Genomic DNA, 115,343 nt, shown 5'->3' with positions numbered 1-115,343 from the left:
TACTGGTTTATCTCTTCGGGAAAAGGGAGCAAGCAAAAGTAGGCAATGATAGGCGGTGTTGAGGAGGAATTTCATCCGCCTACATTGTCAGATGAAGTCCAACCTGGTGAATAAACAAAGAAACCGTTCTTGGTTAATGGTCTGTTATTCGTCCATTTGCCAAGCAACGGTTTCTTTCTTGTATACAATACGACCATTCCAAGAAATTTGGGGACAAAGGCGATGGGAGGAGCGATGCGCACACGGAACGTCTCCAAACAGAAAAAGTGGGCATCCCGTCAGATGTAATGTTCTTTTGGGAAATCCGCTTTTTTGGATATGTCTCATCGCTGAATGGATGAGGAGGGCAATAGCATAAATAAGCTGTCCTCCTCAGTCATTGAACTGAAAGGACAGCCGTGAGAATCTTGCCTTCCAAATCGTTTACCGATGTTCCACAAGGTCGATCGCACCAAGCACCATATGAGCCAGTCCGAAGCCTAGAATACCGGTTGCGGCAAATTTATACTTGCTGCAAAGCAGAGCGGCACCCGAAGCAGAAACCACGGTTCCAAGAACAGCAGGAATCAAACCTTCACGCATGCTGAGCACTCCCTTTGATTTGGTTTGGAAAGACAAGGTTTATTGTAAGCAGATGCCCGTATATTATGCACCAAAGGGGCTTTAGGGGATCAAATCCGGCAGATTTCGTTCGGACACAGCTCGCAGTGGCAAATTTCCTGCAGCATCGGCAGATCCTTGATAACAATCATGCCGCCGGCATATTCGATGGCGTCCTTTTTGCGAAGGTCGCTCAACATCCGGTTCACGCTTTCGCGGGTGGCCCCGATCATGTTTGAAAGATCGGTGTGGGTGATCTTTTTGTTGATGAGAATGGTGTCATCCTCTTGATGCTGTCCGTAGGTATTGCCCAGACGAATCAGCGTCGACGTTAATGCGCCGGGCTTGCCGTACATCATGAGATCACGGAATTTGGTCTGCGTGATGCGGTGGTGTATACCCATCCACTTCATGAAATCAATCGCGAAGTCGCAATGCTGGCAGATCAGCAGCTCCAGATCCTTGTGCTCGATGACCCCGACTACGCTGTCCTCAAGCACCTCTGCCGAAAAACTGTGGTTGTTGCTAAAGAATGGATCGGCTTGCCCGACCATGTCTCCTGGATGGTACATATATAGAATAAGCTCTTTGCCTTCATCCGTCGATTTGGTTAATTTAATTCTTCCTTGTTTAACGAAGTACAGCTTGTCGGCGAAGTCGCCTTCCCAGAACAAATGCGATCCTTCAGGGAGTACCCTTTCCTTCATGGTGACCAGCAGACGGTTGCGGTTTTGTTCCGAGAAGCACTGCGTGTTCCCTAAGTTTTCGATTTCCATTACATGGTCTACAGTTTTCATGGTGGTATCCCCTAACATCCTAAAATTTGATCTGTTTAATCTTTAAATACATTATAACGTGAAAACATTCACTTGTGGGGCGGAACAAGAGGGAAATCATGGCGAAATTTCAAACATTGTGATCTCTTTCACTTGAAAGAGGGAAAAGACAGGTATAAATCACACAGAAAAGAAAAATTTTAATATTGTGAAATATTTCACATGATTTAAGGAGCGTCTGTGTTACGATCGAAGCGTAGACAGAAAGAACATGAACCATGGGAGGATGAGAGATATGGCTGTGAGCAAAGGAACAACGGTTGAAGTGAAGGGACAAACGGCAGCAGAGTACATTCAAGGTCTGATCGACAAGGCGAATCGGGCAAAAGAAAAGTTTATGAAACTCGATCAGGAGCAAGTCGACGGAATTGTGCAGGCCATGGCCATGGCCGGACTTGAGAAGCACATGCAGCTGGCGAAAATGGCGGTTGAAGAAACGGGCCGCGGCGTGTATGAAGACAAAATCATCAAAAACCTGTTTGCCACGGAGTATATCCACAACAGCATCAAGTACGACAAAACGGTAGGTATCATCGAAGACAATGCCTATGACAGCTTCCAAAAAATTGCGGAGCCGATCGGGATCATCATGGGGATCACACCGGTAACCAATCCGACCTCGACCACCATATTCAAGGCGCTGATCTCCATCAAAACAAGAAACCCGATCATCTTCGGTTTCCATCCATCCGCGCAGGCATGCAGCAGGGAAGCCGCGCTCATCCTGCGGGACGCCGCCGTGAAACAAGGCGCTCCGGCCGACTGCATCCAGTGGATCGAGGCTCCTTCCATGGATAAAACCAATACACTCATGAACCATCCTGACGTTGCCTGCATTCTGGCTACGGGCGGATCGGCGATGGTCAAAGCAGCATACAGCTGCGGCAAGCCAGCGCTCGGCGTAGGTCCCGGCAACGTGCCGTGCTTCATCGAGAAGAGCGCGGACCTCGATCAAGCGGTGAACGACTTGATTCTATCCAAGACGTTTGATAACGGCATGATCTGCGCATCCGAGCAAGCCGTCATTATCGAGGAGCCGATCTATCATACCGTGAAGAAAAAAATGATCGCCAGCGGCTGTTATTTCGTGAACAAGGAAGAGCTGGCGAAGCTGACAGCGCATGCCATGGTAGCGGATAAATGCGCCGTCAATCCTACCATCGTCGGACAGCCGGCAGCCAAGATTGCCGAGGCTTGCGGCTTTGAGGTGCCGGAAAGCACCAAGATCCTGGTCGCCGAGCTGGAGGGAGTCGGTCCTGCTTATCCGTTGTCCGCCGAGAAGCTGAGCCCGGTGCTGGCCTGCTATAAAGTGAAAGACGCGGAAGAGGGCATTAAGCGCGCCGAAGAGATGGTTGCTTTTGGCGGCATGGGCCACTCGTCGGTCATCCACTCGCACAATGAGGACGTCATCCTGCAATTCTCGGATCGCATGAAGACCTGCCGCATCCTGGTCAACCAGCCTTCCTCGCAAGGCGGCATCGGGGATATCTACAACACGAACCTGCCATCGCTGACGCTTGGCTGCGGTTCGTATGGCCGGAATTCTACGTCGTCGAACGTGACGGCCGTCAATCTCATCAACGTGAAAAGGGTGAACCGCAGAACCGTGAATATGCAGTGGTTTAAAGTACCGGACAAAATTTACTTTGAAAAAGGCTCGACACAGTATCTCGCCAAAATGCCTGACATCACCCGCGTCGCGATCGTAACTGACCCCATGATGGTGAAGCTGGGATATGTGGAGCGGGTAGAGCATTACCTGCGCCAGCGCAGACAGCCGGTAGCCATCGAGGTGTTCTCGGAAGTCGAGCCGGATCCTTCGACAACGACCGTAGAACGGGGTACGGAGATGTTGGAACGGTTCCAGCCGGACTGCATCATCGCCCTCGGCGGCGGATCGCCTATGGATGCCGCAAAAGCGATGTGGCTGTTCTATGAATATCCGGATACGGACTTCAACAACCTGAAACAAAAATTCATGGATATCCGCAAACGGGTCTATAAATATCCGAAGCTCGGACGGAAGGCGAAATTCGTAGCCATACCGACAACGTCGGGAACGGGCTCGGAAGTAACTTCGTTTGCCGTCATCACGGACAAAGTGCAGGGAAATACCAAATACCCGCTGGCAGACTATGAGCTGACGCCGGATGTGGCGATCATCGATCCGGAATTCGTGTACACCTTGCCTAAAACGGCGGTGGCCGATACCGGCATGGACGTCCTGACGCATGCGATTGAAGCCTACGTATCGGTGATGGCTAGCGATTACACGGATGGGCTTGCCATCAAAGCCATCCAGCTGGTGTTCCAGTATCTTGAGCAATCGGCGCTGACCGGCGACAAACTCGCCCGCGAGAAAATGCATAATGCTTCGACGCTTGCAGGCATGGCCTTTGCGAACGCGTTCCTGGGCATCAACCACAGTCTGGCGCATAAATGGGGGGGACAGTACCATACGGCGCACGGACGGACCAATGCCATACTGATGCCGCACGTCATTCGCTACAATGCCAAAAAGCCAACGAAATTCGCGGCATGGCCGAAATACACCCACTTTGTGGCCGATGAAAGATATGCCGAGATCGCACGGATTCTTGGACTGCCGGCAAGAACGACGGAAGAGGGCGTAAACAGCCTGATCGCCGCCATCCGCGAGCTGAACAGCAAACTTGGCATCGAGGAATCGTTCCAGCAGCTTGGCATCGATCCACAGGACTTCGAGAAAAACGTCGAGCATTTGGCCGACCGGGCTTTCGAAGATCAGTGCACGACCAGCAATCCGAAGCTGCCGCTGGTGACAGAGCTTGCAGAAGTATATCGCAACGCCTTCTATGGACGTTTCTAATCCAGGAAAGGGGCAGAAGGCTGATCCTAAATTCCATTATATATGATGGTAGAAGCCAGGGAAGCCCGGAGTCAGAGTGATAAACATCACGGGTAACCACAACTTTGTGATTTTTATCACAGATGCTGCGGATCAACAGGACTACAATAAAGGTGTAGCAGAAAGCTGAATCTCAGATCTTTGATATAGAAGCTTGAAGGCATATGGCGGGGCAGAGGTGCCATTGATCGTGAAAATAATCACATTAAAGGTCTGAGATAGATCAATGTGTGGTCCCGCCAGTCCCTGCAAGCTGCAGCATAATCTAGGAGGGATTCAATATGTCGGTGATTGAAAAAGAAGTTGGCTGGAAAGGTTTTAAATCAGGTAAATGGACCAAGCACATTGATGTTAACGATTTTATTGCAGAGAATATTACCCCTTATTATGGCTCTGATGATTTCTTGGCGGGACCTACGGACAACACCAAGGCACTGTGGGATATCGTATCGGATTTAACCAAGAAGGAACGGGATAACGGCGGGGTTTTGGACGTGGATGTCCATACGCCTTCCACCATCACCTCCCACCGGCCTGGCTACTTGGATAAAGATAAAGAACAGATCGTCGGCGTGCAGACCGATGAGCCGTTCAAACGCTCGATTCAGCCTTTCGGGGGCATCCGGATGATGATTGATGCGTGCAACGCATACGGCTTCGAAATGCCGCAGGCGGTGGTGGATATCTTCAACGGCATCCGCAAAACGCATAACCAGGGCGTATTCGATGCCTATACTCCGGAGATGAGAGCAGCGCGCAAAGCCGGGATTATTACGGGTCTTCCCGATGCATACGGCCGCGGCCGCATCATCGGCGACTACCGCAGAGTATCGTTATACGGCGTGGACGCGCTGATCCAGGACAAACTGAGAGAACTCGGCGAGCTTGAAGTGGACGCCATGGACGAGCCGGTGATCCGTCTGCGGGAAGAGCTGTCCGAACAAATGCGCGCCCTCAAGGAACTGAAAGAAATGGCCGGCATGCACGGCTTTGACATTTCCAAACCGGCGAATACGGCGAAGGAAGCATTCCAATGGCTGTATTTCGGTTATTTGGCCGCGATCAAGGAGCAAAACGGCGCTGCCATGTCGCTTGGCCGGGTATCTTCTTTCCTTGATATTTATATCCAGCGGGATTTGGCTGAAGGCATACTGACGGAAGAGAAAGCCCAGGAGCTGGTGGACCATTTTGTCATGAAGCTGCGGATCGTGAAGTTCCTGCGCACGCCGGATTACAACGAGCTGTTCAGCGGTGATCCGACGTGGGTGACCGAATCCATCGGCGGCATGTCGTTGAACGGTGAAACGAGAGTAACCAAGAACAGCTTCCGCTTCCTGCACACCTTGTACAATCTGGGACCTGCGCCGGAACCGAACTTGACGGTGCTGTGGTCGGAGAAGCTTCCGGAGGCCTTCAAAAAATACTGTTCGAAGGTATCGATTGAAACGAGCTCGATCCAATATGAGAATGACGATCTCATGCGTCCGATCTATGGGGACGATTACGGCATCGCCTGCTGCGTATCCGCCATGCGCATCGGGAAGCAGATGCAGTTCTTCGGAGCCAGAGCGAACCTGGCCAAAGCGCTGCTGTATGCAATCAACGGCGGGAAGGATGAGAAATCCGGCGCCCAGGTCGGACCGGAATATCCGGCGATCACCGCTGAGGTTCTGAGTTATGACGAGGTCATGAAACGCTTCAAGCCGATGATGGAATGGCTCGCGAAGCTCTACATGAATACCCTCAACGTGATTCACTATATGCATGACAAATACAGCTACGAGCGGATTGAAATGGCGCTTCACGACCGCGATATCCTGCGTACGATGGCATGCGGCATAGCGGGCTTGTCCGTAGCAGCGGATTCGCTGAGCGCGATTAAATATGCGAAGGTGAAGCCGGTACGCAATGAGCAAGGGATTGCGGTGGATTTTGAAATCGAGGGCGATTTCCCTTGCTACGGCAACAACGACGACCGCGTGGACGGCATCGCCGTTGAACTGGTCGAGGCCTTCATGAGCATGATCCGCAAGCACAAAGCCTACCGCGATGCCATGCCGACCCAATCGGTGCTCACGATTACGTCGAACGTGGTATACGGCAAGAAGACAGGAACCACGCCGGATGGACGCAAAGCAGGCGAGCCGTTTGCGCCGGGCGCAAACCCGATGCACGGACGCGATAAGAAGGGAGCCCTCGCTTCACTGACTTCCGTGGCCAAGCTGCCTTATGAGGATAGTCTGGACGGCATCTCGAATACGTTCTCGATCGTGCCGAAAGCCCTGGGCAAAGAAAGCGACATTCGGGTAAACAATCTGGTTGCCATGCTGGACGGCTACTTTGGCAGCAAGGCCCACCATTTGAACGTGAACGTGTTTGACCGTGAACAGCTGATCGATGCGATGGAGCATCCGGAGAATTATCCGCAGTTAACCATCCGGGTATCCGGCTATGCGGTCAACTTTGTCAAACTGACGCGCGAACAGCAGCTCGATGTCATTAACCGTACCTTCCACGGATCGATGTAAGGTTGGAAGACAACCATAGCGGATACAGAAAGGATGACGCACCATGCTAAAAGGTCATGTACACTCCATAGAAACGTTCGGAACGGTGGACGGTCCGGGTATCCGCTTTGTGCTCTTCATGCAGGGCTGCCTCCTGAAGTGTCAATACTGCCACAACCCGGATACCTGGGGACTTCATGAAGGACACGAAATGACGGTGGATGACGTGCTGCGAGAAATAGAGCCCTATCTGAGCTACTACCGGTCATCGGGAGGAGGACTCACCGTTTCGGGCGGTGAGCCGACGCTGCAGTATCCTTTTGTCACGGAGCTGTTCAAGGAAGTGAAGCGCCGCTGGAATTTGCATACCACCCTGGACAGCAACGGATATAACGAGCCGGATAAAATATCAGAATTGCTGGAGCATACCGACTTGGTCCTCCTTGATCTGAAGCATATCAACGATGAGAAGCACATCAAGCTGACAGGCAAGTCCAATGAAAGGACGCTGAAGACCGCCCGCTGGCTGTCCGATCATGGTCGGAACATGTGGATCCGGCACGTTTACGTGCCGGGCATCCATGACAGCGAGAACGATTTGGCGGCGCTCGGTCAATTCATCCGCACACTGCGCGGCGTGGAGAAGTTCGAGATCTTGCCATACCATCAGATGGGCGTGTACAAATGGAAGGAGCTCGGCATGGCCTATCCGTTGGAGGGCGTATCTTCACCGTCCGAGGAAGAAGTCGCACGCGCCTACCGGTTGATTGGCGAAATTTCCGAGAAATAGCCGTCGGTTCTGAACTCATTTTAGTTGTATAATATGAAACACAATATGTTATGATTAATAACAATAACCTTTCCTCTTTATGGAAGGGTTATTGTTTTTTGTAGAGGATATTATCCCTTGGATAGAAAAATATCGACCTATCGTAAAGTGGAATCGCTTTCTATAATGAAGATGTAAGGAAAGCGCCTATCAATATACAAAGACTTCGGGAGGGTCAAAGACAATGAAGAAAAAGGGTCTGGCATTATTCATGTCGCTTTTGTTCGTCTCATCCGCGCTTTTGTCTGCATGCGGCGGCGGTGACAAGGCGGCAGAAAAGCCGTCAGGCGGCTCGGAAGGAACGGTGAGCAATGAGCCGTTTGAAATCACCGTTCGCCATACGCAAGTAGGCGAATCCAAGAAGTTCCGACTCGCATTGCTGAACGATGTGGTCAGCAAAACCGAAGAAGCGGTGCCCGGGCTTAAAATCAAGCTGGACGCTGTAGACTCTGAAGTGAATCGTAAAGAGAAGTTGAGAGGCGAGATGGCTGCCGGCAAGCCGCCGGAAGTATTCGACGTATTCGGAAGCCCGGATGCAGGCGTATATTCCAAAGAAGGCCTGATGCTCGATTTGACCCCGATTTTGGATGAGCTCGGCATAAAGGACAAATTTACGACGCTGGACCCGTTCACGCATGACGGCAAGATCTATGGATTGCCGATCGGCGGTTCCATCGAAGGTATTTTCTATAACAAGGATTACTTCGCCCAGAAAGGTCTGAGCGTACCGAAAACGTTGGCGGAACTTGAGCAGATCGCCGAAGCCATCAAGGCCGACGGCAAAATTCCGTTCGCGCAATCTTCCAAGGATGCATGGATTCCGCTCATGACCACGAATAACCTGTGGAGTTATTATGCAGGGGCGGAGGTAACTTACGGCTTCAAGACCGGGGAAACCAAATGGACCGATCCGAAGGTCGTGGAAGGGGTGAAGAAACATCAGGAATGGGTGGAGAAAGGGTACTTCAAAAAAGGCGAGCTCGGCTTTGAATACGCGGACATGAGAAATCAAATCATCACCGGGGAAGCCGTCATGATGATGGACGGATCGTGGGCGAACTCCGTATTTAGAGATCCGGCGCAAGCAGGCGACATGGTCGGCAAGATCGGATATTTCAATCTGCCTCCGGTGAATGAAGGCGACCCTGTCATCGTCATGCAGGACGCTAACAATGGATATGGCTTCTCGGCAGCGGTAGCCGAGGATCCTCGCAAGCTTCAAGCGGTTAAAGAATTCATCAAAAATATGTGGACGGATGAGATGCAGCTGCGCGGACTTAAGGAAGACGGAGTACTGCCGGCGATGAAAATGGATCTGGAAACGATGAATTCCACGTCGGATGATCCGCTGATGCAGGATATTTTCAAAGGCGTCAGCGAAATCAACAAATCCTTCCCTGCCTTCGATGCGCTTGTTCAAGCCGACGTAAACACGGCGCTGAGCATGGGAATCCAGCAGGTGATCGGCGGCGAACTCGATGCCGAGAAGATGCTGGAGAATGTTCAAGCAGCACAGGAAGCGGCTAATGCTTCAGAGGAATAGCTAAAATTCCAGACGGAAGGGCACCACCCGCTAAAGGCATATGGGGGTGCCCTTTCGCCTAAACAACATCAGACATCAATACGGAGGTTACCATGAACAGAGCGCTGAGAAATCCTCTGATATACATCGTTTTTGTGCTGCCGGCATTCTTGCTGTTTCTGGCTTTTTTCATATATCCCATCTTCACTGCGTTTGACAACAGCTTTACGAGCTGGAACGGCATCTCCAAAGACGTGAAGTACATCGGGCTCGATAACTATGTGACCGCCCTGAATGACGATGCTTTCTGGAAGGCGGTCCGAAACAATGTCTATTTCATACTTTTTTCCTGCTTGATCCAGGTTCCGATCATCGTGGTTTTCTCCCTGCTTATCGCGAGCGTCAAACGTTTGAAAGGGATGTATAAAACAGCGGTTTTCGCACCTTCCATCATGTCGACGGCTGTCATCGGCATTTTGTGGGGATTCATCTACAATCCGGACTTTGGCCTGATGAATGAGATGTTGGGATTGGTTGGCATCGAGCCGATCTACTGGCTGTCGGATCGCAAATGGGCCATGATCGCCATCCTGATTACGAACGCTTGGCAATGGACCGGCTTTTACATTGTGATGGTGCTTGCCGCAATTCTGTCCATTCCCAAGGAGCTTGACGAGGCTGCGGCGATTGACGGAGCGACAGGCGTCCAAAGGGCTACCCAAATCACGCTTCCATTAATAATGCCAATTATCTCCGTTGTGATCATGCTTTCGATTGCGGGAGCCATGAAAGCCGCGGACATTATCCTGGTTATGACCAAGGGCGGGCCGGCCGGCTCCACCGACGTTATGGCAACCTATATGATTCGATACGCGATTACGAGTTTCAAGCATGGCTTCGGCAATTCGATCGCCGTGTTGATTTTCCTCTTCACGATTATCGTAACGGTGCTCTACCAGGTGCTGATTGCCAGACGCAACGAAAGGATTGAATACTGATGAGGGCAATAAAGAAACTGACTCCGCACATTTTCCTGATGGCTTATTTGCTCGTCATCCTGTATCCGTTCCTGTTTGTCCTGTTCTCATCCGTGAAGGTGGATAACCAGTCCATTGCAACGAATCCGTTTGGATTGCCAGGCACGTTGGTGTTTGATAACTATGTGAACGCTTGGGTGAGCGCCAAGATCAGCACGTATTTCTGGAACAGCTTATATATCGGCGTGCTGTCGGCCTGCTTATCGATCCTGTTTGCGGCAATGCTGGCTTTTGCCGTGACGCGGATGAGATACAACAGGATCAGCGCGATCATCTTCCAATGTATTTTGATCGGGATGCTGATCCCAAATAACTCTCTCTTGCTGCCGATATACGGCATCATGAGGCAGCTGGATATTCTGAATACGCATATGGCCCTGATTCTGCCCTATGTTGCAAATGCCATCCCGTTTTCTGTGATTATTCTGGCCGCCTTCATGCGGTCGCTGCCCGGTGAAATCGAGGAAGCCGCGGTCATAGACGGATTGAGGTCCGGAGGCTTGTTTGCTAGAATTATCTTACCTCTGACCGTTCCGGCCATCGTTACCGTGTTTATCATCAATTTCCTGGGTAACTGGAACGAATTCTTGCTTGCTAACTATTTCCTATCGAATGATGAACTGAGAACGCTGCCTGTCGGAATGGTCGGTTTCAGGGACGCTTACAATATGAACTACGCCCAGATGTCGGCGGGGATCGTATTCAGCGTGCTGCCGGTCCTTATCATCTATGCCGTTCTGCAAGAGAAAATCATTGAAGGCGTTACCGCAGGAAGCGTCAAGGGGTAATACGAGGAGCAGGAGCATGCGTATGAATTTGCGGAACAAACTATTCACGGCCTTTTTGGGGCTCATTATTATTCCGTTATTTGTGCTGGGCCTATTTACATTCTTTATTACCTACAACTCGATTGAGGAAAAGTACAGCCAGCAAGCCGAATATTCGCTAAAAGCGATCAGCTACAGCATTTTGAACGTGTTCAAGGAAATGGAGTACGTCACGGATAACGGGATTGCCACCTCCGTCTTCGCAATGGCCCTGAATGCCAAGGATCCCGATGCGCAGAACCTGATTAAGGAATCCAATGCGGACCAGCTGAAATTGAACGACAGGCAGCGAAGCTTTCGCAATCTTCTCTATAATCACCCTGCCATCAGTTATGCGTTTCTATATCATTTCAACAAAGAATCAGCACCCATTCCGATATTCAGTAAAGAGGATTTCAGGACGCTGCCTTATGAGCAGTTTAAGAACAGTCCCTTATATGAAGAGGTTGTGAAGCTGAACGGGATTCCCAAATGGCTGGCTCCGCACGAATTTCCGGAATTGACGGGGGCGGATCCGGTGTTTACCCAGATCAGGCTGATTAAAGACGTCACGACGCTCCGCAAGCTGGGGATTCTCGTCGTCCAGATCAAGAGATGGGAGTTCGAGGAGATTTTCCGCAATCTGACGCTCCCTAACAACCTGCAGAACACCTCCTTCATGCTGGTCAACAATGAAGGCTTCATTCTGTTTGACCCGCAGAACGGCATGGATGGTCAAAATATCAGCCAATACATGAAGCGTGACGTTGAGTTTAAGCAAGGCTATCAAAGCTTTAAAGCCAAGTTTAACGGCAAAGAAAATATTGTTTCCATTTATCATCTGAACGATTATGGCTGGAATATCGTCTCGGTGACCGATTGGAACTCGCTGTCGCAAGAGGTAACTTCCTTTGCCAAATGGTTTTTTGTCATCATGGGCATCTGTCTGGTTACCGCGATTGTATTCAACCGCCTGTTCATGAACCGGATTACCGGCACGATCGCCGTCATCGTGCGGTTTATGCGCCGCGTGGAGGATGGGGATTTGAATGCCAGAGTGGAAGAGAAGGGCGAGGATGAGCTTCTGCTGCTGTCGAAAGGGTTCAACAATTTGATGAACCGGATCAACAATCTGTTCGCGCAGATCAAGAAGGAGCAAAGGCAGAAGACCGATGCGGAAATGCGTGTGCTGCAAGCACAGATCAAGCCGCACTTCCTGTTTAACACATTGGAATCGATCAATGTCCTAGCGGTTCAGAATGAAGGTCGCAAGGTCAGCGAGATGGTGTACCGGCTTGCCAGCATTTTGCGGATCAGCATACAGGACAAGGAAGAAATTACGCTGGACGAAGAAATCAAGCATCTCCAGAGTTATCTTGAAATCCAAAAGTTTCGGTTCGAGGATCTGTTCGAATACGAGATCGACGTGCCGAAAGAGCTTATGCACAGCCGCATCCTGAAGCTGACGCTGCAGCCCCTGGTGGAGAACAGCATCCAGCATGGCTTTGAGGGAATTTCCTATACGGGATGGATACGCATCTCCGCCTGGAAGGAGCTCGGCAATGTCGTGATCCGGGTGGAGGACAACGGACTCGGCATGACCTCTGAGCAGTTGTCCATGTTTGAGTATATGGTGTCCGAGGATGGCGTATCCGAACAGACGACGATGCAAAACCTGAAAGTAAACCAGGAACGGCGGGGACTTGGACTGCGAAGCGTGGCCGATCGGCTTAGAATACAATATGGTCCATATTATGGGCTGTTCATATGCTCCAGCCGCCCCGGCGGCACTGTTATACAATGCGTCATACCCAATTATGACAGGGGGGAAGGGCAGCATGCTGAAGGCATTATTGGTTGATGATGAGGCTCCCATCCTGAACAATCTCAGCAAGGTTCTGCCTTGGGAAGAGATGGGCATGAAAGTCGTCGGACTTGCCCGCAGCGGGATGGAGGCGCTTGAAGTAGCGGATCAGTATAACCCGGATTTGATTCTGTGCGATATCCGGATGCCCGTCATGGACGGGCTGACCTTCATTACGAGGATCCGGGAGAAAGGAAGCCGGGCGGAAATTTTTTTGCTGACGGGTTATCAGGAATTTGAATATGCCCGTGAAGCGATCAAGCTGGGGGTTAAGGATTATATCAGCAAGCCGATTCATTACGGGGAGCTTGAGATGAAGATTCGGGAGATCGGGGAGGAAATCCGCAAGAAGAGGGCGAAAGAAAAGTATTACAATACCGTTTCGCTGATCGACGAGGCTCCGAACCCCGAAACCGTTAAGAAAACGCCTGAACAATTGGTATCGTCTGCCCTGGAGTACATCAACACCCACATGGGACAGGATTTGGGAATCGAGGAGCTTTCGGAGTATTTGGGCATCAGTTCCAGTTATTTCTGCTTGCTGTTCAAGAATCATGTCGGTCTTACCTTCGTGGAGTATTTGACGAGACAGCGGATGGAGGCGGCCAAATTCCTGTTAGTGAACAGCGACAAGAACATTGCACAGATCGGTTCCTTTGTCGGTTATCATGAGCGGCGGTATTTTACCAAGGTATTTCAAAAGGCTACCGGCATGACGCCATCCGAATTCCGGGAAATGTCCGGGGAGCCGGGTCTCTAAAGCTTTGATGGGACAAAAAGCAGGCAGGTAATCATCAGGTCATTTTCTTCCGACTTGCGGCGTCCTCTAAATTGATAGAAAGTAGGTTTGGAATCAATGAAATGGACGGCAGCAGATTTATCGCTAGAGCAAAAGGTAGGACAAATGTTCATCTGCGGCTTCAACGCATTGACGCCGAATGAGCATGCCAACATACTGATCGAACAATTTCAGGTGGGGGGCATCTGCTATTTCCGCCGGAACGTGAAGACGCTGCCTCAGCTTGCCGAGCTGTCGGCATCCCTGCAGCAGCTCGCTTCGGGCAGCCAACCGTTTCCGCTTCTGATCTCGATTGATCAGGAGGGCGGCATGGTCGCACGAATCGATCATGAAGGCATCAGCCGCATTCCGGGCAATATGGCGCTTGGAGCAGCGGGCAGCGCAGAAGATGCCTACAGGGTGGCGCAAATCGGGGCGCGCGAATTGCGATCGCTCGGCGTGAACATGAACTTCGCGCCTTGCCTCGACGTCAACAACAATCCGCGCAACCCGGTTATCGGTGTGCGCTCCTTCGGCGAAGATCCCCATGCCGTTGCCGAGCTTGGGACGGCGGCGATTAAGGGTTATCAGGAAGAAGGGGTGTCTGCTACGGCCAAGCACTTCCCGGGGCATGGCGACACCAGCGTCGATTCCCACCTGGGGCGGGCATCCGTACCGCATGATTTGGAACGGCTCCGGAGCGTTGAACTGTTCCCTTTCGCACAAGCAATCAAGGACGGTGTCGATGCCATCATGACGGCTCACGTCAGTTTCCCGGCGATTGAGCCGAGTGATCTGCCTGCAACGCTTTCTCAGGCTGTATTAACGGGGCTGCTGAGGGAGGAAATGGGCTTCGAAGGTTTGATCGTGACGGATTGCCTCGAGATGCATGCGATCTCCAAGGAGTACGGCATTCCGGAAGGCGCGATACGCGCGATCGAAGCAGGTGCGGACTGCGTGCTGGTCAGCCATACGCTGTCGGAGCAGACGGCAGCGATTACGGCGGTCATCGAGGCTGTCCGGAGCGGGAGACTCTCGGTAGAGCTGATCGACAAAGCCGTTGATCGGATTTTGGCGCTCAAACAGCGTAATGCGAAACTCGTCGAAGAGCTTCCCGTCCACCCGATTGGCGAGGTTGCCGCAGAGACCAAGCAGTTGCTCGCTCAAATCGCAGGCAGGGGAATCACGTTGGTAAAAGACGAAGGGCAGCTGCCTCTTAAGCCGGAGCAGGCGGTTGCGGTGATCTGGCCGGAGCTGCTTCAGGCGACCCAGGTCGATGAAGCATGGAGCAAGAGCTACACGCTAGGGGATGCCCTGAGAAGTTACGGCGTGCAGGCAGACGATCTGCGCGTCGGGACGGATATGTCCGACGAAGAGGTAGAGCAGGCCGTTAAAGCCGCGGAAGGATATAAGCAGATCGTGGTGGCTACGTACACCTCCGAGAGCCGTCTTCCACAAGGTCAGCAGAAGCTTGTTAGCAGGCTGAGCGAGCTTAAGGATGTGACACTCGTTATCGTCGCAACCCGCAATCCGTACGATATCAATGATCTTCCGCCAGTTCCCGCATATTTGTGCAGCTACGAGAATACGCCTTACTACATGAATGCGGCCGCGGGTGTATTGGTTGGCAAAGTTAAGCCAGAGGGTAAGCTTCCGGTAAGGATCAGCAAGACCTATCCTCTCGGTTGGACCGGTAATCAGGACTATGTCAATAATTAAATAATGGTTGCTCAAACCGGAGTCTTCCTGCCTAGGAATGCTCCGGTTTTCCTATTTTCCAGCCATTTCTGAGAAACTTTTCGGGAAAGTCGGCGTCTAATAGTATGTCCAATAGAGGCAGACAGACTATACTGAGAGTTTTAAAGGAGTAGAGAATGAATTTCAAACGAATCTCGATGATTACAGTCCTTGCCGCGGCCCAAGTATCCATGGCTTTTCCCGTGGCAGCTGAATCACCGGATGTTACAGCTCCGGCGCTAAACGGGCAACCAGCGCTGCAGTCCCCGGTGGAAGGACAAAGCCAGGCAAACAGAGAACAACAGACGGACTTGCAGCAAGCGGAGGAAACGCCGGCAACGCCAACCGAAACACCTTCCGATTCAATCGAAGGCACGACCAGCGATCCGAATGCCACACCTTCTGAACCCAATGAACAGCAGGAGGACTTGGCAAGCGATCCTTCCGATAATGAAGTATCTGAGAACGAAGAGGGAAGCCCGTCCGAAAGCAAGCCCGAAGTCGGCTCCACCAATGCAGCCGCTAACGAACTGGTGCTGCTGATGAACAGCAATGTGATGTACCATAACGGCAAGCAGTACAAAGCGGGACAGCCGATGGCCGTGAAGCAAGGGGTATCCTATGTCGCCATTCGCGCCATGGTGGAGCGCGCAGGACTTAAGCTGTCTTACGATAATAAGACGAAGGAAACCATTATCATTAAGGATGGCAATGAGCTCCGATTCACGACAGGAAGCAGCAATTATAAAGTCAACGGACAGGTGCGTCCGATGAAAGGCCCTGCCTACCAGAGCAACAACGTGTTTATGGTACCGCTGACCGCGATCACGCAAGCGCTTGATATTCCATACACGGTGAACCAGCCGGAGAAGAAAGTGATTCTCGATCTGTCCGGAATGGGCAGCGGCAGCAACAACAGCGGCGAAAAGCCGGGCGGCAGCAGCGGCGGCGGATCCGGCAGCGAGGTTCCGAACATACCGAACCTCGGTCCGAATGATCTGATCCTGATGATGAACAGCAACAAGATGTATCAGAACGGAAAAGCGTATACCGCCGGACAGCCTATGGCAGTCAAGAATGGTGTATCCTATGTCGCGATTCGATCCCTCGTTGATCGTGTCGGCCTGAAGCTGACCTATGACGGCAAGACAAAGGAAACGATTATTATCCGAGGCAACGATGAGCTGCGCTTTAAGACAAACAGCAGCGTATACACGGTGAACGGCGTTCGAAAATCGATGAAGGGACCGGCTTACCAGTCCAATAATACGTTTATGGTGCCGCTTACCAGCATCACGCAGGCGCTGGACATCACCTACCGGGTCGACCAGCCGAACAAGCGGATCATCCTGAGCCTGAGCTCCAAGCCGGTGGCATCCTTTACGGTGCAGCCTGGTGAAATCTTTGCCGGACAAACCAAGGTAACGTACAAGACGAATGCCTATTCGCCGACAGGCCTGGCTATCGTAGACGAGCATTGGGAAGGCCGGGAAGATGTGTTTGAAGAGCCTGGCGTGCATACGGTTTCCTATTCGGTACAGGACGCCAGCGGGGAGTGGAGCGATCCGTATATTTTGAGCATTCATGTATCCGCACCGAATACGCCGCCTGTGGCCATGTTCGACACGGATAAACAGCAATACAAGATCGGTGAGAAAATTACGTACATTAACATGAGTTATGACAGCGATCCCGGCGATGAAATTACGTTTAAGTGGGAAAACAACGACCAGGCTTTCTTTACGGCAGGGCCGCATAAAGTGCTGTTGATCGTGACCGATAAGCATGGGGCGACCAGCTCATACGAGAAAATCATCAACGTAACGAGCGAAGTGCTGTATACGCGCGATCAATTCAATCAATTATTTACGGGCATCGGCGACAAATACACGTTTGACGGATCGGCCGTGCCGACATGGAATCTGATGCCGATTACGAGAAGCTCCGAGCCGTACCTGTTGATTCGCAGCAACTCTCCGGAAACCGTCTATCAGGAAGGTATCGTATATCGCGAGATCGGCAATGCCAGCACGCGCTTCATGATTCACCACTTGAATGCAACCGGGAAGAACATGAAGATGTACGTCGTAGCGACCAACATCAACACGATGACGGCGCGTCTGACCACCGAGTATACCGGTTTGGGCGGTCCGATCAACATTCCGACTGCTACGGGTAAAGCGGCTGTGCAGCGCTATCTCGAGTCCATGCAGTCAGCGGAGGCATTCAAGACGATTTCGCTCGCACCTGGCGAAAGCCGGATCATCCTGCAAGATTTGAGCGCGCAAACCATGAAGAATCAGCAGGTGCTGTCCATGTTTGCCGACCTGTATTCGGATTCGCCGATTCGATATGATGTCATCATGATCGATGAAGCCAAGGATCCGATCCAGAAACTGCCATACCTGAAGCTTCACCCGGCCGATGGCATTCATAACCGGGGAACCTACCCGGACTCGACCCGAATCATTGAATCCTATGATTTGGTAGGCAGCACGCCTACGCGTCTTGCGATTGGTGATAAGACAAACGATCCGAACCTGGAAGGGTATGACGGCATTAACGGTTCATATCAATCCAACGCCGGTAACTTCGGCGTTCTGTACAAAATCAAGCTGCACCGCGTAGCACCCAATACGCTGATCACGCTGAATCCGCGCGGAGGCAAATACATGGGCGCGATGATGGTGAACGGAAACATCATTCAGACGCCGAACACCAGCGGTGGTGCGGTATCTGCACCGAATGAAGCCGCCGTTCTCTATCGTACGGGGAATTACGAGCAGACGGTGGAAATTCTGTTTACGGCAGCACCAGGAAGCAGCCTGCCGATCAACATTCTGCTCCAGCCTCTGCCGCAAGTGAAGAACTAATCCTATTTATTCATAAACAACAAGCGGACAGCCCATCAGCCGAAACACGGCCCGGGCTGTCCTTTTTGTTGGTTTTTGCCGAGGAGGGGGCAGGTTTATGCCGTCCGATTGCCATTCAAGCTCATGGCTGCTTGGCAGGCGGTTTGCCTGTTCACAACCGCTTTCATTGACGCTGTCATTTTTTTCAGGCATTATAAGGAGAGAGTATCTTCAAGTAGAGGAGGTTATTGCGTATGCTTACGACGGAACAGATCATCGACGCCATGTCGGAACATGGGCTGCGCATTACCGATCAGCGCAAGACGCTTGCCAAATTGTTTGGGGAACATCCTGGATATTTGACAGCCAAGGATGTATACGAATATATGGGCCGGAAGTATAGCGGTTTGAGCTTTGATACGGTATACCGGAATCTTCGGGTATTGTACGAGCTTGGCGTATTGGAGCAAGTCGTGTTCGAGGAAGGCGTCAAGTTCCGGGGACGCTGCAGCGAAGAACACCATCATCATCACATGATCTGCCTGCAGTGCCAGAAGACCTATCCGATTACCTTCTGCCCGATGCAGCTGACCGATGCACCGGACGATTTCCAGGTGGTCCAGCATAAATTCGAAGTGTTCGGATACTGCCGGGACTGCGGCAAGGACAATAACGATAAGGAAACTTCGCAGGCCGGTGGAGGAAATCGGGATAACCGGGCATGAGCACGGCGCGCAGGGTAGTGAAGGTGCCGATACACTTCTATCGGAAATTCATTTCTCCTCTGAAGCCGGCGACTTGCCGCTTCTATCCAACCTGCTCGGCATATGCGCTGGAAGCGATTGAGGTGCATGGTGCGCTGAAGGGCTCCTGGCTGGCTGCTAAGCGGATCGCGAGATGTCAGCCGTTTCATCCTGGGGGCATCGATTTGGTGCCGCCGCGCAAGGATAAGATGTCGTCTTCATTGACAGAGGAATAGCGATTTTTTTGGGGTATCATATGGACGATAACCGAAAGCATGCCGCCCGCAGCCAGGGCGATGCCTTGGATCGATGCACACCTTGACACGCTGCGGCTCGTTTGATTAAAATGTAAGAAATTATAGGTATATCCGAGGAAGAGATAAGTACGAAAAGCTTGCCTTGAACAGAGAGCCGGAGGAGCTGGAAACCGGTCTTGGCGAATTTCGGAAAATGGTCTTGGAGGATCCGTTTTTGAGCGCTGCAGCCGGTGGCTGCCGTAAAGAAGCGGCGTGAGCCAGCGTTAATGGACGCCGTATGACGGCAGATGAGCCTGTTGCCCGCAAGGGTACGGGGAATTTGGGTGGTAACACGTGAGAATAACTCTCGTCCCATAGGGGCGGGGGTTTTTTGCTGTTTACTGCTGGTTTTCCTTAAGAATCGCTTGATGCGACATTCAATTTCACGGTAAAGGAAGGTTACAATGGCAGACAAAAAGACGTTTTATATTACGACGCCGATCTATTATCCGAGCGACAAGCTGCATATCGGACATGCTTACACAACGGTGGCCGGCGACGCCATGGCCCGCTACAAACGGCTTCGCGGATTCGATGTCCGTTATTTGACGGGGACCGACGAGCATGGGCAGAAGATCGAACGCAAAGCGGCAGAGGCCGGAAAAACCCCGCAGCAGTTCGTTGACGATATCGTGGCAGGCATCAAGGATCTGTGGAAAAAGCTGGACATATCGAACGAAGATTTCATTCGTACCACGGAGAAGCGCCACACCACGGTGGTGCAGGAAGTGTTCGAACGTCTGCTGAAGCAGGACGACATCTACAAGGGCGAATACGAAGGGTGGTACTGTACGCCTTGCGAGTCGTTCTTCCTGGAACGTCAGCTGGTCAACGGCAATTGTCCGGACTGCGGACGGCCGGTGGAGCTCGTGAAGGAGGAGAGCTACTTCTTCCGCATGAGCAAGTATGTGGACCGCCTGCTTCAGTATTACGAGGAGAATCCGGATTTCATTCAGCCGGTATCCCGCAAGAACGAGATGATCAACAACTTCATTAAACCGGGTCTTGAGGATCTGGCTGTGTCCCGTACAACCTATGAGTGGGGGGTTAAAGTCAAGAGCGATCCGAAACATGTCATCTACGTGTGGATTGATGCACTCCTGAACTACATCACGGCACTCGGCTACGGTACGGAGGACACCAGCCTATATGACAAATACTGGCCGGCGGACTTTCACCTGATGAGCAAGGAAATCGTGCGTTTCCATACGATCTATTGGCCGATCATATTGATGGCGCTCGATGTGCCGCTTCCGAAAAAAGTGTTTGCCCACGGCTGGCTGCTCATGAAGGACGGCAAAATGTCCAAATCCAAAGGGAATGTGGTCGACCCGGTCACGATGATCGACCGGTATGGTCTCGACGCGCTTCGTTATTACTTGCTGCGCGAAGTTCCGTTCGGGGCGGACGGCACGTTTACGCCGGAAAGCTTCGTGGAGCGGGTGAACTCTGACCTCGCCAATGATTTGGGCAACCTGCTGAACCGCACCGTGGCCATGGTCGATAAATACTTTGACGGGGAGGTTCCGGCTTTCTCGGCAGGCGTAACGCCTTTTGATGCCGCGATCGAGGAAGCGGCCAAGTCCGTTTATGACAAAGTCGAAACCGCGATGGAGAATATGGAGTTCTCGGTTGCGCTGACCGCGATCAGCCAGTTTGTCAGCCGCAGCAACAAATACATCGATGAGACCCAGCCGTGGACGCTGGCCAAAGACGAGAGCAAACGGCATGAGCTTGCTTCCGTCATGAGCCATTTGGTCGAGACGCTGCGGATTGCATCGATCCTGCTGCAGCCGTTCCTGACCCGCACGCCGAAGAAAATGTGGGAACAGCTCGGATTGGCGGAAGGGGAATTGACAACTTGGGAAAGCGGACGCCAGCTCGGAGCGATACCGGCTGGTACGAAGCTTCAAAAGGGCGAGCCAATCTTCCCTCGCCTGGATGCGGAGCTGGAAGTGGCCTACATCGCTGAAGCGATGACTGGCGGCAAGAAGGCAGCCGAGGAAGAGTCTACGGGTTCGGCAACTGCTTCGTCCGCCGATAGCGGAGCGGAGCCTGTGGAGCTCAAAGAGGAAATCGGCATCGAGGAATTCGCCAAGGTTGAGCTGCGCGTAGCACAGGTCATCGCCGCCGAGCCGGTCAAGAAAGCGGACAAGCTGCTGAAGCTGCAGCTGGATCTCGGGTTTGAGCAGCGGCAGGTGGTGTCCGGCATTGCGAAGTTCTATACGCCGGAGGAATTGGTGGGACGCAAAGTGATTTGCGTGACCAACCTGAAGCCGGTGAAGCTTAGAGGCGAAATGTCGCAAGGCATGATTTTGGCCGCTTCCTACGGGGATCAGCTCACGCTGGCAACCGTGCCGGAGGGCATGCCAAACGGCGCCATCGTGAAATAAATGACGCTTACGTTGAATTAAGTTGGATCAGACGGTGTACCCTGTTAAGGGTGCGCCGTTATTTTTTTCCTCTAATACGGGGGATATGAGTTCTATATGAAAAACTAATAGTAACTTTTACGATTTGGTTGACAATCACGTCGAACTGCTCTTATAATCTTTTTAGTAAAGTTTACGATTAGTTGAGCGGAGCGAATGTGGGGGAGATGAACATGAACATGAACAAGAGAAAGAGCAAGAACAAACTGAACGGCTGGACTTGGAGCGTAACTTCGATGTTGCTGGCGATGCTCATCCTGTCGGGCTGCGGAAGCAAATCCGGCGGAAGCATAGTTGAAGGCAAGGTTAACGTCATTACGACCTTCTATCCTATATATGAATTTACGAAGGAAATCGGCGGAGACGAGGTCAATGTCGTGAATCTTCTGCCAACGGGCGTGGAACCTCATGATTGGACGCCGCGGAGCCAGGATATCGTCAATACATCCAAGGCTCAGCTGTTTCTTTATAATGGTGCAGGGCTGGAAGGCTGGGCGCCTGGATTCTTAAAGGGTCTCGATAAAGATACGCAAGTGAAACCAGTCATCGTTTCCCAAGGGATCCGACTGATCGACGCCGTGGGGGACGATGGCCACGGGCATGGTGAAGCGGCCCATGAAGAGGAACACGATCACAGTCATGAAGAAGGCGCTGAAGCGCACGAGCACAGCCATGAGGAAGGCAACGGAGAAGATCATACAGGCCATGATCACGAGGAAGAGGCGGCCAAGACGAACACGGACACCCATCATACGGATCCGCATACTTGGGTAAGCCCGAAATCCGCACTGGTCATGGCAGAGAATATCAAGAACAGCCTGGTTGAGGTCGATCCAGAACATAAGGACGGCTATGAACAGCGCTATGAAGCGTTAAAAGAGAAGCTGGTCAAACTGGATAACGACTTTGCGAGCGAGCTGTCCAAACTGCCGAAAAAAGATATCGTCGTATCCCACCAGGCATTCGGTTATCTATGCCGGGACTACGGTTTGACGCAGCATGCGATTATGGGACTGTCGCCAGATGCCGAGCCGAGAGCGCAGGATATCGTGAACCTGACCAAGACGGTGAAAGAGAAGGAAGTGAAATATATTTTCTTCGAAGAACTCGTATCGGATAAACTGGCCAAAACGCTGGCGAACGAAGCGGGCGTGGAAACCTTGGTGCTGAATCCGGTGGAGGGGCTGACCAAGGAGCAGGCAAGCAGCGGCGAGAATTATTTCACGCTGATGGAGAAAAATTTGCAAAATCTAACGAAGGCTTTACAATAAGGAAGAAGGGGGATCATATCCCCCTCTTCTTTCGTGTTATGAACGTATACGGACTCGTATATTTATTATAGAGAGACTACAGAGAGAAAGGCGGCCTGTTTATGGAGCCGGCAGCGCAGGATTGCCACCAACCTATCGTACAAATCAAGGATGTATCCTTTCATTACCGGGATCAACAGGTGATTAAGGATCTTAATTTCACCATAAAAGAGCGGGACTTCGTTGGCATTGTCGGATCTAACGGCGCGGGAAAAACCACCCTGCTCCGCATGATCGTCGGCTTGCTTCCCGCCGCGGAAGGGACCATTGAACTGTTCGGCCAGCCGATCCGTAAATTCCAGGACTGGGAGCGAATAGGCTATGTCCCGCAAAAAAATGCGTTCAACCCGCTGTTCCCTGCCACCGTGCGCGAGGTTGTCATGTCCGGTCTATATAATCGAAAAAAAATGTTTCGCCGTTTGAGCCGCCTGGATCATCAGAAATGCGAGGACGCGCTGGAAGTGATGCGCATTCAGGATATTGCCGATAAACGGATCGGCGCCCTGTCCGGAGGCCAGCAGCAGCGCGTATTCCTTGCTCGCGCGCTGATCAATCGTCCGGATCTGCTTATACTGGACGAGCCGACAATCGGCATTGATGCAGAGACCCAAGCCGGATTCTTTGAATTGATCACCCATATGCATGCCCATCACCATATGACGTTCCTGATGGTCACCCATGATTTGGACATGGTCAAAGACTACCTGGGCGAATCGCCGGTATCGCAGAACGGAAAGATTCAGTTTTTCGTCCGGCATTCCCATGAAATCGAAAACTGCGTGGAAGTGGACTTGCAGCATTCGCTCGTATAATCATAGAAACAAACTTATGGATGCAGGAGAAGGAGACGTTGTCATTGCTTGATATTTTGCTTAGCGATTTTTTCCAGCGGGCGCTGATCGGTGGGGTTCTGATCGGGATTACGGCCCCGCTTATCGGAATATTCCTCGTGCTGCGCAGGCTGTCGATGATCGGCGATACGTTGTCGCACGTCACGATAGCGGGCGTAGCCCTCGGATTTTTGATCGAAGTCTATCCGCTTGCCGCAGGATTGGTATTTGCGGTGCTGGCCTCTTTTGCGATTGAGAAGCTGAGAAAGGCCTACAAAAGTTATGCCGAGCTGTCAATCGCCATTATTATGTCGGGCGGCGTTGCGCTGGCCTCGCTGTTTTTCACGCTGGGAATGGGCTATAATACGGATGTCATGAGTTATTTGTTCGGAAGCATCTATACGCTGGATTCCACAGATATTTATATGGTAGGCGGCGTAACCGTCGTTGTCATTGCGGTGGTGGTTATGTTCTTCAAGGAATTTTTCCTGCTCAGCTTCGAGGAGGATGCGGCCAGCGTCAGCGGCCTGCCCGTCAAATGGATGAACATGATCATTACGGTGCTGACGGCGCTTGTCGTAAGCACTGCCATCAAGATTGTTGGCGCGCTTCTGGTCTCCGCATTGCTGACCATTCCGGTAGCGATCAGTTTATTGCTGGCGAGAAGCTTCCGAAGCTCCATCGTATTATCGGTGATCATCTCCGAAATTGCCGTTATCGGGGGATTGATGCTTGCCGGGGTATTTAATTTGGCACCCGGCGCCACCATCGTGCTGCTGCTGATCAGCCTGCTCATCATTACGCTTGTCGGCAAAAAGGGCTTTACGACATAAGGGGGTTCTAAAATCAAATGGCTGATATTAATATCGGCATCGCGTTTGCGGCCGGTTTCGCTTCATTTATATCTCCATGCTGCCTGCCGCTGTACCCGTCCTATTTATCCATTATTACAGGCATGTCGGTCAATGACTTAAAGAACGAACAGAACCGCAAGGAGGTCCGTTTCCGGACCATGACGCACACACTCGCGTTCATCCTTGGGTTTTCTGCTGTTTATTACACTCTCGGTTGGGGGGCAGGCCTGTTCGGGGAGTTCTTCACGGAATACCAGGACCTGATTCGCCAGTTATCCGCCCTGCTGATCATCGTGATGGGACTTATGCTTATCGGCATTTTCCAGCCTAAGTTTCTCATGAAGGACCGGAAATTCAATTTTAAATCCAAACCGACCGGATACATAGGAACATTTCTATTTGGTATCGGCTTCGCCGCAGGCTGGTCGCCTTGCGTAGGACCGATTTTGACGGCGATCATCGCGCTTGCGGCTTCCGATCCGGGAACGTGGTTCCCGCTGATCACCTCATATTCGCTGGGGTTTGCGGTACCGTTTTTCATTCTGGCCTTTTTCATCGGCTCCACCCGCTGGATCCTTAAATATTCAAGCACGCTGATGAAGGTCGGCGGCGTTTTGATGATTCTGATGGGCGTTCTGCTCTTCACGGATCAAATGTACAAAATCACGATTTGGTTGCAAGGCATTACGCCGGAATGGCTTAAATTCTAATGACGTGGGTAAGGCTGGTTCAATTCATAAGTCGATATTGACATAGGCCCATATTAACATGAGGATTGGACCAGGACTTGCCAACGGGTCTCAAAAACATGTATCATTACTAATGCAGGTAAAACAGTTTTATGGCACGGGTTATGCAATTATAGAAAAGAGGGAATAAGATGCCGACACCTAGCATGGAGGATTATTTGGAGCGCATCTACAAGTTGATCGACGAAAAAGGATATGCGCGCGTTTCGGATATTGCCGAAGGCTTGGAGGTTCACCCCTCATCCGTCACGAAAATGATTCAAAAGCTGGACAAGGACGAATATTTGATCTATGAAAAATATCGTGGTTTGGTTCTGACCAGCAAAGGCAAAAAAATGGGCAAGCGGCTCATGGAACGCCATCATTTGCTTGAGGAATTCCTTGAGATGATCGGTGTACAGGATGAAAACATTTACAGGGACGTTGAAGGAATCGAGCATCACTTGAGCTGGGATTCCATTACGAGAATTGAGACGCTTGTGGAATATTTCAAGCGTGATGAGAATCGACTTCAGGATTTGCGTGACGTTCATAACGAATTAGTCAACGAATCGTAATGTGGCATCTGTCCGCTTGTGACAGATGCTTTTTTAAACTGAACCGTCATATTTACATGGTTATAGTAATAGGTTAGATTACCTGCAAATTTCATATTTTCGGAGGATTAATAGAAATGAAGCTTCGTAGATGGTTGTTGGTGCTGATCATGCTGCTATTGTGTCTCCCGTCGGTGGTCCCAACCGCGCAAGCGAAGGCGGCTCGTATCAGCATTCAGCTGGACGGTGTAAACCTTAACAGTGACGTATCTCCTTACATATTGCCGAAGGTTAACGTAACCATGGTTCCTACGCGGATCATCAGTGAAGGACTTGGCGCATCGGTCGCTTGGAATCAGAAGTTGAAGACGGTAACAATCGGAAAGGACGGTTCGAGCCTGCAATTGACATCCGGCAAAAAAACCGCCCTCGTGAATGGATCATCGGTAGCGCTGGATGCTTCCGTTGAAATCAAGAACGGCCGGGTCATGGTTCCGCTGCGTTTCATCAGCGAGAATCTTGGCGTTCAAGTGGAGTGGAATCAGGCCGCACAGCGCATCTCGCTGTCCACGGGCTCGGTCGTCGTTCCGCCGCCGGTATCAACCGGGGATGAAGTCAGAGGGGCCTGGATATCCACCGTGTTCAATCTGGACTGGCCGAAAACGAAGACCAGCGCGGAACAGCAGCAAGCCTCTTACATCGCCTTGCTGGATTCGCTCCAGGATGTTGGCATCAATACCGTGTACGTGCAGGTCCGTCCGGCCGGTGATGCATTGTATCCATCGACCATGGTACCATGGTCGAAGGTGTTGACGGGTATTCAAGGTGCCGATCCGGGTTACGACCCGGTTGCTTTCATGGTAGAGGAAACGCACAAACGGAATATGGAATTTCACGCTTGGTTTAATCCATTCCGGGCGAACACCGATATTTTGACGGCATCGCTCCATCCGTCCCATGTTGCGCTAAGCCATCCGGATTGGATCGTGAACACGGGCAAGCAGCTGTACATCAACCCTGGGATTCCTGAAGCCAGGCAGCATATTATCGATACGATCATGGAGGTCGTTAACGGATACGATATTGACGGCATCCATCTGGACGACTACTTCTATCCGTCCAATACGGTCTTTAACGATGACGCGGCATACCGCCAGTTCAATAATGGAGCCTACGCCAATCTTGCGGATTGGCGCCGCGGAAATATCAATGCCTTTGTCCAATCGCTCGGAGAGAGCATTCATCGCGCGAAACCGGACGTTGAATACGGAATCAGCCCTTTCGGCGTATGGCGTAATCAGTCCGTGGATAAGACGGGATCGGATACGAAAGCCGGTGTGACGGCTTATGACAGCATGTATGCCGATGTGCGGACCTGGATCCAGAACGGCTGGATCGATTACGTGGCACCGCAGATCTACTGGAGCATGAGTAATCCGGCAGCCGACTATGATAAGCTGGTGGACTGGTGGGCCGGTGAAGTACAAGGAACCGATGTAGATCTTCTGATCGGTCATGCCCCCTACAAACTGGGAACTAGCGAAATCGGCTGGCAGAGCGCATCGGAAATCATCAATCAATTGAAGTACAATCAGAACTATGCCGAAGTGAAAGGCAGCATTTTCTTTAGAGCAGAGAATATTTTAAACAATCCGTTAGGCATTAAAGATCAATTGCAATCATATTATAGATAAATCTGCACGTCCTATAGGTATGAAACATCCCCCGCGCTCATACATAGTCATTAGACCATGTGAGGCGGGGGATTTTTATATGCAGATCAATGCGGTTTTTGAAGGCGGGGGGGTCAAGGGCATCTCGCTTGCCGGGGCTGTCAAGGCGGCGGAGAATGCCGGCATGGTATTCAGCCGCGTTGCCGGAACGTCCTCGGGCTCCATCGTGGCATCCGTGTTGGCAGCCGGTTACCGTGCTGACGAAATCAAGCGCATTATCGAGGAAACGCCATTTCATTCGTTTCTCCAGCGGGCACCCATTTTTAATACAAAGTTTATCGGTCCTGCCTTGCGGGTGTTGATTAAGAAAGGGCTCTATTCCGGAGAGGCCTTGGAGAATTGGATAAGGGAAATCCTGCTGGCCAAAGGGATATTTACTTTCTCCGACATCCCGGCAGGCAAGCTTTATATCGTGGCATCGGACATCACCAATGGCAGGCTGCTGGTGCTTCCGGATGATCTCCGCCAATACGGGATCAATCCATCCACCTTTCCGGTAGCCAAGGCTGTGCGCATGAGCTGCAGCATCCCCTATTTTTTTGACCCCGTCATCCTGCGTTTGTTGGGCAGGGCCGCTAAAGGCAAATCGTTCGGCGAACAATTTGTTTATATCGTGGATGGGGGGCTGCTCAGCAACTTCCCCTTATGGCTCTTTGATCGCGAATCGAAGGGTGGGCCTAAGCCCCTGCCGGTGCTTGGCTTTCAGATGGTCGGGAAGAACAGCAACCTGCCTCATGTGATCGAAGGCCCGATCGGCATGTTAACCGCCATGTTCGAGACGATGCTCTCCGCACAGGATGAACGTTATATCGAGCAGCAAAACCGAAATCGCACGATCAAAATTCCGACGCTCGGCATTGGCACCACCCATTTTAATCTGACCAAAGAGGAGAGCGAGAATTTGTACAATTCCGGTCTGACGGCTGGCACGATGTTCTTCACCCGCTGGAATGCCGAACATTAAAAAAACCGTCCACCCGGCATTTACATGCGCGGGCGGGCGGTTTTTCCGGTTAATGGTATTTAGGAACATCATCGGATGGGTCGGATTTTCCTTTGTGCCCATCGATCACTTGAAACGGATACTGTTTACGTTTAGCAGTTGGGTTGCTTTTGCGAACGGTGCTGTTCTTAGCCGCCGCCAGTTTTGCCGCCGTCCTCTTGGAAGGCTTCACCTTGGGCCGTTTGTTAAAACGGCGTGGCGGGAACTTGTAAAGCACATACACGACAGCAACAATAATTAGAGGAATCAATATTCTCATTCTTGATCCAGGGTCTAACAGGAATACCAGTAGCCCTATGGCGGCCAACGTAATCGCCGTCCAAAAAATGATCGCATGCCTTCTCATGGATTATCACCCTTTCGCGGGATCCAGCACACTTCCTGTCACAGATTGGTGAACTGTAACATTCTCGTATTGAGCATCTAACTCACGCATTCTGTTAAAGGATGCGATGGATACTTCAACTTGATCATCAGTAGGTTCCTTCGTCGTCAGAAGCTGCAGCCACAGACCGGGATATCCGAGAAAACGGAGTACCGGCAGGTCCCGCATGGCATTGGTCAATTTCAGGAATTCAAAGGAAACGCCAAGCACGACCGGAAGAAGCGCAATTCTTTGAATGACCCGCTGCGTCATGGTATCCCATGGCACCACCGAGTAGACAACGACGCCGAGCACAATGGTCAGCATCATGAAGCTGCTGCCGCAGCGATAATGCAGCCGCGTATATTTCTGAACGTTCTTCACCGTCAACTCTTCGCCGGCTTCAAATGCGCTGATGACTTTGTGTTCGGCACCGTGGTACTGAAAGAGCCTTTTTATGACCGGTGTTTGGGAGATCGCCCATAAATACACGAGAAGCAGTATTAATTTAATTACGCCTTCAATCAGGTTATGCACAATATAGTGATCAAATGTATCGCCAAAAAAGAAATCCTCTACAAAAACAGGAACGAGTGTAAACAGCAGCTTGCCGAAAACAAAGGAAAGCACGCTGACGGCGGCCACACCGATAATCATGCTTAAACTCCAGCCGGAGTCTTCCTTCTCTTTCTGCTTCTCTCGTTCTTCGGGCTCCAGCGTATCGTCAGCATAAGCATCGGCAGAATAATTCAAATGTTTGGAGCCTTTGATAGTAGAATCTATGAGACTGACGATGCCGCGAAGAAGCGGGATCTTCCGCAGTTTCCGAACCCATGCCTTGTCTTCGCGAGGCACCTCGAGAAACTTGATTTCATTATTTTTACGCCGCACGGCCGTCACATTCACATGCTTGCCGCCGAACATAACGCCTTCGATTACAGCTTGGCCTCCATAGCTGATCGGGGTTGACTTATCGGACAACCAGTTCACCCTCCCTGACATGTAATTCGTTCTATGAACTATTGTATCGAATTTTGAAAGTAATTTCTAGTTGGATTAGGGCAGGGGAAGCGGTGCATACTACTTTCAGAGATGAAATGGAGAAACAGCGGGGCTTTCGATAACCGAAGAAGAGGAGAATCAATCCATGCATGAACATCAATTTCGTAAGCAGAACCAGATAACCAATCCGTTTACGTATGCCCTGGAGCTGGGCTATTATGCCGGCTTGATCTGGGGGGGCGTGCTTTGGATCTTTTACTGGTTGAGATTCACGAAGGTCGTGCCCGGTTTTTTGCTGGAGCCTTTCTTCAAACATGAATTCCTAAAGACCACTGCCGGCCAAATCGCCGGTTGGCTGTCCTTCATCGCCTTTTCCGTCATCGCTTCCCTCATTTATGTAGCCTTGTTCAGGAAGCTGAAAGGCCCATGGCCCGGGATTGTTTACGGCATCGTGTGGTGGGCGGTGCTGTTCGTTGCGCTCAATCCCTGGCTTCGGCTGACGGACCCGGTGAAGAAGCTGTCCTGGGATACAAACATTTCGGAGGTTTGTATTTTTATATTATGGGGCCTCTTTATCGGTTATACGATTGCGCAGGAATTCACCGACGAGAAACTGCGTGAACCGAAGAAGCTGACGGGTTAGCCAAGAAAAACTTCTCAACCCGATGCCGCCTATGGTAAAATAGCTTTTGGTTATTTGACGAAAAGGTGGGAAGCCCTATGAAATCCATATGGGTGATAAACGGACCGAACTTAAACCTGCTCGGCTTCCGGGAACCGGGCATTTATGGTTCGCTCAGCCTGCAGGCGATCGAAGATAATTTGCGTAAACAGGCGGATCTCGCCGGTATCGGTATTACCTTCTTTCAGTCTAATCATGAGGGTGCTATCATTGACCGTATTCATGAAGCGATCGGACAGGCTGACGGCATACTCCTTAACCCTGGAGCACTGACTCACTACAGCTATGCTGTGCGTGATGCCATCAGTTCTGCCCGCATTCCGACGGTGGAGGTACATCTATCGAATATTCACGCCAGAGAGGAATTTCGTCATACCTCCGTCATAGCGCCTGTGGCTGTCGGACAAATCGCGGGTTTTGGCGCGGCGAGTTACACATTGGGCTTGTCGGCTCTGCTGCAAGTCCTGGTCGACCCAGAAGGGTAGCTCCTAATACGGGATAAGGGTGAGAGGAGAGTTGTTAGAATGAGTAACAAACGAGTGGTTAAATTGCGCGAACAGCTTCAAGCCAAAGGCTTGACGGCTATGCTCGTTGCAAGCCCGATCAACCGCAGATATTTAACGGGCTTTACCGGTTCAGCCGGATATGTGCTGATCACACGCGATGAGGCCTATCTGTTGACGGATTTCCGCTATATGACGCAAGCGCCCCAGCAAGCCGTCGGTTTTAAAGTGGTCGAGCACGGGCCGAAGGTGATGGAGACGGTCAAGGATCTGTTGTCTTCCGAAGGCATCACATCGCTCGGATTCGAACAGGACCATGTTACATACGGCGTGTTTTCCGCATATTCGGAACAGCTCACACCCATCAGCCTGGTGCCGGTTTCGGGCCTTGTAGAAGATTTGCGTATATTCAAGGATGCCGAAGAGTTGAGCATTATGCAGCGGGCAGCGGATTTGGCTGATCAGACGTTCAGCCATGTTCTGACGATCCTGGCTGCCGGCAAAACGGAACGGGAAATCGATCTCGAAATGGAAATGTTCATGCGCAAGCATGGCGCAACCGCATCTTCCTTCGACACGATCGTTGCTTCCGGCGAGCGTTCGGCGCTTCCTCACGGCGTAGCCAGCGAGCGGGTCATTCAAGGGAACGAATTCGTTACGTTTGATTTCGGCGCGCTGCTGGACGGGTACTGCTCCGATCTCACGAGAACCGTGGCGCTCGGCAGTCCTGATCCGAAGCTGAAGGAGATCTATGATATCGTGCTCGAAGCGCAGCTTAACGCACTGGATCATATTAAACCAGGCATGACGGGACGCGAGGCAGACGCTTTGGCTCGCGATATTATTTCACGTTATGGATACGGGGAATATTTCGGCCACAGCACGGGGCATGGATTGGGCATGGAGGTGCATGAATCGCCGCGGCTGTCCAAGCTGAGCGATGACGTGCTGCAACCCGGCATGATTGTAACGGTGGAGCCGGGCATTTACCTGCCTGGACTGGGCGGTGTCCGCATCGAAGATGATATCGTCATCACGGAAACGGGCATTCGCATACTGACAAGCTCGTCCAAAGATTACACCATACTGTAATAATGGTTCGAAACTCGTCTTTTTGAGCTTGTGCTTTAAGAAAAATGTGTACTATATTAAATAGACCGCATCCATAGGAGGGAATCTTAGTGATTTCAGTTAACGATTTTAAAACAGGTTTGACCGTAGAAGTTGATGGCGATATTTTCACCGTATTGGATTTTCAGCATGTTAAGCCGGGTAAAGGCGCAGCTTTCGTACGTTCCAAATTGAAAAACCTTCGCAACGGCAACACCGTTGAGAAGACGTTCCGCGCAGGCGAAACGATCGGCCGCGCCATCATCGACAACCGTGGCGTTCAGTATCTCTATGCCAGCGGTCAAGAGCATGTTTTCATGGACAACGAAACTTACGATCAGTTCAGCTTGACCAGCGAGCAGCTGGAGTGGGAACTTAACTTCCTGAAAGAGAACATGAACGTTAACATTATCAGCTACCAAGGCGAAATCCTCGGGATCAACCTGCCTAACAGCGTCGAGCTGAAGGTCGTTGAAACCGAGCCTGGCATCAAAGGCAACACGGCTACCGGCGCTACGAAAAACGCCAAAGTGGAAACCGGCCTGAATGTACAAGTACCGCTGTTCATTAACGAAGACGATGTGCTTTTGATCGATACACGCGAAGGTAAATACATTTCCCGTGCATAACATGCAATAAGCGGGGACCCTTCAACGATGGACGGGGTGCCAATATCTTCTAAACCAACGCGACTCCTGTACGAATGTACGGGAGTTTTTTGCGATAAGCGGACTTGGCGTCTTAAGTCTGTTTTCTTTTTGCTTTGAAAAGCCTTGACGGGGTGACTCACTTTCGTATTATACTGTTTTAAAGTGAGAAACCACCTGAGCACTGTTACATACCGATATTAGTGGGGAGTGAAAGAAGCATTGTCACTGTACGTCATGAAATTCGGAGGCAGCTCTGTAGGGGATACAGAACGCATGAAGCGCGTTGCCAGAAGAATTGTAGAGAAACAAGATGAAGGTCATCAATGTGTGGTCGTGGTGTCTGCCATGGGAGATACGACGGACGATTTGATTGACCAGGCAAAGCTGTTAAACGAGAATCCACCGGCACGGGAAATGGATATGCTGATGACCACGGGGGAGCAGATATCCATCTCGCTGCTATCCATGGCGATTCACGGTCTCGGTCGCAAGGCAGTGTCCTTGACCGGCTGGCAGGCAGGATTCCGCACGGAAGCCGTCCATGGTAAAGCCCGCATTACAGATATAAAGCCTGAGCGCGTGCACAAAGCGCTTGACGAAGGAAATGTCGTCATTGTCGCGGGATTCCAGGGCATGTCCGAAGACGGAGAGATTACAACGCTTGGACGCGGGGGCTCAGATACCACCGCGGTAGCCCTTGCGGCTGCCATTCAAGCGGATGTATGTGAAATATATACGGATGTGGACGGGATATACTCCACGGATCCGCGGGTAGTCAAATGCGCGCGCAAACTGAAGGAGATTTCCTATGACGAGATGCTCGAGCTTGCCAATCTGGGCGCGGCAGTTCTTCACCCGCGTGCGGTGGAGTATGCGAAGCATAATCAAGTCAAGCTTGTCGTCAGATCCAGCTTTAATCATAACGAGGGTACGGTTGTTAAGGAGGAAACAAGCATGGAACAAGGTGTGGTTGTCAGCGGAATTGCATTCGACAAGAATGTAGCGAGAATCAGTATTCTGGGCGTAGCCGATACCCCGGGCGTTCTAGCCCAAGTGTTCGGAGAGCTTGCAAAAGAATCGATTGACGTTGATATCATCGTGCAGAGCGGCGTTCAGAACGGCGAAGCGGACTTTTCCTTTACGGTGTCCTTGGCGGATCGGGAGCGTGCGTTGTCCGTGATCGAACACATTCGCGGCAAGCTGCCGTATCGCGACGTTACCTCGGAAGACCATCTTGTGAAAGTATCGATTGTCGGCGCGGGCATGGTCAGCCATCCCGGCGTGGCGGCACAAATGTTTGACGTGATCTCCCGGCAGGGAGTCAGCATCAAAATGGTCAGCACGTCCGAGATCAAAGTATCCTGCGTCATCGAGGGAAGCAATCTCGAAGGGGTCGTGCAGGCGCTTCATACCGCGTACGGATTAGATACGGATCAGCAGGCTTCCGTAGGCGGACCGCAGGTTCGCCGATAACAGGATTCAACCGTCATCATCGATATTCATAGAGTTAATCCCGGTCATTTATGACCGGGATTTTTTGTGCTGACTGAAAGATTCGAAGATCCCTTCTATGAAATTGAAAAAATAGAGATAAAACGAGAGGGCCCCGCATATTTTTAATCATCACACATGTGAAGAAGGAAGAAGGAGGATATATCGCATGCTGGACAAGTTTGTCGCTAGTATGGCAACGCTTCGGATTTTCTCGGGCAGCCTTGAGATCGTCGCGGCCATCATCATGCTGCGCCTGAACCAAGTCGATAAAGCGCTTGCCGTGAATTCGGCATTGGCGTTTACGGGCCCGCTCATTTTGATTGTGACCACAACCATCGGCCTGGTGGGAATGGCAGATAAATTGTCATGGGGGAAGATCGGCTGGATATTGTGCGGCGTCTCCTGTCTCTTATACGGGGTTTTAAAAAAATGATAGATTCGCTGCATATTTTTCAGGTACAAGCATACACATGGGATATGAAGTTCTCTTATTAGAAGATGATCACAAAGGACAACCTGGGGGAAATTGATATGACATTGAATTGGTTAGACCTGTTTCCCGAAACCGTTAAACGCATGCTGCTGAACCTATCGAAAGAGCTTCTCGAACATGTGGAGGAGGTACGGATCCGGGAGGAGCGTCCGCTGGAGATCAATTCGGCGGGCAAGCATCATTTCCTGGACAGGCGAGGCGGACTCACCTTACGGCCTGAAGAAGCGTATAAGCCGACGCGTGAAGATACCCATAGGCTGCTGGACCTTATCAGCAATCATTCCCTCTACACCATGGAAGAGGAGCTGCGAAAGGGGTTTATCACCATACCAGGAGGCCATCGGGTCGGGCTGACCGGCCGGACGGTGCTGAGCGGCGGCAGGGTGGAGCACATCCGGGATATCAGCGGATTTAATGTCCGGATTGCCAAGGAAATACAGGGAGCCGCGGACGACATCCTTCCTCATCTGCTAGACCGGAAACGGAAAAGGGTAATGCACTCGCTGATCTTATCTCCGCCCCAGCAAGGCAAAACGACGCTGCTCAGAGACCTGGCTAGACAGATCAGCTACGGCAAGTGGGGAAACTCTTCCGTGCATTGGCCGGGAATGAAGGTGGGCATCGTCGACGAGCGTTCCGAGATCGCGGGTTGTTTGCGCGGCGTACCCGGATTCGATGTCGGCCCTCGCACGGACGTAATGGATGGCTGTCCGAAAGCCGAAGGGATGATGATGATGATCCGTTCGATGTCTCCGGACGTGCTCATTGTGGACGAGATCGGCCGGCCGGAGGATGCGGAAGCGGTGATTGAGGCCTTGCATGCCGGCATCAGCGTAATTGCAACGGCGCATGGCTCATCCGTTCAGGACATGCGGGGCCGGCCCGCCCTCTCGGGACTTCTGGAGAACCGGATGTTTGAAATGTATGCGGTTCTTAGCCGAACGGGCGACCACCGATCATACAAGCTGTATGACGGAGGCCAGCGAACGCTTCAGACGGCTATCAGCGGCCAGCCGGGAGGTGATGCCTATGCTTAAACTGGTCGGGGCCGTGCTCGTGCTGGGTGCAGGAACCTTAGCCGGATTCTACCAAGCCCAGCAATTCGCAGCAAGACCCAGACAGCTGCGAGAACTTATTCTCGCGCTTCAACGGCTGGAGACGGAAATCAGCTACGGCTTTACGCCGCTGCCCGACGCGCTGGAGCGAATCGGCGGTTCCCTTCGTGAACCGCTCAAATCTTTATTGGCCTCCGCAGCGCTTTATATGAGACCCGATTACGGTTTATCCGCACAGGACAGCATCCGCAAGGCGCTTGGCGAATATTGGAAACGCACATCGATGAAAAGTGCCGAGCGCGAGGTGTTGGAACAGCTAAGCGGCGTACTTGGCACCAGTGACAGACAGGACCAGATCAAACATATCGCTCTGGCCGTGGGACAGCTCAAGCATGAAGAAGCAGCGGCAAGGGATGACCAGGTCAAATATGAAAAAATGAGCAAAAGTCTGGGACTGCTCATTGGAGCATTGATCGTCATATTGATCTTTTAGCGAGGTGCCAAGGGAAATGAACATTGAAGTGAACGCGATCTTCCAGATTGCCGGTATTGGCATCATTATTGCCATGATTCATACCGTCCTGAAACAGATGGGGAAAGAGGACATGGCGCATTGGGTAACCCTCATCGGGTTCGTGGTTGTATTGTTTATGGTCGTAAGGCTGCTAGACGATTTGCTGAAGGAAATCAAAAGTATTTTTCTATTCCAGTAGGTGGACATTTATGGAAATTATCCAGGTGGTAGGATTGGGCATCATCGCTACCGTGCTGATCTTGATTGTCAAGGAACAGAAACCGCTCTTTGCCTTTCTTCTCGCCCTGGCGACATCGCTCCTCATCTTCCTGTTCCTGATCGGAAAGATCGGTAATGTCATATCCATGCTGGAAGATCTGGCGGAGAATTCCGGCGTTCAGATCATCTATCTGAAGACGGTTCTGAAAATCATCGGAATCGCCTATATCGCGGAGATGGGGGCACAGATCGTTCGAGATGCCGGACAGGAATCGATCGCATCCAAAATAGAATTGGCGGGAAAAGTGCTCATATTGGTGCTCGCTGTACCGATTATCGGGATCATCATCGAGACGGTCCTGAAGCTCCTCCCGGCTTGAAAAAAGGTGGGGGGACATGGTGACAGGAGCAACACTTCGAAGAGGCTTGGCCGTGTTTTGCCTACTGATCCCGATGCTGTTGCTGTCCGGATGGCTCTGCGGGACGATCGGTGCGGCTGCCGCCGCCAATCCGGCCGATGAATGGGTCGAGCAGCAGACGCAGCAGCTGCCAACGGATCAGGTCGAGAAATACTGGGACCGGCTCATGAAGGATTACGGCGGGTTCTTCCCGGATGGCAAGACGCCCTCCCTGATGGATATGCTGCTGCCGGGCGGCGACGGGCTGAGTTTCAAAGGGGTTATGTCCGGTATCGGAAAATTTCTGTGGCACGAGGTGCTCTATAACGGCAAGCTGCTGGCGACCATCGTCATGCTTAGCATTATGAGCCTAATCCTTGAGAACCTGCAGACGGCCTTCGAAAAAAGCACCGTGAGCCGGGTAGCGTATACGATCTGTTACATGGTGGTCCTGGTCATCGCGGTCAACAGCTTCAGCATCGCGATCGGATATGCGCGTGACGCCATCACCCAAATGATCGATTTCATGATGGCCATGCTTCCCTTGCTCTTTGCGCTGATGGCCTCGATGGGCAATGTCGTCACCGTCTCGGTGGCCCACCCGCTGGTCATATTCATGGTACATACGGTAGGCACGCTGATCAGCACGATGGTGTTCCCGCTTCTGTTCTTCTCGGCTCTGCTGCATCTGGTTAGTTCCTTATCCGAAAAGTACAAGCTGACCCAGCTGGGGAACCTGCTGCGCGGGATCTCGATGGGCGTCCTGGGTGTGCTGCTTACCGTGTTCCTCGGGGTTATCTCCGTTCAAGGGCTGACCAGCTCGGTTACGGACGGCGTAACCATCCGGGCAGCCAAATACGTAACCGGCAATTTCGTTCCGGTAGTCGGCAAGATGTTCGCAGATGCGACGGATACTGTGATCTCGGCTTCGCTGCTAGTGAAGAATTCCATCGGGCTGGCGGGAGTCATCATCATTTTGTTCCTTTGCGCATTTCCTGCGATCAAGATCTTGACGCTTGCCTTGATATATAACGTCGCGGCGGCGGTCATGCAGCCGCTTGGCGATACCCCAATCGGCACCTGTCTCCAGACGATCGGTAAGACGATGCTGTACGTTTTCGCGGCCTTGGCCGCGGTGAGCTTGATGTTCTTTCTCGCCATAACGATACTGCTCACGGCTGCCAACATCACCGTCATGATGAGGTGAGACAGATGATAAGCGGCGACAAAGCTTAGGAGGTATGACGAATGGACTGGCTTGGAGATTGGCTGAAAAGCGTCATCATGGTGGTTCTCTTTGCGTCCTTCGTTGATTTGATCCTGCCCGGGAAGGCGCTTGAACGCTACGCTAGGCTGGTCCTGAGCTTGTTGATTCTGCTCACGCTGCTCAGTCCCATCATTACATTCATTACGGATCCGCCGGAGAACCAACTGGCGATGGAACTGGAGCGGCAGGAGAAGGGGCTGCCGGAGGAAATTCAGCTGGAGCATATCATGGCACAGGCCGAAAAGCTCAAGGATACGCAGCAGAGTCAAAGCCTTCAATGGGCAGGCAATGAATTAGCCAAGGTGATGAAAGAAGAGATCACGGCTGAAACAGGGGAAGCCGTTCAAGAGGTCAGGGTGGTGCTGTCCGCGGTTGCCGGGCAGGGCAAGGAATATGCCGGCGCTGCGATACGCTCCGTTGACGTAAGGCTGGCTGGGGATGGGCCGGCGACTGCAGAAGTAGGGGAAGACGACAGGCGTCCCATCGGCGTAACGCCAGTGGATTCCGTTCAGGTGAACGTGAATTCCATGGCACAGGAGAAGGATGGGAAGGCGGCAGCAAAAGAAAGCGCAGAGCCAGTCAGCAAAGCCGAGGAAGCCAGAGCAGAACCGGTTCGGGATTACATTAGCCGCCGATGGGATTTGGAGCCGGAACTGATCAGGATATATGCACCGGGGCAGGATCAGGACAACAAGCTGTAGCGGAGGTGAGGAGGATGGGAAATTGGTTGAAGCGGTTGGAGCAGTGGCTTGGGGGAGGGGCCGGCGGAGCAAGGAAGATGCAGACTTTCAGGTGGCTGATCATTCTTGGCCTGATCGGCGTCGCGATCATGCTGTTCAACTCCTTCGTCAATGTCAAGAAGCTCGATCATGAGAATATCGGCCGCGAACCGCCGCCGGACACCGCCGCGGTCTCAACAACCCAGGGGGCTGCGAGCAGCAGCGGCGGCGGTGAATTCGAGAGCATCGAGCAGGATTTCGAAATGCGCACCAAGACCATGCTGGAACAGATCGTTGGCGTCGGGTCCGTGGATGTCATGGTGACCGTGGAATCTACGGAAGAACTGGTGGTGCAGCGAAATATGAAGGATACGCAGGAACTCACGGAAGAAACCGATGCCAACGGAGGGAAACGCCATGTCACGAGTTACCAGCGCGACGGCCAGATCGTCACCTATGATTCTTCGGGCGAAGAGACGCCGATCGTGACCAAGAAGATCAAACCTCAGGTCCGCGGCGTGCTCGTCGTAGCCAAGGGGGCGGAGAATGAAGTCGTCAAGAGCTTGATCGTGGATGCGATCCAGCGGGGTTTGAACGTTCCATCTTATCGCATATCCGTTGTCCCTCGCAAACAGGAATAACGTAAAGTCCTACGGATGATCCGATCATTCGTGCCACAGGTTTTCAATTAAAGGAGGAAAAGTTCAAATGAATAACAAAAGACAAACCATATGGTTAGTATCCATGCTTAGTTTAATGGTCATCCTGTCCGCCTACTACTTGTTCACGGACGATTCGGGAACGAAAGCGCCGCCGATTGCCGAGAGCACGCAGGTGGACGGTCAGAAGCCCGGCGCAGGACAGGAAGCCAATGGAACCGTAGGCGACGAGCTGGTTGTGAACGAAGTTCTCGAAGAAGGCACGGACGGAGATTCCGGAGCCAACGAGCAAGGGACCGGAACGACGGATACGGGCGTAACCGGCACGGAGGATCCTGCAGAGGCAACGCAAGGCGAGCAGGATGATCAAGGGAAAGCGGCCGGAGAAGCGAATAAGCCGCAAGAACCGGAAGTGAAGGAATCCACGGACGGAGCCGATAAATCCAAAGACGCCAGCAGCACCGGCAAGGACGAAGCAGAGACTTCCAAGGATACCAGCAGCACGAGCGGCGAAAAATCGGATAAAGAAGTGTTGGAGGAAGTGGCGGCCAATGCAACGTCTGCAATCGCACAGCTGGATTCCTATAAACTGGACCGTGCACAAAAAAATAATAAATTATACGATGAATTGATGACAAAAATCGACAACCATGAAAATAAACCGGAGGAAACCGCACAAGCTACCCAGCAGTTGAAAGCGGCGGAAGCGAAAGAGGAAGTCATTCTCAGCATCGAGGAAACGCTGCAGCAGCAATTCGGCAACGCCGTAGTAAAAGAAGAGAGCCAGAAATATAATGTGGTCGTTCTGAGCGAGAAACTCGATGCCAAAGGCGCGGCGGACATCGTCAGTCTTGTGATGAAGGAATTGAAGGTTTCGCCGGATAAAGTAACCGTCCAATATGTTGCGCCATAAGCTTGTCCGCAGATTTCAACATAAACCACGGATATACGATAAACCCGAAAGAGTCTAAGGATTGCCTTGGGCTCTTTCTATTTCGCTCGATTGTGATATAATACTCTAAGCTATTGACTGACTGTCCTAAGCAAGGGCTTCCAAGAAAGTGAAGGAGTGAACGTCGATCATGTTTAAATTAAACGAAATTAAGGAACTTATTAAGCTGGTGGATCAAACTTCCGTGCATGAACTGGAGATTGAGAGCGAAGGTACACGCTTATCCATTAAGAAACCCAATGCAGCCGAGGTCGTTAACAACTATCAGGCCGCGCCGCAAGCGTACATACCGGCTCAGCAAGTGATGGCACCGCAGATCGTACAGCCGAATACGGGGAATCAAGCACCTGCAGCGGCACCTCAGCAGGATTCAGCGGAGGATAGCAACAGCTCATTACATAAAATCGTATCACCGATGGTAGGAACCTTCTACCGTTCCCCATCGCCGGAGGCTGGGCCGTTTGTAAGCCCGGGGGACAAGGTGACGGAGAAATCGACGGTCTGCATCATCGAGGCCATGAAGCTGATGAATGAACTGGAAGCAGAGATTAAGGGCGAAATCGTTGAGGTTCTCGCGCAAAACGGTCAGCTTGTAGAATTCGGGCAGCCTCTGTTCCTGGTGAAGCCGGAGTAATATGGAGGGACTCGCCAAGAACGAGAGTCGTATGAGTCCGAAGGAGGTTACTGCATGACATTTCAAAAAGTGCTTATCGCAAACCGCGGAGAGATAGCCGTCCGTATCATCCGGGCTTGCCGGGAACTTGGCATCGCAACCGTTGCCGTATACTCGGAGCCGGACAGAGAATCTCTGCATGTTCGCTTGGCGGACGAGGCCTATTGCATCGGCCCTACATTATCAAAAGACAGCTATTTGAATTTCACCAATATCATGAGCGTGGCTACGCTGACCGAGTGTGACGCGATTCACCCCGGTTACGGCTTTTTGGCCGAGAACGCGGATTTCGCGGAGATCTGTGAATCCTGCAACATTACCTTTATCGGCCCTTCCGCCGACGCGATCAACCGTATGGGCGACAAGGCGGTGGCGAAGCAAACGATGAAGGATGCGGGGGTTCCGGTTATTCCCGGGTCCGACGGATTGGTCGAGGATCTGGACGAGGCCGTCATGCTCGCACGCGACATCGGTTATCCGGTCATTATCAAAGCGACCGCAGGCGGTGGAGGCAAGGGGATTCGGATCGCCGAGGATGAGGAATCGCTGATCAAACAGATTACGAACGCGCAGCAGGAAGCCCAGAAGGCTTTCGGCAATGCTGGCGTGTATCTTGAAAAATATCTCACCGGCATGAAGCACGTGGAGATTCAGATTATCGCCGATAAACACGGCAACGCCGTGCATCTCGGGGAGCGTGACTGTTCCGTGCAGCGCCGGAGACAGAAGCTGGTTGAAGAAGCTCCTTGTCCGGTGCTAAGTGAAGAGGTACGCAGCCGGATGGGTGAAGCTGCCGTTCGCGCGGCAAAAGCGGTAAACTACTCCGGTGCCGGCACGCTTGAATTTTTGCTGGGCCAGGACGGACAGTTCTACTTCATGGAGATGAACACGCGGATTCAGGTGGAGCATCCGGTAACGGAGATGGTAACCGGCGTGGACCTGATTCAGGAAATGATCTCCGTTGCTGAAGGCAACACGCTTTCCTTCAGTCAAGAGGATGTCGTCATTAATGGCTGGTCTATCGAATGCCGGATCAATGCCGAGAATCCGGACAAGGGCTTCATGCCTGCACCGGGAACCATTCAATTCTATCTGCCTCCGGGCGGTCCTGGCGTGCGGGTGGACAGCGCGGCATATCCCGGTTACACGATTTCGCCTTATTACGATTCGATGATTGCCAAGCTCATTGTATGGGCGCCGACCCGCGATGAAGCGATTGCGAAGATGAAACGCGCTTTGGCTGAATTCGAGATTGAAGGGATCTATTCGACCATCCCGTTCCATCAGAAACTGCTGAAGCATCCTACCTTCTTGAAGGGCGACTTCGATATTAAGTTTTTGGAAGAAAATGAGATTTAAAACCTTTGGCCAAGTTTGTCATAAACTTGGCCAAATGGTATAGTATGAGTAATAAGAGCGCATGCGTTATGCAGTTCGGGTGCATCCGCTAACTTATTCTGAAAGGTGTGTTGAGACAATGGCGGAAACTTTGCCTACAGAATTTGAACGTACAGATATCGGTGAGATTCAGATTGCACCGGAAGTAATTGAAGTCATCGCCGGACTCGCTACGGTCGAGGTACGCGGTGTTGCGGGGATGAGCGGAGGCTTTGCAGGCGGCATTGCGGAGCTGCTCGGACGCAAGAATTTATCCAAGGGCGTTAAAGTGGAAGTCGGACAACGGGAAGCTGCCGTTGACGTATCCGTCATCGTGGAATATGGCCATCGTCTTCCGGAAGTTGCCGGGGAAATCCAGCGCAACGTGAAACGTTCGATTGAGAATATGACAGGGCTTACGGTGATTGAAGTCAATGTACATATTCATGACGTCCATTTCATGAAATCCGTGGAGAAGACGGAAGAATTGGATTTGGCTCAACGCGTCAAATAGAATAGTTTCAGGCTAGCCCTGGGCAGCGATGTCGAGGGTTTAATCTAATTTAAGGAGGCTGTGCTGAATCGTGGCCAAAATCATGGACAGACTTTTGCTGTTTATCTACAGCTTAAGTATCGGTGTTATATCCGTAGTTGCCATCCTCCTGTTGAGTGGCGCTGTTCCTTACGAATTAACGAATGTTCAGGAACAACGCCTTTTCTGGGCTGGAATTATCGTAGCTGCGGTTTTGTTTTTGCTGAGCATCCGTTTTTTCTACATCTCCGTCAGGCGCGATCGCTCGAACCTGAACTCCATCGATCAGCGAACGGAATTCGGCGATATCCAAATCTCCGTGGAGACGATCGAGAATCTCTGCTTGAAGGCGGCTTCGCGCGTCCGCGGAGTGAAGGATCTGAAATCGCGGATCAAGGTATCCCAGTCGGGTCTTGATATTGCGATTCGGGCCGTGGTTGATGGCGAGGAATCCATTCCTGCGCTGACTACCGAAGTGCAGAAGCAAGTGCACGACTTCGTTGAAGATACAACAGGAATACCCGTATCATCCGTATCCGTATATATTGCTAACGTGGTTCAGGCACCAAGCTTCAAGAGCCGCGTGGAATAGAGGTGAGCTTCCCAAATGCCTTGGAAAGAAATATGGGAGAGTCACAGAGGAAGGATTGCCGGGGTGGCCGGCGGGCTTGTGTGCGGACTGATTTATTTATTATCCGGTTTTTGGGATATGCTGTTCTTTGCATTAGTGGTATTTATCGGCTATATATTTGGCAAGCGAAAGGATCTGAACCAGGGCTCCATCTTCCACTTTCAGGAATGGGGACGCTGGCTTTCCGAGCGCTGGCGGCCGTTTAAATGAACCCTGTGATATGCTTTCTCCGGAAAAAATGCTGAGGACAGGTGTAGTGCGCCTTTTTTGCGGAGAGAGATATTCACAGGTTTTTTTTTGGCGTTTAATTGTTGTCAAGTCTTGACGGCAAATGGATCATACTAATTAGAAAAATGGATTCGGCAGGGTCCACAGGAGGAACATAATGAAAAGACGTGTAGCTAGAGAGATTGTCGTTCAGAGCCTTTACCAGATGGAGATGAACGAAGTCGACAGCATGGAAGCCGTGTCGATGCTGCTCTCCGAAGCGGCCGAAGAGAATGAGACCGAGCGGGTCATCGGCGACGAGGTTCAAATGAAGGAATATGTTCTGCAGCTGGTCAACGGGACATGGGAATCCAAGGATTCGATTGACAATCTCCTCGCTCATTATTTGAAAGGCTGGCAGGTAAGCCGTCTTTCCCGCGTGGATCGTCAAATCCTGCGACTGGCCGTGTACGAGCTGACTTATCGCGATGACGTGCCCGGGAAAGTGGCGGTTAACGAAGCGATCGAACTGTCCAAGCATTTCGGAACCGAGGAATCGGGCAAGTTCGTCAACGGCGTACTGGGCCGGATGATTCAAGAGCTGGATCAAGTCAAGGTGAAGCTGCGTCAGTCCTAAATCTGCACGTTTGTTCATGCCCGGCTTGAAACGTAAAGATTCAATCATAATGGAGGAGAGATCAGGATGACAGAAGCAACGATTATTAGCGGAAAACAGATTTCGGAAGAAATTCGCAAGGGGATTGCGTTAGAAGTAGAACAATTGTCCAAGCAGAATGTACGTCCTGGTTTGGCTGTTGTACTTGTAGGAGATGATCCGGCTTCGCATGTTTACGTTCGCAACAAGGAGAAAGCATGCCACGATCTGGGCTTTTATTCCGAGGTGCATCGTCTGCCCGCGGATTCCAGCCAGGACGAAGTGCTCGCGCTTGTGGACAAGCTCAATGCCCAGGAATCCATCCATGGGATTCTTGTCCAGCTACCTTTGCCTAAACACATCGAGGAAAAGTCCGTCATCGATGCGATTGCGGTGGAGAAGGACGTGGACGGTTTCCACCCGGTTAATGTGGGTAACCTCGTAATAGGCGATGACAGTCTCCTGCCATGCACGCCGGCCGGCGTTATTGAAATGATCAAGCGGACAGGCATTGAGATGGCAGGCAAACATGCGGTCGTGATCGGGAGATCCAATATTGTCGGCAAACCGGTATCTCTTCTTCTTCAGCGCGAGAACGCGACCGTTACGATGTGCCACTCCAAAACGGGGAATATGGCGGAAATCGCGCGTCAAGCGGACATCCTAGTCGTGGCGATCGGCCGAGCGAACATGATTGATGCCAGCTACGTAAAACCCGGTGCCGTCGTTATCGATGTCGGCATGAACCGCCTGGAGAACGGAAAGCTTGCCGGGGATGTTGACTTTGAGAGCGTGAAGGCCGTGTCCGGCCCGATTACTCCGGTTCCCGGAGGGGTTGGACCGATGACCATCACGATGCTCATGCAGAATACACTGATAGCCGCCAAAAGGCTGAATGGGCTGGCCTGACATGAAGACGGCCGATCCAGGACGAGTATTATCCGTTAAGGATTTAAACCGATATATTCGCATGAAGATGGAAGGCGACTCCAGGCTATCCGACGTATGGATCCGAGGCGAGATATCGAATTTTACCCATCATTCCAGCGGACATATGTATTTTACCTTAAAGGATGAAGGCAGCCGGATTCGTGCGATTATGTTTGCGACTCATAACCAGAGGCTGCCTTTTATCCCCAAGGAAGGGTCGCGAGTCATAGCGAGGGGCAATGTGTCGGTGTACGAACGGGATGGTCAGTACCAATTCTACGCCGTCCAAATGCAGCCGGACGGCATCGGCAGCTTGTACCTCGCTTATGAACAGCTGAAGTCGAAACTGGAGGAAGAGGGCTTGTTTGCTGCCGATCGCAAGCGGCCGCTGCCGCGCTATCCCAAGACGATCGGCGTGATCACGTCGCCAACAGGGGCTGCCGTGCGGGATATCATGATTACGATCCGGAGGCGCTATCCTCAGGCGAACGCCATTTTGTATCCAGTGCTGGTTCAAGGCAAAGGGGCTGCGCCTTCGATCGTCAAGGCCATTCGGACGATGAACGACATGGCAGAGGCTGATGTGCTAATCGTTGGGCGCGGTGGCGGATCACTGGAAGAACTCTGGGCGTTTAATGAGGAGATCGTTGCAAGGGCCATTTATCAATCCCATATTCCGGTCGTTTCGGCCGTCGGGCACGAAACGGATTTTACGATCGCCGATTTTGTCGCGGATCTTCGAGCTGCCACACCAACGGCCGCAGCGGAACTTGCGGTTCCGAGCACCGCAGAACTGAGAGGGCAGCTTGCCCAAAGACAGCGCCAGCTGAATCAGGGGCTGCAGCAACGCCTTCAGCGGAGCCGTGAACGTTTGATATCGCTTCAGCGGTCCCCGGTCCTGGTGCATCCCCGCCGGTATATGCTTCAGCATGCCGAACGGCTGGACATGCTGTCCCAGCGGCTGCAGGGCCACCTGAAATCCAGGCTCTCCCTGGTCCGCCAGCGTCAAAAATCGCTGCACCAGGGCCTGATCCGATATAATCCGCGGACTCAAGCGGAGTTCGCCGCCAAAAGGAAAGAGCAGGCCAACCGGCAGTTAATGAATGCGATGCAGTCGATCATGAAGTCCAAGATGTCGCAGCTGCAAACCGAGATGCGTCATCTCGATGCACTCAGCCCGCTGAAGATCATGTCGAGAGGCTACAGTCTCGTGTATGACGAGAAAGAGCAAAAGCTTGTTAAATCGATAGAAGACGTGCAATTAGGTGATTTGGTGAACGTAAGGGTCAACGATGGACAGCTGCAATGTCAAGTGTGGGGAATGAAGGAGGATGAAGAGATTGGCGAATGAAACACTGGAGATCAGCTTCGAAGAAGCGATGGCTCAGCTGGAGACGATCGTTGAGCAGCTGGAAGACGGAGATGTGCCGCTTGAAAAAGCCATCGATTTATTTCAACAGGGCATGAAGCTGTCGCAGATGTGCAGCAAAAAGCTGGAGCAGGTCGAGCAGAAAATCGAAATGATCGTGGAAGAGGGCGGAGAATTGAAGCGGAAGCCATTCGGCGGGACGCTGGATGAGACAGGTGAACTGGGTGAATAACAGACTTACGATCCATCAATATATGAATGAAATTTGTGACAGGCTGGACAGCGAGTTCACGAATCTTTTTCCGTCAGGCTGGAAAGTTCCTGAAACCCTATCGCGGTCCATGTCGTATTCTTTAATGGCAGGCGGCAAGCGAATGCGTCCGCTGCTTGTCATTGCGGCATGCGAGGCGGGCGGCGGCAGCCGTGAAGCAGCCGTTCCGGTAGCCTGCGCGGTGGAAATGGTCCATACATATTCCCTTATCCATGATGATCTGCCGGCGATGGACGATGATGATTACCGCCGCGGCAAGCCGACGAATCATAAGGTGTTTGGCGAGGCTAGCGCGATTTTGGCCGGTGATGCCTTGCTGACGCATGCCTTTTACAGCGTCATCCAGGCTGCAAGAAAGCATGGGGTTCCAGCAGAGCGCGTGCTGTCGATCGTGGAGGATCTTGCGGAGTATGCAGGTCCGCGGGGGATGGTAGGCGGTCAGGTGGCCGACATGGAGGGGGAGCAAGGGATCACGACGTTAGAGCAGCTTGAGTATATTCACCTGCACAAGACCAGTGATCTGATCATGTTCTCGCTGATGGCGGGCGGCCATGTTGCCGGGTGCTCCGACTCCCAGATCGAATCCTTGCGTACCTTCGGGCATCATATCGGCCTTGCTTTTCAGATTCAAGATGATATCCTGGATCTCGTCGGGGATGAGTCCAAGCTCGGGAAGCCGGTACAAAGCGATGTGAAGCAGGAAAAGGTGACCTATCCGTACTTCATCGGTTTGGACGCATCGAGGCATGAAGTCGAGCGACTGACGGCAGAAGCCAAGCGGGTCATTTCCGAAGGAAACTTCGCCGACCCTACAAGGCTGCTGGAGATCGCGGATTTCTTGATGGCCCGGGACCACTAAGCGAGCGCTACATGCAAACGGTTTTTTTGTGATATAATGTCTGTTAATGGCTGAATTTCTATCGGCTTAGTAACGTAAACTTAACTTAATCAAGGAAAGCGGGGAGATTCTTCGTGCTTCTTCCAAATATCAAACAACCAGAACAACTTAAAAATCTATCGGTGGACGAACTCGAGGATTTAGCGGGGCAAATCCGTCATTTTCTAATCGAAAAGCTGTCCGTTACCGGTGGCCATCTTGCACCGAATCTGGGAGTGGTTGAACTCACGCTGGCCTTGCACTTTTGCTTTGACAGCCCTCGTGACAAGATGATTTTCGATGTGGGCCATCAAGCCTATGTACACAAGATCTTGACCGGACGGATGGATAAATTCGATACGCTCCGCAAATACAAAGGCTTGTGCGGCTTCGTCAAGCGTTCCGAGAGCGAGCATGATGTATGGGAAGCCGGTCACAGCAGCACCTCGCTGTCTGCCGCAATGGGCATGGCCATGGCCCGGGATCTGAAAGGCGAAGACAATCGGGTTATCGCCATGATCGGGGATGGGGCCCTTACAGGCGGCATGGCGTTTGAAGCACTAAACCATATCGGCCACGAGCAGAAGAAGCTCATGGTCATCCTGAATGACAATGAAATGTCGATCGCACCGAATGTCGGTGCCATGCATAACTACTTAAGCAAGATCCGTTCGGACCGTTTTTATCTTCGTGCCAAAGACGAAGTGGAAATGGTCTTGAAGAAAATCCCAGCCATCGGCGGCAAACTCGCGAAGACGGCAGAGAAGATGAAGGACAGCCTTAAATATATGATGGTTCCGGGTGTTTTATTCGAGGAACTTGGTTTTACGTACCTCGGGCCTGTGGACGGACATGATCTGAACAAACTGATCGATACTTTGAAACAGGCGGACAATGTGGATGGTCCCGTGCTGATCCACGCCGTAACAACCAAGGGCAAGGGATACCGTCCTGCCGAATCGGATTCGCATAAATGGCACGGAATCACTCCTTATAAGATTGAATCCGGCCAAGTGCTTAAGGCAGTAGGCAATCCGATGTACACGGAAGTGTTCGGACAGACTTTGGTAGAGCTGGGGGAACAGGATAAACGCATCGTTGCCGTTACGCCGGCGATGCCGGGCGGCTCGGGCCTGATCCCGTTCAGCAAGAAATTCCCGGACCGCATGATCGATGTCGGGATTGCCGAGCAGCATGCGGCAACGCTGTGCGCGGCTCTGGCCATGGAAGGCATGAAACCCGTGTTCGCGGTCTATTCCACGTTCATGCAGCGTGCGTACGACCAAATCGTGCATGATATTTGCCGCCATAACGCCAACGTGATGTTTGCGATTGACCGTGCCGGCTTTGTCGGTGCAGACGGCGAAACGCATCAAGGGGTATACGATGTGGCCTTCATGCGTCATATCCCGAATATCGTCATCATGATGCCAAAAGACGAGAATGAGCTTCGTCACATGATGAAGACGGCGCTTGATTATAATGAAGGACCGATTGCTTACCGTTACCCTCGGAACAATGTGCGCGGCGTTCCGATGGACACTGAGCTGGTGCCCATTCCAATCGGAACCTGGGAAGTCGTCCGTCCCGGCGAAGGGTATGCCATCCTGGCTTCGGGTCCGATGGTTCAGCTGGCCGAAGAAGCGGCGGAGCAGCTCAAGCGGGAAGGCATTGCGGTAGAAGTCGTGAATGCCCGTTTCCTTAAACCGCTTGACGGAGACATGCTGGGGAATTTGGCGAAGACGGGAACGTCGATGCTGGTTCTGGAGGAAACCTCGCAAGCAGGCAGTTTGGGGAGCGCGGTTCTGGAATATTTTGCAGAGCAGGGAATCCATGATGCCGTCGTATCCTTGATGGGGATCGAAGACCGGTTCATCGAGCATGGAAGCATTCCGCAGCAGCGGGAGGAAGTGGGTCTCACGCTGGAAGGGGTTTGCCAGGAAATCCGGAGCCTGAAGAATGCCCGGACCGCCGTACTCGGCAAAAGAAGTTTTATGTCTTAGTAACGATCGGGAGTATACTATGGATTCATCTCAGAAGGAACGAATTGATGTCCTGCTCGTGGAGCAGGGTTATTATGAGAGTCGCGAAAAAGCAAAAGCCGCGATTATGGCGGGTCTGGTCTATGCCGGAACCGAACGGATCGAGAAAGCCGGCATGAAAATTCCGAGGACGTCCGAACTGAAGGTCAAGGGCTCGGTTCATCCTTATGTCAGCCGAGGCGGACTAAAGCTGGAGAAAGCGATTCGTACGTTCGGCCTCGACATGAAGGGACGCACGATGCTGGATATCGGATCATCGACAGGCGGTTTTACGGATTGCGCGCTCCAGCATGGGGCCAGTTATGTGTACGCGATCGACGTGGGTTATAACCAGCTGGATTGGTCGCTGCGTAACGATGAACGCGTATGCGTCATGGAGCGAACGAATTTTCGCTATATGACGCCGGAGGACCTGAACGGTCCTCCGCCTGATTTTGCCAGCATCGATGTTTCGTTTATATCACTTCGCATTATACTGCCGCCTCTGAAGATGCTGCTGGGTAAACCGGGAGATGTAGCCGCCCTGATCAAACCTCAATTCGAGGCGGGGCGGGAGAAGGTCGGTAAATCCGGGGTGGTTCGGGATCCGAAGGTCCATAAGGACGTTTTAACGCAGGTGCTGACTTTTGCGGACGGCCTTGGATTCAAGCTGAAAAACCTTACGTTCTCTCCGATAACGGGAGGGGAAGGAAATATTGAATTCCTGGCCCACTGGCGATTAGAGCCGGAGGTATCTGAAAGCTCGGAAGAACCGACTCAGGAAGATGGACAAACTTCTGTCCCATTGAGTCAATGGATTGACACCGTCGTCACGCAAGCGGCTCATACATTCACAGGAAACTCATCGAAATGATGGGTTTCTTTTGCTGAAAAAGAGGAATTTATGTTCTCATCCGCGAATACAAAATTCGAGGTGAGAGGATGAATGAGCGTTATGATTGGTTATTAATGATATTGCTTGGTGTCGTCATTGCCTTGCTTATCGGCTATAGGCTGAATCGTTGGCTGATGTCACCATCACCGGACCGGCTGCCGGGCATCCCGATCAATGAGCACATTCCAGATCACCCAGTCATTGGGATGCTTCAACAAGAAGGATATGATGTGGTTGGGGGTAAAGTAAAAATAAACTTGTCGTTTGAAACGGGACATAAGCCCATCTTAAGTCGGTTGTTTATAGATTACGTTGCATCCGACGACAGCGGCGAACTGTACATGGTGAAGCTGGCGCGGGAACGAATGCCGGTGGATTGGACAGGCTCTGGCATTCGCGATCGGTTGATGCCGTTTTTGCTGCTGTATCCCGAGTGTGCGGGCCTCCTCTACATCGACGTGAATGAGGGGACAATTAACCGTTTAAGCATGGATTGGACGGACGAAGAATGGATTGGTCATGATGAATACAACAGTTAATACTCAGGAGGCTCTTTATGAAGGGACAACGCCATATTAAAATCAGGGATATCATTACCCACCAGGACATTGAAACGCAGGATGAGCTTGTGGACGCATTGCGCGCGGAAGGCTTTCAGGTTACTCAGGCTACGATATCACGGGATATTAAAGAATTGCTGCTCATAAAAGTGCCTACAGATGATGGGCGATATAAATACTCCATGCCGACAGATCAGCGGTACAACCCTGTTCAGAAGCTCAAAAGAGCGCTTGTCGACAATTTTGTTTACATTGACCGAACCGGCAATCTTGTGGTCATGAAATGCTTGCCCGGAACAGCCAACTCGGTTGCCGTGCTGCTCGATAACATGGAATGGTCACAGATCATGGGGACCATCTGCGGGGATGACACGATCTTGCTGATTTGCCGTACGGAAGTAGACGGTGAACATGTGGTGTCCCAAATCAAAAATTTCATTTCCTAATCAGGTGTGGTGACATATCGATCATTTTTTAGCAGTAGCGGAGGTGGTAAACATGTTAAACACGCTATCCATTCGGAACCTGGCTGTCGTAGAAAGCGTGGATGTACACTTTTATCCCGGATTTCACGTTCTGACAGGGGAAACCGGGGCCGGTAAGTCCATTATCATTGATGCGCTGGGTTTAATTGCCGGCGGCCGCGGCTCGGCAGAGCTGATTCGGTACGGGTGCGACAAAGCGGAGATCGAGGCTCTGTTTGAGCTGCCTGCGGAGCATCCGGTATGGAGTACGCTCAAGAAGCTGGGGGTTGAAGCGGATCCGGAAGAGCACTTACTAATTCGAAGAGAGCTGACGTCTCAAGGAAAAAGCACGTCGCGTATTAACGGACAGCTGCTGAACCTCAGCATGCTGCGTGAAGTTGGGGAAAAGCTGATTAATATCCATGGACAGCATGAGCATCAAAGCCTGCTGCGTTCAGAGCAGCATATGAGCCTCCTGGATACTTACGGAGATAAGACCATAGGGCCTGCCAAGCGCAAATACCAGGAGCTGTACGGCGAATTCAGCAAAGTGGAGAAAGAGCTTAAGGACCTGCAGGAAACCAGCCAGAAAGCATATCAAATGCTGGATATGTACCGTTTCCAGCTGGAGGAAATCGCGGCTGCCGGGCTGAAAACCGGCGAAGACGAGGCATTATCCGAAGAAAGAACCAAACTCTCCCACAGCGAAAAGATGATGGATTCCGTAGCGGGAGCCTACGACCTGTTGTACGGATCATCGGGCCTTGAGTCCGTCAGCAGGGCTTTGTCCAGACTTGAGGATGTATCCGGATACGACGAGAAGGGATTAAAGCCGCTTGTCGAGCAGCTTCAATCCGCTTATTATCAGCTTGAGGATGCGGTCTTTCAGTTAAGGGATTATCGTGACGGCATCGAATTCAATCCCGAACGTCTCAATGAAATTGAGCTCCGTCTAGATATGATCTCCGGATTGCGCCGAAAATATGGGGATAATGTGGAGCAAATTCTGGAATACTACGTGAGAATTCAGCAGGAAACCGATATGCTGGAGAATAAGGACGAATTTATTCAAGCGTTGGAACAGCGCCGTGACGAGTTGTTAAGCGTGCTGCTCGTAAGCGCGAAAGAGCTGAGTCATGCCCGCAAACAATGCGCGCAAGACTTGGCTAGGCAAGTCGAGGGAGAACTGAAGGATCTTCAAATGGAACGCACCTCGCTGGAAGTCCGCCTGGAATTGCAGCTGGATCCGAACGGCTACGAATATGAAGGCCAAAAAGTCCGGTTGACGAGACAAGGCATGGATACGGCGGAATTCCTCATTTCCGCGAATCCGGGCGAGCCGCTCCGACCGCTTGCCAAAATTGCTTCGGGTGGAGAAATGTCCAGAATTATGCTGGCGATGAAGAGCATATTTGCCCGTCATGATCAAATACCGGTCTTAATCTTTGATGAAGTCGACACGGGTGTCAGCGGAAGGGCCGCGCAATCGATTGCCGAGAAGCTGTTTTTGCTGGCCAAAACCTGTCAAGTATTCTCCATTACGCATTTGCCGCAGGTGGCTTGCATGGCCGATCATCAATATTTAATCGAGAAGAAGCTTGAAGCCTCCAGAACGATGACGCAAGTAGAAAACCTGAATGAAGAAGGGCGTGTAAAAGAGCTTGCCCGGATGCTTGGCGGAGTCGAAATTACCGAAAAGACGCTTCATCATGCCCAAGAAATGCTCAATCTGGCGGCAGCGCAAAAGGCTTCCAGAAAGGCTTTGGGTCAATGATTGACAGTTATAAAACCATAAGGGCAGGGTAACTTAAAGGTACGCAATTGGCGACCACCTTTTCGTCAAGCGAAAGAAGAAAAAGGGAGCGTGACAGCCATTGAAGCCCAACCTCAGGAGAAAACTGCTCGGTTTCGTTCTTGCTTTCCTTCTTTGTTTCATTGGAACTGCTGATCCTGTCCAATCTTTTGCCTCATTGCCCGATGAGCTGAGATTGATTACCGGTCAGCAGTCCCGACTTGATGTTGCCATGCCTGTGCAAGCCCTCGCTTCAGTTGATCGACCGGATATCCTGCAGCTAAACGGCTCCCGGGAATCGAAACTTCAAGTATCGTTAAAACAGCCGCTGCAGCTCAATCCCCAGCAAAGTGGAAACGCAGAAGTAACCCTGAAATTATTCGGTACAATTCCTCTGAAGACTGTCCATGTCAAAGTGATGCCGGAACTTAAGGTCATACCGGGAGGCCAAACCATCGGCGTCAAGGTGAAATCCTCCGGTATACTGGTGGTTGGACATCATCTGGTACGGGTTCAAAACGGGGCCAAAGTGTCTCCCGGCGAAGCAGCCGGCCTAAAGCTTGGCGACCTGCTTACAACGATGGATGGAAAGCCGCTTAACGATGTCACGAAGGTTGCCGAGATCGTCGAGAAGGCCGGTAAAGCGAATCGGCCGCTGGACATTTCCTTTAAACGGGACGGCAAGGTAATGAAAACAAAGCTGAGTCCCGCCTATGACCAAGAGGATCAAAGCTGGCGCCTTGGCCTGTATATCCGTGATTCCGCAGCAGGCGTAGGGACGCTTACCTTTTATGCGCCTCACCAGAAGGTCTACGGAGCGCTCGGTCATGTCATCACCGACATGAATACTCAGACCCCCATTGACGTTGGAAGCGGCCAGATCGTTCAATCCAACGTCACCTCCATTAGCCGTAGCGAAGAAGGCGAGCCCGGAGAAAAAAGGGCAACCTTCACCAAAGACGGCAAAATCTTAGGCAATGTCGAGCGCAATACCCATTTCGGCATTTTCGGCAAAATGAATCAGCTTCCGGATCACGGACTGTATCATGAGCCGATTCCCGTTGCCTTTTCCCATGAGGTGAAGGAAGGTCCCGCTGAAATATTAACCGTCGTTGAAGGCCAGGAAGTCGAACGCTTTACGGTGGAGATCGTTCACGTCTCCAAACAGGACGCTCCAGCGACCAAAGGAATGGTGCTGCGCATTACCGATCCGAGACTGCTTAAGAAGACCGGCGGAATCGTGCAGGGCATGAGCGGCAGTCCCATCGTTCAGGACGGCAAGCTGATTGGAGCGGTAACCCATGTGTTTGTAAACGACCCTAAGTCGGGATATGGGTGCTTTATCGAGTGGATGCTTCAAGATTCCGGCGTACTACAATCTACAGAATCAACACCTCAAAATCTTAAGGCAGGTTAAATGCCTTGAGATTTTTTGTCGTAAAAGAACGAAATAGAGATTAATTTGAAACAAAATATTTAATTATAAATCAACTTCAAAAAAAAATAAAGAAAAATAATTTTCGACAGAAGGAATTTAATTAAGCATGTCGAAAACTTTATAAACAGAAAAATGTTCTAAAATAACAACTGATCTGATAAAGGAGGAGCACGAATTGCAAAAGATTGAGGTATTATTGGCAGACGACAACCGTGAATTTACAAACCTGCTCGGCGAATACATTTCGGATCAACAAGATATGGTGGTATCCGGAATCGCTTATAATGGCGAAGAAGTACTAAGCATGATTGAGGAATCCGGAAAAGTACCGGACGTACTGATCCTTGATATTATTATGCCTCATTTGGACGGGCTAGGGGTACTCGAGCGTTTACGCGATATGAATCTGTCTCCGCAGCCGAAAGTCATAATGCTCACGGCGTTCGGCCAAGAGAATATAACGCAGCGCGCGGTGCAGTTGGGTGCTTCCTATTATATTTTAAAGCCGTTTGACATGGAGGTGCTCGCCAGCCGCATTCGACAGCTCGTGGGTTCGCCGAGCAGCATTTCCTCCGGTGCTCCGTTTGCAAGCATGAAATCCAATGTGGTTCCTATGGGCAAGGGCAAGAACTTGGACGCGAATATCACTTCCATTATCCATGAAATCGGCGTTCCCGCTCATATTAAGGGATATCAATATCTGCGCGAAGCCATTACCATGGTATACAACAATATCGAAATTCTTGGCGCGATTACCAAAACGCTGTATCCGGCCATCGCTGAGAAGTTCAAAACAACGCCATCCCGAGTGGAGCGGGCGATCCGGCATGCCATTGAAGTGGCTTGGACGCGCGGTAACATCGATTCCATCAGCCACTTGTTCGGCTACACCATTAACATCAGCAAATCCAAGCCGACCAACAGCGAGTTCATTGCCATGGTGGCAGACAAGCTTCGGATCGAGCATAAGGTCTCTTGAAAGGGTAAGGACTAAGAGGAAGGGATTTAGGGATATGGACGTTGCACACCTAAATGTCTACTTGAGCGATTTATTGAAATCACTCCTTTATTGGTTGCGGCTATCGTAACCTGTGAAGGAGTGATTTTATGTTTCAGGACGGAATTCATCAGCAAAACAAACCAGCCGGATCAGCGGCTGGTTTGTTTTGTTTTACTAAGGTTACATTACCATCCGGTAATCTCCTTCCGGTGCTGCACCATCAATTTCCTCACAGATAATACATTTTGAACTGGATATCCTGGGCATGGTTTCCGAATTTCTTGCCGAATAACGTAGCGCCTCCAACATGCTTCGCGTCTTCCTTGACTTCGATACGAAAGGTCCAGCGATCACATGCCGAATCCAGCTCATCCACGGAGACGGTTGAGAGAGGATCGCCATCGATATACGTGCCGTGGCTGGTAATCCGGATCGTTTTCAGCAGGCCGTATTGGTTGATGTTGTGCGGCCACCATTCAGGCGTATATTTCCCCCGCGTATCCGCAAAATCTCCTGGGCTCGTCCACGTGCCGAGCTCCATTCCGTTCAAGGAAAACGTAATGTCCGATGGCCACACATCATTGGAAAAAGGAAACTCGGACGATATCTCCAAACTGATTTCGAATTGCTGCAGCTTCTCATCCTTTTGCAGAAAGTTGGCGATGTTGTATTGGATGAACCCCTCGGTAAACCACAGGATTTCCGCATCCACGCGCTTGGGATCCATAAAATACTTGGGCTCGTCAACCCGTCCGATGAACTCCTTCTCGGTAGCAAGGCCGCACGTAGGCTTCAGGTCATAGTCGGTGTAATGCCCGATCGGCACCGAAGCTTCATAAGAAGCAAAGGAATGGAAGATTTTTTTGGGGAAGTTGATTTCAATGTGATCCACCTTCAGAATCGATACTTTCTGCTGCCCCGATTTTCCCGGCACCTTCTCCGTCCGGATAATGCCGGCATCTTCGAGTTTTTTAATATGCTTCGTCACGATCGGACTGCTGATTTGAAGCTCCTGCGCCAAATCCTTGATGTTCATTTTGTTTTTGGAGAGCAGCTGAATAATCTTGATGCGAACTTCGCTGGCCAAAGCCTCGTAAACCACAAGCGATGACTTGTCTATTTCCAATTGCATATGACCACTTCTTTCAACAAGTTTTCAATTATTAACTAATATGCATCATAACACAGGCATTATTAACCTGTATATAAATCTTGGCATTTAAACTCACATTTTTGTCGCAATATAATTAACAAAAATGTTAATCAAATATAATAATTATAATTAAGATTTACATATAAGTTATTGACACCGCTTTCATAGCAAGTGTATACTGAACCAAAGTTAATCGTTTTCATGATTTTGGCCGGTGAATGATTAACCAAATGATTAGTAATAGGAGGAGAGTTTGTTGAAGAAAAAAATGGGGGTTTCACTGATACTTGCATTGTTAGCGGTAGCGGTACTGGGAGGATGCGGAAACGGCGACAAGAACACCATTACCTTCTGGACGCCATTAACGGGTGATGACGGGGCTTACATGGACCAGCTCGTTAAGGATTACAATGCGACCAATCCCGAGTATAAAGTGAAGCATGTCATCACTTCGGACATGTATACAAAGATATCCACCGTTCTTAATTCCGGAAAAGGCGTTCCCGATCTTTCCATCATCCATGCGGACCGAGTTCCAAGCTTCGTTAAGCAAGGCGTATTGGAGCCGATGACGGCGGTTATGCAAGCGCAGCCAGAGTTGAAAGAGGACAATTATCTGCCGCAGGCCTGGGCAACCGGAAACGTGGAAGGCACACAATATACGGTTCCGCTTGATATCCATAGCAACGCGATGTACTACAACAAAAATCTACTCAAGAAATATAATGCTGAAAGTTTCCTGGATGACGATGTCGTGACCATCGATGAAATGTTGTCGCTGCAAGGCAAGCTGGATGATGGCGATTACGTGGTCAATGATGCGCTGTTGGGCTGGGTGGTGTTGGCTCAAATCCAGAATCTGGGCGGGGACATCCAGCAAGACGGCAAGCCTGCAGTCAATACGGAAGCCATGAAGCAGGCATTTACAGAGATTAAGAAAGTAGCCGATGCGGGTTTAATGACACCATTTGGCGAAGACGGCTACCTGATGTTCCAAGCTGGAAACGTTTTATTCTCCACAGACGGCACATGGAGCTCCACGGCCCATGCCGCGGTTGACGGCCTGGACTTTGGCGTAACCAACATTTATTCGACGAGTGCGGATACATATACAAACCGAGCATCCTCCCACCTGTTCTCCATGCTGAAGAACGAGAAGAGAACGGATGAAAAAGAACAGGCCATCGGCCAGTTCCTGGAGTTCATTCGCCAACACTCGATCGAGTGGGCAAAAGCGGGTCAGATCGTAGCGAGTAAACAAGTCATTGAGAGTCCGGACTACAATAACTATATTCAATCCTTCTTCACGTCCAATGAAAAAGAAATTGAATCCTTGTACATTTACACTTACGAGTACTATCCATATGTTGCCGAGGCTGTAGATACATATGCAGCGGATATTGTGCGGGGCAACGTCGATATCGACGAAACCCTGGCGACGATGCAGAAGTTCGTGGAGGATAAAATCGCAGAAGGCAACAGTGCGGCAAAGTAAATGAAGACAGAGCCGATTGAAAAAAAGAAAAGCGTCCAAACCTCATGACGCTTTTCTTTTCCAAAGGAGAAATGAAAGGGTATGAAAAAGAAGTCGCTGACACCTTATTTCTTTGTAGGTCCCCATCTGATTCTATTCATCGTGTTTATTCTATTACCGACCCTATACGGGATCTATGCTTCGTTTACGCAATGGAATCTGATCAATGACCCGGTGTGGGTCGGCCTGGCCAACTATAAAACGATTCTGTTTGATGCGGAATCCACGTTCTATACCCAATTTATGAACGGATTAAAAAATACGTTGATCTTCGTAGTTTTGAGCGTACCGATACTAATCGTTATCCCGTTAATGATCGCGGTGTCGCTCGAACACAAAAAAGTGAAAATGAAAAACGTCATTCAATCCATTCTCTATATTCCCGGATTAATTTCGATCTCCGCAGCGGCACTGATCTGGTCATTGATTTTTAACAAGCAGCTTGGGATCACGAACAACGTCTTCGGCTCCGAAACGGTCTGGGCCGCCAACCAGCCTTATGCCTGGCTGATCATTATTGTCATTACGGTTTGGGGCGGAGTCGGGGGAAACATGATCATCTACCGGGCTTCCATCAGCGGAGTATCCAAGGATTTGTACGAGTCGGCCGAGATGGACGGAGCGGGGCCCGTCCGCAGATTTTCGAGCATTACGCTGCCCTCCATTCGTTTCCCGCTGATTTATACCTTTGTCATGACGACCGCCGGAGCTTTCAACGTATTCGGTCAGCCATTAATGATGACGGACGGAGGACCCAGACAGAGCACCACGGTATTGATGATGTATATTCGCCAGCTGGCCTTCGGCCACGGGGAATCCATTGCCGGCATGGCATCCGCGATGGCGGTGCTGCTCGGACTGGTCATACTGGTCATTTCAGCCCTCCAATATTATGTGATGAACCGAAACGCGTCCTAGCGGCATGTTCTGCTTGCTAACGACGGAAACGAAAAAAGGTAGGTGTACTGTGCAATGTCGAACCCGGTAGTACATGAAGCGAACGCGGATACTAAGCTTGCCCGCTCCGGTCCGAAGAAGGCTTCAACCAACATTAGCGTGTCCAAATATATGGCTTATACATTTCTCATCCTGCTGTGCGTGTTATGGGCGATTCCGGTCATCTTTGGCATTACCACATCGTTCCGGTCCCAGGCAGAGGTCGTATCCAGCGGATTCAGTCTGCTGCCCGACAACTGGATATTCGATAATTATGTCACGATCCTGCAAAACACGTCGACTGCCCCTATCCTGCGCTGGTTGATGAACTCCGTCTTTATCGCAACAATGCATACGCTGCTGGTCATCGTGGTCATTTCCATCACCGGCTACGGGTATTCCCGCATGAACTTTAAAGGAAGGGACACCTTGTTCTTTACTCTGCTGGGGATTTCCTTCTTTCCCGGAGTCGTGAACCTGATTCCGTCCTACAAGATCATAGATGCGCTGGGGTGGGTAAACACCTCATGGGCGATGATTATTCCAGGTTTGGCAGGCATGGGGAACATTTTCTTGGTCAGACAATTCATGATGGGCGTTCCCAAGGATCTGGACGAATCGGCACGCGTGGACGGCGCGGGTGATTTTAGAATCTATTATTCTATCATTTTGCCTCTGATGAAGCCTGTGTTGATTGTGTGCGGCCTATTTTCATTCACGGGTTCCTGGAATGATTTCCTCTGGCCGGTCATCGTGTATACCGACGTGGAGAAAATGCCGGTAACGGCAGGACTGCTGTTGCTGCAGGACATCTACGGCAATTATCGCATGATCGGACAATTGATGGGTTCCGCGATCCTGGCCATCATTCCGACGCTGCTGTTGTTCCTGTTTGCCCAGAAATATTTTGTGCAGTCGATCAACTTAAACGCGGGTATCAAAGGATAGTTTTTTGAAGAACGGAAATGAAGAGCAAGTAAACCGAAAGCTAACGAAGTCAAACTACAAGGTATAGGAGTCGTCACCATGACTGAATTATATATAAAAAATCCCCTTATCGAGCAGAGGGCAGATCCCTGGATCTATAAACATCGCGATGGTTTTTATTACTTTACCGGTTCCGTGCCGGAATATGACCGGATCGAGCTTAGACGCTCGGAAACGATCCGAGGGCTTGCGGATGCGGAAGGCATAACGATTTGGCGCAAGCATGATTCGGGTTTGATGAGCGCCAATATATGGGCGCCCGAGCTTCATCACATCGAGGGCAAATGGTACGTGTATTACGCAGCGGCCCATACGTCCGAAACGAGGGACGGGTTGTTTGATCACCGCATGTTCGTGCTGGAGAACGCTTCGGCGAACCCGCTGGAAGGGGAATGGGTGGAGAAGGGACAAGTGATCACGAAGTGGGAGTCTTTTGCACTGGACGCAACCACGTTCGAGCATAAGGGGCAACGATATTATGTATGGGCCCAGAAAGATCCGGCCATTCCGGGCAACTCGAATCTATATATCTCCTTGATGGAAAATCCCTGGACCCTGACCGGGGAACAGGTTTGCATATCGGTTCCCGAATATGACTGGGAGAAGATCGGCTATCTGGTGAATGAAGGAGCCGCCGTCCTGAAGCGAAACGGTCGCATATTCATGACCTATTCGGCAAGCGCCACGGACCATAACTATGCAGTGGGCCTGCTGACGGCCGATGAGGACAGCGATTTGCTGGATCCGGACTCCTGGGTGAAATCACCCTTGCCCGTATTTACGACATCGGAAGCCAATGGCCAATACGGACCGGGACACAACAGCTTCACGGTCTCCGAGGACGGCCTGGTGGACATCCTGGTTTACCATGCCCGAAGTTACAAGGAGATCGCGGGTGATCCGCTGTATGATCCGAACCGCCATGCGCGCGTACAGATCATCCGGTGGAATGAAGACGGTACGCCGAATTTCGGTGTGCCGAGAGCGGATCATGCAATATAAATCCGAGTCATGATCTTGAAACCGACGCAGCTTAAATGCTGGGTCGGTTTTTTAAATTCTGAGGCAGGCGGCTGCATAATATTAAATAGGAGAAAAGAAGGAGTCTGCGATACGGATGGAGAAAAAAGGACAGGAAACCTGTTTGAATGGTTAAGGGTGTAGTAAGAATCGTTTTTATTAACGATATACTTATTTCCTGGTAGGGAGGAATTATAAATGGCAAAGATATTAGTATTGGGCGGAACCCGCTTTTTTGGCAAAAGGCTGGTTAACCGGCTGGTGGCTAACGGCGATGCCGTTACGATTTTGACGCGCGGACAACACCAGGATCCATTCGAGGGTGCCGTTTCGCGGCTTGCCGCGGATCGGAAAGATCCGGAGAGCTTAAAGCAGGCAGTGGGGAGCCAGGATTTTGATATCGTATATGATAATATATGTTATACGCCGGAAGAAGCGGGACAAGCAGCGGACTTATTTGCCGGACGTGTCGGACAATATGTGCTGACCTCCACGTTGTCGGTATATGATTTTGCGGATCATCCGGTGAGGGAAGAAGACTTTGATCCTTACAGATACCCGGTCATGATGAATGAAAGCAGGGACTACAGCTACAAGGAAGGCAAGCGCCAGGCGGAGGCGGTATTGTTCGGTCGCCATAACCTCAATGTAACCGCCGTCCGGCTGCCGATTGTGCTTGGACCCGATGATTACACGCGAAGGCTGCTTTTCCATATTGAACATGCTGCGAGCGGGGAAGCCATTGGTTTGCCGGATCCCGACGCGCAAATCTCGTTTGTGCATGCCGAGGAAGCGGCAGAATTTCTGGAGTGGGCAGGTCGAGTCCAATTGGAAGGCCCGGTTAATGCATGTTCGAGCGGCACGATTTCGGTACGGGAAATGATGGGCTTGATCCAGCAGGAAATTGGAAGGACGGCTCCGCTCCAGCCATCGGCTGCACCGGATCACATGTCTCCGTTCGGCATTCCGGGAGATTGGATGATGGATCATGCCAAAGCGGCAGCCGCCGGCTTTAAATTTTGGGATCTGCACGATTGGATGCCGAAATTGATTGCCGAATTGTCCGCCGATTTGAAGGTTCGTTAATGACACCGGCGTAGGGAGCATGGGGTTGAAGACGGAAAATGGGAAATTGCCCTGAAAGGAAGATCAGCATGAGCGACAAGATGGAAGCATGGAAAGAGCGTATACAGGAGGCGGAATCCAAGGGAGGTTTACCTCCGGATGCCCTGACGTTAATCCATGCGATGTATGAAGAAATCGAAGCTTTAACGAGACAGAATGTCAATCTACGGAGAACCGCCCTAAAAGCAGCCTCCAAAGAAACAAGAATGTCGAGTAAATTGAAGGATGCCCTCATGGAATAACAACTTGGGCCAAAACAAACAAACACCGGGGAGCGCTCCCCGGTGTTTGTTGCGTATGGATGAATCAGCTTTTGGACGGGGTTCCTGATTTCGTTGCCGGGCGCTTCTTTTTGAATCTCGGACCGACGTAATTCCGTTTGCGGTCGCGGAACAGAATCCAGCCGCCCAGGAAACCGATGCCGATGACGAACAGGACCAGTCCGCCAAGAAAAGAAAGCCAACCGAAAGCGGGGTTCGCCACGTTGTCGTCCCCATGCACGGCAATATATAGAAAAACCGCATCCTTCATCATCAAGAAACCCTTCATTGCCATAAAACCCGGAATAACCAAAATCAAGATGGCAATAAAGCGGGAAATTAACATTTTCATAGAAGATTCCTTCCTGCGACTGATGTATTAAACTACCGTTTATCATACCTTTTTCATAAGGGGATGTCTATTTCGATTATGAATGACGATTTTGTAATCCGAAAAAAAGAGAGTACAATGAAAGTGTATAACTGGACTTATGATGGAGGTGCCGTTTGTGGCTATAACATGTGATGTAGCAATTCTTGGCGGAGGTACCGGTGGATATGTTGCAGCCATCCGTGCAGCCCAGCTCGGTAAAAATGTGGTTATCATCGAGCAGGACAAATTGGGAGGGACCTGCTTGCACCGCGGGTGCATTCCGAGCAAAGCATTGCTTCGAAGCGCCGAGCTTTATGCGGAAATGAAGGATAGCGAGAGCTATGGAATCGAGACGGACGGAGTCCGGCTATCGTTTAACAAAGTGCAGAAACGGAAGGACGGCATTGTGGAGAAGCTGCACCAGGGCGTCCAATATTTGATGCGTAAAAATAAAATCACCGTCGTGCAGGGCAAGGGGAGAGTTATCGGCCCGTCCATTTTCTCTCCGCGCAGCGGGGCCGTAGCGGTTGAGCTTCCGGATGGCGAGATGGAAACCGTGGTTCCCACCCATCTGATCATTGCGACCGGATCGCGTCCGCGTCACTTACCGGGATTAGAGCCTGACGGCATACATATATTGACTAGCGACCATGCGCTTCAGATGGATGAGCTTCCCTCCTCTATCATTATCGTGGGGGGCGGCGTAATCGGCGTGGAATGGGCCTCGATGCTGAATGATTTCGGAGTTCAGGTCACGATTGTGGAAGCTTCATCCCATTTGCTGCCTACGGAGGATGAGGAGATCGGACGCGAGCTGTCGAAGATGCTCAGCGCCAGGGGCGTAGAGGTTATCACGAACATAAAGCTATTAACCGACAGCTGTGAGATCCGGAATCAAAGCGTGTCCATCGCGATCGAGCACAAGGATGACACAAGAACGTTGTCAGCGGACAAACTGCTGCTCTCTGTCGGAAGAGTAGGCAATACCGAGAATATCGGACTGGAGAATACCGATGTTCGCGTGGAGAACGGCATCATTGCCGTGAACGGGAACATGCAGACAACGGAGCCCCATATTTATGCGATCGGCGATTGCATCGGGGGTCTTCAGCTTGCGCATGCGGCCAGCCATGAAGGGATTGCTGCCGTGAACCATCTGGCAGGCGAGAAGACGGAGGCCTACCGCAGCGAATGGATCCCGCGCTGTATTTACACCCGTCATGAGGTGGCCAGCGTCGGGCTGACGGAGAAGCAGGCGATAGAACGCGGACATGAGATCAAGATCGGCAGATTCCCGTTTTCGGCCATAGGCAAATCTTTGATCCACGGAACAAAAGAAGGGTTCGTAAAAGTCATTGCCGATCAGAGGACGCAGGATATTCTGGGAGTGCATATGATGGGTCCGCATGTAACCGAACTCATTGGCGAAGCGGCTCTTGCACAAGTGCTGGATGCGACCCCATGGGAAGTCGGGACGGCGGTCCACGCCCATCCGTCATTATCCGAAATCATCGGCGAAGCGATGCTTGCCGTGGATGGACGAGCGATCGGTTTGTAGGAATGAGGACATTCTTTTGTGGAATCCCTCATTTCTTTTTGCCGAGAAAGGGATTATAATATCATTAAGCCAAGTCTTAGTACCAGGTTTTAATACTTGATCTAATATGCCTCAAACTCAGGTTGCGAGGCGGGTCAAACCTGAAGTCATGGCTCACATAAAGGAGGGATCTCCATGAAAGAACATGAAACGGTTACGGCAAACAACAATAGGCATGAGCAGCTTGGACTGACCGACGGACAAGTGCTGGACATGTACAAATATATGGTTCTGGCGCGAAAATTCGATGAGCGCAATCTGCTGCTGCAGCGTGCGGGCAAAATTAATTTTCACGTTTCCGGAATCGGGCAGGAGGCATGTCAGGTTGCTGCTGCCTTTGCCCTCGACCGGGAGAAAGATTATTTTCTACCTTATTACCGCGACTACGGATTCGTATTGGCGGTTGGCATGACGCCTCGCGAATTAATGCTGTCGGCTTTTGCCAAGGCCGAGGATCCGAACAGCGGCGGACGGCAGATGCCGGGGCACTTCGGCAGTAAACGCCTGCGGATCGTGACCGGCTCCAGCCCTGTAACGACCCAGGTTCCGCATGCCGTGGGCATCGCGCTTGCCGCGAAGATGCAGAAGAAGGAGTTTGTATCGTTTGTTACGTTTGGCGAAGGCTCGAGCAATCAGGGCGATTTCCATGAAGGCTGCAACTTTGCCGGCGTTCACAAGCTCCCCGTCATTATCATGTGCGAGAATAACCAATACGCCATTTCGGTTCCGCTTCATAAGCAGATTAGCGGAAAGGTCAGCGACCGCGCGCTCGGGTACGGTTTTCCGGGAGTTCGAGTGGACGGCAACGACGCTCTGGAAGTTTACGCGGCTGTGAAGGAAGCACGGGAACGTGCGATCCGAGGGGAAGGACCAACGTTGATCGAATCCATGATGTACCGTTTGTCTCCGCATTCCACATCGGATAACGATTTGGCGTACCGGACCAAAGAAGAGGTTGAAGAGAACTGGAAGAAAGACGGTGTCGCCCGCTTCAAGAACTATTTGATCGACTGCGGGCTCTGGGATGAAGCACGCGATCAGGATTTGATCGCGCAGTTAAACCTGGAGATCAAAGAAGCGACGGAATCTGCAGACTTGGCTCCGTTTCCAAAGCCTGAAGATACGCTTCTTCACGTATATGCCGATGCTGAAGGAGGCGCGTAAAAGATGGCGGTAATGGAATATATCGATGCAATACGCCTGGCCATGAAGGAAGAGATGGAGCGTGACGAGTCCGTATTCGTGTTAGGCGAGGATGTGGGCGTCAAAGGCGGCGTGTTTACTACCACCAAAGGCTTGATGGATCAATTCGGCGAAATGAGGGTGCTCGATACCCCGCTCGCGGAGTCCGCGATTGCCGGCGTGGCTATTGGTGCAGCTATGTACGGCATGAAGCCGATTGCCGAGATGCAATATTCGGACTTCATGTTCCCGGCAACCAACCAGATTATTAGCGAAGCGGCGAAAATCCGCTATCGTTCCAATAACGATTGGAGCTGCCCCGTCGTGATTCGTGCGCCGATCGGCGGCGGCATATTCGGAGGCTTGTATCATTCCCAGTGCCCGGAATCGGTGTTCTTCGGAACGCCGGGATTAAAAATCGTTGCGCCTTACTCGGCCTATGATGCAAAAGGACTGCTGAAAGCGGCGATCCGCGACCCGGATCCGGTTCTGTTCTTCGAGAACAAGAAATGCTATAAGCTGATTACCGGCGATGTGCCGGACGACGATTACGTTGTCCCGATCGGCAAAGCGAACCTGCTGCGCGAAGGCTCGGATATTACGGTGATCAGCTACAGCCTGCCGCTGCATTTCGCCATGCAGGCTGCCGAAGAGCTTGAGAAGGAAGAAGGCATCAGCGCGCATGTGCTGGACCTGCGTACCATACAGCCGCTGGACCGGGACGCGATCATCGCCGCAGCCCGGGCTACGGGGAAAGTGCTGATCGTTCACGAGGATAACAAGACCGGCGGCGTTGGCGGGGAAGTATCCGCAATTATTGCAGAGCACTGCCTGTACGATTTGGATGCTCCGATCATGCGCCTGTGCGGGCCGGACGTGCCGGCTATGCCAATCAGTCCGCCGATGGAGAAATTCTTTATGCTTAACAAGGACAAAGTCAAAGAATCCATGCGTCAATTGGCGCTTTATTAAGAACAGGGAGTTGTGAGCATGTCCGAAAATCAGAAACTGACCGATGTTACGATGCCTCAGCTGGCAGAATCCCTTGTTTCGGCGACCATTGCCAAGTGGCTGAAGAAGCCCGGGGATTCCATTGAGCAATATGAACCGATCTGTGAAGTGATTACCGATAAAGTCAATGCCGAGATCCCATCCACCCTGGATGGCGTCATGGGCGATATTCTTGCCCAGGAAGGCCAAACCGTCAATGTTGGCGATATTATTTGCCGGATCGCGGTCGCTTCCGGGGAAGGGACTGCGCCTTCGCCCCAACCGGCAGCAGCAGCTTCTGCGAGTCCGCAGCAGGGTGCAGGCAGCGAGGAAGGCTCGATGCGCTTCCGATACTCGCCTGCCGTGCAGACGCTGGCCGCGGAACATCAGATCGATCTTTCGAAGGTGCAGGGGTCTGGCATGGGCGGAAGAATAACCCGTAAGGACGTATTGGCTTATATCGAAAAAGGGGGAGCAGCCCAAGGCCAAGGCGCTCCTGCCGGATCGGCGTCTTTCCCTAGCGCGCAAGCGCAAAGAGAAGCCGTGCAGCCGAGCGGGACTTCGCCGTTTCAAGGGCTGCAGCATCAGACGCCAGCGGAACCGTCGCCTCCTCTGGGCACAGCCATTCCGGATGTGCGCCATTCTGGGCTGCATTTGACGGAATCGCCGAAAATTCCGACCATTGAAGTGGAGGGCATGGAAGGCGGAAGATCGGAATACTTCATTGATGTAACGCCGATGCGGAATGCCATTGCACGAAACATGCGCCAAAGCGTTACGGAAATACCGCATGCCTGGACGATGATCGAAGTCGACGTGACCAACATCGTGCTGCTGCGCAATCAATTGAAGGATGAGTTCAAGCGCAAGGAGGGGGTTAATTTAACCTACCTGGCCTTTTTGCTAAAAGCCGTAGTGAACGCCATTAAAGATTATCCGATCATGAATTCGTTCTGGGCCGTGGATAAAATCGTGGTCAAGCGCGATATCAATTTGTCCTTGGCCGTCGGTACGGAGGATTCCGTGCTGACGCCGGTCATCCACCGTGCGGATCAGAAGAATATTGCGGGCCTTGCGAGAGAGATCGAGGATCTTGCGCGCAAGACTCGTGAAGGCAAGCTGAAGCTGGACGATATGCAGGGCGGAACCTTTACGGTTAACAATACGGGGTCCTTCGGCTCGATTCTGTCCTATCCGATCATCAATTATCCGCAGGCTGCGATTCTGACATTTGAATCCATCGTGAAAAAGCCGGTGGTCATCAATGACATGATCGCGGTTCGCTCCATGGCAAACCTGTGTTTGTCCCTGGATCATCGGATTTTGGACGGGGTGATCTGCGGGCGATTCCTCCAGCGCGTCAAAGACAATCTGGAAGGCTACACCCTGGATACGAAGCTCTATTAATCAACGTCTGCTAGCATGATCTGCGGACTGATTCTTTTCGAAGCGGTTCGCAGACGTTATTCATATCTGGTCAATCGAAATGGGATTCATCGGTTGGCGGGAACTCTATGAAAGAAGGCGTTAGCACATGAACAAACCTTTAGATGTATCGTATACGCCGCTTGTGGATTACGGCATGGCTTGGGAGCTTCAAAAAAATCATGTTTCCGCCATCGATCAGGGAGAGCGTCACGAGAGTCTGATGCTCCTCCAACATCCTCCGACCTATACGATGGGGTCGCAGCGGCATCCGGAGCACCTGCTGCTAAGCAAAGAGGAATTGGAGAAACAGGGTATCGGCCTGTTTGAAATCGATCGCGGCGGAGATATTACATATCATGGTCCCGGACAGCTTGTCGGGTATCCGCTGTTGCTGCTGGATGGCGGCAAGAATTTGAACCTCCACGGGTTTCTGCGCGACGTGGAGCAGGTCATCATTGATTACTTGGCATCGTACAACATCGAAGCAGGCCGAAAACCCGAGTACACCGGTGTATGGGTAGGGGATTCGAAGATTTGCGCCATCGGCGTGAAATTCAACAAATGCCGTCGGCAACGCGGGTTTGTGACAAGCCATGGCTTTGCGTTTAATATTAAATCCGGGATCGCGGATGCGGGATTCTCGGGCATTATTCCTTGCGGCATACAGGAATTCGGCGTAACCTCGCTGGAGGATTGCACGGGGCGGAAGTTCGAGGTAGAGGAAGTAGCCCGGGAGATTGTGCCTTACTTCACCCGGGTATTTCCATATGAGGCTCACTGGCTGTAATAACTTCGCTGCCTATCGCAGCGTATTGGCGTTAGCGAAGGAACAAAGGCTCCAGGATCACCAGAAGCGTTGATCCGACCATGGCGATCAGCATGAGATAGATGACAATTCGAAACCACTTTTTACGTTGCATGGTGTAACTCCTTTAGAATAAGTTTAATGATGAACATACATGCAGCAGCATCATTTAGTTGAGATATGGATATACAGACATTGTATCGTATCTGCGAAAGAGAGGGAAGTCCAGTGATCTCAGAAGAGCGTATCATTCAAGAGTTTATGGAACTGGTTCAAGTGGATAGCGAAACCAAACATGAAGAAGAGATTTCGAAAGTTCTCCAGCATAAATTTTCCGGTCTCGGCTTCGAAATCATAGAAGACGATGCCAAAGAAAAGACGGGGCACGGAGCAGGCAATCTGATTATTACCTGGAAAGCGGACGAGGCGGCCCAGCATGCGCCTAAGCTGCTTTTTACCTGCCATATGGATACCGTAACACCCGGGAAAGGCATTAAACCGACCCTAGGCGATGACGGTTGGATCCGAAGCGACGGAACGACCATCCTCGGAGCGGATGACAAAGCCGGCATCGCCGCTTTGCTGGAAGGCATTCGGGTTATCCAGGAAAATAACATTCCGCACGGGCAAGTCCAGTTTGTCATTACAGTAGGCGAGGAATCAGGGCTGGTCGGAGCGCGGGCGTTGAATCCCGATGTTTTGGATGCGGATATCGGCTTTGCGCTGGATTCCAACGGAGAATTAGGTTCGATCGCAGTTGCCGCTCCGACCCAGGCGAAGATCAAAATGATTATCAAAGGGAAGTCTGCCCATGCTGGCGTAAATCCGGAGGACGGCATCAGTGCCATTCAAGTCGCGTCCAAAGCCATCGCCAAAATGAAGCTCGGACGCATCGATAAGGAAACCACGGCTAACATCGGCAAATTCCAGGGCGGCGGCGCTACGAATATCGTGTGCGACTTTGTTCAGATTGATGCCGAAGCACGCAGCATCGTTCAGGAAAAGGTCGATAAGCAAGTGAACGATATGCGTGAGGCGCTCGAAACCACGGTTCGTGAATACAATGCCAATTGCGAGTTCATTAGCGAGATCGTTTATCCGGCCTTCAGTTTCAATGAACATGACGAGGTCGTCCAGCTTGCGCAGCGAGCCATCGGCGGATTGGGTTTGCCGACCCGCACGTTCCGGTCCGGCGGCGGCAGTGACGCCAATATTTTTAACGGCCTCGGCATTCCAACCGTCAATCTGGCGATTGGATATCAAGACATTCATACCACGCAGGAGCGCATTCAAGCTTCTGATTTGGTAAAGGCGGCGCAGATCGTGGTTGGAATTATCCAGGAAACGGCCAAAGCGTAGTCGATGATGAGGATTAAATAAAGCCCGTTGCGGATGCTGGATGTCCGCAGCGGGCTTTTTGATTCAGCTAATTCAGAAATGACATCGTCGGGGAGGTCTCTACCCTTTTTTGGGCTGGCGTCCAGGTGGTATGCCAGTTCGTGCTCTCGACAACATGCAATGCGGCATAAATGTTGTCGAGGTATAACTCGATTTCCTTCCTTGCCGATGGAGAGGAATAATTCTCCTCTAGACGGGCGGAAAGGGAAATCAACGCCGACTGCAAATAACAAGCGGCTTCGCCGAAGCGAGCCTCCGTGTGCCCGGGAGAAGCGAGCCTGAGCTGCTCGAGCATGGATGCGGCCTCATCATATTTTCCCAGATCATACAAATGTTCCGCCGCTATGAAACATACCCTTAAGCTGTAGCTGTCTTGATCCTGGAGAGGCAGCGCTTCCAATTGATGCAACTTTGAAATGGCCTGCCCCCTGTAGCCTTCCTCATAAAGAAAACAGATAAGAGCATAATAAGCACGTTCGCCGCTATCGGCGAGCAGATGTTCGGCGATGGAGATCATATTGAGCGATATGGCAGTGCGAGCTAATTCTAAAGCCTCCGACATAACGATGAATCGGTCAGGCGGCGAATGTTGAACGCTCCATTCGCAGAGCTGCCGGATTCGGGTGAGCTGAGCCATCTCGGCTCCTCGCGGACGCGGCAGTTCCCGTGGCTGACGGGTGGAATCCCGAAGATAGCTGTCAATGAACTTCATGGCTTCAGAGGTTTGACCCGTCATGATAAGGCAAGTCACGTACATGATACAGGTATCGGAATATAAACTTCCCTGTTCAGCAAAGCAGCGGGAGGCAAACGGGTAAGCCCCGATGTAATATAAAGACCTGCCGACCATGATATTGGATGCCGAAAAACCGCTTGTTTCGTCCAAGAGCCGTTCGCATATGGTTTGATCCGGGATTCCTTGCAGAAGCAGGAGTGCGGCCCATTGATTCAGCGCCTCTTGGGCGTGGGCACCCGAATGAAGCACGACGGTTCTGAAAGCCTCCTCGGCTTTGCCGTAGGAACGCATTCGCATGCTTATTAGCCCGTACTCAAGCCAGCTTAAATCTACTTCCTTCCATCCCGAGCTCGTCGTATCGGTTGTTGCGGATTGTGCAGCATCCTTAAAGCTCTTCAGAGCCTTCCCAAGATACCCGCGTTTTTTGTACCATTTTCCGCGCTCATATTCAGTTGAAGGTGGATTTGTAATCGGATCGGTTTCAATAATAGGTAGTTGTCGCATGTCAAAGCCTCCCAATGATATATAACACCCTAATAGGCGAAAAGGTCATGGTCCGTATTCGAAAAAAAGAGAAAAAAGTCGAAAAACAGGTCTCGGGAACTAGTTTTCCGATCTATTTTCGTAAATATTTTTAGAAGACTTAGAAATAATATCCATGATCTTCGTTTCCGATCCCCATTGCTGCTGCCACTGCTTCAGCATAATCCGGATCTGCCAGGCCTGTCCTACCAAATGGATCGAATGGTCACCTTTGTAGCTTTTCATGGGCGGCTTCCTTCTTTCTTGGTAATTTTGATATAATACACCTTATGCACTAGCATGGTCCGCCATGCCGTTTTTAAACAAAGGAGGTCATTTTGTGAGCGATATCGGCAGTAAGAACCGTGAAGCATCGGATAAATTGCTGGAAGAAACCACCTTGTCCACCCAATCTATTTTTGAAGGGAAAATCATCTCGCTGCAGGTCGATACGGTGAAACTGCCTGATGGGCAGACGGCAACCCGTGAGGTTGTCAGACATCCCGGTGCCGTAGCGGTGCTTGCGTTAAAAGACGATAAAATGCTGGCCGTCAATCAATTTCGTCAGCCCCTTGGGCGCTGTGAGGTTGAAATCCCTGCCGGCAAGCTAGAGCGGGGGGAAGATCCGCTTGAAGCCGCCAAGCGTGAACTGCAGGAGGAAACCGGTTATACGTGCGGATCGATCCGAAAACTGCATTCCTTCTATACATCTCCGGGGTTTGCTGATGAGATCATTCACTTGTATCTGGCAGAGGATCTGGTCGGGGGCGACATGAATCCGGATGAGGACGAGTTCATTGAGATGATGGAAATTTCGCTGGAAGAGGCGTACTCCTTCATCCAAGAGGAGAGAATCAGCGATGCCAAGACCATTCTCGCCGTCTATGCTTGGAATATGTACAGCCTGACGGGGAAGATCTGACATGCAGCATCCTGATGAGAACGTCTCTGCCGGGGAGCTTCAGTCCTATTACTGCGACATGCATATTCATATCGGTCGCACAAGCAGCGGACAAGCTGTGAAAATAAGCGCAAGCAACAACCTGACCTTTGAAAATATAGCCGTCGAAGCTTCGGAGCGGAAAGGGATTCAGATGATCGGCATCATTGATTGCCATTCTCCTTCGGTGCAGGAAGACATTTTGCAGTGTTTGGACAGCGGCGTCATGCAGGAGATCGACGGGGGTGGAATCGCGTATCGGGATACGGTAATCCTGCTTGGCAGCGAGATTGAAATACGTGAAAACGGCCGAGGCGCGGCCCATGTGTTGGCTTATTTTCCCAACCTCAGCACGATGCAGGAGTTCACCGGCTGGATGGCCGGATATATGAAAAACGTCCTGCTGAGTTCCCAGCGCATCTATGCCAGTCCGCTGGAGCTGCAGCAAGAGATTACGGCCCGCGGCGGGCTGCTGATACCCGCTCATGTCTTTACGCCCCATAAGGGGCTTTACGGCAGCATGGCTGACCGTATGGGCGAGGTGTTCGATTTGAACGGGATCGCGGGCATCGAGCTTGGGCTCAGCGCCGATTCCTCGATGGCCGGACGGATTAGCGAGCTGGATGCCTATTCCTTTTTGACCAATTCGGATGCGCATTCGCTCGGGAAGATCGGCAGGGAATACAACCGGATCGACATGGCCAAACCTTCATTCGCAGAATTTCGCCAGGCGCTTCAGGCTAGCAACGGGAGAAGAATCAGCGCGAACTACGGGCTGAATCCCAGACTGGGAAAATACCATCGCACCTACTGCGTGGGATGCGACAGCATTCTGGATGAAGGGAGCGACATTCATCATTTGGTGCGATGCCCGTACTGCGGCAGTACCAAGCTGGTTCAAGGGGTGTTCGATCGAATTCTGAACATCGCTGACCGCACGGAGCCCGTGGTGCCGGAGAGCCGACCGACGTATCACTACCAGGTTCCGCTAGAGTTCATCCCGGGTCTTGGGAAGTCCTCCATGTCGAAGCTGCTTCACGCATTCGGGACCGAAATGAATATCCTTCATCAGGCCACGGAAGCCGAACTGGCGGCGGTTGCCGGCGAGGGACTCGCGGCAAGCATCGTGATGGCCCGGAATGGGACGCTGCCCTTATCGGCTGGCGGAGGAGGCTCTTACGGGAGGGTGCTCCGGTAAGGCGGGTCAACTCTTTCAACCAAGCAGGTCATACAAGGCAAACGATTGTCATAGAGTAGAGTAGAGACACAGAAAGGAGACTCTATTCTATGCAATCATTCCGCCAAGCCTTTAAGGATCAGACAATGCTCTATGTGTTTGTAGGCGTCTTGTTTTTAGTGGGCGTGCTGTTTGGAGCGTTGATGGTCAATGCACTTTCATTGGAGCAGCAGCAGGAAATGGCCCGCTATTTAAACCACTTTTTTGTTAATGTGCAGGACGGTGGAGAATCCATGAGTCAGTCTTCTTACTGGAGCATTGCAGCCCTGCATCTGAAGTGGATCGGTTTGATATGGATTCTGGGATTGTCCGTCATCGGGCTTCCGGGAATATTGATACTGGATTTTCTAAAAGGGGTTCTTATCGGGTTTACGGTCGGTTATCTGGTGGGACAGTATTCATGGAAAGGCCTGCTGTTCGCCTTGGTCTCGATTGCGCCGCAAAATTTGCTTATCATACCGGTGCTCATGATGTGCAGCGTAGCTGCCATCACCTTCTCGCTCTACATCATCAGGGACCGGTTTATCATGAATCGGGGAGGCAGCATGATGAAGCCTTTTGCTTCGTATGCCATGCTGACATTTTTCATGGTCATGCTGACGCTCGGGGTCGCGTCCTTTGAAACCTGGGTTACCCCTGCCATGATGCGCTGGGTTACGCCCATGTTGCTATAATCCGCGAATTTTTCCATAATGCAAAACCGTTTGACTTTGTTTGTCAAATCCCCCTATAATGAAGGAAGTGAACAATAACGTGCAGTGATTTCCAAGGGGGAGGGAAACGATGGAAGCGCGGATCGACAAAATTAAGCAGCAGCTACAATCCCAAGGATACAAATTAACGCCCCAACGGGAAGCCACGGTAAGCGTATTGTTGGAAAATGAAGACGACCACCTTAGCGCAGAGGATGTATTTATGCTCGTGAAAGAGAAGGCTCCGGAGATCGGTCTGGCAACCGTGTACCGTACCCTAGAGCTGCTCAGTGAGCTTCATGTTGTAGAGAAGATAAATTTTGGCGATGGTGTCGCCCGTTACGACTTGCGGACGGATACTTCGAAGCATCACCATCACCATTTGATATGTACTCAATGTGGAAGCATGGATGAAATACGCGAGGATTGGCTCGGTCCGTTGGAAGAGCGATTAGAGCGAGAATTCAATTTTACCGTTCATGACCATCGGCTTGATTTCCATGGCATATGCTACCGTTGCAAAGAGAAGGGCAAGAATGACCAGGACAAATCCTAATTTTATATCTTTTAACAAACCGCAGTGATCATCATCACGGCAGCCCTCTACGGCGGTAAGCCGGGAGGGCTTTTTAGATAACTATCTATATTAGGTGGTTCATGCACGATTATCGTATCGTTCACTTTAAAGCACAATTTATACTGTTACATCATCCAAGTACGTCGATTAGACGTTTTTTTTATTCTTCAGAATAACCGCCGGGCCCAATGGCTGATCGGAGATAAGAGGGATGCCGTCATAATCCTGCAGCTTGTATCATAGGCTTTACGTGAAATGATACCTGCATTACCGCTTTCAATTGAGCGATCGATGCCATGTGAAAGAGAGGCGCTGCCAGTGATTATATCTATTCGAAAAATAGGCTCACTGATCCGTTTTATTTCGATGTTTGCCGTGTTGACCATTTTTTTTTACTTCGTGCTGGGATGGGTAGGCGATTGGCTAACGCCAGTGGATCCTTACCGTGCACCTTCGGGTCAAGCGGTAAAGGCTTTTCAGCCGGAGAGCACCATGGACTCCCGTTATTCGCCGGCCGAGCGTCTCCGATTGTATTACTGGTACGGAGAGTGATCGTGCTTGCAAAGGGCCGCGGGAATAGGAGCAAAAGATCATGAAACCATATTTGGACGAATATGTACAATATCTGGAGGACGAGAAGGGACTGTCCCAAAGCACGATATCGTCGTATCGGGCAGACCTTCAAGGATTCCTTGCATTTGCAGCTGAAAGGGAGGTCACCCATCCGCGGGAGGTGAATCGAACGCTGCTCGGGCTGTATGTGGGAAGGCTGAGGCAGCAGGGGAAGGCGGCATCGAGCCTGCTTCGATGCACGGCTTCCCTGCGTTCCTTTTTTCAGTATTTGGTGCGTCAAGCCGTTATTGTACAGGATCCGACCCAGCTGCTGGATAATCCGAAGCCGGAACGGAAGCCGCCGAAGTCGCTAACCGTGGAGCAGGTGGACAAGCTGCTGTCGGCTCCGGATGCCGGTACCCCGCAGGGCGCCAGGGACAAAGCAATGCTTGAGCTTTTGTACGCTTCGGGCATCAAGGTCTCGGAATTGGTCAATCTGTCCATCCATGACATCCATTTGGAGATGCGCTTTTTACGCTGCGCGGTTACCGGCGGGAAGGAGCGTATTCTGCCGATCACCCCCATTGCGGCCGAGAGCGTTGCGTTTTATGTGCGAGATATGCGGGACAAGCTGATAAGGGATGCCGGTGAAGACGCATTATTCCTGAATTCGCTGGGAACGCGCTTGACACGGCAGGGTTTTTGGAAAATTATTAAAAAGTATGGCAAGCTTGCCGATATCGACGAGGACATCACGCCGCATACCCTTCGGCATTCGTTTGCCATGCATTTGCTGGGGAACGGCGCGGACTTGCGTTCGGTTCAGGAGATGCTGGGACACTCGGCATTGTCCACGACCGGGATGTATCAATCTGCCAAGAAAAGCATGAAGGAAGTATACGATCATTATCATCCGAGATCATAGGGCGGACTTACCGACTTTAGGATCTACAATTTATTATCAGAATAGGAGAGGTATGAATATGAGTTCAGTCCATCAGCAAAGCATTAAGGAAGCAGCAGCATACATACGAGGGCAGAATGGCGTCCAGCCCGAGGTCGGCCTGATTTTGGGTTCGGGGCTCGGCGTTTTGGCGGAATTGATTGAGAATCCGGTTTCGATCGCTTACACGGACATTCCTCATTTTCCCGTATCGACGGTGGAAGGACATGAAGGCGAACTGCTGCTGGGCACGATCCACGACCGGCCTGTCGTCTTGATGAAAGGCCGCTTCCATATGTACGAAGGCTACGGCCCTGAAGTAACGGCGTTTCCGGTACGTGTCATGAAAGAGCTTGGCGTAAAGAGCCTGCTCGTTACCAATGCGGCCGGCGGCATTAACACGTCCTTCGAGCCGGGCGACCTCATGCTGATCTCCGATCATCTGAACATGACAGGAACCAACCCGTTAATCGGGCCTAACGATCCGGCGCTTGGCGTGCGCTTTCCGGACATGTCCCAGGCTTACAACCGTCAACTTCGCCAATTGGCAAAGGAAGTCGCCGTGGATCAGGGCATCGTGCTGAGAGAAGGGGTTTACGCGGGTTTGCTGGGACCGACTTATGAAACGCCGGCCGAAATTGTCATGCTGCGCACGCTCGGTGCGGACGCGGTAGGCATGTCCACCGTGTCCGAGGTCATTGTGGCAAGACATGCGGGGCTTGAGGTGCTGGGCATCTCCTGCATCAGCAACATGGCAGCCGGCATACTGGATCAACCGTTATCCCATGACGAAGTTATGGAAACAGCGGAGAAGGTCCGGGAGAAATTTCTGGCGCTCGTTATGGCCATCATTCCCAAAATGTAATGATTGTTAGCAAGAGGCTGGGCTTTTCGCAGATTTACATCTGCAAGAAGCCCAGCCTCTTTGTTATGTCCTTTTTAGATGAATGGCAACAATTTTCCGTAAAATACTGGAATAATTTGTTTTCAACCTGACGACAATGAATAGAAGACCCGCGCACAGCGGGATGCCATTACGAATGTCAGGAGGGGACGGAAGTGAAAAAAGCGTTAATCGCTGGATTCCTGGTTCTAGCCGTGGGATTGTCCAGTGCGGCTGTACCAAGTTATGCGGAAGAAAATAGCAAACCCGGCGGAGGATCATCTCAAGAGGAGCTGGCGCCAAGTGCCCGTTCTGCTATATTGCTGGATGCGGATACCGGAACCATTATTTACGAGAAAAACAGCCATGATAAGCTGCCTCCGGCCAGCATCACCAAGGTAATGACGATGCTGCTTACGATGGAAGCCATCGATGAAGGACAATTGAAGTGGACCGATAAGGTGCGCACGAGCGAATATGCGGCATCTATGGGCGGATCCCAGATTTTCCTTGAGCCCGGCGAGGAAATGACCGTGGACGAGATGCTCAAAGGCATTGCCATGGCTTCGGGCAATGATGCTTCCGTTGCGATGGCGGAGAAGATTGCCGGCTCGGAACAAAGCTTCGTGAAAATGATGAACGAGAAAGCGGCGGAGCTGGGGATGAAAGATACGCATTTCGTGAACTGCAACGGACTTCCTGCAGAGAATCATTATACATCGGCCCATGACATAGCGGTCATGAGCAGGGAATTGCTGAAATACGACCAGATCACCAAATATACCGGCGCTTATCAGGATTACTTGCGCAAAGATTCGGAGAAACCGTTCTGGCTGGTCAATACGAACAAGCTGGTGCGGTTCTACACGGGCGCGGACGGATTGAAAACCGGGTATACGTCCGAAGCCAAGTTCTGTTTATCGGCAACGGCCAAACGGGACGGGCTGCGTGCTGTAGCGGTTGTCATGGGGGCTCCGGACACCAAGACGCGGAACAATGAAGTATCGCGCATGTTTGATTATGCCTTTTCCCAATACACGATGCACTCCATCTATAAGCCTGGCGAAGTGCTCGGTATCGTGAAGGTTCAAAAGGGCAACGTGCCCGAGATCTCGATTCAAGCGGAAAAAGACTACAGCGTGCTTGTCAAGAAAGGCGTAAAGAATCCGGACATCTCTCATGAGATTCAGTTGGATCCGAATGTGAAGGCACCGGTAGCCGCCGGTCAAGTCATCGGCAAGCTGTCTGTCTATCAGGGGGACCAGCTCGTGAAGGAGTTCGAGCTGACGTCGCCGGTCAAGGTGGAGAAGGCTGGATTCTGGAAGCTGTTCAAACGAACAACCGGCAAGTTGTTTCATGTAGATTAATGGGAGTTTTCTTCTAGTTTTGTCGTGATGCAGGAATGTCTTTTTCGAATGTAGAAATCCTTGTTCATGTCAGGGAGGAGAGTGAACAAACATGAATCTGCATGTTGATATGGAGCATCACAGGCATGTTCTGATCGTCCGTCTGTCCGGCGAGCTGGATCATCATACGGCCGATCATGTCCGGATGCAGCTGGATGAAGCCATTCAGAGACGTCAAACAGAGCACTTGGTGCTGAGCTTAAAAGACTTGGATTTTATGGACAGCTCAGGGCTGGGAGTCATTCTGGGACGCTATAAATTCATCAAGCAAAAGGGCGGAAAGATGGCGGTGTGCGATGTCAAGCCGCAGGTTTACCGCTTGCTTGACATGTCGGGGCTGTTTAAAATCATGCCGATATACGAGAACGAGGGCACGGCACTCTCGGGTCTGGAGGTAGTGTCATGAGTGAAGGAAGAGCACAGCATAATTTTATGTCGCTGCAGTTTGCCGCAAAGTCGGAAAACGAATCCTTTGCCCGTGTCGCCGTGGCTGCATTCATCTCCCAGATGGATCCCAACATGGATGAGCTGAATGACCTGAAAACGGTGGTTTCCGAGGCCGTCACGAACAGCATCATCCATGGATACGACAGCGACCCGGAAGGGGTCGTCAAGATTGAAGCCTCGATTGACGGGGATATGATCACGCTGCGCATCGAAGATTCCGGCCACGGGATCGAAGATTTGGAGATGGCGAAGCAGCCGCTGTATACCTCGAAGCCGGAGCTGGAACGATCCGGCATGGGATTCACCATCATGGAAAATTTCATGGACGAATTTGAAGTGGTCAGCGAACCAGGCAGCGGTACGTCGATCAAAATGAAAAAGAGGATCGAATCTAAGAAAGCTTTATATAATTAGGGGTTGGACAAATGGATGCCGATGTGAAGAAAACTTCGCAGACTTATTTGGACGACGCGGAGGTCAAACGACTCATTGCACTTAGCCAAAGCGGGGATAATGTTGCCCGGGACACGCTCGTCAACTGTAATATTCGTCTTGTCTGGTCTGTCGTTCAACGGTTTATGAACCGGGGGTATGAGCCGGATGATCTGTTTCAGATCGGCTGTATCGGTCTCCTCAAATCCGTGGACAAGTTCGATCTCAGTTATGACGTAAAGTTCTCTACCTATGCCGTACCGATGATTATCGGTGAAATTCAGCGTTTCTTAAGGGACGACGGGACTTTGAAGGTCAGCCGTTCGCTTAAGGAGATGGCCAACAAAGTCAGGAAGAAGCGGGACGAGCTGTCCAAGCAGCTCGATCGTCTTCCCACGGTGAAAGAGGTTGCCGAAGAGCTGGGGGTAACGCCCGAGGAAGTAGTGTTTGCCCAGGAGGCGAACAAACCGCCGACCTCGATTCATGAGACCGTATTTGAAAATGACGGGGATCCCATCACGCTAATGGATCAGATTGCCGATGATTCGCAGGAACGATGGTTTGACAAGCTGGCCTTGAACGAAGCGATAGGGGGCTTGACCGAACGGGAGCGGCTCATTGTATATCTAAGGTACTACCGGGATCAGACGCAGTCGGAAGTTGCCACCCGGCTGGGCATATCCCAGGTGCAGGTATCGCGGCTCGAGAAAAAAATATTGCAGAGCATTCGGAACGAGATCGCGCAGTAGCGGGATCCCATCGTATCCTAAAGCCTGCACAAAGAAAGCGCCGTCCTTATGGGACGGCGCTTTCTTGCGGAAATAAGACCTAACAACTTCAGCGTCTCACCCCTTTATCTCGATAGATGATCCTTCCCTAAATGGGGGCTGTATTCTGAGAGAGAACGTCGATGGTTGATTATCTTGTTGATTTAACCGCTATGGCCAGTCCGGCGATTAAAGAAAGTATGGTAAATCCGAGTAGAAACGATGGTTACTTCCCATACTAACGGTAATTTAGCAGTAAAGGAGTGTTTCGGATGAAGGTTAATCCCACTCCGACGGTGTTTCTGCAGCTGCGGAGCCGAATACGGCTGCCGAGAGACCAGACCGTCAAACTAGGTGATGTCGCCTTCATTGTTTGTGAGCCCGAATGGGAGAAGCGGCTCAGAGCCCTTCCGTTGACCCAGCCGAAGGATATCGACGGCAATCGTCTAGTCATGGATCTGATTCAAATCATTCCGAAGATACAAGGGTTGATTCCGGGGGCCCATATTGAACCGATGGGTAACCATCATACCCTGGTGGAGCTTGTCGGTCCGGACAGCAAACGATCCAGGCTGTGGTTCCCGCTCATTTGGCTGCTCTTGTTTTTCGGTTCTGCGCTCACCATCATGAACTTTCATGCAGACGTCAACATGCTCGAGGTCCAGATCCGGATAGTCGAAATGGTAACGGGAAAACGAGATGAGCATCCTTACTTGTTCCAGGTCGCTTACTCTTTGGGACTCGGATTCGGCATGACGGTGTTCTTCAATCATTTGTTCAAGAAAAAATGGAATGAAGAACCGACCCCGCTTGAGGTGGAAATGTACCTCTATCAGGAAAATCTGGATCAGTTCGTGGTTGCCGAAGAATACCGGAAAATGAACGCCAGTGCCGATACGACGGGGAAAAAACCATGATGTTGTCCATTCTGCAAGGGGTTTTTACCTGCGTTCTCGGCGTAGCCGGAGGCATCGCCGTCGGCGGCGGCGTGATTGCGCTCATCATTGTGCTGGACATCATACCGAGATTGTCCCAATTGACGGCAACTTACAGCCGGGTGCATTGGTATGAAGGAGCTTTGATAACGGGATCCTTCATTGGCACGGTAGCCGATTTCTGGAGATGGTCGGTACCTTTGGGACCGGTCGTGAGTACCATCATCGGACTGATGTGCGGAATATTTATCGGCATGCTGGCAGCCGCACTGACGGAAGTACTGAATGTCCTGCCGATTCTGGCCAAGCGGCTCCGGCTGAAGGGGTATTTGTTTGGTCTTCTGATGGCCATGGTGGCAGGCAAGGTAGCGGGTTCCCTGTTCGACTGGTTTGTTTACAACAAGTGACAGTTATGGCTAGGAGGTAGGTTATGGACGAAAAAACAACGCATGGCGACGAACTGGAGACCGGGATTCCGATCATTCCCCCATCGGAGATCAAAGCGCTGGAGGAAGAAGCGCTGAAGGAAAAGAGGGAGGCCGAAACCTCCGACAGCACCAAGGAATCCGTCATTTATTGGCAGCAAACGGACGATGTTCCCGCCAAGCTGAGCGTACTGAAAGAAACGCTTAAGGAAGTGATCGGCCTTGGGGTTTCGTTTGACGTGGTATTCCGCGAGATGAACTTTGCCGGCAGAAATGCGGGACTTCTCTTTTTAAACGGCTTCACCAATGATGTCGTGGTGACGGAAATTTTGACAAGGCTGACGTACCTGACGCCAGACGACGTTAACAACCACGCGCTTTCCGAAATCATGAACCGCTATATTCCCCATGTTCAGGTGGAGCGGGACACCAGGCTGAGCAAGGTGATTGACGAGGTCCTGTCAGGTCTATGCGCGCTGTTCATCGAGGATGCGCATTCCGCCATCATCCTGGACACCCGGAAATATCCCGTACGGGGACTCGAAGAGCCGGCTGTCGAACGCGTTGTTCGAGGCGCCAGGGACGGGTTTACGGAGACGCTGGTGACGAACGTTAACCTCGTGCGGAGACGGGTTCGTGATCCGGGACTGCATGTGGAGATCATCAAAGTGGGAAGGCGTACGAGAACGGACGTCAGTTTGGTCTTCATCGATGACGTAGCCGATCGTACCCAGGTAGAAGCCATCCGGAAGAAAATCCAGGAAATCGATTTGGAGGGGCTCCCTCTTGGCGACAAGCAGCTGGAGGAAGCGATTGTAAACAAGGGCTGGCACCCCTATCCATTGGTCCGTTATTCGGAGCGTCCGGACGTGGTCTCTTCCCATCTTCTGGAAGGCCGAATCGTCATTATGGTGGATACATCGCCGAGTGTGATGATCATGCCGACCACCTTCCTGGATCTCTGTCAGCATGCGGAAGAGAATCGCCAGACCCCTTTTATGGGGACCTACCTTCGCTGGATACGATTTCTAGGCATCTTTGCTTCGATGTTCCTGCTCCCGCTGTGGATGCTGCTGGTTGTCCATCCTGAGTTGAAGCCGCCGGGACTCGATATCATCGGTCCGGAGGAGAATTCGAAAATTCCCATTATTCTGCAGTTTCTGATCGTGGAATTCGGCGTGGATTTGCTCCGTTTGGCCGCGGTTCATACACCGACGCCGCTGGCATCGGCAATGGGCTTGATCGCCGCGATTCTGATCGGCGATATTGCCGTTAAAACCGGATTATTTGTCAACGAGGTTGTCTTGTATATGGCGGTTGCCTCCATAGGGATGTTTGCGACTCCTAGTTATGAGCTGGGGCTCGCCAACCGGATGGTCAGGCTGGTCTTGCTGCTGGCCACAGCCTTGTTCGGGGTGAAGGGTTTTGTCATCGGGACAACGCTTTTAATTCTGCTTCTGACGACCCACCGTTCCTATAACTCGTCTTATTTATGGCCGTTTATACCATTTAGTGCAAAAGCGATGGGCGAAATTTTATTCCGCAAACCACTGCTTCTGTCAAGAAGACGCCCGGCTCTCAACAAAACGCGTGACAACACGAAAATGGGCCCGGAAATGAATCCGAGGGGCGAGCACTAACAATAACACAAATGTTCTGTTGAAAAATCCATTTTGATTACCTTCCGTTGTCTGCTATACTGTGAACAATTATTCGATTACCCTATTTTTGAAACAATGGATCGGAGGAATTGTAAGCATGTTTTTACACGGTACAAGCAAGATTAACGATCAGGGGCATTTGGAAATCGGCGGGTGTGACACATCCGATTTGAAAGCTCAATATGGAACACCACTATATATCGTAGACGAGCAGTCGGTTCGCAACCGCTGCCGGGAATACATCGAGGCCTTCAAGGCTTCCGGTTTGAAGTTCCAAGTCGCGTATGCAAGCAAGGCGTTCTGCGTTATGGCCATGTGCCGATTGGCCGACGAGGAAGGCATGTCGCTCGACGTCGTTTCCGACGGAGAGCTGTACACGGCGCTTCAGGCCGGATTCCCGGCGGATCGGATTCATTTCCACGGAAATAACAAGACGCCGGAAGAGATCGAGATGGCGTTGGATGCCGAAATCGGCTGTTTCGTTGTCGATAACGTAATCGAACTGCATATGCTGCAGGCCATTGCTGCTGAGAAGAACCGCAAGGTCAACATTTTGCTTCGCGTGACACCGGGCGTCGAGGCACATACGCATGAATATATCTCGACAGGACAAACCGATTCGAAGTTCGGCTTTGATATCGGCAACGGCTCTGCGTACGAAGCGGTGAAGCTTGCGGAAGCGCAGGCGAATATTCAACTCATGGGCATCCATTCCCACATCGGTTCCCAGATTTTTGAGGTGGAAGGCTTCCAGATGGCTGTTCAGCGCGTAGCTGAATTTGCTGCTTCCGTAAAAGAAGGCCTGGGCGTTGTGTTCAAGGTCGTGAACCTGGGAGGCGGATTCGGTATCCGCTACGTGGATGGAGATACGCCTCTTCAAGTATCCCAGTATGTAAAAGCGATTACGGATGCGGTAAAGAACCATTTTGCGGGCCTTGGTTCCGAGCTTCCTGAAATTTGGGTGGAACCGGGTCGGAGCATCGTCGGTGACGCAGGTACCACGCTCTACACGGTGGGAACCAGCAAGGATATTCCGGGGGTGCGCAAATATGTTGCCGTCGACGGCGGCATGACGGACAATCCGCGTCCGGCGCTCTACGAATCGAAATACGAAGCGCTGCTTGCAAACCGGGCTAAGGAAGAGCCGGAAGAAACGGTATCCATTGCCGGCAAATGCTGCGAGAGCGGAGACATGCTGATTTGGGACTTGGAGCTTCCGAAGGTGGAAACGGGCGATCTGCTGGCGGTGTCCTGCACGGGCGCATACAACTATTCCATGGCCAGCAATTACAACCGGATCCGCAAACCTGCGGTCGTATTCGTGAAGGATGGGCAAAGCAATCTGGTCGTTCGCCGCGAATCGCTTGCCGATATCATCAGCAACGATGTCGTGCCGGCGGGTGTGACAAAAGAAACCGTTACGAGTTCATAAGACGTCAATGTCTGGATAGGAAGGGCCCGCCAAAGCCTCCGGCTGCGGTCAGGGCTCTTCGTCCTGCCTTCCGTCGGATATCATCGCGAGGGAGGGGACAAGTTCGTTTTGCTTCGAGGCTCAATTCATAGTAAACTATAACTTGCATTGTAAAAAATCGATAAAAGCGTTTGAGATAACGGAAGGAGATAGACACATATGGCAAAAAAAGCGAAGATCACATTGGAAAACGGCAAAGAGGTTGTGCTTGACCTGTTCGAGAACGATGCACCGAATACGGTGGCTAATTTTGAGAAATTGGCCAACTCCGGCTTCTATAACGGTCTGGTATTTCACCGCGTAATTCCTGGATTCGTTGCTCAAGGCGGATGTCCGCAAGGAACAGGAACCGGCGGACCGGGTTATACCATTAATTGCGAGATCAATCCTAACAAGCACGAGCGCGGAAGCTTGGCCATGGCGCATGCCGGCCGGAACACCGGCGGAAGCCAGTTCTACGTGTGCTACGAGCCGCAGCCGCATTTGGACGGACAACATACCGTATTCGGCAAAGTCGTTGAAGGCATGGAATACGTAGATGCATTCAAAGGCCGCGACAAAATGGAAAAAGTAGAAGTGTACGAAGCATAATAAATTCAGCATCATGCAAAAACAGGCTCACCCTCAGGGGTGAGCCTGTTTTTTATGGCCGCCGCAAAGGGCGGATTAAGCAGGGGCCGGGAACAATCGGCGAAGTTCTTCGGGGACGGGCCGGCTTTTACGCGAGTTTACATCCATCGCCACGCTGGTAACGATGGCATCCGCGCACAGCTCATAATGTTCGTTGTATATCCGCTGGGCCATGACGTAACTCGTGCGGCCGATGGACTCGGGTTCCGTCACGACGATCAGCCGTTCGCCTTGGCCGCACTCCTTGCGGTAATTGATATTGATATTGACGGTGACGGTCTGGACCCCGAGCCGTTTCAGCACATCATACCGCAGATCTCCCGCTTCGTACCATTCCTCCCGGCCCCACTCCAGGTATTCGAGGTATTTTGCATTGTTTACATGTCCGTTGACGTCGATCTCCGTGGGACGGACGATAATGTCCAGCGAAGTTTTCATCGTGGCTCGCTCCTTTTCAACTGCTACTTATCTCCTTGCTACCTTATTTAACTGTTCTCCCTTCGGGAAGCAATCTCCTTCAAAAATCCATGCTAATAACAGCATTAAAGTTATGCGCTTTAAAAAAGTTAGTTGTTTTTTCTTGCAATTTTCAAAAGGGGGTGATAAGATTCTTCATAAGATCAAACAATTTCATAGGTTTAATCCTTCGGGGCAGGGTGAAATTCCCTACCGGCGGTGATGAACGCAGTTATTGAGCTTATCGAAGCAGAGTGCTGCGTCTTAGTCCGTGACCCGGATATGATTGTGACGTTACACATCGTATGCGGTGGACCTGGTGCAAATCCGGGACCGACAGTATAGTCTGGATGGGAGAAGGAGTGAGAGACACATAAGCAGCACATGTTATTGTGTCTTTGCGCACAGCGTGACATGCGTTATGTGCAGGTTTTCACATGCAATTCAAAGCTGTGACGGCGATTTATTTGGTGTCGCCTGTTACGGATTTGGGTCGCTTGTTATACGCGAAATCTGCATTCATGACGGTTATTTATCATGTCAATGATTAACTTCCATCAAGCCCTGTTAAGGATTCTTCGGAATCTTTGGCAGGGCTTTTTTGTATGAACGTTGGGAAAGGGGCATGTTTAGCATGGATATCGTCAACGATGAATTCTATATGTCACTTGCGCTGGATCTGGCTGAACGTGCGCAGGGCCAAACCGGGATCAACCCGGTAGTCGGCTGCGTCGTTGTTAAGGATGGCGCTCTCGCCGGGGTGGGCACGCATCTGGAACGGGGAATGCCGCATGCCGAGGTTCATGCCTTGAATATGGCCGGGCCGAAAGCGGCAGGCAGTACCGTGTACGTGACATTGGAGCCCTGCAGTCACTACGGCGCTACGCCGCCTTGCAGCGAGAGGCTTATCGCCGAGGGCGTTCGGCGGGTGGTTGTGGCCTGCGAGGACCCGAATCCCCTCGTGGCGGGCAGAGGGATTCAGATGCTGCGCGCAGCGGGAATCGAGGTTGAAACGGGTATCCTTAAAGATCGCGCTCTTCGCCTGAACGAAGCCTTTATAAAATTCATTACGACGGGCCGGCCTTTCGTCACGTTAAAGACGGCGAGCACGCTGGACGGCAAGATCGCTTCGAAAACCGGGGACAGCAAGTGGATCTCCAATGAAAAATCCCGGGAGCTTGTGCATACGCTGCGCCATCGGCATCAAGGCATCATGGTCGGCGTGTCTACGGTAATCGCGGATAACCCAAGCCTGACGACCCGGCTTGGCGTTGAGGGGCTGGACCCGGTCAGGATCATCGTGGATTCGAGCCTGAGGATACCGCTCGACAGCCATGTCGTGTCAGACGGGTTAGCGCCCACCTGGATCTTGACGACGGAGCAGGCCGATGACACGAAGCGGACCGAGTTGGAAGAGCTTGGTGTTCAGGTCATCCCCTGCGGACCTGGACCGCGGGTGGATCTGAAGGGAGCGCTGCTGCAGCTGGGACAAAAGGGGATCGCCTCGATTTTGCTGGAAGGCGGCGGTACGCTTAATGGCTCGATGTTGGAGCAGGAGCTGGTGGACCGGCTCATCCAGTTTATCGCCCCCAAAATCATCGGCGGATATGATGCCCCGGGAAATTACATGTTCAGCGGTTATGAACAGATGAACCAAGCGATTACGCTGACAGGACTTGAGACCGAAAGACTCGGCGACAATATCTACGTCACCGGCATTCCGGTCTGGAAATAAGGAGCGAGAAAGGAGGGAAGCCTGTGTTTACTGGATTGGTCGAGGAGATCGGCGAGATGCGGCGTATTGGGCGCCAAGGCGAAGCCATGCTGCTGAGCATTTCCGCTAACCGGATCATGGACGATCTGAAGCTTGGCGACAGCGTATCCGTAAATGGCGTCTGCTTGACGGCTACAGCGATCGATAAGGGCGTATTTACGGTTGATGTCATGCCGGAAACCTATAGAAATACGAATCTCAAGGAGCTGCAGCCGGGCGGGAAGGTTAATTTGGAGCGGGCGATGGCAGCCGGAGGGAGATTCGGAGGCCATATCGTTCAGGGACACGTGGATGGCATCGGCGTCATTCGGAGCGTAAAGGCCGATCAGAATGCAGTGGTATACGAGATTTCGCCCGCGAATAGGGACGTATTCAAATATATCATTCCGAAAGGCTCGGTCACACTGGATGGAATCAGCTTGACCGTTGTCAAAACGACGGATTCCTCCTTTACGGTGTCCATCATTCCCCATACGCTGGCGGAGACGGTGCTCGCTTATAAAAAAGCGGGCGACACGATTAATATCGAATGCGACATTTTGGGGAAATATGTAGATCACCTGCTGCACTACGGTTCGGAAGGCGCAGGAAGCAGAAGCGGCACGAAATCGGGGATCAGCAGGGATTACCTGGCCGAGCATGGCTTTGCCTAAGCCGTTTCTTGCATATAGAGATATCTCCATGAGAAGAAGGAGGAGTAGGGATGGATGAGCGCTTTTCATTTCATACGATCGAAGAGGCGTTATCAGATTTGAAGGAAGGCAAGGTCGTGATCGTTGTTGACGACGAGGACCGCGAGAATGAAGGCGATTTTATCGCATTAGCGGATAAAGCTACCCCCGAGGTCATCAATTTCATGATCACCGAAGGCCGCGGGCTGGTCTGTTTGCCAATGACGCAGGCCAGGGCTCGGGAACTCGATCTCAAACCGATGGTGACGCAAAACACGGACTATCATGGAACGGCCTTTACGGTCTCCATTGACCATAAGGACACCACGACGGGCATATCCGCCTATGAACGTTCCATCACCGTCAACGGCATCTTGGATCCAAATGCATCGGCCGCCGATTTTCGAAGACCGGGCCATATGTTTCCGCTGATTGCCAAAGACGGCGGCGTTCTTCGCCGGGCAGGACATACGGAGGCGGCTGTCGATCTAGCCCGCCTGAGCGGCTCCTATCCGGCAGGCGTCATCTGCGAGGTAATCAAGGAAGACGGCACGATGGCAAGGCTTCCAGACCTGGTGGAGATCGCGAAAAAGCATGATCTGAAGCTGATCAGCATCAAGGATCTGATCCATTACCGCAACGAAAAAGAAAAGCTCGTGCAGCGCGAGGTGGCGGTGCGGATGCCGACCGACTACGGCGTGTTTCAGGCCGTAGCCTACACCAATGACGTGGACAACAAAGAGCATGTCGCATTGGTAAAAGGGGAGATCGACCCGAGTGAGCCGGTTCTCGTCCGCGTGCATTCCGAGTGCCTGACAGGGGATGTGTTCCACTCCCATCGCTGCGATTGCGGTCCGCAATTTGAGGCGGCCCTTCGCCAGATCGATGAAGCAGGCAGAGGCGTGCTTCTCTATATGCGCCAGGAGGGACGGGGCATCGGTTTGATCAACAAGCTGAAAGCCTATAAGCTGCAGGAAGAAGGGCTCGATACCGTCGATGCGAACCTGAAGCTAGGCTTTGCGGCAGATCTGCGCGATTACGGCATCGGAGCCCAGATTCTGAAGGATTTGGGCGTAAGGAAGATCCGCCTGCTGACAAACAATCCGCGTAAAATCAAGGGACTCGAAGGTTACGGCCTGGAGGTCGTGGAGCGAGTCCCGATTCAAATGCCGGAGAACGAGGATAACACGGGCTACCTGCACACCAAGCAAGCGAAGCTCGGTCATATGCTGAAGTTCAATGATATCGAGCAGAACGAGAGTGCTAACTAATCAAAAACCAATAAAAGGTCAATCATGGAGGAGGTTTGCCTCATGGAATGACCCAGCGCAGAGGGCGGAATGCTGCTGGAGAAGCGCCAGCGGTCGCCTTTAACTCCTGATTTCCACCTTGAACAAATACTTCATGAAATCAGGAGTTAACAGCGATCGGAAGCAGCAGCCGTCAGCGAAGCGGGCAACCACATCGATGTCATCCCAAATCCATGTTTGACCTTATATAAATTCCAACCCGAAAGGAAGTCATCCAACATGGCAACAATATTTGAAGGTCATCTAGTATCCGAAGGTTTGAAATACGGCATCGTGGTAGGTCGTTTCAACGAATTCATCACCAGCAAGCTGCTTGGCGGCGCACTGGACGCCTTGAAGCGTCATGGCGCACAGGACAACGAAATCGACGTCGCTTGGGTGCCGGGGGCGTTTGAAATTCCGCTCATCGCCCAAAAGATGGCAGAAAGCGGCAAATACGATGCGATCATCACCCTGGGAACCGTCATTCGCGGCTCCACCACGCACTATGATTATGTGTGCAACGAAGTGGCCAAGGGCGTGTCCGCCATTAACCTGAAGACCGGCATACCAACGATTTTCGGCGTTGTCACGACGGAGAACATTGAGCAAGCCGTCGAGCGCGCGGGAACGAAGGCAGGCAATAAAGGCTGGGATTCCGCCATGGCGGCCATTGAAATGGCGAACTTGACGAAAAGCCTAAAATAGTGCTTATTTAATGTAGTGCTCTTTTTATAGAGCACTGCATTTTATTTTTGGCGGGAGGATTCACCGTGACCGTATTATACAAGCTGGAAACGTTTGAAGGACCGCTCGATCTGCTGCTGCACTTGATTGATAAAGCGGAAATCGACATCCAGGATATTCCCGTCAGCGAGATTACCGAACAATACATGGCCTATTTGCACAACATGCAGGAGCTTGAACTGGAAATTACGAGCGAATTTCTGGTGATGGCTGCAACGCTGCTGTCTATAAAGAGCAAGCTATTGCTTCCGAAGCCCCCGGTTATCGAAATGGACGAGTTCGATTTTTTTGAAGAGGATGACATGGATCCGAGAGCGGAACTCATCGCGAAGCTGATCGAATACCGCAAGTACAAAGGCATCGCCCGTCATCTGCATGAGAAGGAATGGGAACGCAGCATGATTTACTCCAAGGAAGCGGAGGATCTGACTCCTTACATGCCGGAAGTGGAAGAGAACCCGGTACAGGGATTACATATCTCGGATTTGATCGCAGCTTTTCAAAAAGCGTTAAGCAAAGCCGTCAAGCGCACATCGTATGCCCGCATCCAGCGGGATGAAATATCGGTTAAGGACCGGATCCGGCAGGTGATGGACGCTCTGGAGCAGGTCGGGCCGGGAGGCAGGATTCTGTTCTCCAAGCTGCTGCACGAGGAGATGGAGCGCCATGAAATCGTGGTGACCTTTCTGGCTATCTTGGAGCTGATGAAGATGAAGCAAATCCTGTGCTACCAAGAGAAATTGTTTGAAGATATCGTCATGGAGTGGAGAGGGGAAGAACGCATTGATGGATTATCCGAAGCTGAAATCGATTATTGAGGGGCTTCTGTTCCTGGCGGGAGAAGAGGGCTTGTCGGTAAAGCAAATTGCTGAAATCACCGAGCAATCGGATGGCCTCGTTGGCGAAGCGCTGGAGGATATGAAGGAAGAATGGGAGCGGTATGAACGGGGAATTCAGATCGTGCAGATTGCAGGGAGCTACAAAATCGCGACGCTGGCCGAGCACGCCCCGTATTTCGAACGTCTGGCGTATTCCCCTTCCCGCTCCTCATTGTCGCAAGCCGCGCTCGAGACGCTTTCCATCGTGGCCTATCGGCAGCCGATTACGCGGGTGGAGATTGAAGACATTCGCGGCGTCAAGTCCGAAAGAGCCATCCATACGCTGGTTAGCAAAGGGTTGATTGAAGAAGTCGGCCGCGCGGAGGCGATTGGCAGACCGATTCTGTATGGAACGACCAAATCGTTTCTGGATTATTTCGGGCTTGCGAACATCAAGGATTTGCCGGAGCCGTCGCAATTCGAGGATAACGATCATTTGGAAGAGGAAACACAGCTGCTGTTCGACAAGCTAGACGGACAACAGCTTACGTTTGATGATGTGGAGGAAAGCTAGCCATCATATATTGTATTATGCTTCATTAGAAATGGGTCCTGAGCGTGGATAAACCGCGTCCGGGACCTTTTTTTGCCGTTCCAGGCATATGAAAGCAGAGGATCGGAGCAGTTTCGCATCATTTGGAGACCCTTTTGCCATACTAAGCCAAGCGGATTACATTTTACTAAGTTCGTTTTGGGGGTTACTTCGTGAGGATATGGATCTTTCTTGCGGTCGGTCTGGTCGTTCTACTTATCGTATTGCTGATCGTTGTGCTAAGCTCGAAGGTCACGATAAAGCTGGACGTGGTTCTAAGAAAAAATGAATATAAAGTATTGGCGGAAATGAACATGCTCTTTGGATGGATCACGCGCAAATACGAAGTTCCCTTTCATTTGGCCAAAGGAGGCATTGAGTATAAAAAAGAGACTGTTCCCGTAGACGAGGGGACTGAGCTCGGCTCCAAAGAAAACAAAGAAACTTCAAGTCGAACGATACGATATAGGGACTATGTGCGGGTCTTGCTGACTACGAAGGGATTTAAAAAGTGGGCAAGGCAAACGATGGCGGCCGTTCATCTCATGGATGTGCGCTGGTCAACTCGGATTGCCTTGGAGCATGCGGCCGATACCGCGGTTGCAACCGGGCTGCTTCATGCTGTTAAGCATACCATTATGGGATGGATGTCGTACCGGCTGATTATGGATGAGCTGCCGGAAATCCAGGTGGTGCCGCTCTTTAACGGTCCTCCGCAAATTTCCACAGAGCTTTGCTGCATAGCGAAAATCTCCTGCGGAAAAGCTATGTATGCTGGACTGGTACTTATAGTTCGCGTGTTAAAGGTGAAAGGAGGAGTTAGATCATGGCAGAACACCCTATTCAAGGCTTGATGCAAACGGCTATGGAGAACATCAAGGGAATGGTGGACGTGAATACGATTGTAGGCGACCCCGTGAATACACCTGACGGCAGCGTCATTTTGCCAATCAGTAAGGTGGCGTTTGGTTTTGCAGCGGGCGGAAGCGACTACAACGTTGAAGCAGGCGGCACACACCATAATACCGCTAACGGGACGCATACCGACCATAATGCCCTTCCTTTTGGCGGCGGCAGCGGCGGCGGCGTGTCCATCAGGCCGATCGCTTTCCTGGTCGTGGGTAAAGAAGGCGTGCACATCGTTCCGCTGGACAACCAGACACATCTGTTTGAACGGATTATCGATGCGACCCCGTATTTACTTGATCAAATCCAATCGATGTTTCAATCGGGAAACAATGCCGCCGGCAGCACGACGCCTCCGCCGGCATACTGATTGAAGCAGGCAGATCCCTTTCGTTCATGACGGAAGGGATTTTTGCTGCAATGAAATGGACATACCTTCAGCAAGGACGACATATACTTGTACAAGATTTCTGAACACCGGAGGATAAAATGATGAAAATGAAATGGACGAACCGCAAGTCTATGTTATCCATGTTGATCGCCATATGCTGCTTGCTGGTTACGGCTGTCCCTGTACACGCAGATCACGAGCAAGGCCCGTCCAATCATGCACAGGCAGCTGCGCTGATTGACGTGACGTCCGGGAGAATGCTGTACAGCAAGAACGGGGACGAGCGTTTAAGAATCGCCAGCTTGACCAAGATTATGACCGCCATCGTGGCCATTGAACACGGCAAGCTGGATGATCGCGTCAAAGTCTCCAAGAATGCTTTTGCCAAAGAGGGCTCCTCGATCTTCCTGAAGCTTGGCGAGGAGATGACCCTTGAGAATCTGCTGTACGGCTTGATGCTGCGCTCCGGCAACGATGCCGCCACGGCCATTGCGGAGCATGTCGGCGGTACGGAAGAAGGCTTTGTGTTACTGATGAACGAGAAGGCCGCCTCGCTCGGCATGATGAATTCGCATTTTATGAATCCGCATGGACTGGATCACGACGAGCATTACTCGTCAGCGCATGACGTAGCCAAACTGACGGCATATGCCCTCAAGAATCCGGTCTTTAGCGAGATCGTCAAAACCCCTACCAAGAAAGCGCCCAACCCGAATGAAGCATGGGACTACAAATGGGACAACAAAAACAAAATGCTGCGCTTCTACGAAGGGGCGGACGGCGTCAAAACGGGTTACACCAAAAAAGCATTCCGCTGCCTGGTGAGCTCCGCTACCCGTAACGGCCAGCAAATCGCGGCGGTAACGCTGAATGACGGCAACGATTGGAACGACCATTCCAACATGCTGGATTACGGCTTTGCTCATTTTCCACTGAAAAAGGTCACGGAAAAGGGACAGAAAATCCAGGGCTATCCGCTCGTCACGGGCAGTTCCTTCACTTATGCGTTCGCGCATGATGAGGAAGCGCGCCTGGTGAAGAGACTGGTCCTGCATAAAACAAGCACGCCCGACTTGTCTTTCGGGCTGCGGGGGCATATTGAGCTGCTGCTCGATAATGTCAGCATCGGCAAGGTTCCGGTCTACGCGGAAGGAAGCAAACTTCCTGAAGCCCCTGAGGCCTTGCAAAAGTCCAGGAGCGCTCTGGGACCCGTCGGTTCCTTGTCGCTTTGGCAGTCTGCAGGAGAAGTGCTCCGGCATCTGTTCAGGGGCGCACATAACTAGCCTTCGCTAAAGAATCGTGTATTCTCTTAACAGCGGGGCAGCAAAACGGGGGCGAAGAGATGATCAATTTGATTTGGATGGGGATGATTGTGATCGGGTTTGGTTTTGCGGCCTTCAACGGGAACATCGACAGCGTCACGAAAGCCGCATTCGACGGAGCCCAAACGGGCGTAACCGTCTCCTTCGGTCTTATCAGCATACTGGTATTCTGGCTTGGCATGATGCGGCTCGCAGAGGACGCGGGTCTGCTGAAAAAAGTGGCCAGGCTGCTGGGGCCGGTTGTCCGCTTCCTGTTCCCGGATGTACCGAAAAATCATCCCGCAATGGGATACATATTGTCCAATATGAGCGCCAATTTGTTCGGTCTGGGCAATGCGGCGACCCCGATGGGAATCAAAGCGATGCAGGAGCTTCAGAAATTGAATCCGGATAAGGAAACGGCATCTCCGGCGATGTGCACGCTCCTCGCGTTAAACACGGCCAGCATTACGCTGATACCGACAACGCTGATCGCGATCCGGCTTAATTATGAATCTGCCAATCCTTCGGAAATCGTCGGAACCACGCTATTGGCCACTGCGATTGCGACGGCCGCCGCAATTATCGCCGACCGTTGGTATCGCAGACGAACGATGCGCCGCCAGAAGCCGCCCGGAATCGGTACAGGCCTGAACCCGGACGTGAAGGGGTGATGAGTCTTGCTGTCTTGGATTAATATCGTTTCCGCCTGGTCAATACCCATTATTATCGCATTTATTCCTCTTTATGCTTATACGCGCAAAGTGCCCGTGTACGAATCGTTTGTGGACGGAGCCAAGGACGGCTTCTCCACGGCGATCGGGATCATTCCGCATTTGGTAGGCATGATGGTAGCCATAAGCGTATTCCGTTCTTCCGGCGCCCTGGAGTTTTTTGTCGGTTGGACGGGCCCTTTTCTGCAATCGCTCGGCGTACCGAGCGAGATACTGCCTTTGGGAATATTACGGCCGCTGACAGGTACGGGCTCCCTCGCTTACACAACGGAGCTGATCCGCGCATACGGACCGGATTCGATGATCGGCCGAATCGCTTCGACCATACAGGGAAGCACGGACACAACCTTGTACGTGTTGACCGTCTATTTTGGCGCCGTGGGCATCCGCAATGGCCGCTATGCGTTGAAGGTCGGACTGTTCTCCGATTTGGTCGGGTTTATTGCGGCGATTGCCGTCTGCTTGCTGGTGTTCGGTTAATTGGTTTCATGGACGACTGTCAGAAAGGCCAAAAGCAAGGCATATAGTTAGAAGGTACGTTTTTTTCAAAGTAACACGACGTATGCCTATACCCTTGATTCCGCCATGTCATATACTGCTGCAATCACAATTTGTAGTGGGGGTGATGGAATGGAAATCGAGGGTTTTGTTATTCATCATACCGTGTGCGCGCAGGAACCGCGGAACTGGGATTTTAAGATCCATCCGGACGGTTCCGTGTCCGCGTCTTCCGTGCTGGTCCGACCGGGACAGATCCACATCTGTCTGGAGGGCGACTTCAATGCCAGCTACGAGTCGATGACGCTGGGCCAGAAAACGCAGCTGTTTACCGCCAGCAAAATCATTTTGGAGCTGTCCAGACTCCATGATATTTCCCCGCTGTACTTATTTCCCCACTCCGACTCCTGCCCAGGGGCACATTTTCCATGGAACGCGCTTGTGATTTATCCTGTCGATGGTTATCATTAGGAATGAGGTGACCTAACGAACATGGAGAGATTACAGAAAATTATGGCACAGGCTGGAGTCGCTTCCCGCCGCAAGTGCGAGGAATTGATTCTTGAAGGCAAGGTGCAGGTAAACGGGGAGACCGTTACCGAGCTCGGCACGAAGGCCGATCCAGCCCAGGATATCATTACGGTTTCAGGCAAACCGATTAAGAATGAGAAAAAGGTATATGTCATGCTGAATAAGCCGAAGGGAGTCATTACAAGCGCTTCCGATCCCGAAGGCCGTAAAATTGTATCGGATTATCTCAAAGGCATTAAAGAGCGGGTATATCCGATTGGACGTTTGGACTACGATACGGAGGGGCTTTTGCTGCTGACCAACGACGGGGAGTTTGCCAATCTGCTCAGCCACCCCAAATACCATGTGCCCAAGACTTATTTGGCTACCGTAAAAGGGGTGCCCCACGGCACCGAGCTGGACAAGCTTCGTCAAGGGATCATGCTGGAGGACGGAATGACGTCACCTGCGGAAGTGGAGTATAAGGACGTGGATCCGGACAATAAACAATCCGTTATTTCGATAACGATTCATGAAGGCCGCAACCGTCAAGTGAGAAGGATGTTCGAAGCGATTTCCCATCCGGTATTGAGATTGAAGCGGATATCTTACGGGGATCTGCTCCTGCAAAATTTAAAGCGGGGCCTGTACCGCCATTTGACGGCGGACGAAATCAACCAGCTCCTGCAGATGGCGAAAGCCGCAAAGCCGGGCGGGAAACCGAAGAAAAAACGTTAAACCCGACACATAATATTCAAAATGGCGAGCGGCGTTTATGACAAATTTCGTTATAATTGTTCATAGGATGTTCACACCCGTAGTATGCGATATGATGAATGTCATAGAAAGGAAGCTGCTGCTTTATGGGCAAATCGAAGAAAAGCGTACAGATTGTTATTCTGCTTGCCATCATCCTGATCGGAGTGTACGCCGTTGCAACCGTTGTATTCGGCTCTGATGAGGTTCCCAAAGTAGGGCAAAAGGCGGCGGATTTCGAACTTCAAGGCATGGATGGCAACGTACATACCATGAGTGAATACGAAGGCAAGGCCAGGGTTATTAATTTCTGGGGCACCTACTGTCCGCCGTGCGTGCGGGAAATGCCGGCACTTCAAGCCCAGTGGGAAAAATGGAGCAGTCAGGGCGTTGAGATCATCGGAATCAATGTAGGCGAGAACAAAATGACCGTGGAGAATTTTGTTGCTCAAACCGGCGTGAAATTCCCCATCCTGATGGATCCCAAGCGGAACGCTGTTGCCAGCTTCGGGGTTGGGCCGATGCCAACCACTTTTTTTGTTACGGCCTCCGGCAAGATTGACCATATTCGCATAGGCGAACTGGATTTGAACACCCTTGACAAACAAATTGAACAGTTGGTGAATGCGAAATGAGTCAAGGTTCCAAGCCTTTGATCCATAATACGAAGTGTGATTGTGGACACCAGAATCCAACGGGGACGGTCCTCTGCGAGGCTTGCGGCAAGCCGCTGACCGAGGAAGCGGAGGCCCAGCCGATTCTGGAAATGCGGTATGACGGCGTTGCCCGTCGATCGCAGAAAGAAAATCCCGGTATTATCGATCGGGTATGGAATTTCTTTTCTTCGGTAAAAGTAGCAATATATCTCATATTGCTAACCTTGGTCGGCTCCTCGCTGGGGACCATCTTTCCGCAGGAGAGCACTTTCCTTAACATTGACCCCTCTGTCTACTACAAAGAGGAGTACGGACAGCTGGGGCATATTTATTATTTGCTCGGGCTCTCACATACATATACGTCTTGGTGGTTCGTTCTGCTGCTCGTCATGATCGGCGCATCGCTTGTCATTTGCAGTCTTGACCGTGTCCTGCCGCTCTACAAAGCGCTCAGCAGACAACGGATTCCGAAGCATATGTCCTTCCTTACCCGTCAGAAGGTGGTATACCAAGGACAAGTCCAAGAGGACGGGGCCGACTGGGTTGAGCGGATAAAGCCGATCATTAAGAAAAAGGGCTATCGCGTTCGAACGGACGGCGGGACGCTTCTGGCAGAGAAGCAGCGGTTCAGCCGTTGGGGTCCCTATGTTCTTCATATCGGCCTGATCATCTTCCTTCTTGCTGTTTTGGGACGGAACCTGCCGGGACTGCATATGGACGAGCATATGGCCTTTCCCCAGGATGAGCCTGTGCACATCAAGAACACCAGCTACTATTTATTGAACGACGGCTTTAAGGTTGAATTCTATACCGAGGACGATATGCCTGAAGAATTCAAAGGCAAGAACAAAGTGCTGCCGAAGGAATTCCAAACCCAGGCCATCCTGTATATGTGCGAGGCCAATTGCGACGATCTCGATAAAGAGCCTCAGCTCGTGGAATTGACGCGCCATAACATCGAAGTGAACCATCCGCTCAATTACAAAGGGTTGAAGGCTTATCAATTCGATTATGATCTGACCCCGATTCTCCGCACGGTTTCGCCGATGCTGATTGACAGCAAGAGCGGTAAGGAATACGGCAAAATCACGCTGTCCATCAACGATCCCCAAAGAGAGTATCAGGCAGGGGAATATACGTTAACGCTTACACAGTCCTTTACTGATTTTGGGCTGGGCGATAACGGCAAGCCGGTCAACCTGTCACCTAACCCGAATGCGCCTGCATTCTTATTTCTGATTAAGGGACCCGATCTGCCGAAGGAAGGCGTTCAGTACTTCTACTTCCCTAAACAGATCGATAAGGAACGTTTCAATCAGGAAGCGATCAACGCGCAGCTGGCAGGTGGGGAGGCACTCGTAAAACTGGATGTGCTCAGCATGGACGATGTGGACTTTTCGGAATCGACGACTTATCTGAATATTCGTGTGGATAAAGCCATGCCGTTCATTTGGGTTGGTTGTTTCATCGGTATGATCGGCCTGATCATGGGCTTTTATTTCACCCATCGCCGGATCTGGCTGCGTATTGATAACGGAACGCTGACGCTGGGCGCGCATACGAACAAGAACTGGTTTGGACTTCGCAAGGAGATCTCCGCGATCCTCAAGCAAATGAATATCGAAGTCGATGAAAAGTCATTGGAGAATAACAGGGGGACTAAGCATGAATCTAATTGATTTCAGCGGCGACGCATTTATCGTCGCCTTTACCTTATACTGCGTGGCATTTATCATGTACGCACTTGCCGTCATGGGACGCCGGTTCCGCAAACGCGACCCGGAAGCCCATTTGGCGAAGTGGGGCAAGATCGCATTTGTTACGGCAACGATTGGTTTGATCGGACACTTGTTGTACTTCTTTACTAGATGGGCGGGCTCGGGGCATGTGCCAGTCAGCAATATGTATGAGTTTATGTCCTTCTTGTCGATGGCAATCATGATTGCCTTCCTTGTACTTTATTTTATTTACAAAAAATCGCTGCTCGGCTTGTTTGCACTGCCGCTGGCAATCCTGATCATGGCCTATGCCGCCGTGTTCCCGCAGCAGGTGCAGCCGCTCATTCCTTCGCTTCAGTCCTATTGGCTGGGTATCCACGTTACATTGGCGGCGCTGGGCGATGCGTTTTTTGCAGTCGGCTTTATTGCCGGCTTGATGCATCTGCTCCGGACCGTTAACTTTAGTGGAACGGACAAGGGTGCGCGCAGGGAACAGCGCTGGCTTGAGCTCGTCATGTTTGCCATCGTGGTGCTGATCGGATTTATTTTGTCAGTATACAGCTTCCGTGCAGGCGGATATCAGGCGGAGTTTAACCAGACATTGGTTGACCCGAAGACAGAAAATAGTACAATAGTAAAAGTGGAATATAACATGCCTCCGCTCATTGCGCCTTACCAGAGCGAGACCGAGAGCATGCAGTCTTTCTTGGGCATGAAATCCCCGCTCATGGAAGCTCCGTCCTGGATGCACGGCGTGAATGCAGGACGTAAGCTGAATACGGTGGTATGGTCGCTGGTCACCGGGTTGATCCTTTATGGATTGCTCCGGCTGATCCTGCGCAAACCGCTGGCTAAATTCATTCAGCCCGCACTCCATCGACTGGATCCGGATGATCTGGACGAAATCAGTTATCGAGCCATCGCGATCGGCTTCCCTGTATTTACGCTTGGCGGTCTCATCTTCGCCATGATCTGGGCAGAGATTGCATGGGGCCGGTTCTGGGGCTGGGATCCGAAGGAAGTATGGGCGCTTATTACTTGGTTGTTCTACAGCGTGTACCTTCATCTCCGGCTGTCGCGCGGCTGGCAGGGCAAATATTCGTCCTGGCTGTCCGTTATCGGCTTTATCGTGGTCATGTTCACGCTGGTCGGCGTCAACTTGATTATCGCGGGCCTGCATTCCTATGCAGGTACCGACTAATGGCAATTGAATAGATGTGAATTAACAATCAGAAGGGCCCTTTCTTAATCAAGAGGGCCACTTCTGATTTTCCCTATAAAAATGAAGGAGTTGGCTGCCAATGTCTGAGCACGGAAATCGCATTCTTGTTGTTGATGATGAGGAACGGATTCGTCGTTTGTTGAAAATGTATCTGGAGAAGGAAGGATATGAAATCGAGGAGGCGGAGGATGGGGAGACGGCTCTTCGCAAAGCAAGCACGGAGGATTACGGGCTCGTTATTCTGGATGTCATGCTGCCCGGCATGGACGGCGTTGAAGTATGCACCCGACTTCGTCAGGTGAAGTCTACGCCGATCCTGATGCTGACCGCCAAAGGCGAGGAGATTAACCGAGTCCAAGGATTCGAGGTGGGCGCCGACGATTATGTGGTGAAACCGTTCAGTCCTCGCGAGGTGATCTATCGCGTTAAAGCCATATTGCGCCGTTCGTCCGCCACGGCTTATCTAAGCAAGGAGCCGAATCCAAGCAACAGCATCGTATTCCCTCACTTGATCATTGAACACGATGCCCACCGCGTGACGGCTGGCGGGCATGAAATCAGCCTAACGCCGAAGGAATACGAGCTTCTGCACTATTTGGCCTCATCCCCGGATAAAGTGTTCTCTCGGGAAGAGCTGTTGAAGGATGTTTGGAATTACGAGTTTTTTGGCGATCTTCGCACGGTCGATACCCATGTGAAGCGTCTGCGCGAAAAATTGAATAAGGTATCCACGGAGTCCGCAGCGATGATTACGACCGTATGGGGAGTAGGCTACAAGCTGGAGGTACCGAAGTAACGTGAGTTTTTGGAGATCACTTGTCGGCAAACTGTGGATTACGATAACCTGTTTGGTCGCGTGCGTACTGCTGACGCTCGGTTTATTCTTGCTCCCATATATCGATACCACCTTCGCGAATTCGGATGCCATCAAGCGTTTATTTACTTATGTCGCCATTATCGGCTTTTCGATGACCACCTTTTTCGGGTTGTTCCTGTTGACGAAAATTACGCAGCCCATGCAGCAGCTTATTGAGGCTGCCAACGATATCCGCAAAGGGAAATACGGCACGCGGTTGAACCTTGTGACCAGTGATGAGATCGGCGAATTGGCCAATACGTTTAACCATATGGCTGCGGAGCTGGAAACGAACATCCGCAATTTGAACCACGAGAAGGAACACCTGTCCAGCGTGCTGAGAAGCATGAGCGACGCCGTGATTACGTTTGACAATCACGGGCAGGTCATCCTGGTGAACCCACCGGGACTGGAAATCATGAAGACCTGGAAAGGGCTGCAGTGGGACGATGAGCTTCAGGGCGGAGGCTGGGCGGCCGATGTCATGCCAAAACCGCTCAGCGAGTTATATTATGCCACCGTCAACGAAGGCAAGGACCAAAGCGCCGATCTGCATGTGAATCAGGGAATCTGGTCAGCGCATATGGCCCCCCTGTATTCGGATGACGTGATTCGCGGAGCCGTCGTGGTGTTAAGGGACATCACCGAACAGGTTACATTAGAAAAAATGCGGACGGACTTCATTGCCAACGTGTCGCACGAAATACGGACGCCGCTGTCCATGATGCAGGGTTACAGCGAAGCGCTCCTGGACGGCATGGCAGCTTCACCCGAAGAGAGCAGGGAGCTTATTCAGGTCATTCATGAGGAATCCCTGCGGATGGGGCGTCTGGTGAAGGATCTGCTTGATTTAACGCGCATGGAGGCAGGACATGCCGAGTTATCCCTGCGGGAGATGGATGCAGGCGAATTGTGCGAGCGGGTATTCCGTAAATTTGCGGTTCGTGCCAAAGAGCGGGATATCGATCTTCAGCTGAACAAGCTCCATTCGAATCTTCAGCTCGAAGCGGCGGATGAAGACAAGCTTGAACAGGTGCTGACCAATTTGCTGGATAACGCTTTCCGTCATACGCCTTCAGGCAAGAAAATTCAAATTACGGCAGACCGGATCGCCGTATCGAACACGGAGGCGCTCCAGGTGAAGGTTAGCGACCAGGGAGTCGGCATTCCGCCGGAAGACCTGCCTTTTGTATTCGAACGATTCTACAAGGCCGATAAGGCACGTGTGCGTGGGGAGACGGTGGGAACCGGCATTGGCCTTGCCATCGTGAAAAATATCGTGACCGCGCACCATGGAACGATCAACGCGACAAGCGAAGTGGGAAAAGGCACCGTGTTTACGATGACGATCCCGACAAAAGCGGCAGAATCCTAGGGAATGCCCGCGCAAAAGGCAAAACACGCTCGCAAGGAGCGTGTTTTTTTGTTGAAATAAAGGGGTTAATCTTGTTCTACGTGGAACAATGATGAACCTCTTGGATTAAAGTTTAGCCTAGCGCGATTTGCTGCGCCGTGTTGAGTTCCGACAAGCCGGTAAGCTTGATCAGAACGTCCTTGGGAACGTCTTTATCCACCGTCAGCAGCATGATGGCCTCGCCACCGATCACTTTACGTCCCACCTGCATAGAGGCGATGTTGACATCGTTCTCGCCAAGCAGGGTTCCGACACGTCCGATAATGCCCGGTTTGTCGTTGTGGGAGATCAGAATCAGATGGCCTTCCGGAGAGATATCGACAGGGAATTTATCCAGACGGACGATTCGCTCGCCGTATCCCAGAAGAAGCGTACCCGCCACGATTCGTTCCAGGCCGTTTTGCGTTTTCAGCGTAACGGTAACGAGATTGGTGAAGTCTTTGGTTTTTGGCGTCTGCGACACAACGACATGCAAATCGCGGCTCTTCGCCAAATGCATGGAGTTGACAATGTTCACTTCGTTTCCGAGGTGGCGTTCCAGCACGCCTTTCACGATGTACCGGGTCAGGGCCTGCGTATCGACTTCAGCTAGCTCGCCTGCATAATCTACGTGAATCTCCTTTACCGCGTGTGCGGTGATCTGGGCCGCTACACTGCCCAATTTCTCGCCGAGCGAGAAGTAAGGCTGCAGCTTGTTCATGACGCTTGCGGCTACAAGCGGGAAGTTGACCGCATTCTTAAACGGCTCGTTGCGCAGGATGTGCAGCACTTGCTCGGAAACGTCGATCGCAACGTTCTCCTGGGCTTCAACAGTGGATGCACCCAGATGCGGAGTGACGATAACCTTCGGATGGTTCAGGAACGGATGATCGCTTTCAGGCGGCTCATGTTCGAATACGTCAAATGCGGCTCCGGCTACAATGCCTTCATCGATGGCTTCCACGAGCGCGCGCTCGTCGATGATGCCGCCACGGGCACAGTTTACGATCCGCATGCCACGTTTCATGACCTCGAATTGCGGTCTGGCGATCATGTGGCGCGTCTCCGGCGTAAGCGGAGTATGAACCGTGATGAAGTCAGCGTTCCGGATTATATTATCCACGGAGGAAAGCTTTACGCCCAGTTTATCCGCACGTTCTTCCGTCAGGAACGGATCGAAGGCCAGAATGTTCATGCCGAAAGCCTTGGCGCGTTTAGCCACCTCGCTGCCGATCCGTCCCATGCCCATAACGCCCAGCGTTTTGTTGCGGAGCTCTACGCCGAGGAAGGATTTGCGGTCCCAGGTTCCGCCTACCGTTTTGGCATAAGCTTGAGGGATGTGGCGGGCGAGGGCAATCATCATCGCAAACGTATGCTCTGCCGTCGTAATCGTGTTGCCGTCAGGTGCATTAATAACAACGATTCCGCGCTTTGTTGCCGCTTCAAGATCAATGTTGTCCACGCCAACGCCGGCGCGGCCAACCACCTTGAGATTGGTTCCTGCAGTCATGATGCGTTCTGTAACCCGCGTCTGACTCCGAACGAGGAGTCCGTCGTATTCACCGATAATGGCAGTGAGCTCGTCTTCGTTAAGCCCGGTTTTTTTGTCTACCTGCACATCGGCGGCCTCCATTAACTGCTGGATCCCCAAATCGCTGATCGGATCCGATACCAATACTTTAAACATGGTTTCTCTTCCTCCTTAAAATCCACTATAAAATGCGGTACTGCAATATTGAATAAGGATTACGCTTAGCGCGCGCTCCGTTATACACCAGAGATTCCGATAAAGCTTGCAAGAGGTCTATACAGGTTTGACGCGGTGTCGTGGCAAAGAGACAGGAACATAAAAAACTCTCAATCCGCATACTACCTCCGTAGTAAGGGACGAGAGTTATTCGTGGTGCCACCCTTATTCGCTGCCAAGATGCGGCAGCCTCAAGCGGTCTGTTCAGACCATGATTGGTAACGGATATCATCCGATTTGCGCCTACTCCAAGTTTCAGCGAAATATCTCAGGAACGCTCAAGAATACTTTACGCCACCGATTTGCACCAACCATCGGCTCTCTGAGGACGTTACGGTTTCTCTTTTCCGTCATCGGTTTTCACAGATTAATTTTTTCATAATGTATCATGGCTCTAACATTGTGTCAATAGGTGTTTATTTAGGCCAACCGCCTAGGAGCAGGGGAAGAAACAAGGGATAGCCTTGAATGTCATGCCGTTAATTTGCTATGATGCATATGCCCGCCTATGATTAAATTATACTTATATTAGTGTGGTTGTACACGAAGATATCTTAAAAATCAAGATGAAAGACAGGCCCATCTTCTATGAAAAAATTTAAAATACGCGTTAAAAGAATCGAAGCCCACCAGCTGAACGATCGGCTGCTGCTCATCAACCTGTATCTTACGCAAGCGTTGACGCTTATCGTCGGTTTGATCTGGATTTTGTTTCAGAACCGGAATCCGTTCGGATTATTTGTTTTTCCGAAGGAAATCGAGTTTGTTTATTGGGGTCTCGGACTTGCTGCAGCGATGCTGGCAGTGGACTTTGTATTGTCCCGGTTTGTGTCGGAGGATAGCATGGACGACGGCGGGATCAATGAAATGCTGTTCAGGAAAAGACCGGTTTGGCATATATTCGTTATCGCCCTGATCGTGTCCATCTGCGAGGAATTATTGTTTCGCGGAGCGATACAGCATGCGTTCGGACCCTATTGGACAAGCATCCTGTTCGCGCTGATCCATGTCCGATATTTAAAGCATTGGCTGCCGACTGGATGGGTTTTCTTGAGCAGTTACGGTCTGGGTTACGTCTATATACAAACGGGTACCATTTGGGCGCCAATTCTGTGTCATTTTCTGATAGATTTCATATCGGGAATGTTGATACGGTTTCGGAGGAAAGAGGAACATGAACGAGCTTAGCAGAATGCAACGGCATCAGGGCCGAAATAAAGGCCGGAAGAACAAGTCATCGGCTCAATCGGAAAAAAGAGCGGCGGAAAAGCCGCTGCAGGCAGAAGGGAATCGGAGTCGATCTAAACCCCAAGCTCCGGCAAGCACTGCGGTACCGAAGACGCGGGGCGGCAGCGCGGCGGATGGATTAAGCCGGTCCAGATCGACAAGGTCAAAACAGAATCCGATAGAGGAAGAGGTTTCGGCGCCTAAACGAACGAATACATATTCCTCCTATCGCGTAAGAATGAGCAAGTGGTTTGTGAACTCATTAATTGTCATCTTCATATTGTTGATGGTAGGTCTTCTGTGGTGGGGACTTATCGGAGCGCCTCCATTAAGGGAATTGTTAAAGGAGATATTATGAGTGTGCTGATGTGGATAGCGGGTGCTGCGGCACTCGGTGCAGGCGCAATCGGCTGGATGAGGGCTGAAGCCCGGGGCTATCGGCTGCGTGAAGAGGAAGTGGTATCCGAACGTATTCCGCGGTCGTTTGACGGGTTTCGGATGCTGTTCATCACCGACATACATCGCAGACAATTGTCTGAAGAGAAGCTATTATCCAATATATCATCGGTGGATTGCGTGCTCCTGGGCGGAGATATTACCGAAAAAGGGGTGCCCTTTGAGCGGTTGAGACATAACATGTCGGTTCTGGCCCGCATCGCTCCCGTGTATGCCGTACTGGGAAATCACGACCTGTATGCAGGCAAGGACGCCGTTCGCAAGGTATTGCGGGAGAGCGGGGTCATTCTGCTGAATGACAAGACCGTCACGTTGAAGCGGGATGACGAGTGTCTTGTTCTTAGCGGAGTCAGGCAGCCGGCAAGCAGGAAACATCCGTATTCGAAATTCCGGGGACATGCAGCGGAAAACCAGTATCACATCATTCTGGTGCATGATCCGATATGGCTCAAAGGCAAAGAAGAAACGCACGGGGATCTCCTGCTGGCAGGCCATACCCATGGAGGACAAATTGTGCTGCCGATTGCCGGAGCCGTTCGTCTGGAGCGCTTTTACAAGAAGTTTAAATCCGGATGGTATACGCTGCCGAGGAAGGCAGGCGAGTCTGTCCACTCCTCCAGGCTGCTGATCAGCCGGGGATTCGGCACTTCCCATATTCCGCTGCGCTTGAAATGTCCGGCGGAGTATCATGTGATTGCATTACGCAAAAAACCTTAATTCGATCGTCGGATGTTAGACGGCAGAATTAAGGTTTTTCCGGTTTTTCGGATTATCTTATTTTAGGTTCGATCCATTGCGGATCCACGAATCCATACCCTTTGTCCTCGAGCTTGGTCAGCAAGGAATCGAGCGCCTCTACGGTCCATGGAAGCTCATGCATCAAAATATTGCTGCCGGGATGAAGCTGCTCGAGCACGTTGCTCACAACGGCATCGGGTTTGTTTTTGTTTTTGCTTTCCCAATCCAGGGAACCGTTGGACCAAGTCATAAACAGCAGGTCATGCTCCAGTGCGACTTCCTTGACGGTATCTCCGCCGGAGCCGAACGGAGGCCGGAAAAACTTCGGTTCCGCTCCGGTCGCTTCCTTGACGATTTCCTGGACGTCCCCGATCTGTTTCTCGACCTTCTGTTTGCTTTCCTTTTTCAGGTCGATATGATCCCAGGAATGATTGCCGATGATTTGGCCGCGGTCATGGATCAGCTTCAACAGTTCGGGATGTTCCTTCGCGCGGTATCCATTCACGAAGAAAATGGCTTTGGCTTTATGCTTGTCGAGCGTATCGATCATGCGGTTGATCATTTTTTCATCCTTGGGACCATCGTCAAATGTGAGCAGCACCACCTTTTCGGGTACGGATTCATCGTTGGGTACGATTCGGTACACCTTATTCATGTGGTATTTCGGTTCGGACGGAGCCTCGGATTCCGGATCCTTGACGGCCTCTTCGGACGGGTCCGGAGAATCCGGGGATTCACTCGAGCTCGTGCTGGACGGGTCTTCGGGCTTGCCCTGTTCGGCCGATGGATCGGTGTTTTCTTTCGGAGGGGACACCTGTCCGGCGGATTCGTTTATCTGCGTTGTCTGGGTAGTACCGCCTTCCATAGCCGCGCCTTGCTTCTGAGCAGCGCCGTTGCTGCCGCATGCACTGAGCATCAGGCAGCAGGCCAACAGAAGGACTGTTCGTGTTCTAACCATGATTCCATCTCACTTTCCTGTATTTATGTAGCATGAGTTCCTGGCGGTGCGAGAACAATAAACTCGAGTTTATCATAGAAGGAGGTATCATTTGTGAAGACTTCGTCATTTCTATATGGTGTCATTATCGGTGCCGTTGCATCCCGGATGATTTCCCGCAAAAACAGCATGTTCTTCTCCTCGATGATGAAAGACGCGAATCTTGGCCGGTTTGCAAATACCGCGATGCGTAAAATTCAAGGCAACAAGAGCCAGTTTAGCGGCTCCAGCCGAGAAAGCGTGTCTCCCAGTTCAGGCCGACATGATTCCACTCATTCCCATGGAACTGCAGGGGTACAGGCATCGACTCATTCGAAGGCTGCCAACCTGAAGCAGGTCAAGGATTTCATCCGAAACAACCCTGATGTGAAGAACGAAGTCGAACAGATTTTGAAAGAGACCCACACCGTCATACCGGGTTTGTAAACGGCATCAACCTTTTTGAATCATTCTCGGGGAACGGCCTCACGAATCCCTGTGAATGATTCTTTTTTCTTAAGCTACATATTTACGTGCATTTGTGGGTATTAAATGATAAAATCAATTATATAAAACCATTTTTATCACGTCATAATCCAGACATCATAATTTGTTATAAACTTTTGTTTACGTAAGGAGGATCCTGTCATGAAAATAGAGCGTTTGAGTCAAGATAAGATACGGATTTTCCTCACGTTTGACGATCTGAGTGAGCGTGGGATCCAGAAGGAAGAGATGTGGCAGGAAATACCGAAAGTTTATGACCTGTTTACGGAGATGATGGATCAGGCATACAGTGAACTCGGATTTGATGCCACCGGACCTCTTGCCGTTGAGGTGTTTGCACTGCCTGCCCAAGGCATGGTGGTTATTGTGACGAGAGGGAAATACGATCATCATTTCGGCGGCTTGTCCGAAGAAGATATGCCGGACGAGATTTATGAAATGGAAGTAACGCTGGATCAAAGTGATACCATCGTCTATGTTTTTCAGGATTTTGAAGTGCTCATTGAAGCATCGCATATGTTGAAGGACCTTGTAGGCGGAGCGGGCAAGCTCTATCACTATATGGATAAATGGTTTTTGTACTTCGAACCCGAGGAATTGGATAGCGAGAAGCTGCCGGCTATTATTGCAATGCTGGCCGAGTTCGGCGAATCCTCTTCGGTGACGGAGGCTATGCTGGAGGAATACGGGAAGAAAGTGATGCCTCAGCAAGCGGTTGAGGTTATCTGTACACACTTCCAGCGTCAGCAATAATGGATGTGGGCGTGCGTGCCGGACTTCAGGCCCGCAACAACGGAAGGGGAATTTCAGTGCTGGTGTTCTCGATCATTGCGTCAGCTTTGGCGCCGGGACTCGCATTGCTCACGTATTTTTACCTGAAAGACAGGTATGATCAAGAACCCCTGCACATGGTGATTAAAGTGTTCATGCTAGGGGTTCTGATCGTTTTCCCGGTCATGATTTTGCAGCGGGGAATGATACTATGGCTAGGCGACAATCCGGTAGTCAACTCACTGTTCGTTTCGGCGGGCGTTGAGGAATTTTTAAAATGGTTCGTGATGTATCATATTATTTTTAACCATACGGAATTTGACGAGCCTTATGACGGCATATTATATGCAGTTGCGATATCGCTGGGATTTGCTACGGTAGAGAATTTGCTTTACGCCTGGTACAGCCAGGCAGCCTTCGGCCCGATGTTCATGCGGGCGCTGCTGCCCGTTTCGGGACACGCAATGTTTGGCGTCATCATGGGATACTACATGGGACATGCGAGGTTCACGGAAGGGAAACGAAGAAGATTCTTCCTCGTGCTGTCCATGGTTCTGCCTTGGATGTGGCATGGTCTTTATGACCTGATTCTGAATTTGCTGACCCACACATGGGTATGGTTTATCGTTCCACTCATGGTACTGCTGTGGTATGGCGGCATGGGCAAAATCTCCAGAGCGAACAACCGCTCTCCTTTCCGCTTCATTAATCGGGAGGAAGAGGTTAATACGTAACAAATCAGGGCACACTTCATTCTATAGACCTTGGCTGACAGCCTGGGAATCATAGAAAGGGAGGTGCCTTTTTTGCGTGTAAAAGTGAAAATTCTTTGCAAGGATTGCGGTGAGCGATTCGTATTGCGCGGAAAGAAGGAGCAGGGCCGGATCGAAACCGGATTTAAGCAGTGCCTGTGCAACAACCGGGATCACTTCGATATTGAGGAAGATTTCTAATTGACGAAGGAATGATTCAGGGATGCATAAGACTTCTTTCTTCTAGTCAAACTAACGGCAGTGAGTAGAAGAAAGGAGACTATCGCATCATGTACAAACGATTAAGCGCTATTCTGTTTCCTGTAGCCACCATATTATTGATCGGGGCTCTGGTTTGGGGATATCAAGAAAATAAAGAGAAGAACGCCATCTTGATTAACGCCGAGAACCAATACCAACGGGCATTTCATGACTTGTCGTACAATATGGACAGGATTCATGCCGAGCTCGGCAATACGCTTGCGGTCAGCTCGACTTCCCAAGGGATGCACCGGAAGGGGCTGATGAATGTATGGCGCCTGACCAGCCAGGCGCAGAACGAAATCAGCCAACTGCCGCTAACGCTGCTTCCGTTCAACAAAACCGAAGAGTTCCTGTCCCGGATATCGAATTTTGCCTACAAAACAGGTGTTCGCGATTTAACGAAGGAGCCGCTTAGCGAAAATGAAGTCAAAACGTTGAAATCGTTATACGCCAACTCCGGCGAAATCACGAAGGATTTGCAGCATGTGCAGAACAAGGTCATCGCCAACAGTCTGCGCTGGATGGATGTAGAAACCGCCTTGGCTACGAATAAAGTCGAAGATAACTCGATTATTGACGGATTCAAAACGGTGGATAAAAAAGTAGAAGCTTACCCTGAGCTTGATTGGGGTCCATCGGTAAGCAGCATTTATGACAGACGATCCGTGAAGCAGCTGGCAGGCATGCCGGTCTCGGAGCAGGATGTGAAGCGCAAGGCGCTCAAATTCTCCGACACGGGCAATCAAGCCGACGTACAAGTGACGAAGAACGGTAGCGGTACCGAGTGGGTATCCTACACGGCCAAAGTCAAACACCCGAAAGGCCATATGCTCAGCATGGATTTCACCGAAAAAGGCGGACAGCTGATCTCCTACACGGATGAACGGAATGTCGGCGCGAAGAGAGCATCCGTTCAGGATGCCATCGACAAAGCCCAGCAATTCCTGACGAAAAAAGGCTATTCCGACATGACGGTCGTATCGGCCGATCAATACGACAATCTGGCCAACTTCTCTTTTGTTCGCGAAGAGGACGGCGTGCTGATTTATCCTGAGAAAATCACCGTGCGCTCGGCCTTGGATAACGGTGAGGTCATCGGTTTTCAGGCAAGCGACTTTGTTTACGAGCATCAGGTAAAGCGCGATATCCCGCAGCCAAAGCTCAGCCTCGCCGAAGCGGAGAAGGTTCTGAACCCTGAATTCAAGGTGCTCTACCACCGCAAGGCCTTAATCAAAAACGACCGTTCCGAGGATGTGCTGTGTTATGAGTTCGGCGGACGCATCAACGGCTCCCAATACCGGATCTACATTAATGCGGATACGGGCCTGGAAGAGACGGTCGAGGTCGTTAAGGATGCGCAGGCAGGAATTAAATAGCCGTTTCTTGATGTAATACAAGCCGGTTCAGGCGATTTCCTGAATCGGCTTTTTCTTGTGGAGAACTGCTGCAAAGCAGCCAGTATAGTGTATGAGGAATACATCTGTATCCCTGTGAAAGACTTGAATCGACCGGATTCGAAGATTTTATCCCATGGTCCCGGTCATCCCGTGATATAATGGAAAATAATGATTATGATGAATTAGTGGGTGAGCGCATTGTATCCAAAGATCAACGACGTCCTCTATATCCAGTTGGATACGGGGGATGAGAAGGAAGCCAACATTGTTTACAAATCCCGCATTTCCGACATGGATGACGAATCGATGTATATGGAGGTTCCGCTTCAGGAAGGGACGGGCAGGCTGAAGAAGCTGTATATTGGGGACGAGCTTTCCGCTTTTTTTTTGACGGAGGGCGGAGTCAAGAACTTCTTCAATTCTTATGTCCTGAGTCACCATGAAGACGTTATACGCCTGGTTCGCATCAAAAAGCCGGAGCCGGATCAGATCACGAAGGTGCAGAGAAGGAGCTTTCTAAGGGTACAAGCCGAGCTCGAGGTAGCGGTGATGGCTAAAGACGGCACGCAGCTGTTGACCAAAACCGATGATGTAGGCGGAGGAGGGGTATCCTTTTACCTGGAACCTGACAAATCGTTTGCGGAAGGGAGCTTGTTAAGCTGCTGGATCCTTATTCCGTTCAAGAACGGATCGGTGGAGCATGTCCCTTTTGAAGGCGAAGTTGTCAGGGTCAAGCAGTTGCCGGGCAATCGAAGCATCGTCATGCTGAAATTTAATCAGATCGTAGATATGGAGCGCCAGAAGCTGATTCGTTATTGCTTTGAGCGCCAGTTTGATTTTCGCAACCGTTGATGCATTAAATGGACAAGCTGGTGGCACACTAGCGGAAAAATTTGTCTCGGAAGGACCGTGTGCTTATGTCCCAGTCATCTAACGATCAAAATCAGCTGCGCCGAAAAACTAGGCAGGATCCCATGACCGGGGATAAAGGGCAAGCTCTTCATGACCGATATGGTCAAGTGCTGCTTAAGCTGCTGATAGGGCTCGCATTCGCTTTGGTGATCGTCCAGCTGCTATTGCATTATGAGCCAAGCCGGCCCTACCTTTCGCCGGTTCATCAGATGGAGGGTGTTCCCGTTCATGAGCCAAATGTAAACGATTGGATGGGAGAAAACACCCCTTCTCTTTTGCATCGCTCTAGCTAGTGTGGTATAATTTTCACGTCGCAGGCGGGCGCCTGCTTTTTTCTTGAAATATGAGATCGTGCCTTGTTTATCTCGGACTTTCTTATATATTTTCACTAGAGGAACGGTGATCCCGTCCCTGATCGGATGGTAAGCCCTTTCGATTACGAGGTATATGTTTGAGGAGGAATGCCCCGTTGGTTATGCAGGGGACAGGTTATCGCGACAGAATTAATATAGCCATCGACGGTCCGGCAGGCGCGGGCAAAAGCACGGTAGCGCGTATGGTAGCCAGCAGGCTGCATTACATCTACGTAGATACCGGCGCCATGTACAGGGCAGTCACCTGGTTCATGCTGAACCAAGGGATTTCTCCGGAAAATCCCGAAAAAGTGCTTCAACATGCACAAAACATGGTGATTGAATTAAAACCGAATGAAAATGGTCAAATGGTTTGGCTGAACGGGGAAGACGTCACGCCATATATTCGTTCACATCAGGTTAGTGCAGTGGTATCCCAATATGCACGAATCGAAGGTTTGCGAATAAAGCTTGTCCGTTTACAGCAGCAAATGGCGCTGGATAAGGGCGTTGTCATGGATGGACGCGACATCGGCACGACGGTTTTGCCGGATGCTGAGGTCAAGATTTTCATGACGGCCAGTGTCAAGGAACGTGCGCTCCGCCGCTTCCATGAGTTAAGTGATGAAGGCATAACGCTGGAACAATTGGAAAGAGATATCGCAGAACGCGACAGGCTGGACCAGGAACGTGAAGTGTCCCCGCTCCGATGCGCAGAGGACGCCATCATACTGGATACGACGCATATGGATATCCATCAGGTTGTCGAAGCGATTCTTTCATATTGCGAAACTTAATGGGGATGGGGAGAAAAAGGCATGATTTACGTTTTTTGCAGAGCGGTGGTCCGCGGTTTGTTCGCTATTCTCTACAGATTCGAATCTGTCGGCGTACATAACATACCTTCGGAAGGCGGCGTGCTAATCTGCAGCAATCACATTAGCATTCGAGATCCGATTTCTGTCGGCATTCACGTCAAGCGCCAGGTGAAGTTCATGGCCAAAGCCGAACTGTTCAACATTCCGGTGTTCGGATGGCTGGTTCGCCAGCTGGGGGCCTTTCCGGTCAAGCGCGGCGGAGTAAGTAAAGATTCCATCAAAACGGCTCTTACGATCTTGCGTTCGGGCGAGATAATGGGAATCTTCCCTGAAGGCACGCGCAATTCGGACGCAACCGCGGCGAAACGCGGCGCGGCAAGCTTCGCTCTCCGCAGTGGGGCAACGGTTGTACCGGCTGCCATCATTGGAGACTATAAGCCGTTCCGAAAGGTAAAAATCATCTATGGCGCACCCGTGGACCTGTCCCGGTTCGAAGGTGACAAATCACCGGAGGCACTGGATGGGGCAACCGAATTGATCATGGCCAAGATTCACGAAATGCGGGCCAGCGGCAAACCA

General features: G+C 51.4%; 122 protein-coding genes, 1 riboswitch and 2 other annotated features (2 of these 125 running past the window's edge). Of the genes, 110 read left to right on the top strand and 12 right to left on the bottom strand.

Translation table 11 applies throughout. From position 1 onward, the window contains the following. On the top strand, positions 1-42 hold the 3' end of the coding sequence (locus BMX45_RS18860) for a formate/nitrite transporter family protein (protein WP_090911004.1). It extends 747 nt beyond the left edge of the window; 42 of the gene's 789 nt are visible here — the last part of the coding sequence; its start codon lies beyond the left edge, outside the window; it ends in the stop codon at positions 40-42. A gap of 381 nt (positions 43-423) precedes the next feature. On the opposite strand, the gene BMX45_RS18855 is transcribed toward BMX45_RS18860, so the two are convergent. Then, positions 424-582: an asparagine synthase gene (locus BMX45_RS18855; RefSeq protein WP_090911003.1), complete on the bottom strand. Its 159-nt coding sequence runs from the start codon at positions 580-582 to the stop codon at positions 424-426. A gap of 89 nt (positions 583-671) precedes the next feature. Beyond that, positions 672-1,397 (bottom strand): Crp/Fnr family transcriptional regulator, encoded by a 726-nt coding sequence (locus BMX45_RS18850; protein ID WP_090911002.1) that lies wholly within the window; start codon positions 1,395-1,397, stop codon positions 672-674. A gap of 274 nt (positions 1,398-1,671) precedes the next feature. Here BMX45_RS18850 and adhE point away from each other — a divergent pair, with 274 nt between their 5' ends. From adhE to BMX45_RS18750, 20 genes are all read left to right on the top strand, one after another. After that, entirely contained in the window at positions 1,672-4,284 is a 2,613-nt protein-coding gene (gene adhE / locus BMX45_RS18845; protein WP_090911001.1) for a bifunctional acetaldehyde-CoA/alcohol dehydrogenase, read from the top strand. A gap of 320 nt (positions 4,285-4,604) precedes the next feature. Then, entirely contained in the window at positions 4,605-6,851 is a 2,247-nt protein-coding gene (gene pflB / locus BMX45_RS18840; RefSeq protein WP_090911000.1) for a formate C-acetyltransferase, read from the top strand. A gap of 43 nt (positions 6,852-6,894) precedes the next feature. Next, entirely contained in the window at positions 6,895-7,620 is a 726-nt protein-coding gene (pflA, locus tag BMX45_RS18835) for a pyruvate formate-lyase-activating protein (protein ID WP_090910999.1), read from the top strand. Between the two features lie 223 nt (positions 7,621-7,843). Beyond that, positions 7,844-9,202, top strand: a complete 1,359-nt coding sequence (locus BMX45_RS18830) for an ABC transporter substrate-binding protein (protein ID WP_090910998.1) — start codon at positions 7,844-7,846, stop codon at positions 9,200-9,202. A gap of 92 nt (positions 9,203-9,294) precedes the next feature. Beyond that, a complete protein-coding gene (locus BMX45_RS18825) occupies positions 9,295-10,179 on the top strand; it encodes a carbohydrate ABC transporter permease (protein WP_090910997.1) in 885 nt (294 codons plus the stop codon). Continuing rightward, the gene (locus BMX45_RS18820; protein WP_090910996.1) at positions 10,179-11,006 is read left to right on the top strand and encodes a carbohydrate ABC transporter permease; all 828 of its coding nucleotides are present in this window, start codon (positions 10,179-10,181) and stop codon (positions 11,004-11,006) included. The genes BMX45_RS18825 and BMX45_RS18820 overlap by 1 nt, the downstream gene beginning before the upstream one ends. A gap of 22 nt (positions 11,007-11,028) precedes the next feature. Beyond that, positions 11,029-12,885, top strand: coding sequence for a cache domain-containing sensor histidine kinase (locus BMX45_RS18815; protein ID WP_090910995.1), 1,857 nt, complete (start codon positions 11,029-11,031; stop codon positions 12,883-12,885). Then, positions 12,863-13,648, top strand: coding sequence for a response regulator transcription factor (locus tag BMX45_RS18810; RefSeq protein ID WP_090910994.1), 786 nt, complete (start codon positions 12,863-12,865; stop codon positions 13,646-13,648). The genes BMX45_RS18815 and BMX45_RS18810 overlap by 23 nt, the downstream gene beginning before the upstream one ends. Positions 13,649-13,744: 96 nt before the next feature. Continuing rightward, positions 13,745-15,385 (top strand): beta-N-acetylhexosaminidase, encoded by a 1,641-nt coding sequence (gene nagZ, locus BMX45_RS18805; RefSeq protein ID WP_090910993.1) that lies wholly within the window; start codon positions 13,745-13,747, stop codon positions 15,383-15,385. A gap of 155 nt (positions 15,386-15,540) precedes the next feature. Beyond that, positions 15,541-18,276 carry a stalk domain-containing protein gene (locus tag BMX45_RS18800; protein WP_090910992.1) on the top strand — a complete coding sequence of 912 codons (2,736 nt, stop codon included), beginning with the start codon at positions 15,541-15,543 and terminating at the stop codon, positions 18,274-18,276. Positions 18,277-18,509: 233 nt separating this feature from the next. Beyond that, a complete protein-coding gene (locus BMX45_RS18795; protein WP_090910991.1) occupies positions 18,510-18,980 on the top strand; it encodes a Fur family transcriptional regulator in 471 nt (156 codons plus the stop codon). Then, positions 18,977-19,234, top strand: coding sequence for a membrane protein insertion efficiency factor YidD (gene yidD / locus BMX45_RS18790; protein WP_090910990.1), 258 nt, complete (start codon positions 18,977-18,979; stop codon positions 19,232-19,234). The genes BMX45_RS18795 and yidD overlap by 4 nt, the downstream gene beginning before the upstream one ends. Before the next feature lie 126 nt (positions 19,235-19,360). Further along, positions 19,361-19,612 (top strand) — a binding site (T-box leader). A gap of 86 nt (positions 19,613-19,698) precedes the next feature. Further along, entirely contained in the window at positions 19,699-21,687 is a 1,989-nt protein-coding gene (metG, locus tag BMX45_RS18785; RefSeq protein ID WP_090910989.1) for a methionine--tRNA ligase, read from the top strand. A 218-nt stretch (positions 21,688-21,905) separates the two neighbouring features. Next, a complete protein-coding gene (locus tag BMX45_RS18780; protein ID WP_090911041.1) occupies positions 21,906-22,997 on the top strand; it encodes a metal ABC transporter solute-binding protein, Zn/Mn family in 1,092 nt (363 codons plus the stop codon). Positions 22,998-23,098: 101 nt separating this feature from the next. After that, a complete protein-coding gene (locus BMX45_RS18775; protein WP_090910988.1) occupies positions 23,099-23,848 on the top strand; it encodes a metal ABC transporter ATP-binding protein in 750 nt (249 codons plus the stop codon). Between the two features lie 20 nt (positions 23,849-23,868). Next, complete coding sequence (locus tag BMX45_RS18770) at positions 23,869-24,699, top strand: metal ABC transporter permease (RefSeq protein ID WP_175495141.1); 831 nt, start codon at positions 23,869-23,871, stop codon at positions 24,697-24,699. Positions 24,700-24,716: 17 nt separating this feature from the next. Beyond that, positions 24,717-25,430 (top strand): cytochrome c biogenesis CcdA family protein, encoded by a 714-nt coding sequence (locus tag BMX45_RS18765; RefSeq protein ID WP_009591263.1) that lies wholly within the window; start codon positions 24,717-24,719, stop codon positions 25,428-25,430. A gap of 170 nt (positions 25,431-25,600) precedes the next feature. Beyond that, the gene (mntR, locus tag BMX45_RS18760) at positions 25,601-26,026 is read left to right on the top strand and encodes a transcriptional regulator MntR (protein WP_009591262.1); all 426 of its coding nucleotides are present in this window, start codon (positions 25,601-25,603) and stop codon (positions 26,024-26,026) included. Between the two features lie 116 nt (positions 26,027-26,142). After that, on the top strand, positions 26,143-27,699 hold the full coding sequence (locus BMX45_RS18755) for a family 10 glycosylhydrolase (protein WP_090910987.1): 1,557 nt from the start codon (positions 26,143-26,145) through the stop codon (positions 27,697-27,699). Positions 27,700-27,778: 79 nt separating this feature from the next. Then, positions 27,779-28,702, top strand: a complete 924-nt coding sequence (locus tag BMX45_RS18750) for a patatin-like phospholipase family protein (protein WP_090910986.1) — start codon at positions 27,779-27,781, stop codon at positions 28,700-28,702. A gap of 49 nt (positions 28,703-28,751) precedes the next feature. Here BMX45_RS18750 and BMX45_RS18745 read toward each other — a convergent pair whose 3' ends face one another. Beyond that, positions 28,752-29,087 carry a hypothetical protein gene (locus tag BMX45_RS18745; RefSeq protein WP_009591231.1) on the bottom strand — a complete coding sequence of 112 codons (336 nt, stop codon included), beginning with the start codon at positions 29,085-29,087 and terminating at the stop codon, positions 28,752-28,754. A 6-nt stretch (positions 29,088-29,093) separates the two neighbouring features. Next, positions 29,094-30,086, bottom strand: a complete 993-nt coding sequence (locus BMX45_RS18740) for a DUF1385 domain-containing protein (RefSeq protein WP_009591233.1) — start codon at positions 30,084-30,086, stop codon at positions 29,094-29,096. A gap of 166 nt (positions 30,087-30,252) precedes the next feature. On the opposite strand from BMX45_RS18740, the gene BMX45_RS18735 reads away from it, so the two are divergent. The 31 genes from BMX45_RS18735 to spo0A all read left to right on the top strand — a co-directional run bounded on the left by BMX45_RS18735 (position 30,253) and on the right by spo0A (position 56,493). Further along, on the top strand, positions 30,253-30,750 hold the full coding sequence (locus BMX45_RS18735; RefSeq protein ID WP_090910985.1) for a YqhR family membrane protein: 498 nt from the start codon (positions 30,253-30,255) through the stop codon (positions 30,748-30,750). 77 nt (positions 30,751-30,827) lie between these two features. After that, positions 30,828-31,274, top strand: a complete 447-nt coding sequence (gene aroQ, locus BMX45_RS18730; protein ID WP_090910984.1) for a type II 3-dehydroquinate dehydratase — start codon at positions 30,828-30,830, stop codon at positions 31,272-31,274. Between the two features lie 39 nt (positions 31,275-31,313). Then, positions 31,314-32,384 (top strand): M24 family metallopeptidase, encoded by a 1,071-nt coding sequence (locus tag BMX45_RS18725; protein WP_090910983.1) that lies wholly within the window; start codon positions 31,314-31,316, stop codon positions 32,382-32,384. Between the two features lie 89 nt (positions 32,385-32,473). After that, a complete protein-coding gene (gene efp / locus BMX45_RS18720; protein WP_015734446.1) occupies positions 32,474-33,031 on the top strand; it encodes an elongation factor P in 558 nt (185 codons plus the stop codon). A gap of 240 nt (positions 33,032-33,271) precedes the next feature. Beyond that, on the top strand, positions 33,272-34,525 hold the full coding sequence (locus BMX45_RS18715; protein WP_090910982.1) for an aspartate kinase: 1,254 nt from the start codon (positions 33,272-33,274) through the stop codon (positions 34,523-34,525). Positions 34,526-34,712: 187 nt separating this feature from the next. After that, positions 34,713-34,979, top strand: coding sequence for a YqhV family protein (locus BMX45_RS18710; protein WP_090910981.1), 267 nt, complete (start codon positions 34,713-34,715; stop codon positions 34,977-34,979). A 98-nt stretch (positions 34,980-35,077) separates the two neighbouring features. Further along, positions 35,078-36,076 carry a stage III sporulation protein AA gene (spoIIIAA, locus tag BMX45_RS18705; RefSeq protein WP_090910980.1) on the top strand — a complete coding sequence of 333 codons (999 nt, stop codon included), beginning with the start codon at positions 35,078-35,080 and terminating at the stop codon, positions 36,074-36,076. After that, entirely contained in the window at positions 36,069-36,587 is a 519-nt protein-coding gene (gene spoIIIAB / locus BMX45_RS18700; protein ID WP_090910979.1) for a stage III sporulation protein SpoIIIAB, read from the top strand. The genes spoIIIAA and spoIIIAB overlap by 8 nt, the downstream gene beginning before the upstream one ends. A gap of 16 nt (positions 36,588-36,603) precedes the next feature. Continuing rightward, positions 36,604-36,807: a stage III sporulation protein AC gene (gene spoIIIAC / locus BMX45_RS18695; protein WP_007129715.1), complete on the top strand. Its 204-nt coding sequence runs from the start codon at positions 36,604-36,606 to the stop codon at positions 36,805-36,807. A 10-nt stretch (positions 36,808-36,817) separates the two neighbouring features. Continuing rightward, entirely contained in the window at positions 36,818-37,207 is a 390-nt protein-coding gene (gene spoIIIAD / locus BMX45_RS18690) for a stage III sporulation protein AD (RefSeq protein WP_090910978.1), read from the top strand. Between the two features lie 73 nt (positions 37,208-37,280). Beyond that, positions 37,281-38,432 carry a stage III sporulation protein AE gene (spoIIIAE, locus tag BMX45_RS18685; protein ID WP_254778134.1) on the top strand — a complete coding sequence of 384 codons (1,152 nt, stop codon included), beginning with the start codon at positions 37,281-37,283 and terminating at the stop codon, positions 38,430-38,432. 41 nt (positions 38,433-38,473) lie between these two features. Beyond that, entirely contained in the window at positions 38,474-39,193 is a 720-nt protein-coding gene (spoIIIAF, locus tag BMX45_RS18680) for a stage III sporulation protein AF (RefSeq protein WP_090910976.1), read from the top strand. Positions 39,194-39,207: 14 nt separating this feature from the next. Beyond that, on the top strand, positions 39,208-39,852 hold the full coding sequence (gene spoIIIAG / locus BMX45_RS18675; RefSeq protein ID WP_090910975.1) for a stage III sporulation protein AG: 645 nt from the start codon (positions 39,208-39,210) through the stop codon (positions 39,850-39,852). Positions 39,853-39,919: 67 nt separating this feature from the next. Further along, a complete protein-coding gene (locus BMX45_RS18670) occupies positions 39,920-40,783 on the top strand; it encodes a SpoIIIAH-like family protein (protein ID WP_090910974.1) in 864 nt (287 codons plus the stop codon). 169 nt (positions 40,784-40,952) lie between these two features. Beyond that, positions 40,953-41,456, top strand: a complete 504-nt coding sequence (accB, locus tag BMX45_RS18665; protein WP_009591273.1) for an acetyl-CoA carboxylase biotin carboxyl carrier protein — start codon at positions 40,953-40,955, stop codon at positions 41,454-41,456. Positions 41,457-41,510: 54 nt separating this feature from the next. Beyond that, the gene (gene accC / locus BMX45_RS18660; RefSeq protein ID WP_015734455.1) at positions 41,511-42,854 is read left to right on the top strand and encodes an acetyl-CoA carboxylase biotin carboxylase subunit; all 1,344 of its coding nucleotides are present in this window, start codon (positions 41,511-41,513) and stop codon (positions 42,852-42,854) included. Positions 42,855-42,972: 118 nt separating this feature from the next. Next, positions 42,973-43,386, top strand: a complete 414-nt coding sequence (locus BMX45_RS18655; RefSeq protein WP_009591235.1) for an Asp23/Gls24 family envelope stress response protein — start codon at positions 42,973-42,975, stop codon at positions 43,384-43,386. A 70-nt stretch (positions 43,387-43,456) separates the two neighbouring features. Continuing rightward, positions 43,457-43,996 (top strand): alkaline shock response membrane anchor protein AmaP, encoded by a 540-nt coding sequence (gene amaP / locus BMX45_RS18650; protein WP_090910973.1) that lies wholly within the window; start codon positions 43,457-43,459, stop codon positions 43,994-43,996. A gap of 15 nt (positions 43,997-44,011) precedes the next feature. After that, the gene (locus BMX45_RS18645; protein ID WP_009591264.1) at positions 44,012-44,245 is read left to right on the top strand and encodes a DUF2273 domain-containing protein; all 234 of its coding nucleotides are present in this window, start codon (positions 44,012-44,014) and stop codon (positions 44,243-44,245) included. Between the two features lie 175 nt (positions 44,246-44,420). Beyond that, complete coding sequence (nusB, locus tag BMX45_RS18640) at positions 44,421-44,879, top strand: transcription antitermination factor NusB (RefSeq protein ID WP_090910972.1); 459 nt, start codon at positions 44,421-44,423, stop codon at positions 44,877-44,879. Positions 44,880-44,945: 66 nt separating this feature from the next. Then, positions 44,946-45,806, top strand: a complete 861-nt coding sequence (gene folD, locus BMX45_RS18635; protein WP_090910971.1) for a bifunctional methylenetetrahydrofolate dehydrogenase/methenyltetrahydrofolate cyclohydrolase FolD — start codon at positions 44,946-44,948, stop codon at positions 45,804-45,806. A gap of 1 nt (position 45,807) precedes the next feature. Continuing rightward, positions 45,808-47,178, top strand: coding sequence for an exodeoxyribonuclease VII large subunit (gene xseA, locus BMX45_RS18630; RefSeq protein WP_090911040.1), 1,371 nt, complete (start codon positions 45,808-45,810; stop codon positions 47,176-47,178). Continuing rightward, positions 47,168-47,428, top strand: coding sequence for an exodeoxyribonuclease VII small subunit (xseB, locus tag BMX45_RS18625; RefSeq protein WP_009591232.1), 261 nt, complete (start codon positions 47,168-47,170; stop codon positions 47,426-47,428). The genes xseA and xseB overlap by 11 nt, the downstream gene beginning before the upstream one ends. Beyond that, positions 47,403-48,326 (top strand): polyprenyl synthetase family protein, encoded by a 924-nt coding sequence (locus tag BMX45_RS18620; protein WP_175495140.1) that lies wholly within the window; start codon positions 47,403-47,405, stop codon positions 48,324-48,326. The genes xseB and BMX45_RS18620 overlap by 26 nt, the downstream gene beginning before the upstream one ends. Positions 48,327-48,439: 113 nt before the next feature. Beyond that, the gene (dxs, locus tag BMX45_RS18615) at positions 48,440-50,347 is read left to right on the top strand and encodes a 1-deoxy-D-xylulose-5-phosphate synthase (protein WP_090910970.1); all 1,908 of its coding nucleotides are present in this window, start codon (positions 48,440-48,442) and stop codon (positions 50,345-50,347) included. A 19-nt stretch (positions 50,348-50,366) separates the two neighbouring features. Beyond that, positions 50,367-51,239 (top strand): TlyA family RNA methyltransferase, encoded by an 873-nt coding sequence (locus BMX45_RS18610; RefSeq protein WP_090910969.1) that lies wholly within the window; start codon positions 50,367-50,369, stop codon positions 51,237-51,239. A gap of 68 nt (positions 51,240-51,307) precedes the next feature. Continuing rightward, positions 51,308-51,799 (top strand): hypothetical protein, encoded by a 492-nt coding sequence (locus tag BMX45_RS18605; protein ID WP_090910968.1) that lies wholly within the window; start codon positions 51,308-51,310, stop codon positions 51,797-51,799. A gap of 17 nt (positions 51,800-51,816) precedes the next feature. Beyond that, positions 51,817-52,266 carry a transcriptional regulator AhrC/ArgR gene (gene argR / locus BMX45_RS18600; protein ID WP_009591236.1) on the top strand — a complete coding sequence of 150 codons (450 nt, stop codon included), beginning with the start codon at positions 51,817-51,819 and terminating at the stop codon, positions 52,264-52,266. A gap of 52 nt (positions 52,267-52,318) precedes the next feature. Continuing rightward, the gene (gene recN / locus BMX45_RS18595) at positions 52,319-54,058 is read left to right on the top strand and encodes a DNA repair protein RecN (RefSeq protein ID WP_015734463.1); all 1,740 of its coding nucleotides are present in this window, start codon (positions 52,319-52,321) and stop codon (positions 54,056-54,058) included. 100 nt (positions 54,059-54,158) lie between these two features. Next, entirely contained in the window at positions 54,159-55,493 is a 1,335-nt protein-coding gene (gene spoIVB, locus BMX45_RS18590) for a SpoIVB peptidase (protein ID WP_090910967.1), read from the top strand. Positions 55,494-55,689: 196 nt separating this feature from the next. Continuing rightward, positions 55,690-56,493, top strand: a complete 804-nt coding sequence (spo0A, locus tag BMX45_RS18585; protein ID WP_090910966.1) for a sporulation transcription factor Spo0A — start codon at positions 55,690-55,692, stop codon at positions 56,491-56,493. A gap of 250 nt (positions 56,494-56,743) precedes the next feature. Here the strand turns inward: spo0A and BMX45_RS18580 are convergent, their stop codons facing one another. Beyond that, positions 56,744-57,646, bottom strand: a complete 903-nt coding sequence (locus tag BMX45_RS18580) for an ArsR/SmtB family transcription factor (protein ID WP_090910965.1) — start codon at positions 57,644-57,646, stop codon at positions 56,744-56,746. A 274-nt stretch (positions 57,647-57,920) separates the two neighbouring features. On the opposite strand from BMX45_RS18580, the gene BMX45_RS18575 reads away from it, so the two are divergent. From BMX45_RS18575 to BMX45_RS18550, 6 genes are all read left to right on the top strand, one after another. Next, positions 57,921-59,162, top strand: coding sequence for an extracellular solute-binding protein (locus BMX45_RS18575; RefSeq protein ID WP_090910964.1), 1,242 nt, complete (start codon positions 57,921-57,923; stop codon positions 59,160-59,162). 81 nt (positions 59,163-59,243) lie between these two features. After that, on the top strand, positions 59,244-60,119 hold the full coding sequence (locus BMX45_RS18570; protein WP_009591261.1) for a carbohydrate ABC transporter permease: 876 nt from the start codon (positions 59,244-59,246) through the stop codon (positions 60,117-60,119). Positions 60,120-60,173: 54 nt separating this feature from the next. Further along, positions 60,174-61,085 (top strand): carbohydrate ABC transporter permease, encoded by a 912-nt coding sequence (locus BMX45_RS18565; protein WP_090910963.1) that lies wholly within the window; start codon positions 60,174-60,176, stop codon positions 61,083-61,085. 78 nt (positions 61,086-61,163) lie between these two features. After that, entirely contained in the window at positions 61,164-62,126 is a 963-nt protein-coding gene (locus tag BMX45_RS18560; RefSeq protein WP_090910962.1) for a glycoside hydrolase family 43 protein, read from the top strand. 216 nt (positions 62,127-62,342) lie between these two features. Beyond that, entirely contained in the window at positions 62,343-63,230 is an 888-nt protein-coding gene (locus BMX45_RS18555) for an NAD-dependent epimerase/dehydratase family protein (protein WP_090910961.1), read from the top strand. A gap of 68 nt (positions 63,231-63,298) precedes the next feature. Then, positions 63,299-63,511, top strand: coding sequence for a hypothetical protein (locus tag BMX45_RS18550; protein WP_009595096.1), 213 nt, complete (start codon positions 63,299-63,301; stop codon positions 63,509-63,511). Positions 63,512-63,575: 64 nt separating this feature from the next. On the opposite strand, the gene BMX45_RS18545 is transcribed toward BMX45_RS18550, so the two are convergent. Next, entirely contained in the window at positions 63,576-63,881 is a 306-nt protein-coding gene (locus tag BMX45_RS18545; protein WP_090910960.1) for a DUF2627 domain-containing protein, read from the bottom strand. Between the two features lie 157 nt (positions 63,882-64,038). Here BMX45_RS18545 and lpdA point away from each other — a divergent pair, with 157 nt between their 5' ends. The 5 genes from lpdA (at position 64,039) to lipB (ending at position 69,886) form a co-directional block, all read left to right on the top strand. Next, complete coding sequence (gene lpdA / locus BMX45_RS18540) at positions 64,039-65,460, top strand: dihydrolipoyl dehydrogenase (RefSeq protein WP_090910959.1); 1,422 nt, start codon at positions 64,039-64,041, stop codon at positions 65,458-65,460. Between the two features lie 174 nt (positions 65,461-65,634). Then, positions 65,635-66,663, top strand: coding sequence for a thiamine pyrophosphate-dependent dehydrogenase E1 component subunit alpha (locus tag BMX45_RS18535; protein ID WP_036665725.1), 1,029 nt, complete (start codon positions 65,635-65,637; stop codon positions 66,661-66,663). 3 nt (positions 66,664-66,666) lie between these two features. Beyond that, positions 66,667-67,653, top strand: coding sequence for an alpha-ketoacid dehydrogenase subunit beta (locus tag BMX45_RS18530; RefSeq protein WP_015734474.1), 987 nt, complete (start codon positions 66,667-66,669; stop codon positions 67,651-67,653). Positions 67,654-67,671: 18 nt separating this feature from the next. Beyond that, positions 67,672-69,078, top strand: a complete 1,407-nt coding sequence (locus BMX45_RS18525; protein ID WP_090910958.1) for a dihydrolipoamide acetyltransferase family protein — start codon at positions 67,672-67,674, stop codon at positions 69,076-69,078. A gap of 127 nt (positions 69,079-69,205) precedes the next feature. Beyond that, entirely contained in the window at positions 69,206-69,886 is a 681-nt protein-coding gene (lipB, locus tag BMX45_RS18520) for a lipoyl(octanoyl) transferase LipB (protein WP_090910957.1), read from the top strand. A 31-nt stretch (positions 69,887-69,917) separates the two neighbouring features. On the opposite strand, the gene prli42 is transcribed toward lipB, so the two are convergent. Continuing rightward, positions 69,918-70,019 carry a stressosome-associated protein Prli42 gene (gene prli42, locus BMX45_RS18515; RefSeq protein ID WP_015734477.1) on the bottom strand — a complete coding sequence of 34 codons (102 nt, stop codon included), beginning with the start codon at positions 70,017-70,019 and terminating at the stop codon, positions 69,918-69,920. 113 nt (positions 70,020-70,132) lie between these two features. Between prli42 and BMX45_RS18510 the strand changes: the two genes are divergently transcribed. Further along, a complete protein-coding gene (locus BMX45_RS18510; protein WP_090910956.1) occupies positions 70,133-71,263 on the top strand; it encodes a tripeptidase T in 1,131 nt (376 codons plus the stop codon). A gap of 67 nt (positions 71,264-71,330) precedes the next feature. Here the strand turns inward: BMX45_RS18510 and BMX45_RS18505 are convergent, their stop codons facing one another. Then, complete coding sequence (locus tag BMX45_RS18505; protein WP_090910955.1) at positions 71,331-72,542, bottom strand: tetratricopeptide repeat protein; 1,212 nt, start codon at positions 72,540-72,542, stop codon at positions 71,331-71,333. Positions 72,543-72,641: 99 nt separating this feature from the next. Beyond that, positions 72,642-72,806: a Z-ring formation inhibitor MciZ gene (mciZ, locus tag BMX45_RS18500; RefSeq protein ID WP_090910954.1), complete on the bottom strand. Its 165-nt coding sequence runs from the start codon at positions 72,804-72,806 to the stop codon at positions 72,642-72,644. A gap of 94 nt (positions 72,807-72,900) precedes the next feature. On the opposite strand from mciZ, the gene BMX45_RS18495 reads away from it, so the two are divergent. The 16 genes from BMX45_RS18495 (at position 72,901) to BMX45_RS18420 (ending at position 86,519) form a co-directional block, all read left to right on the top strand. Next, a complete protein-coding gene (locus tag BMX45_RS18495; RefSeq protein ID WP_090910953.1) occupies positions 72,901-73,482 on the top strand; it encodes an NUDIX domain-containing protein in 582 nt (193 codons plus the stop codon). A gap of 1 nt (position 73,483) precedes the next feature. Next, complete coding sequence (locus BMX45_RS18490) at positions 73,484-74,698, top strand: endonuclease Q family protein (protein WP_090910952.1); 1,215 nt, start codon at positions 73,484-73,486, stop codon at positions 74,696-74,698. Between the two features lie 89 nt (positions 74,699-74,787). Then, the gene (spoIIM, locus tag BMX45_RS18485; protein ID WP_009595126.1) at positions 74,788-75,411 is read left to right on the top strand and encodes a stage II sporulation protein M; all 624 of its coding nucleotides are present in this window, start codon (positions 74,788-74,790) and stop codon (positions 75,409-75,411) included. A gap of 109 nt (positions 75,412-75,520) precedes the next feature. Then, complete coding sequence (locus BMX45_RS18480) at positions 75,521-75,985, top strand: ferric iron uptake transcriptional regulator (RefSeq protein WP_006209405.1); 465 nt, start codon at positions 75,521-75,523, stop codon at positions 75,983-75,985. A 339-nt stretch (positions 75,986-76,324) separates the two neighbouring features. Beyond that, positions 76,325-76,558, top strand: coding sequence for a YqzK family protein (locus tag BMX45_RS18475; protein ID WP_090910951.1), 234 nt, complete (start codon positions 76,325-76,327; stop codon positions 76,556-76,558). Between the two features lie 40 nt (positions 76,559-76,598). Continuing rightward, on the top strand, positions 76,599-77,483 hold the full coding sequence (locus tag BMX45_RS18470) for a site-specific tyrosine recombinase (RefSeq protein WP_090910950.1): 885 nt from the start codon (positions 76,599-76,601) through the stop codon (positions 77,481-77,483). Positions 77,484-77,541: 58 nt separating this feature from the next. Continuing rightward, positions 77,542-78,366, top strand: coding sequence for a purine-nucleoside phosphorylase (locus BMX45_RS18465; protein WP_090910949.1), 825 nt, complete (start codon positions 77,542-77,544; stop codon positions 78,364-78,366). 194 nt (positions 78,367-78,560) lie between these two features. Beyond that, positions 78,561-79,751, top strand: a complete 1,191-nt coding sequence (locus tag BMX45_RS18460) for a D-alanyl-D-alanine carboxypeptidase family protein (RefSeq protein ID WP_090910948.1) — start codon at positions 78,561-78,563, stop codon at positions 79,749-79,751. A 91-nt stretch (positions 79,752-79,842) separates the two neighbouring features. Then, positions 79,843-80,196, top strand: coding sequence for an anti-sigma F factor antagonist (gene spoIIAA, locus BMX45_RS18455; RefSeq protein ID WP_009595152.1), 354 nt, complete (start codon positions 79,843-79,845; stop codon positions 80,194-80,196). After that, positions 80,193-80,651 (top strand): anti-sigma F factor, encoded by a 459-nt coding sequence (gene spoIIAB / locus BMX45_RS18450; protein ID WP_090910947.1) that lies wholly within the window; start codon positions 80,193-80,195, stop codon positions 80,649-80,651. The genes spoIIAA and spoIIAB overlap by 4 nt, the downstream gene beginning before the upstream one ends. Before the next feature lie 11 nt (positions 80,652-80,662). Further along, positions 80,663-81,418: an RNA polymerase sporulation sigma factor SigF gene (gene sigF, locus BMX45_RS18445; RefSeq protein WP_009595135.1), complete on the top strand. Its 756-nt coding sequence runs from the start codon at positions 80,663-80,665 to the stop codon at positions 81,416-81,418. A 290-nt stretch (positions 81,419-81,708) separates the two neighbouring features. Then, positions 81,709-82,353 (top strand): stage V sporulation protein AA, encoded by a 645-nt coding sequence (locus tag BMX45_RS18440; protein WP_090910946.1) that lies wholly within the window; start codon positions 81,709-81,711, stop codon positions 82,351-82,353. After that, entirely contained in the window at positions 82,350-82,778 is a 429-nt protein-coding gene (locus BMX45_RS18435; RefSeq protein ID WP_090910945.1) for a stage V sporulation protein AB, read from the top strand. The genes BMX45_RS18440 and BMX45_RS18435 overlap by 4 nt, the downstream gene beginning before the upstream one ends. 23 nt (positions 82,779-82,801) lie before the next feature. Then, complete coding sequence (locus BMX45_RS18430; RefSeq protein ID WP_090910944.1) at positions 82,802-84,436, top strand: spore germination protein; 1,635 nt, start codon at positions 82,802-82,804, stop codon at positions 84,434-84,436. A gap of 118 nt (positions 84,437-84,554) precedes the next feature. Then, positions 84,555-85,889 (top strand): diaminopimelate decarboxylase, encoded by a 1,335-nt coding sequence (gene lysA / locus BMX45_RS18425; protein ID WP_090910943.1) that lies wholly within the window; start codon positions 84,555-84,557, stop codon positions 85,887-85,889. 198 nt (positions 85,890-86,087) lie between these two features. Continuing rightward, positions 86,088-86,519, top strand: coding sequence for a peptidylprolyl isomerase (locus tag BMX45_RS18420; RefSeq protein ID WP_009595227.1), 432 nt, complete (start codon positions 86,088-86,090; stop codon positions 86,517-86,519). Positions 86,520-86,594: 75 nt separating this feature from the next. Here the strand turns inward: BMX45_RS18420 and BMX45_RS18415 are convergent, their stop codons facing one another. Then, on the bottom strand, positions 86,595-86,996 hold the full coding sequence (locus BMX45_RS18415) for an acyl-CoA thioesterase (RefSeq protein ID WP_090910942.1): 402 nt from the start codon (positions 86,994-86,996) through the stop codon (positions 86,595-86,597). Positions 86,997-87,196: 200 nt separating this feature from the next. Further along, positions 87,197-87,380, top strand: a riboswitch (FMN riboswitch). A gap of 268 nt (positions 87,381-87,648) precedes the next feature. Between BMX45_RS18415 and ribD the strand changes: the two genes are divergently transcribed. From ribD to BMX45_RS18325, 18 genes are all read left to right on the top strand, one after another. Continuing rightward, the gene (gene ribD, locus BMX45_RS18410) at positions 87,649-88,749 is read left to right on the top strand and encodes a bifunctional diaminohydroxyphosphoribosylaminopyrimidine deaminase/5-amino-6-(5-phosphoribosylamino)uracil reductase RibD (RefSeq protein ID WP_090910941.1); all 1,101 of its coding nucleotides are present in this window, start codon (positions 87,649-87,651) and stop codon (positions 88,747-88,749) included. Positions 88,750-88,772: 23 nt separating this feature from the next. Continuing rightward, positions 88,773-89,441: a riboflavin synthase gene (ribE, locus tag BMX45_RS18405; RefSeq protein WP_090910940.1), complete on the top strand. Its 669-nt coding sequence runs from the start codon at positions 88,773-88,775 to the stop codon at positions 89,439-89,441. Between the two features lie 50 nt (positions 89,442-89,491). Beyond that, positions 89,492-90,730, top strand: coding sequence for a bifunctional 3,4-dihydroxy-2-butanone-4-phosphate synthase/GTP cyclohydrolase II (locus tag BMX45_RS18400; protein WP_090910939.1), 1,239 nt, complete (start codon positions 89,492-89,494; stop codon positions 90,728-90,730). Positions 90,731-90,988: 258 nt separating this feature from the next. Further along, entirely contained in the window at positions 90,989-91,456 is a 468-nt protein-coding gene (gene ribE / locus BMX45_RS18395) for a 6,7-dimethyl-8-ribityllumazine synthase (protein ID WP_090910938.1), read from the top strand. Positions 91,457-91,521: 65 nt separating this feature from the next. Beyond that, the gene (locus tag BMX45_RS18390) at positions 91,522-92,313 is read left to right on the top strand and encodes a segregation and condensation protein A (RefSeq protein ID WP_015734494.1); all 792 of its coding nucleotides are present in this window, start codon (positions 91,522-91,524) and stop codon (positions 92,311-92,313) included. Then, a complete protein-coding gene (scpB, locus tag BMX45_RS18385) occupies positions 92,282-92,887 on the top strand; it encodes an SMC-Scp complex subunit ScpB (RefSeq protein ID WP_090910937.1) in 606 nt (201 codons plus the stop codon). Before BMX45_RS18390 ends, scpB begins: the two co-directional genes overlap by 32 nt. A 191-nt stretch (positions 92,888-93,078) precedes the next feature. Next, positions 93,079-93,759: a DUF2953 domain-containing protein gene (locus BMX45_RS18380; RefSeq protein WP_090910936.1), complete on the top strand. Its 681-nt coding sequence runs from the start codon at positions 93,079-93,081 to the stop codon at positions 93,757-93,759. After that, complete coding sequence (ytfJ, locus tag BMX45_RS18375; RefSeq protein ID WP_090910935.1) at positions 93,732-94,181, top strand: GerW family sporulation protein; 450 nt, start codon at positions 93,732-93,734, stop codon at positions 94,179-94,181. The genes BMX45_RS18380 and ytfJ overlap by 28 nt, the downstream gene beginning before the upstream one ends. 119 nt (positions 94,182-94,300) lie before the next feature. Continuing rightward, positions 94,301-95,485: a D-alanyl-D-alanine carboxypeptidase family protein gene (locus BMX45_RS18370; RefSeq protein WP_090910934.1), complete on the top strand. Its 1,185-nt coding sequence runs from the start codon at positions 94,301-94,303 to the stop codon at positions 95,483-95,485. 59 nt (positions 95,486-95,544) lie between these two features. Beyond that, on the top strand, positions 95,545-96,177 hold the full coding sequence (locus BMX45_RS18365) for a nucleoside recognition domain-containing protein (protein WP_090910933.1): 633 nt from the start codon (positions 95,545-95,547) through the stop codon (positions 96,175-96,177). A 6-nt stretch (positions 96,178-96,183) separates the two neighbouring features. Next, positions 96,184-96,717: a spore maturation protein gene (locus BMX45_RS18360; protein ID WP_015734499.1), complete on the top strand. Its 534-nt coding sequence runs from the start codon at positions 96,184-96,186 to the stop codon at positions 96,715-96,717. A 150-nt stretch (positions 96,718-96,867) separates the two neighbouring features. After that, the gene (locus BMX45_RS18355) at positions 96,868-97,206 is read left to right on the top strand and encodes an N-acetylmuramoyl-L-alanine amidase (RefSeq protein WP_090910932.1); all 339 of its coding nucleotides are present in this window, start codon (positions 96,868-96,870) and stop codon (positions 97,204-97,206) included. Between the two features lie 21 nt (positions 97,207-97,227). After that, complete coding sequence (locus BMX45_RS18350) at positions 97,228-97,983, top strand: pseudouridine synthase (RefSeq protein WP_009595165.1); 756 nt, start codon at positions 97,228-97,230, stop codon at positions 97,981-97,983. Positions 97,984-98,108: 125 nt separating this feature from the next. Next, positions 98,109-98,636, top strand: a complete 528-nt coding sequence (locus BMX45_RS18345; RefSeq protein ID WP_090910931.1) for a redoxin domain-containing protein — start codon at positions 98,109-98,111, stop codon at positions 98,634-98,636. Further along, positions 98,633-100,336: a cytochrome c biogenesis protein ResB gene (locus BMX45_RS18340; protein WP_090910930.1), complete on the top strand. Its 1,704-nt coding sequence runs from the start codon at positions 98,633-98,635 to the stop codon at positions 100,334-100,336. The genes BMX45_RS18345 and BMX45_RS18340 overlap by 4 nt, the downstream gene beginning before the upstream one ends. Continuing rightward, complete coding sequence (gene ccsB / locus BMX45_RS18335) at positions 100,323-101,576, top strand: c-type cytochrome biogenesis protein CcsB (RefSeq protein WP_090910929.1); 1,254 nt, start codon at positions 100,323-100,325, stop codon at positions 101,574-101,576. Before BMX45_RS18340 ends, ccsB begins: the two co-directional genes overlap by 14 nt. Before the next feature lie 100 nt (positions 101,577-101,676). After that, positions 101,677-102,393: a response regulator transcription factor gene (locus tag BMX45_RS18330; protein ID WP_090910928.1), complete on the top strand. Its 717-nt coding sequence runs from the start codon at positions 101,677-101,679 to the stop codon at positions 102,391-102,393. A gap of 1 nt (position 102,394) precedes the next feature. Further along, a complete protein-coding gene (locus tag BMX45_RS18325; protein ID WP_090910927.1) occupies positions 102,395-103,828 on the top strand; it encodes an ATP-binding protein in 1,434 nt (477 codons plus the stop codon). 112 nt (positions 103,829-103,940) lie between these two features. Here BMX45_RS18325 and serA read toward each other — a convergent pair whose 3' ends face one another. Next, positions 103,941-105,533 (bottom strand): phosphoglycerate dehydrogenase, encoded by a 1,593-nt coding sequence (serA, locus tag BMX45_RS18320; RefSeq protein WP_090910926.1) that lies wholly within the window; start codon positions 105,531-105,533, stop codon positions 103,941-103,943. 193 nt (positions 105,534-105,726) lie between these two features. Continuing rightward, positions 105,727-105,956, bottom strand: a binding site (T-box leader). 225 nt (positions 105,957-106,181) lie between these two features. Between serA and BMX45_RS18315 the strand changes: the two genes are divergently transcribed. The 3 genes from BMX45_RS18315 to BMX45_RS18305 are packed head-to-tail and all read left to right on the top strand — an operon-like array spanning position 106,182 to position 107,993. Beyond that, positions 106,182-106,781 carry a CPBP family intramembrane glutamic endopeptidase gene (locus tag BMX45_RS18315; protein ID WP_015734505.1) on the top strand — a complete coding sequence of 200 codons (600 nt, stop codon included), beginning with the start codon at positions 106,182-106,184 and terminating at the stop codon, positions 106,779-106,781. After that, positions 106,768-107,178, top strand: a complete 411-nt coding sequence (locus BMX45_RS18310) for a hypothetical protein (RefSeq protein ID WP_090910925.1) — start codon at positions 106,768-106,770, stop codon at positions 107,176-107,178. Before BMX45_RS18315 ends, BMX45_RS18310 begins: the two co-directional genes overlap by 14 nt. After that, on the top strand, positions 107,175-107,993 hold the full coding sequence (locus BMX45_RS18305; protein ID WP_090910924.1) for a metallophosphoesterase: 819 nt from the start codon (positions 107,175-107,177) through the stop codon (positions 107,991-107,993). The genes BMX45_RS18310 and BMX45_RS18305 overlap by 4 nt, the downstream gene beginning before the upstream one ends. 52 nt (positions 107,994-108,045) lie before the next feature. On the opposite strand, the gene BMX45_RS18300 is transcribed toward BMX45_RS18305, so the two are convergent. Then, a complete protein-coding gene (locus BMX45_RS18300) occupies positions 108,046-108,972 on the bottom strand; it encodes a polysaccharide deacetylase family protein (protein ID WP_090910923.1) in 927 nt (308 codons plus the stop codon). A gap of 93 nt (positions 108,973-109,065) precedes the next feature. Here BMX45_RS18300 and BMX45_RS18295 point away from each other — a divergent pair, with 93 nt between their 5' ends. The 9 genes from BMX45_RS18295 to BMX45_RS18260 all read left to right on the top strand — a co-directional run. Then, on the top strand, positions 109,066-109,437 hold the full coding sequence (locus BMX45_RS18295) for a hypothetical protein (protein ID WP_090910922.1): 372 nt from the start codon (positions 109,066-109,068) through the stop codon (positions 109,435-109,437). A gap of 201 nt (positions 109,438-109,638) precedes the next feature. After that, positions 109,639-110,250, top strand: a complete 612-nt coding sequence (locus BMX45_RS18290) for a genetic competence negative regulator (protein ID WP_090910921.1) — start codon at positions 109,639-109,641, stop codon at positions 110,248-110,250. Positions 110,251-110,306: 56 nt separating this feature from the next. Then, the gene (prsW, locus tag BMX45_RS18285; RefSeq protein WP_090911039.1) at positions 110,307-111,002 is read left to right on the top strand and encodes a glutamic-type intramembrane protease PrsW; all 696 of its coding nucleotides are present in this window, start codon (positions 110,307-110,309) and stop codon (positions 111,000-111,002) included. Between the two features lie 72 nt (positions 111,003-111,074). Continuing rightward, a complete protein-coding gene (locus BMX45_RS31380; protein ID WP_009595221.1) occupies positions 111,075-111,221 on the top strand; it encodes a hypothetical protein in 147 nt (48 codons plus the stop codon). Positions 111,222-111,310: 89 nt separating this feature from the next. Then, positions 111,311-112,660 carry a germination protein YpeB gene (ypeB, locus tag BMX45_RS18280; RefSeq protein ID WP_090910920.1) on the top strand — a complete coding sequence of 450 codons (1,350 nt, stop codon included), beginning with the start codon at positions 111,311-111,313 and terminating at the stop codon, positions 112,658-112,660. 210 nt (positions 112,661-112,870) lie between these two features. After that, positions 112,871-113,533, top strand: coding sequence for a flagellar brake protein (locus BMX45_RS18275; protein WP_090910919.1), 663 nt, complete (start codon positions 112,871-112,873; stop codon positions 113,531-113,533). Between the two features lie 122 nt (positions 113,534-113,655). Beyond that, the gene (locus BMX45_RS18270; RefSeq protein ID WP_254778132.1) at positions 113,656-113,886 is read left to right on the top strand and encodes a DUF5359 family protein; all 231 of its coding nucleotides are present in this window, start codon (positions 113,656-113,658) and stop codon (positions 113,884-113,886) included. Positions 113,887-114,068: 182 nt separating this feature from the next. Then, a complete protein-coding gene (cmk, locus tag BMX45_RS18265) occupies positions 114,069-114,743 on the top strand; it encodes a (d)CMP kinase (RefSeq protein ID WP_175495144.1) in 675 nt (224 codons plus the stop codon). Between the two features lie 21 nt (positions 114,744-114,764). Further along, positions 114,765-115,343, top strand: the 5' portion of a protein-coding gene (locus BMX45_RS18260) for a lysophospholipid acyltransferase family protein (RefSeq protein WP_090910916.1). It continues 12 nt past the right edge of the window; the window shows 579 of its 591 coding nt (coding positions 1-579); the start codon lies at positions 114,765-114,767; its stop codon lies beyond the right edge, outside the window.

Origin of the sequence: Paenibacillus sp. cl141a (assembly GCF_900109305.1) — a bacterium.
Lineage (GTDB): Bacteria > Bacillota > Bacilli > Paenibacillales > Paenibacillaceae > Paenibacillus_AQ > Paenibacillus_AQ lautus_A.
The sequence above is the reverse complement of the archived record's forward strand: the minus strand, read 5'-3'. Positions and strand labels throughout refer to the sequence as shown.

Excerpts from the sequence above, each read along its gene's own strand:
- BMX45_RS18855 (WP_090911003.1), bottom strand. The coding sequence starts at position 582 with ATGCGTGAAGGTTTGATTCCTGCTGTTCTTGGAACCGTGGTTTCTGCT.
- BMX45_RS18850 (WP_090911002.1), bottom strand. The coding sequence starts at position 1,397 with ATGAAAACTGTAGACCATGTAATGGAAATCGAAAACTTAGGGAACACG.
- adhE (WP_090911001.1), top strand. The coding sequence starts at position 1,672 with ATGGCTGTGAGCAAAGGAACAACGGTTGAAGTGAAGGGACAAACGGCA.
- pflB (WP_090911000.1), top strand. The coding sequence starts at position 4,605 with ATGTCGGTGATTGAAAAAGAAGTTGGCTGGAAAGGTTTTAAATCAGGT.
- pflA (WP_090910999.1), top strand. The coding sequence starts at position 6,895 with ATGCTAAAAGGTCATGTACACTCCATAGAAACGTTCGGAACGGTGGAC.
- BMX45_RS18830 (WP_090910998.1), top strand. The coding sequence starts at position 7,844 with ATGAAGAAAAAGGGTCTGGCATTATTCATGTCGCTTTTGTTCGTCTCA.
- BMX45_RS18825 (WP_090910997.1), top strand. The coding sequence starts at position 9,295 with ATGAACAGAGCGCTGAGAAATCCTCTGATATACATCGTTTTTGTGCTG.
- BMX45_RS18820 (WP_090910996.1), top strand. The coding sequence starts at position 10,179 with ATGAGGGCAATAAAGAAACTGACTCCGCACATTTTCCTGATGGCTTAT.
- BMX45_RS18815 (WP_090910995.1), top strand. The coding sequence starts at position 11,029 with ATGAATTTGCGGAACAAACTATTCACGGCCTTTTTGGGGCTCATTATT.
- BMX45_RS18810 (WP_090910994.1), top strand. The coding sequence starts at position 12,863 with ATGCTGAAGGCATTATTGGTTGATGATGAGGCTCCCATCCTGAACAAT.
- nagZ (WP_090910993.1), top strand. The coding sequence starts at position 13,745 with ATGAAATGGACGGCAGCAGATTTATCGCTAGAGCAAAAGGTAGGACAA.
- BMX45_RS18800 (WP_090910992.1), top strand. The coding sequence starts at position 15,541 with ATGAATTTCAAACGAATCTCGATGATTACAGTCCTTGCCGCGGCCCAA.
- BMX45_RS18795 (WP_090910991.1), top strand. The coding sequence starts at position 18,510 with ATGCTTACGACGGAACAGATCATCGACGCCATGTCGGAACATGGGCTG.
- yidD (WP_090910990.1), top strand. The coding sequence starts at position 18,977 with ATGAGCACGGCGCGCAGGGTAGTGAAGGTGCCGATACACTTCTATCGG.
- metG (WP_090910989.1), top strand. The coding sequence starts at position 19,699 with ATGGCAGACAAAAAGACGTTTTATATTACGACGCCGATCTATTATCCG.
- BMX45_RS18780 (WP_090911041.1), top strand. The coding sequence starts at position 21,906 with ATGAACAAGAGAAAGAGCAAGAACAAACTGAACGGCTGGACTTGGAGC.
- BMX45_RS18775 (WP_090910988.1), top strand. The coding sequence starts at position 23,099 with ATGGAGCCGGCAGCGCAGGATTGCCACCAACCTATCGTACAAATCAAG.
- BMX45_RS18770 (WP_175495141.1), top strand. The coding sequence starts at position 23,869 with ATGCAGGAGAAGGAGACGTTGTCATTGCTTGATATTTTGCTTAGCGAT.
- BMX45_RS18765 (WP_009591263.1), top strand. The coding sequence starts at position 24,717 with ATGGCTGATATTAATATCGGCATCGCGTTTGCGGCCGGTTTCGCTTCA.
- mntR (WP_009591262.1), top strand. The coding sequence starts at position 25,601 with ATGCCGACACCTAGCATGGAGGATTATTTGGAGCGCATCTACAAGTTG.
- BMX45_RS18755 (WP_090910987.1), top strand. The coding sequence starts at position 26,143 with ATGAAGCTTCGTAGATGGTTGTTGGTGCTGATCATGCTGCTATTGTGT.
- BMX45_RS18750 (WP_090910986.1), top strand. The coding sequence starts at position 27,779 with ATGCAGATCAATGCGGTTTTTGAAGGCGGGGGGGTCAAGGGCATCTCG.
- BMX45_RS18745 (WP_009591231.1), bottom strand. The coding sequence starts at position 29,087 with ATGAGAAGGCATGCGATCATTTTTTGGACGGCGATTACGTTGGCCGCC.
- BMX45_RS18735 (WP_090910985.1), top strand. The coding sequence starts at position 30,253 with ATGCATGAACATCAATTTCGTAAGCAGAACCAGATAACCAATCCGTTT.
- aroQ (WP_090910984.1), top strand. The coding sequence starts at position 30,828 with ATGAAATCCATATGGGTGATAAACGGACCGAACTTAAACCTGCTCGGC.
- BMX45_RS18725 (WP_090910983.1), top strand. The coding sequence starts at position 31,314 with ATGAGTAACAAACGAGTGGTTAAATTGCGCGAACAGCTTCAAGCCAAA.
- BMX45_RS18710 (WP_090910981.1), top strand. The coding sequence starts at position 34,713 with ATGCTGGACAAGTTTGTCGCTAGTATGGCAACGCTTCGGATTTTCTCG.
- spoIIIAA (WP_090910980.1), top strand. The coding sequence starts at position 35,078 with ATGACATTGAATTGGTTAGACCTGTTTCCCGAAACCGTTAAACGCATG.
- spoIIIAB (WP_090910979.1), top strand. The coding sequence starts at position 36,069 with ATGCTTAAACTGGTCGGGGCCGTGCTCGTGCTGGGTGCAGGAACCTTA.
- spoIIIAC (WP_007129715.1), top strand. The coding sequence starts at position 36,604 with ATGAACATTGAAGTGAACGCGATCTTCCAGATTGCCGGTATTGGCATC.
- spoIIIAD (WP_090910978.1), top strand. The coding sequence starts at position 36,818 with ATGGAAATTATCCAGGTGGTAGGATTGGGCATCATCGCTACCGTGCTG.
- spoIIIAE (WP_254778134.1), top strand. The coding sequence starts at position 37,281 with ATGCTGTTGCTGTCCGGATGGCTCTGCGGGACGATCGGTGCGGCTGCC.
- spoIIIAF (WP_090910976.1), top strand. The coding sequence starts at position 38,474 with ATGGACTGGCTTGGAGATTGGCTGAAAAGCGTCATCATGGTGGTTCTC.
- spoIIIAG (WP_090910975.1), top strand. The coding sequence starts at position 39,208 with ATGGGAAATTGGTTGAAGCGGTTGGAGCAGTGGCTTGGGGGAGGGGCC.
- BMX45_RS18670 (WP_090910974.1), top strand. The coding sequence starts at position 39,920 with ATGAATAACAAAAGACAAACCATATGGTTAGTATCCATGCTTAGTTTA.
- accB (WP_009591273.1), top strand. The coding sequence starts at position 40,953 with ATGTTTAAATTAAACGAAATTAAGGAACTTATTAAGCTGGTGGATCAA.
- accC (WP_015734455.1), top strand. The coding sequence starts at position 41,511 with ATGACATTTCAAAAAGTGCTTATCGCAAACCGCGGAGAGATAGCCGTC.
- BMX45_RS18655 (WP_009591235.1), top strand. The coding sequence starts at position 42,973 with ATGGCGGAAACTTTGCCTACAGAATTTGAACGTACAGATATCGGTGAG.
- BMX45_RS18645 (WP_009591264.1), top strand. The coding sequence starts at position 44,012 with ATGCCTTGGAAAGAAATATGGGAGAGTCACAGAGGAAGGATTGCCGGG.
- nusB (WP_090910972.1), top strand. The coding sequence starts at position 44,421 with ATGAAAAGACGTGTAGCTAGAGAGATTGTCGTTCAGAGCCTTTACCAG.
- folD (WP_090910971.1), top strand. The coding sequence starts at position 44,946 with ATGACAGAAGCAACGATTATTAGCGGAAAACAGATTTCGGAAGAAATT.
- xseA (WP_090911040.1), top strand. The coding sequence starts at position 45,808 with ATGAAGACGGCCGATCCAGGACGAGTATTATCCGTTAAGGATTTAAAC.
- BMX45_RS18620 (WP_175495140.1), top strand. The coding sequence starts at position 47,403 with ATGAGACAGGTGAACTGGGTGAATAACAGACTTACGATCCATCAATAT.
- BMX45_RS18610 (WP_090910969.1), top strand. The coding sequence starts at position 50,367 with ATGGATTCATCTCAGAAGGAACGAATTGATGTCCTGCTCGTGGAGCAG.
- BMX45_RS18605 (WP_090910968.1), top strand. The coding sequence starts at position 51,308 with ATGAATGAGCGTTATGATTGGTTATTAATGATATTGCTTGGTGTCGTC.
- argR (WP_009591236.1), top strand. The coding sequence starts at position 51,817 with ATGAAGGGACAACGCCATATTAAAATCAGGGATATCATTACCCACCAG.
- recN (WP_015734463.1), top strand. The coding sequence starts at position 52,319 with ATGTTAAACACGCTATCCATTCGGAACCTGGCTGTCGTAGAAAGCGTG.
- BMX45_RS18580 (WP_090910965.1), bottom strand. The coding sequence starts at position 57,646 with ATGCAATTGGAAATAGACAAGTCATCGCTTGTGGTTTACGAGGCTTTG.
- BMX45_RS18570 (WP_009591261.1), top strand. The coding sequence starts at position 59,244 with ATGAAAAAGAAGTCGCTGACACCTTATTTCTTTGTAGGTCCCCATCTG.
- BMX45_RS18565 (WP_090910963.1), top strand. The coding sequence starts at position 60,174 with ATGTCGAACCCGGTAGTACATGAAGCGAACGCGGATACTAAGCTTGCC.
- BMX45_RS18560 (WP_090910962.1), top strand. The coding sequence starts at position 61,164 with ATGACTGAATTATATATAAAAAATCCCCTTATCGAGCAGAGGGCAGAT.
- BMX45_RS18555 (WP_090910961.1), top strand. The coding sequence starts at position 62,343 with ATGGCAAAGATATTAGTATTGGGCGGAACCCGCTTTTTTGGCAAAAGG.
- BMX45_RS18550 (WP_009595096.1), top strand. The coding sequence starts at position 63,299 with ATGAGCGACAAGATGGAAGCATGGAAAGAGCGTATACAGGAGGCGGAA.
- BMX45_RS18545 (WP_090910960.1), bottom strand. The coding sequence starts at position 63,881 with ATGAAAATGTTAATTTCCCGCTTTATTGCCATCTTGATTTTGGTTATT.
- BMX45_RS18535 (WP_036665725.1), top strand. The coding sequence starts at position 65,635 with ATGAAAGAACATGAAACGGTTACGGCAAACAACAATAGGCATGAGCAG.
- BMX45_RS18530 (WP_015734474.1), top strand. The coding sequence starts at position 66,667 with ATGGCGGTAATGGAATATATCGATGCAATACGCCTGGCCATGAAGGAA.
- BMX45_RS18525 (WP_090910958.1), top strand. The coding sequence starts at position 67,672 with ATGTCCGAAAATCAGAAACTGACCGATGTTACGATGCCTCAGCTGGCA.
- lipB (WP_090910957.1), top strand. The coding sequence starts at position 69,206 with ATGAACAAACCTTTAGATGTATCGTATACGCCGCTTGTGGATTACGGC.
- prli42 (WP_015734477.1), bottom strand. The coding sequence starts at position 70,019 with ATGCAACGTAAAAAGTGGTTTCGAATTGTCATCTATCTCATGCTGATC.
- BMX45_RS18505 (WP_090910955.1), bottom strand. The coding sequence starts at position 72,542 with ATGCGACAACTACCTATTATTGAAACCGATCCGATTACAAATCCACCT.
- mciZ (WP_090910954.1), bottom strand. The coding sequence starts at position 72,806 with ATGAAAAGCTACAAAGGTGACCATTCGATCCATTTGGTAGGACAGGCC.
- BMX45_RS18490 (WP_090910952.1), top strand. The coding sequence starts at position 73,484 with ATGCAGCATCCTGATGAGAACGTCTCTGCCGGGGAGCTTCAGTCCTAT.
- spoIIM (WP_009595126.1), top strand. The coding sequence starts at position 74,788 with ATGCAATCATTCCGCCAAGCCTTTAAGGATCAGACAATGCTCTATGTG.
- BMX45_RS18480 (WP_006209405.1), top strand. The coding sequence starts at position 75,521 with ATGGAAGCGCGGATCGACAAAATTAAGCAGCAGCTACAATCCCAAGGA.
- BMX45_RS18470 (WP_090910950.1), top strand. The coding sequence starts at position 76,599 with ATGAAACCATATTTGGACGAATATGTACAATATCTGGAGGACGAGAAG.
- BMX45_RS18465 (WP_090910949.1), top strand. The coding sequence starts at position 77,542 with ATGAGTTCAGTCCATCAGCAAAGCATTAAGGAAGCAGCAGCATACATA.
- spoIIAA (WP_009595152.1), top strand. The coding sequence starts at position 79,843 with ATGAATCTGCATGTTGATATGGAGCATCACAGGCATGTTCTGATCGTC.
- spoIIAB (WP_090910947.1), top strand. The coding sequence starts at position 80,193 with ATGAGTGAAGGAAGAGCACAGCATAATTTTATGTCGCTGCAGTTTGCC.
- sigF (WP_009595135.1), top strand. The coding sequence starts at position 80,663 with ATGGATGCCGATGTGAAGAAAACTTCGCAGACTTATTTGGACGACGCG.
- BMX45_RS18440 (WP_090910946.1), top strand. The coding sequence starts at position 81,709 with ATGAAGGTTAATCCCACTCCGACGGTGTTTCTGCAGCTGCGGAGCCGA.
- BMX45_RS18435 (WP_090910945.1), top strand. The coding sequence starts at position 82,350 with ATGATGTTGTCCATTCTGCAAGGGGTTTTTACCTGCGTTCTCGGCGTA.
- BMX45_RS18430 (WP_090910944.1), top strand. The coding sequence starts at position 82,802 with ATGGACGAAAAAACAACGCATGGCGACGAACTGGAGACCGGGATTCCG.
- lysA (WP_090910943.1), top strand. The coding sequence starts at position 84,555 with ATGTTTTTACACGGTACAAGCAAGATTAACGATCAGGGGCATTTGGAA.
- BMX45_RS18420 (WP_009595227.1), top strand. The coding sequence starts at position 86,088 with ATGGCAAAAAAAGCGAAGATCACATTGGAAAACGGCAAAGAGGTTGTG.
- BMX45_RS18415 (WP_090910942.1), bottom strand. The coding sequence starts at position 86,996 with ATGAAAACTTCGCTGGACATTATCGTCCGTCCCACGGAGATCGACGTC.
- ribD (WP_090910941.1), top strand. The coding sequence starts at position 87,649 with ATGGATATCGTCAACGATGAATTCTATATGTCACTTGCGCTGGATCTG.
- BMX45_RS18400 (WP_090910939.1), top strand. The coding sequence starts at position 89,492 with ATGGATGAGCGCTTTTCATTTCATACGATCGAAGAGGCGTTATCAGAT.
- ribE (WP_090910938.1), top strand. The coding sequence starts at position 90,989 with ATGGCAACAATATTTGAAGGTCATCTAGTATCCGAAGGTTTGAAATAC.
- scpB (WP_090910937.1), top strand. The coding sequence starts at position 92,282 with ATGGATTATCCGAAGCTGAAATCGATTATTGAGGGGCTTCTGTTCCTG.
- ytfJ (WP_090910935.1), top strand. The coding sequence starts at position 93,732 with ATGGCAGAACACCCTATTCAAGGCTTGATGCAAACGGCTATGGAGAAC.
- BMX45_RS18370 (WP_090910934.1), top strand. The coding sequence starts at position 94,301 with ATGATGAAAATGAAATGGACGAACCGCAAGTCTATGTTATCCATGTTG.
- BMX45_RS18365 (WP_090910933.1), top strand. The coding sequence starts at position 95,545 with ATGATCAATTTGATTTGGATGGGGATGATTGTGATCGGGTTTGGTTTT.
- BMX45_RS18355 (WP_090910932.1), top strand. The coding sequence starts at position 96,868 with ATGGAAATCGAGGGTTTTGTTATTCATCATACCGTGTGCGCGCAGGAA.
- BMX45_RS18350 (WP_009595165.1), top strand. The coding sequence starts at position 97,228 with ATGGAGAGATTACAGAAAATTATGGCACAGGCTGGAGTCGCTTCCCGC.
- BMX45_RS18345 (WP_090910931.1), top strand. The coding sequence starts at position 98,109 with ATGGGCAAATCGAAGAAAAGCGTACAGATTGTTATTCTGCTTGCCATC.
- BMX45_RS18340 (WP_090910930.1), top strand. The coding sequence starts at position 98,633 with ATGAGTCAAGGTTCCAAGCCTTTGATCCATAATACGAAGTGTGATTGT.
- ccsB (WP_090910929.1), top strand. The coding sequence starts at position 100,323 with ATGAATCTAATTGATTTCAGCGGCGACGCATTTATCGTCGCCTTTACC.
- BMX45_RS18330 (WP_090910928.1), top strand. The coding sequence starts at position 101,677 with ATGTCTGAGCACGGAAATCGCATTCTTGTTGTTGATGATGAGGAACGG.
- serA (WP_090910926.1), bottom strand. The coding sequence starts at position 105,533 with ATGTTTAAAGTATTGGTATCGGATCCGATCAGCGATTTGGGGATCCAG.
- BMX45_RS18315 (WP_015734505.1), top strand. The coding sequence starts at position 106,182 with ATGAAAAAATTTAAAATACGCGTTAAAAGAATCGAAGCCCACCAGCTG.
- BMX45_RS18310 (WP_090910925.1), top strand. The coding sequence starts at position 106,768 with ATGAACGAGCTTAGCAGAATGCAACGGCATCAGGGCCGAAATAAAGGC.
- BMX45_RS18305 (WP_090910924.1), top strand. The coding sequence starts at position 107,175 with ATGAGTGTGCTGATGTGGATAGCGGGTGCTGCGGCACTCGGTGCAGGC.
- BMX45_RS18300 (WP_090910923.1), bottom strand. The coding sequence starts at position 108,972 with ATGGTTAGAACACGAACAGTCCTTCTGTTGGCCTGCTGCCTGATGCTC.
- BMX45_RS18290 (WP_090910921.1), top strand. The coding sequence starts at position 109,639 with ATGAAAATAGAGCGTTTGAGTCAAGATAAGATACGGATTTTCCTCACG.
- ypeB (WP_090910920.1), top strand. The coding sequence starts at position 111,311 with ATGTACAAACGATTAAGCGCTATTCTGTTTCCTGTAGCCACCATATTA.
- BMX45_RS18270 (WP_254778132.1), top strand. The coding sequence starts at position 113,656 with ATGACCGGGGATAAAGGGCAAGCTCTTCATGACCGATATGGTCAAGTG.
- cmk (WP_175495144.1), top strand. The coding sequence starts at position 114,069 with ATGCAGGGGACAGGTTATCGCGACAGAATTAATATAGCCATCGACGGT.